This window comes from Lutimaribacter marinistellae (genome assembly GCF_042648365.1).
Lineage (GTDB): Bacteria > Pseudomonadota > Alphaproteobacteria > Rhodobacterales > Rhodobacteraceae > Lutimaribacter_A > Lutimaribacter_A marinistellae.
Genome location: NZ_JBHRXI010000017.1, coordinates 1 through 114,285, shown reverse-complemented (window position 1 = coordinate 114,285; position 114,285 = coordinate 1). Strand labels below are relative to the sequence as shown.

Below are 114,285 nucleotides of genomic sequence, written 5' to 3'. Positions count from 1 at the left end.
TCGACGTCTCGCCCGACCCTTTCCTGATGGCGGTCGCTGTCGCGGCTTCTGCCGCCTTCCTTACCCCGATCGGGCACAAGAACAACACGCTGGTTCTGGGCCCCGGCGGATACCGTTTCGGCGATTACTGGCGCATGGGCCTACCGCTTGAGATCATCGTGATCGCCGTGTCCATTCCCGCCATCCTGACCTTCTGGCCGCTCTGACGCATGAAACCCTTTCTCATCCTGCAACTGCGCCCCGAAACCGACGCCAGCGATGCCGAGTTCGCCTCGATCCTGGCGCGCTCCGGCCTCTCGGCCGAACACACACACCGGATCCGGCTGGATCGCGACCCGCTGCCCGAGGGGCTGGACGTGACCGATTATGCCGGTGTCATCGTGGGCGGCGGCCCCGGCTGCGTCAGCGACGCGCCCGAAACCAAACCCCCGCTCGAGGCGCGGATCGAAGGCGCGATCCTCTCGCTGATGCCGCAGATCACCGCCCGCGATCATCCCTACATGGGCTGCTGCTATGGGCTGGGCATCCTTACTGCACATCTCGGCGGCGAGATGAGCAAGGCGCGCTATGGCGAACCGGTCGGCCCTTCGACCTGTACCCTAACCCCCGAAGGTAGCGAGGATCCGCTGACCGCCGGGCTGGATCCGGTTTTCGACGCCTTCGTCGGCCACAAGGAGGCCGTGCAGCAACTTCCGCCCGGCTGCACCCACCTTGTTTCGTCCGGCCCCTGCCCCTTTCAGATGATCCGCTGGGGCCGCAACGTCTATGCCACGCAATTCCACCCCGAGGCCGACGCCGCCGATTTCGAGGCGCGTATCCGCATCTATCGCAATCACGGCTATTTCCCGCCCGAGGATGCCGAGGCGCTGATCGCGCTCTGCCATTCCGCCGAGGTGACCCAACCGGGCGAAATCCTGCGCCGCTTCGTCCAGCGATACGGCTAAAACACACCCTGCCCCTGCGGCAACCTTGCCTGACACGCCCCGCCGCCCCTAGGCTGGCGCAAACGGCAATCTGTGGGAGGAGCGGTCGTTGGATTTCCTGATCGGGGTGGTGCTGCCGCTGGCGCTGGCCATCATCATGTTCTCGCTGGGCGTGGGGCTGGATTTCGGCGATTTCCGCCGCGTCCTCTCCCGCCGCCTGCCATTCGCCATCGGCGCGCTGGCACAGGTCGCGCTGCTGCCGGTCACGACCTTCCTTCTGGTCATCGCATTGGCCCTGCCGCCCGAAATCGCGGTCGGCTTCATGCTTTTGTCCTTCTGCCCGGGCGGAGTGACCTCGAACATCCTGTCGAAATTCGCACGCGGCGACGTGGCCCTTTCGGTGACACTGACGGCGGTGGTCAGCCTGCTGTCGATCCTGACCGTTCCGATCCTCGCCGCCTGGGCCGTCGCGCATTTTCTGGGCGAGGCCGCGCCCGAGGTCTCGGTCTCGGGCCTCGCCATCGCGATGTTTCTCATCACCACGCTTCCGGTCTTGGCGGGCGTCGCGCTGCGCCGCCTGCGCCCCAGCCTGGCCAACCGGATCGACGCGCCACTGTCGCGCATCGCAGCCGGGCTTTTCGCCCTGATCGTGCTGGCGGCGCTTGCTGGAAACTGGCAGCTGTTCGTCGATAATCTCGGCGTCATGGGCGGCGGTCTCGTCGCGCTCAACCTCGCGCTGCTGCTCATCGGGCTGGGCCTTGCACGGGCTGCGCGCCTGACATGGAACGAGACCAAGACCATCTCTATCGAGACGGGGATACAGAACTCCACCCTGGGCATCACGCTCGCCGCGCTGATCACCGGAACGACCAGCGGGTTCAGCGAACTGGCCTTGCCCTCGGCGGTTTATGGCATCACCATGTACCTCGTCTCCCTCCCCTTCATCCTGTGGTTCCGCAGCCGCTAGAGAGGCCGACACATGACCACCAACACAGCAGACGCCATCATCGTGGGCGCTGGCCTTGCCGGCCTCGCCGCCGCAGCCGAACTGGGCGACCGGGGCAAGCGGGTGATCATCGTCGATCAGGAACCCGAGCATTTCCTCGGCGGTCAGGCGCATTGGTCGCTGGGCGGGCTGTTCATGGTCGACACCCCCGAACAACGCCGCATGGGCATCCGCGACAGCGCCGATCTGGCCCTGCGCGACTGGATGGGCAGCGCCCAGTTCGACCGCGACGAGGACGACTGGCCCCGCAAATGGGCCGAGGCCTATGTCGAGTTCGCCGCCGGCGAGATGCGCCCGTGGCTTTACGAGATGGGCCTGCGCTGGTTCCCGGTCGTAGGCTGGGCCGAGCGCGGCGGCTCATATGCCGATGGTCACGGCAATTCCGTCCCGCGCTTTCACATCACCTGGGGCACCGGGCCGGGCGTGCTGGAACATTTCATCCGCCGCGTCCGCGAGCATCAGGCGCAAGGTCGGATCGAGCTGCGCTTTCGCCATCAGGTCAGCCATATCATCATGCAGAACGGCAGCGCCAAGGGCGTTTCGGGCGAGGTCCTGGCCGACGATGAGGCCGAACAGGGCGCCAAGACGAACCGCGACGAGATCGGCGAATTCGAGGCCTACGCCCCGTCGGTCATCGTGACCTCGGGCGGGATCGGCGGCAATTTCGAGATGGTGCGCCGCAACTGGCCGCGCGACCGGTTGGGCGAACCACCCGCCGAGATGGTCGCGGGTGTCCCCTTCCACGTCGATGGCCGCATGATCCCGATCAGCGAAAAGGCCGGCGGCCATGTGATCAACGGCGACCGGATGTGGCATTACACCGAAGGCGTGAAGAACTGGAACCCGATCTGGCCCGCCCATGGCATCCGCATCCTGCCGGGGCCCTCCTCGATGTGGTTCGACGCCACCGGCAACCGGCTTGCCCCGCCCTGCCTGCCGGGCTTCGACACGCTGTCCACCCTGCGCGAGATACTCGCGACAGGTTACGACTACAGCTGGTTCATCCTGACCCAGAAGATCATCAAGAAGGAATTCGCGCTCTCGGGTTCGGAACAGAACCCAGATTTCACCTCCAAGAAATGGGGCGAGGTGATCCGCCAGCGCATCCTGTCCGGCGAAAAGGCAACCGCCCCGGTCGAAGCCTTCAAGGAACGTGGCGAGGATTTCGTGGTCGCCAAAACGCTTGGCGATCTTGTCCGCGGCATGAACCAGCTGGGCGGCGGCCTGCTGGACGAGGGTCAAATCCGCGCGCAGATCGAAGCGCGCGATGCCCAGGTCGACAACCCCTTCGCCAAGGACGCGCAGATCATGGCGATCAACGCCGCCCGCAACTATCGCGGCGACAGGCTGATCCGCACCGCCAAACCGCACCGGTTCCTCGATCCCGCGAATGGCCCGTTGATCGCGGTCAAGCTGCATATCCTCACCCGCAAGACGCTGGGCGGGTTGCAGACCAATCTCGACAGCCAGATGATCGGCGCCGACGGGCAGGTGGTGCCCGGCCTCTTCGCGGCGGGCGAGGTCGCAGGCTTCGGCGGCGGTGGCTATCACGGCTACAACGCGCTCGAAGGTACCTTCCTTGGCGGCTGCATCTTCTCGGGCCGCAACGCTGGCCGCTCACGGGCAATCGCCTAGCGCCTACCAGCTGCCCGACGCGCCCCCGCCCGAGGACGACCCGCCACCGAAAGAGCCGCCCGAACCACCGGACCCGCCCGAGGATTTGCGCGGGATCGTCCGGATCTCGCTATCTTCGTAATCGCATTGCTGGCAGTGGTAATCGACCCGCTTGCGCCCGCTGCTCGAAGTCGTAGCCGCCTCCAGCGTCGTGCTTTCGCTCGCCAGCGTCCGGTAATCGCAACGCGGGCAGGTCCCATGCGCCGAGAACAGGCTGGGATAGCGGATGATCTCCTTGTGGTCGCAATCCGCGCAGGCCCAGACATCGTAATCGACCGATTGCAGGTATTCCTCCAGCCGCTGACCACCATCCAGATGCTCGTCATCGGCGGCCTCGCCCATGCGGGCCATCAGGACGCGACAGTGCGGACAGGGTCTCGGCCGTACCCGCAGATAATGCCGCAGCCCCAGCGCCGCGCCGCCCAGCGGGATCAGCAGCAGCGACCAGATCCAATCGCCCGCCTTGCGCAGCTGCCGCAGGATCCACGCCCAGCCGCGCGCGGCGGTGCCGATCTCATCTTCCCCCGGATACCTGCCCGTCAATTCGTGGATCGTCTCCTCGACCCCGGTTTCGATGCCCCGCTCGTACTTCTCGTTGCGGAAATGGGGCAGGAAACCGTCATCGATCACGCGTTGCATCCGCGCATCCCAACTCTGGTCATAACCGGCGCCGATCTCGATCCGCATGTGCCGGTCATCCACGACGACAAGGACAAGCACGCCATCATTTCGTACCGCGTGCCCGATGCCCCACGCGTTGAACAACCCCGTGGCAAAGGGTTCGATCGGGCCATCATGGCCATAGGCCGCCATGTTGGAGAGGGTCAGCACCGTCATCTCGATGCCGGTCCGGTCATAAAGATCCTTCAGATCCTGCCGGACGCGATCTTCGGCCGCCTCTCTCAGCAGGTCGGCATAATCGTTGACGTGGATCTCTTCGTAACCCGGATAGCTGACGCCACCTGCGCCATCCACCGGCCCGTCCTGCGGTGCAACGGCCCGTTCTGGCGGGCCTTCGGGCGCGACGGTCTCCACCACGGTATCGGGCCTTGTTGCCCAGCCCACGGCAAACCCGATCAGCCACCCCGTCACCACGACGGCAAAGACCACGGCCAGCGCGATCTCGAGATCCCGTTTCGTCATTCGCCCGTCCCCATCATTCGAGGGCAGGCTAACCGGCACGGGCGGCTTGCGCCATCCCGTCTCAGTTCATCGGCCGGAACCGCATCAGCGCCTCGCCCGCGCCATCGGTCAGCACCAGCGCACCGGTCGTCACCTCGTAGCCTTCGACAAGGGCCAGCCGATCCATGAAGGCACGCTCCTGCGCCTCGACCTCTTCGGCGCAGGCCATCATCGTCGCGGCAATCGCGTCGGGAAAGGCCAGCGTGCCATCGCCGATCTCGGCCATGCCGCGCATCCGGTTGCAGCCGCCGGTACCGGCGAACTCGCCCCCCTCGCCAAAGGTGATCTCGGGCAAGCGGTCTTCCAGCAACTCGGCATCCCCCATCTCTTCCATGATCCACGCGGTACCCGGCAGCGTGATCGGCGCCGGGCTCGACACCTTGACCAGCATCAGGTCGGCGCTGTTGCCAGCCCCCTGCGTCAGCACCGGATAGGCCCGGTCGGTGGTGAACATCAGCCGTCCTTCGCGGCTGATCGTTGCGCGCAGGACGTATCGCATCCGCTCGTCGATCAGCGCATCGTCATAAGGCAACTCGAACCCCGCCGGCACGCCCTTGAGCGCATAGCGGCGCGACGACAGCACATCGGCCTTGGCATCCGCGCGGGAAACATCCAGCAACTGAACCTCCAGAACCGACCCCGGCAGCACGGCGATCCGTTCACGATAGCTCGCGGTTCCTTCGACTGTGCCGGCCATGGCCCCTCCTGCTGCGGCCATCATCATGGCGCCTGCCAGGATCATTCGCTTCATTAGTCCTGCTCCTTTCGTATGTCCTGAAACCAAGATCGGCCCCCGCCGGTCATGGATCAAGACCATTCCGCTCAGAGCGGCCAGATCAGCGGAATAAGCGCCGATGCCAGCATGCCCACCGTCAGATTCAGCGGGATGCCCACGCGCATGAAGTCGGTGAACTTGTAGCCCCCCGGACCATAGACCAGCATGTTGGTCTGGTACCCGATCGGCGTCGCAAAGCTGGCCGAGGCCGCGACCATCACCGCCACCACCAATGGGCGCGGGTCGATCCCCATTGCCTGCGCCAGACCGATGGCGATGGGTGTCACCACCACGGCGACCGCGTTATTCGACACAAGCTCGGTCAGGATCGAGGTCAACAGGTAGACCGCCCAAACCACGAGGAAGGGCGGCAGCATCGCCAGCCCCGGTGCAACCGCGTTCACGATCAACTCCACCGCGCCCGACGCTTCCAGCGCCTTGCCCACCGCCAGCATGGAAAAGATCAGGGTCAGAAGACGCCCGTCGACAAAGCCGAACGCCTCGTCGGCATCGATGCAGCGGGTGATCAGAACCACCGCAACCGCGATGATCGACAGCGCAAGGATCGGCGCCACTCCCAGCGCCGCCAGCACCACGATGCCCAGAAGCGCGGCAATGGCAACCGGTGCATGTCCCCGGCGGAACCCCCGCGCCGACGGCTGCGAGACATCGACCACGTCCATATCGGCGGCCAGCCGCTGGATATCCTCCGGCGCCCCCTCCAGCAGCAGCGTATCGCCCACCTGCACTACCAGCTCGTCCAACTGCCGGCCGATATTCTGGTTCCGCCGGTGCGCGGCCAGCACGTAAACGCCGTAACGCCGCCGCAGGCGCAGCACGCCCAGGCTCTTGCCCACCATCCGGCAGCCCGGCGTAATCAGCACCTCGACCGTCCTGGTCTCGACCGCCGAGACCTGATCGACCCGCTTGAGTTCCTTGTTGCGCTGCAGGCTCAGCAGTTCGGTCATCTGCGTGCGCAGGACCACCCGGTCACCGACCTCCAGCTTGACCCCCTTCAGATTCCGCCGAAGCGAGGCATCGCCGCGCACCACGTCGATCAACCGCACGCCCGGCCGCTTGAACAGTTGAACGCCTTCGACCTCACGACCGACCAGGTTGCTTTCCGGCGGGATGACGGCTTCGGTAAAGAACTTCATGCGCGACCGGTCGGTCAGCATCTCGGCCATGCTGTCGCGCTTGGGCAGCAGGTAGGGACCGATGAAGCGCAGATAGATCATGCCCCAGGCCACCACCGCGATGCCCAGCGGCGTCACCTCGAAAATGGTGAACGGCGCCAGCCCCTGCGCCCGCGCCACACCATCGACCAGCAGGTTGGTCGAGGTTCCGATCAGCGTCAGCGTGCCCCCCATGATCGCAGCATAGCTGAGCGGGATCAGCAGCTTGGAAGACGGAATTTCCATGGTGCGCGCGATCTGGATGAAGACGGGGATCATCACGACGACGACGGGCGTGTTCGACACCACCGCCGAGGCCAGAACCACGAAGCCCATCAGCAGGCCCAGCGCGATCCGCGGGTTGGATTGCGCCTTGCGCTGCGCCAGCGAGGTAAAGGCGTCCAACGCCCCGGTCCGCACCAGCGCCCCCATGATCAGGAACATCGCGGCGATGGTCCAGGGCGCCGGGTTCGACAGAACCTCCAGCCCTTCACGGTAGGGCAGAACCCCGGTGACCAGCATCAGCGCCACACCGGCAAGCGCCACCACCTCGGTCGGATAGATCTCGCGCAGGAACATCACGAACATGACGGCGACGATGAACAGCGTCAGCATCGCGCTGCCGGTATCCGTCAGGGAAAACAATTGCATGAAGATTCGCGCGACCTCGAATGGGGCAGGAAACGGCCTATCGGACAGTGTCCTTTATCGTTTCGCCCTCTGCAAGCCCGTCCTGCGACCGGGGTTGCACAAGGAACACGCCCAAAAGGACAAGACACAGCGCCGCCCAGATGTACGGAGAGTAGCGCTCGCCCAGCAGCACCAGTGACCAGAACACGCCCGAGACGGTCACAACATAGCTGACCTGCGCGGCAAAGACCGGCCCCGCCTTCGCCACCAGCCAGACATACCCGCAATAGACGGCGGCATGAATCACCGATGAGGCGACAAAGGCCCATTCCGGCGCCTGCCACACGCGGACCGGCGAGATGAATTGCCCCGCGCCCAGCGTAACCGGCAGTGCGATCGCCGCCCCCAGCACCGAGGCGCCGAACAGCACCTGTATCGCATCAAGCCCCCCGGTGCCCCAGCGCGCGACGTAATTGCCCTCGAACGCGTAGCAGGCCGGCCCGACCAGCGCGAGCGGGATCCAGGCCAGCATCGCACGTTCCGGCAGGCTCGCCTCGGGCAGCACCAGGATCAGAACGCCCGCCAGCCCGGCCATCAACCCGACCAGCCGCCGCGTGCTGAACCGCTCCAGCCCCAGTACCAGCGCGATCGGAAAGGCCATCATCGGCACCAGCGAGATCAGGATCGACATCACCCCTGCCGGCAGATGCGCGATGGCCTTGTACCCTGCCGAATTGGGAATCAGCGTCCCCACCAGCGCGATCACCGCGCAGGCCGCGAAAGCGGGCCACGTCATGGGAAAGCCACGACCCGTCGCAAGTGACACCGCCGCCATCGCCGCAGCACCGATCACCAGTTGCCAAAAGATCAGCCCAAGCGGCTGATAGCCCGTGCTCACCGCGATCTTCGTCAGCGGCTGCGTCACCCCCCAGCCCATGCCCAGCACCACGAGAATGCCGGAATAAAAGGCCAGTTCCCGCCGGGTCACGGCCCCGCCTGTTCCAGCCGTCCGCCGACGCGGATCATCCGGACGCGCTTGGCCACGCCGCTGCGGTCGTCGGTTTCGACATATACACCCGACAGCGTGGCCTCACCCATCGCGGGGGTAAACCGGTCCTTGGTCATCCCGGTGATGAACCGGCGCATCGGCTCGGCCTTGTCCATCCCGATGACCGAATCGTAATCGCCGCACATGCCCGCATCGCTCTGGAACGCGGTCTGCCCGGGCAGGATCTGCGTGTCGGCCGTCGGCACATGGGTATGCGTCCCAACGACAAGGCTCGCCCGCCCGTCACAGAAATGCCCCATCGCCATCTTTTCCGATGTCGCCTCGCAATGCATGTCCACGATCACCGCCTGCGCCTGCCCGCCGCGCGGAAAGGTCTTGAGAACCGGCTCGATGGCCGAGAACGGATCGTCGTAGGGGCGCTTCATGAATACCTGGCCCAACACCTGCGCAACCAGAACCTTGCGCCCGCCCGGCGCGGTGAACAGGCGGTGCCCCCGCCCCGGCGCGCCCTTGGCATAGTTGATCGGCCGCACGATGCGCGACTCGGTCTCGATGAACTGCATCATGTCCTTCTGGTCGAAAGCGTGATCGCCCAGCGTCAGGCAATCCGCCCCCGCATCCAGCAGCAGCTTGGCGTGATCGGCCTTCAGGCCCATCCCGTTCGACGCGTTCTCGCCATTGACCACGACGAAATCCAGCCGCCACTCGGCCCGCAGCCGTGGCAGGTGTTCGACCACCGCCGCGCGCCCGGCACGGCCCATCACGTCACCCAGAAACAAAATCTTCATGCCCATGGTCCTAGGCGCGGCCGCGTCCCCCGGCAAGCCCAAAAGGCTTGACCGCGCGCCCCGCGACGCATAGCTGCGACAGGCGCGGAGGGCTGGATGGCCGCGTGGGGGTCTCCCCCGCGAGGAAAGTCCGGACTCCACAAGGCAACGGTGCCGGGTAACGCCCGGGCGGGGAAACCCGACGGAAAGCGCCACAGAAAACAGACCGCCCTGTCACGGCAGGGCAAGGGTGAAACGGTGGGGTAAGAGCCCACCGCGCGGCTGGCAACAGCGGCGGCACGGCAAGCCCCACCGGGAGCAATGCCGAATAGGATCCCCGCGCGGGCCGGTCGGGCAACCGATACCGCCGCTAGGTGCGCCTTGGCCGAGAGGGATCGGGTTGGCAGCTTGAGCCGTGCAGCAATGCACGGCCCAGAGGAATGGTCATCCAAGGGGGTTCGCCCCCGGGACAGAATCCGGCTTACAGGCTCTCCGCGCGCAGATTTCCCGCAGGTCCCACTTGACTCGGGTGCGCGGAAAGGTAAAAGCGCACGCTCATACGATTTCAACCGAAAGGCCCCTGCCTTTTCGGACGCAGGAGATAACCATGGCGAAGCCGACGACAATCAAGATCCGTCTGAACTCGACCGCGGGCACGGGCCACTTCTACGTGACCAAGAAAAACGCGCGGACGATGACCGAAAAGATGACCATCCGGAAATACGACCCGGTCGCGCGCAAGCACGTCGAGTACAAGGAAGGCAAGATCAAGTAATCTTGCCCGGTCCCCGGACCCAGGAAAACGAACGCCCACGCATATCGATGCGCGGGCGTTTTTTGTTGCCCTCGGCCGCGGGCCTCAGCGCTGCAGGTGCTTCAGCATCCGGACCATGTCGCGCCCGGGGGCAAAGCCGTCCTTGACCCGCTCGACCGCGTCGAACCCGAACCTGTGGAAAAATCCGCTGCTTTCGGGGCTCGTCTCGATCGACACCTTATGAAACGCAGGCTCCGCCTTGATCCGCGACAAACGGTGCAGCAGCAGGCTGCGACCCAGCTGCTGGGTTTGGGCGGACCGGTCGACCATACCCCAGCACAACACCGCGACATTGGCATCATGGCGCGACGCCGCATATCCTCCGCAGCCCAAAACGGCGCCTCCCTGCCCCCTCATCACGACATAGGGTCCGGGCAGATGATCGAGAAAACCCGCGAACTCCTCCCGTTCCTCGGCGCCGAAGAATACCGGCACATTGCTGTCGAAAACGCCAAGGCAGGCTGGTTTGTCAGCCGTGTCATAGGGCGCAAGGAAATGGGTGGGGGTCATTCGCCAGCATCCCGTACGTTACGTATTCATCACCGGCGCGGTGCTATACCCTCCTGCACAGCATGGAAAGACATCTTGCTCCATCGCTTCTTGCCACAAGGCCTGCCCTGCGCTTAGGCTGACGCATGCTGCCACAGAAGACCCTGACCGATATGCGAAAACTGCTTCTCTCCGCCCTCGCCCTTGCGATCTTGCCCGCCTGCGAGACGATCTTTCACACCGAAGGCGTCGGCTTTACCGGGATCGACGGCGAACCGCGCACCATCGCCGATGCGCCCTCTGCCGTGTCCGTGACCCGCGGGGTCAACATTCCAGCCGCGCTGGCCACCCGCCCGACGATCCGGGTGCAGGTTGACGCGTCCGACATGTCCGACCTTGCCGCCGCGGCGATCTCGGCGGGCGGGCGCACGCCCCTCACCGCTGTCGAGGTCGGCGGCATGAACCGGACGCTGATGCTGTCGAACGTTCAGGCCAACAACGTGTTGTTCGCCGTCCTGCGCAGCCCCGAGGGTGAGACGACCGAGGTCGGCGACGGCTCCGAGGCCGCGTTTGCCGCGGCGGTCCCACGCCTGACCGGCTGCCTTGCCGTGGGCCAGACCTATCGCGCCGGCAGCGCACGCAATGGCGGCCTTGCCGTGCCACTGAACTGCCGCTGATAGAACAACCTACCGCACCAACGAAAAAGGCGGGCCCGACCGGACCCGCCTTTTCTTGTTTCTCTGACCTGCGCGTTACTCGCGGCTGCCGAACAACTGCAGCAAGAACATGAACATGTTGATGAAGTTGAGGTAGAGGCTCAGCGCGCCCATGATGGCGGCCTTGCTCAGCCATTCCTGGTCGCCATGCGTGGCGAACTGGACATACTCGCTCTTGATGCGCTGCGTGTCATAGGCGGTCAGGCCGGCAAAGATCAGAACGCCGATCACCGAGATCGCGAAGGCCATTGCCGACGAGGCGATGAAGATGTTCACGATCGATGCGACGATCAGGCCGATCAGACCCATCACCAGGAAGGTGCCCATGCCGGACAGATCCTTCTTGGTCGTGTAGCCGTAAAGCGACAGACCGGCAAAGGCGATGGCCGTGATCAGGAACACCTGCGCGATCGATTCACCGGTAAACACCAGGAAGATCGAGCTGATCGAGATACCCATGACCAGTGCAAAGGCATAGAAAAGCGTCTGCGCGGCGGCTGCCGACATGCGGTTCAAGGCGGCGCTGAAGCCAAAGACGAAGATCAGCGGCGCGAACATCACGACCCATTTCAGCGGCGATGCATAGACGGCATAACCGAACTGGGTCAGGTACTGGCCTTCCCGGAACTGAGCGGCCGCGGCCGACGGGTCGGTCGTCACCGCAAGGCCCGAAATCGCCCAGGCTGCGGCAAAGGTGATGAGCATGCCCACGGACATCGTGCCGTAGACCTTGTTCATATGGGCGCGCAGGCCCTCGTCAATCTGGGCGGAGCGGGCGCCCGCCGCCGTCCGGACCGTGTCGAATTGTGCCATTCAGGGTCTCCATCCATACGCTTCTTGTGCCGACGGGGGAAACCCGGCGGCTCTCCGCTCAAATATCGGAAAGCCGCGGCCTCAATTCAAGTGTTTCCGACCGGTATCATGCATTCTGAATGCAACAATTTTGCGCATCATGCGTTTCGCGCGCGCACCCGGCCCTCAGTCCCGCCATGTGTCCGGCGCGTCCCAGAACGGGCGGGCGGCCTCGGCCTCGGCGGCTTCCCGGCTGACGCCGATATCCTCCAGCGCCGCATCGTCCAGACGCTCAAGCGCGCGCCGCTGCCGCCAAACCGACAGAAAACGGGCGATCCGGCCAATTCCAGGCCGGCGGCGTGACATCGGGATCTGTGTGCTCAACATCGACATGGCGGTTCATCCTTTCAGGTAGAGTGATGTTTTGGTGGCCTTCATCAATTTCCTTGAACTATATGGCGCGGTGTGATCCATTAGTGAAACGAATGTTCATGATGCCGTTCATCAGGATTGTTGATAATGCGAAATCTCGACATCACCACCTTGCGCTCTTTCGTCGCGGTCGCCGACCATGGCGGCGTCACCCGCGCCGCGGGCTTTCTTCACCTCACGCAGTCGGCGGTCTCGATGCAGCTCAAGCGGCTCGAGGACCTCCTGGGCCTCGACCTGCTCGACCGGTCGGGACGCACCATCGCGCTCACGCCGTCGGGCGAACAGCTCCTTGCCTATGCCCGGCGGATGGTCGCGCTCAATGACGAGGTGATCGGGCGCCTCACCGACCAGGCGTTCGAGGGCGAGGTGGTGCTCGGCGTACCGCATGACATCGTCTACCCTGCCGTTCCCCGCGTCTTGCAGCGGTTCAACGCGCTCTACCCACGCGTCAACGTGACCCTGATCACCAGCAACACCCGCCACCTGAAAGAGGAATTCGGCCGCGGCGCGTTCGACCTGATCCTGACCACCGAACCGGGCGCGGCTGAAGGCAGCGAATGCGTGCACGAAATGCCGCTACGCTGGGTCGGCGCGCGCGACGGTTCCGTCTGGCGGCAAAGGCCGTTGCGGCTGGGTTTCTGTCGGCAATGCATCTTCCGCGCGACCGCCATCTCCGCGCTCGACGCGGCCGGGATCGAATGGGAGATGGCCGTGGACTCCGAATCCGACCGCAGCGTCGAGGCGACGGTCAGCGCCGATCTCGCCGTCGGCGTTCTGCTCGAAGGCACGCAACCCGCCCATCAGGAAATCATCGACCATGACAACAGCCTGCCCGAGCTGCCGGTGCAGCACATCAACCTCTACGGCGCCGAACGCACCCGCGCACCCTATGTCGAGGATCTGGCCGGCCTGATCCGCCAGGGTTTCGCACCTGTGCACGCACGCCCCATGCGCGCCGCCGGGTAAGGCGCGCTCAGATCGTGATCACGACCTTCCCGGTCGATTTTCGCGCCCGCAACAGCTCCATCCCTTCGACCGCGCGGTCGAGGGGAAGGGAATGGCTGATATGCGGGCTGATGCGGCCCTCGGCGGCCCAGCCGAACACGGTGGCGAAACACGCGCGCAGGATGTCGGGCCGAAACTTCAGGTAGCCGCCGATATAGACGCCGATCACCGTCAGGTTCTTGACCAGCAGGTGATTGGCCGGGATCTGCGGCACCGCGCCCCCGGCGAACCCGATCGGCAACAGCCGCCCCTCGGGATTGGTGGCCCGGAACGCTTCCTTGAACACGTCGCCGCCGATCGCGTCATAGACGACATCTGCACCGCCCAGCTCCAGCACCCGCGCGCGCAGGTCCTCATCTGCGTCGATCAGGTGGTCCGCACCGGCGCGGGCAGCCACCTCCAGCTTCTCGGACCCGCGCGCCTGGGCGATCACCTTCGCGCCCATCAGCTTGCCGACCTCGACCGCCGTCAGACCGACGCCACCCGCCGCCCCGGTGACCAGCAAGGTCTCGCCCGGCTGCAACCGGGCGCGATGGTCCAGCGCCAGTTGCGTGGTGCCATAGGCGATGGGCAGCGCCGCCCCCTGCTCATAGCTCAGCCCATCGGGCAAGGGCACGGCACGATCCGCTTCGAACACCCCGTACTCGGCCAGACCACCCTGTCCGGAATAAACGGCGATTCGCGCTCCGGGAGAGAGATTCTCCACCCCTTCGCCCGTCTCGACCACCTCTCCGGCCACCTCCATACCCAAGGTAAAGGGGGGTTTCGGGGTGTCCTGATAGGTACCTTTCTGCATCAGGAGATCGGCAAAATTCAGCCCGCAGGCCCGGTTTCGGACCAGAATCTGGCCGGGTCCCGGCACCGGGCGCGGAATGTCCTGCAAGGCGGGCGCAGCCCCGCTCTCGGCGATTCTCAACGCTAACATCGTCCCGTAACTCCCTAATCCTGAATGATTGTCAAGCCAGATCGCCTTTGGCCGACAAGCCCGACCATACGGGTTTCCTCGGCCTTGGGCCAACATCGTGCAAGCCTTTTTCTGCCGGAACACCCGCGCCGGGCATGTTCTGCAACCAAGGCTTGTTGGCCCTGCCAGCGGGTTCAACCTTCTTGATTTGATCTGCAAAAACCGTGATATTTACCGTCATGGTGCGGTTCGGGGACAGAAATGGCGGTTAATTCAGTTTAAACGGGCGCGCCACCCTCAAGGCGCGCGCGGATGACGGTGACCAGTTCCGAACGGGTATCAGTGGAGCAAAGGGGAGATCATCCATGGCCCATCCCGTCGATGTACATGTGGGAAAGCGCGTTCGTCATCGCCGCTGGCTGACCGGAATGACGCAGCAACAACTGGCCGAACAGGTCGGGATCAAGTTCCAGCAGATTCAGAAATACGAAACCGGCGCGAACCGGATCAGCGCCTCGCGCCTGTGGGACATCGCCGAGGCTCTCGAGGTACCCGTCAGCTTCTTCTTCGAAGGGCTTGACGACGGCAACCGCTCCGAACCCGAAAAACCCTCGGTTCCGGCGGACCTGATGGGCGACAAAGAGGCTCTGGACCTCGTACGATCGTATTACGCGATCCCGGAAAACCAGCGCCGTCGCCTGTTCGAACTGGCCCGCGTATTGAGCGACGTCGCCTGAAAGCGTTTCTGACAGGGTGTGCATCCCGCCAAGAGGCTTGCAATTCGCACCGCCCGGTGGCACCGCACCCGCATGACCGTCGCCAATGACTCCGACCTCGCCGTCGCCAACCTGATGGCCGATGCCGCCCGCGCGGCGATCCTGCCCTATTTCCGCGGCACCCGGCTGGAAACCGCGAACAAGCTGGCCGACGGGTTCGATCCCGTCACCATCGCCGACCGAGCCGCCGAAGAGGCGATGCGCGCGATCCTCGCGGAACATCGACCCGATGACGGCATCCATGGCGAGGAATTCGGCCTCCACCCCGGAAACTCGGGCCGTACCTGGGTGCTCGACCCGATCGACGGCACCCGCGCCTTCATCTCGGGCACGCCCACCTGGGGCGTTCTGATCGCCCTGTCCGATGCGGATGGCCCGATGCTGGGCGTGATCGACCAACCCTATATCGGCGAGCGGTTCACCGGCACCCGTGCCGGCGGGACCCTGACCGGGCCGCACGGCTCCATGCCGCTTGTCACGCGCAAGACCGAAACGCTTGCGCAGGCCGTGCTCTTCACCACCTTCCCCGAAGTCGGCACCCCGACCGAGGCCGCCGCCTTTCGCGCGGTCGCCGACAAGGTGCAGCTGACCCGCTACGGGATGGATTGCTACGCCTACGGGCTGCTTGCCGCCGGTCAGATCGATCTGGTGATCGAGGCCGGGCTCAACGCCTATGACATCCAGGCACCAATCGCCGTGATCGAGGCCGCCGGCGGCATCGTCACCGACTGGCAGGGCGGTCCCGCCTATCACGGCGGGCGTGCACTGGCCGCGGCCAACCAGGCCATCCACGCCGCCGCGCTCGACCTGCTGCGCAACGCCTGACGCTTGCGCCGCGCCCGCGCGCGGCTTACCCTGCTCCTCGGCTGCGGTTCTTCTCCCCGTTTTCCGCCGCGCCCGCGACACTCCGAAACGGGACCGGACGGAGTGCCCATACATGCCCGAGACCCTCATCCGAAACGCCCATACCATCCTCACCATGGATGACGACCGCCGCGAATTGTCCGGTGCCGATCTGCTGATCCGCGACGGCGTGATCGCAGATATCGACCATGGCCTGAGCACGAGCGGAGAGATCGTCGAGGCCAGCGGCTGCGTCGTCACACCCGGCCTCGTGAACACACATCACCACCTCTACCAGACGCTCACCCGCGCGGTGCCGGGCGGGCAGGATGCGCTGCTCTTCGGCTGGCTCAAGACGCTCTACCCGATCTGGTCGCGCTTCGGCCCTGAAGAGATGCGCGTTTCCGCCCTGATCGGCCTCGCGGAACTGGCGCTGTCGGGCTGCACGCTCTCCTCGGATCACCTCTATCTCTACCCCAACGGCGCACGGCTCGACGATACGATCGACGCCGCGCAGGAGCTTGGCCTGCGCTTCCACCCCACCCGTGGCGCAATGAGCATCGGCGAAAGCGCGGGCGGCCTGCCCCCCGACGCCCTTGTCGAAAAAGAGGACAGCATCCTCGCCGACATGACGCGCGTGGTCGACCGGTTCCACGACCCGCGCGAGGGCGCGATGATCCGCGTGGGCCTCGCCCCCTGTTCGCCCTTCTCGGTCAGCCGCGAGCTGATGCGCGATACCGCCCTGATGGCCCGCGACAAGGGCGTGATGCTGCACACCCACCTTGCCGAGAATGACGAGGATATCGCCTATAGCGAGGCGCAGTTCGGCTGCCGTCCCGGCCAATATGCCGAGGATCTCGGCTGGACCGGCCCTGATGTCTGGCACGCCCATTGCGTCAAGCTCGACCGACAAGAAATTGATCTCTTTGCCAGAACCCGCACCGGCGTCGCGCACTGCCCCTGCTCGAACTGCCGGCTCGGCTCGGGCATCGCCCCGATCCGCGCTATGCGCGATGCTGGCGTGACGGTCGGCCTCGGCGTCGACGGCTCCGCCTCGAACGACAGCGGAAACCTGATCTCCGAGGCGCGGCAGGCCATGCTCCTGCAAAGGGTGGCGAACGGTGCCGACACTATGTCCGCCCGCGAGGCGCTCGAGATCGCGACGCGCGGCGGGGCCGACACGCTCGGCCGTCCCGATTGCGGCCGTCTCGCCTCGGGCAAACGCGCCGATATTGCGCTTTGGGACGTTACCGGCATCCACAGCGCCGGCAGCTGGGACCCCGCGGCACTCCTGCTCGCAGGCCCCACCACGGTGCGCCACCTCTTCGTCGAGGGGCGCCAGATCGTCCGTGACGGTCAGATCATCACGATCGACCTGCCCCGCACCATCGAGACGCAGAACCGCCTCGCCCGCGCGCTGCAGGCCTAGCGGCGCGCGCCCGCGACCGGCCTGCCGCCAATCCAGACCTCGGCCACCGCGCGGTCATCGCCCATCATGATCGTCGGAAACACCGCCTGCCACAGATCCTCGGCCCGCGTCACCGCCTGCGCGATGGCAGGGGTCGAAGCAAGGTCCAGAACGACGATATCGGCCTCCATCCCGGGCGCGAGATTGCCGATCAGGTGATCCATCCGCAAGCTGCGCGCCGATCCCACGGTGGCCAGCCACAGCAATTCCGCCGGATGCAGCGCGCGACCGCGCAGCTGACCCACCTCGTAGGCCGCCGCCATCGTGCGCAGCATGGAAAAGCTCGACCCGCCGCCGGTATCCGTCGCCAGCCCGATCCGGTGCCCCGCGGCCTTCAACCCCTCCATGTCGAACAGACCCGAGCCGATGAAGGTGTTCGAGGTCGGGCAATGCACCAGCGCCGCACCCACCTCGCGCAGCCGGTCGCGTTCGCGCGGCTCCAGGTGGATCGCATGACCATAAAGCCCGCTTTCGCCCAGCAACCCGAATGCCTCGTAGGTGTCGAGGTAATCGCGCGCCTGAGGGAACAGCCCCTTGACCCATTCGATCTCGTCCAGCTGTTCACTCAGATGCGTCTGCATCAGGCAACCCGGATTGCCGGCCCAAAGCGCGCCCAGCGCCTCCAGCTGCTCGGGCGTCGAGGTCGGCGAGAACCGCGGCGTGATCGCGTATGACAGCCTGTCCACCCCGTGCCAGCGCTCCAGCAGCGCCCTTGACTGGTCATAAGCGGCCTGCGGGGTGTCGCGCAGTCCCTCGGGCGCGTTGCGGTCCATGCAGGTCTTGCCCGCCACCACGCGCTGCCCCCGCGCCTGCGCCTCGGTGAAAAAGGCCTCCACGCTCTCGGGATGAATGGTGCAGAAGCTGCACATCGTCGTCGTCCCGTGCGCCGCCGTCAGGTCGAGGTAGCGCGCGGCGATCTCACCCGCATATTCGACATCGCCGAACCGCATCTCCTCGGGAAAGGTATAGGTGTTCAGCCAGTCGATCAGCCGCTTGCCCCAGCTCGCGATGATGGCCGTCTGCGGGTAATGCACATGCGGATCGACGAAGCCCGCAAGGATCAGCCGATCACCGTGATCGACGACCTGCGCCTGTGGATGCGCCGCACGCAGTTCGGCCAGCGGACCAACCGCCGCGACATGCCCCCCCGCGACCGCCACCGCCTCGTGAAACCGCGCCGCGCCCGGCCCCTCCTCGAACGGATCGCCGGCAAAGGACAGGACCCGACCGCTCAGAATGTGACCCGCCATATTCGATTGCTCCCCGTTTCGGCCCCTTCGCTCCGCAGCGCAGGATAGGCACCGCCGATGCTTCGGTAAATTCTGCCATTGTCATTGTTTTCCGGTAGGTGCTTCTCCTATTTTGAGCGCAAACGAAACGCACGACAATAAGGGGCCGGAGCATGACTTCGCCAGAACTCCAGGCCGACACCCTCCCCTCGCGGGACGAAGCGGCCTATGTGCTCGACCGCAAGACGGTCACCTCGATCCTCTACGCCCTCGACACCGAGAACCGCGACAAGCTCGTCGAGCTGATGGAGCCGCTGCACCCGGCCGACATCGCCGACCTTCTGGAACAGGTCAACGCCTTTGACCGGGGCCGCCTGCTGCGCCTCTACGACAAGGAATTCGACGGCGACATCCTCTCGGAACTCGACGAATCGATCCGCGAAGAGGTGATCGCCGCGCTCAGCCCCTCGACCCTGGCCGATGCGGTGCGCGACCTTGAATCCGACGACGTTGTCGACCTGCTCGAAGATCTCGAGGAACCCCAGCAGGAGGCGATCCTCGACGCGCTAGAAGAGCCGGACCGCCTCGCCATCCAGCAGGCGCTGTCATACCCAGAAAGCTCTGCCGGCCGCCTCATGCAGCGCGAGGTGGTGATGGCCCCCGACCACTGGACGGTGGGCCACGCCATCGACCATATGCGCGGCACCGACGACCTGCCCTATCAGTTCTACCACATCGTGCTGGTCGACCCGCGCATGCATCCGGTCGGACAGGTGGCGCTTGGCCGGCTCATGGCCTCGCCCCGCGGCACCCCCCTGTCCGAGATCGCGTCGGAAGAGTTCCAGATCATCCCGGTCGACCAGGATGAAGAGGACGTGGCCTACGCCTTCAACCAATACCACCTGATCTCGGCCCCGGTCGTCGACGCCGACGGGCGGCTTGTCGGGGTCATCACCATCGACGACGCGATGATCGTCATGGACGAGGAAAACGAATCCGACATGCTGCTGCTTGCGGGCGTGGACGATGAAAGCTCGCTGTCCGACACGGTGATAAACACCACGCGCCGCCGCTTTCCATGGCTGGCGGTGAACCTGCTGACGGCCATTGTCGCCTCGCTGGTGATCTCGATCTTCGACGAGACCATCGCGCAGTTCGTGGCCCTCGCCGTCCTGATGCCCATCGTCGCCTCGATGGGCGGCAATGCCGGCACGCAAAGCCTGACCGTCGCGGTGCGCGCGCTCGCGACCAAGGACCTCACCGGCTCCAACGTGTTGCGGGTGATCCGGCGCGAGTCGCTGGTGGGCCTCATCAACGGCCTCGCCTTCGCGCTGGTGATGGGCATCATAGGCGTGCTGTGGTTCGGCGACATGACGCTGGGCTACGTGATCGGCACGGCGATGGTCATCAACCTCGTGGTGGCGGGGCTTGCGGGCGCGGTGATCCCGGTCATCCTCGACAGGGTCGGCGTGGACCCGGCGCTGGCCTCGGGCACCTTCGTGACGACCGTGACCGACGTGGTGGGCTTCTTCGCCTTCCTCGGGCTTGCCGCAATGGTGCTGCTATGACCGCGCTGGCCGACATCAAGGCCGCCGCGCGCAAGGCTGCCTTCGCCCGACGCAAGGCCGCGTTCGACGCGCAGATCCCCGGTGCCGCGGGGCGTCTGTCCGAGGTTCTTGCAGGCTATCGCGGCGTGCCGAGCTCGGGCTTCCTTCCTATCCGGACCGAGATCGACCCCCGCCCCGCGATGGCCGAGGCTGCCGCGTATGGCCCCGTCGGCGTGCCGGTCATCATGGGCAAGGACCAGCCGCTGCGCTTTTCCCGGTGGGAGCCCGACGCACCGCTGCGCGACGGCCCATTCGGCGCGCAGATACCCGAGCATGACGATTTCTTCGACCCCGAGCTACTGATTGTCCCGCTCGTGGCTTTCGACCTGCAGGGCAACCGCTTGGGCTATGGCGGCGGATTCTACGACCGCACGCTCGAACAACTGCGCGCCCGCCGCGCCACTTTGGCCATCGGCTTCGCCTTCGACGCGCAAGAGGCCGCGGACCTGCCGCTGGAACCCACGGATCAACCGCTCGACATGATCGTCACCGAAAGCCGGGTGCTCAGTTTCTGACGGTCTCGCACGTGCCCGGCATCCCTTGCCGGCCATGTCGCGACCTATCCCAGAACCGTGAAATCGGCCACCTCCAGCGGCCCGCGCGCGCCCGGCCTGTAGCGCAGCCGCACCGCCTCCAGCAGGGCTGCTTCATCCACCTCCGCCGTGTAACCCGCCACCTGCGCCCGGTCGCGAAAGGACGCGGCGCAAACCACTTCCGGCGCATCGCCCCGCCCCACGGGCGCCGCCAGCCCCCGCAGCGCCAGCCGCGCCCAGTCAAAGCGCGGACCGGGGTCGCTCTTGCGCCCGGGCGCCATGTCGGAATGCCCGATCACGCCCTCGGGCGCGATGTCCCAACGCCGCATCACGCCGTGCAGCAGAGCCTCAAGGCATGTCATCTGCGGTTCGGAAAACGGGTGATCGCCGCGATTGTCCAGCTCTATCCCGATCGAGCGCGAGTTCACATCGCCCTGCCCGCGCCAGCTTCCGGCGCCGGCATGCCACGCGCGCTCGGCCTCTTGCACCAGCTGCCACAGCGTCCCGTCGGCACCGATCAGGTAATGCGCCGACACCTCCGCCTGCGGGTCGCACAGACGCTCCAGCGCCGCCTCGGCGCTTTCCATCGCGGTATAGTGGATCACCACCAGTTCAGGCCGCAGCCCGTCGCGGCGCGGCCCGAAATTGGGGGACGGTTTCTGGATCAGTTGCCCACCGCGCGGCGAAAGGTGCTCGGGTCCCAGCCACAGGCATAGCCATCGCCATCGGGGTCCAGCCCCTTGCGGTCCCGCTGCGGCCCGCCGCCTTCGAGAAATGCGATCTGCGCCTGATCGGCCGAAGGATAGCCCGCGCAGGCCCGCTGCGCCTTGGCCTCCAGGTTGAACCCCGCCCGGCTATAGACCTGAGTGCCCTTGGGATGGTTCGTGGTCAGCGCGTATTGCACGATGTTCGGCTGCGCCTCGCCCGAACGCTGCGGCACGGCGGTGGGCTGCACCACCTCGTAATTCGCGCGCGCCTGCTCCAGTCGCTGCGCGTCGCCTTCGATGCTGCGGGTCGAGGACACGGCGCCGAAATCCTGTTCCTCGGACAGGCCCGCACTGTTGAGGACCGGCGGCGCGGGGTTGGTCGGGCTCGCCTGCAACGGGGCCACGCCCGAATTGGCGTTCGACGCGGCCAGCGCGGCGGCGGTCTCGTTGGCGATATCCTGCGAGGTGTCACCCTGCTGAGGAACATAGAGCGGCGCGCCGGTGGCATCCGTTCCGGCCTCGACCGCCGTAGGCGCGGGCACCAGCCGTGTGCCCTCGGCCGTCGTCTGTGCCGATCCCAGCGGCAGCGGCTCTGTCGAGACGGCCGATGGCGGCACCAGCGGATCGCCGTTCACCGTCTCCCCCTCCAGTGCCGCGGTCCGCTGCGCCTGGTAATCGGGGGTGTTGAACCCGGCACCCGAATCCGGGACCGGCGGCTGACACGCCGCCAGAACACCCATCACGGGAACGAGAAAAATCGCACGCTTCATCTTCTGTCCTGCCAGTTGACCATGGTCGACAATATCTGGTCGGTTGGCAGAATTACCACCATTTGCCCGGCTTGGCCACAAATCCTGCGGCGGATTCCAGCGCATAGGCCGTGTTGAGCAGGTCGCCCTCCTCCCATGGACGCCCGATCAGCTGCAGCCCCAGCGGCAGCCCCTTGGCATCGAGCCCGGCGGGAACGCTGATCCCCGGCAGACCGGCCAGGTTCACCGTCACGGTGAAAACGTCGTTGAGGTACATCTGCACCGGGTCGGCCTCGGCCATCTCGCCCAGACCAAAGGCCGAGGACGGCGTGGCCGGCGTCAGGATCGCGTCGACACCGGCGGCGAATGCCTCCTCGAAGTCCCGCTTGATCAGCGTCCGCACCTTGCGCGCGCGGTTGTAATAGGCGTCGTAGAACCCCGCCGACAGCACGTAGGTGCCGACCATGACCCGGCGCTGCACCTCGTGGCCGAACCCTTCGGCGCGGGTCTTTTCATACATCTCGGTGATGCCGTCGCCCTGCGCCAGCGCCGCGCGGCGGCCATAGCGCACCCCGTCATAGCGCGCCAGGTTCGAAGACGCCTCGGCCGGCGCGATCACGTAATAGGCGGGCAAGGCGTATTTCGTGTGCGGCAGGCTGATATCGACGATCTTGGCGCCCGCGTCGCGCAGCATCTCGGCGCCCTTGGACCACAGCGCCTCGATCTCTTCGGGCATACCCTCCATGCGGTATTCCTGCGGAATGCCGATGGTCTTGCCGCGAATGTCGCCGGTCAGCATCGCCTCGAAATCGGGCACCATCAGCTCGGCGCTGGTCGAATCCTTGGGGTCATGCCCGCACATCGCCTGCAGCATGATCGCCGCGTCGCGCACATCCTTGGTCATCGGCCCGGCCTGGTCCAGCGAGGACGCAAAGGCCACGATCCCCCAGCGCGAGCAGCGGCCATAGGTCGGCTTGATCCCCGTGATCCCGGTAAAGGCCGCAGGCTGGCGGATCGAGCCGCCCGTATCCGTGCCGGTCGCGGCAAGGCACAGGTCAGCCGCCACCGCGGCGGCGGACCCGCCCGAGGAGCCGCCCGGCGTGAGCCGACGATCATCGACCTTCCACGGGTTGACCACGTCGCCATACACGCTGGTCTCGTTCGACGAACCCATCGCGAACTCGTCCATGTTCAGCTTGCCCAGCATCACCGCACCCGCGTCGGCCAGTTGCTGGCTGACGGTGGATTCGTATTCCGGCCTGAACCCTTCCAGGATCCGGCTCGCCGCCTGGCTCTCCACGCCCTTGGTGCAGAACAGATCCTTGATCCCGATGGGCAGGCCGCACATCGCGGGCGCATCGCCCTGCCCGATCCGCGCATCCGCCGCCCGCGCGCGCTCCAGCGCGATCTCGGGCGTCTTGTGAACAAAGGCGTTCAGCGCATCCGCGCCCTCGATCGCCTTGAGGCAGGCTTGGGTCAGCTCCACCGAGGTCGTCTCGCCCTTGCGCAGCATGTCGCGCGCCTGGGCCAGGGTCAGGCTGTTGAGATCGGTCATGTCTTATTCCACCACTTTCGGAACCGCGAAAAAGCCCTCGCGCGCATCGGGCGCGTTCGACAGGACCTTTTCCTGCTGGTCGCCATCGGTCACCACGTCCTCGCGCCGCTTCAGCCGCATCGGCGTCACCGACACCATCGGCTCCACGCCGTCGACATCGACTTCCTCGAGCTGCTCGATGAAACCGAGGATGGCGTTGAACTCGGACGCAAGCGCCGGCAGCGCATCGTCCTCGACCTTGATCCGGGCCAGTTTGGCCACCTTGGCGGCGGTGTTTTGGTCAATCGACATGGGAACCTCTGTCTGATGTCAGGGGGCATTTACCGCCCGCACCGCCCGGTCGCAAGGGCGCAGGTTGATCCGGGCTTGCCGCAATGGCCCCTGCGCGGCCATGCTGCCCATAACACAAGCACGAGGCCGCCATGAAACTGAAGCTGCACCACATCAACCTCGTCACCGAGGATGTCGCCCGGATGGAGGGGTTCTATCGCGACGTGCTGGGCCTTGCGCCCGAGGATGAGGGGCTGCCCGTTCTGGAAAAGGGCAAGGGATACGCGGGCGATGTCGCCTTCGTCACCGATGGCGCGATCCAGATGCACCTTGCCCGCAAGGACGTGCTTGCGGGCTTCAATGCCGGTCAGCAGGTCAACCCGGTCAGCCGCGGCCATATCGCCTATCGCACCGACGACCTCGCCGCCGTGCGCCGCAGGCTCGAGGAAAAGGGCATCCCCTATTCCGACTGGGGCAACCAGGCCGTCGCGGGCTGGCACCAGATCTTCTTCTACGACCCCGACGGCAACGTGATCGAGGTGCACGAGATCGCAAAGGGCTGACACACGCGCCGCCGCCATTCCCGCCCCCTTGACGCGAGCGGTCAGACCGAACAGCCTGCCGGGTCAGCACACGCCCCCAACTTCACAAGGATCATGGCGATGACGACACGAACCGAACGGACCGATGTGCTCGTGATCGGCGGTGGCACGGCCGGCTTCGGTGCGGCCGTCGCTGCCGGGCGGCAGGGCCTCAATGTCACGCTTCTCGAGGCCACCACCAAGATCGGCGGCGTCATGGCCTTTTGCCCCGGCATGCCCTGGGGTGGCGGCTACCCCGTCGACCGGATCATCGGCGGCCTGATCGAGGAGTTGACGAACCGCCTCGCCGCGATGGATCCGCCCGCCGCGGAAAAGCGCCGATGCACGCTCGAGAATTTCGGGCCCGAGATCGTCTATGACCACGACATCGCCACGCTGACCATGTTCGACATGCTCCAAGAGGCAGGCGTGCGCGTCCGGCTGGGCGCCATGGCGCTTGCGCCCCGCCTGTCGGACAGCAGGATCACGCAGGTCGAATGCTGCGACCGGAACGGTCCCTTCACCGTCGAGGCGGGCATGGTCATCGACTGCTCGGGCGATGGCGACATCTCCGCCAAGGCCGGGGTGCCCCATGTGCTGGGCGATGCCTCGGGCAACATGATGGCCGTGACCATCTCCTTCTTCATGGTGGGCGTGGACTGGGCGCGCGCCTTTGCCGATCCCGATCCCTATTTCCGCGACCACGCCTCCCGCGGCATTGCCGAAGGGCGCCTGCATCCCGATCTTGCCGCGCTCTACCTCATGCGCGGCTTTCATGACGGGACGGTCTTCTGCAACTCGGTCCATGTTCGGGGCGTCGACGGCACCGACTCCGTCGCCGTGGGGGCGGCCACGCAGGAAGGCCGCCGGCGCTGCCACCAACTGTCGCAGTTCCTGCGCAGCGACGTGCCCGGCTTCGAGCGCGCCCACATGTCCATGCTGTCGCCGACAGTCGGCGTGCGCGAGACGCGCAAGCTGCAGGGGCTGTACAGGCTGACCGGAGAGGACCTCGCCCGCGCGACCAAGTTCCCCGACGGGATCGTGGCCTGCGACAACCCGGTCGACGATGTCATGCGCGCCGATGGGGACATGACCCATCACGCCTCGCTCGAGGTCGGGGAATACTATACCATCCCCTTCCGTTCGCTGGTGCCCGCCGGGATCGACAACCTGATGTTCGCGGGCCGAATCCTGTCGGCCGACCCGGTCGCCTTTGCCTCGGTGCGCGGCATGCCGCAATGCATGGCGATGGGACAGGCGACAGGCACCGCCGCCGCGCTTGCGCTGCGCAACGCCACGCCCGTGCAACAGGTGTCGCACGCCGCGCTCGTCCGCGCCCTGATCGAGCAGGGCATCAACCGGATCGGCACAGGAGGGGTACAGACGGACGCCGCGTGACCGGGCGCAAGCCCCCAGGCCGCGTCGATGTACAAGCATGTACAAAACGGACATTCGGGGCCGAAACCGATGTACAAAACGGTCAACCCGTCTTGTACCCCCCCTGCAAAAGGTGCCTCCGATACACCTCGATCATCCAGCCGAGCATCACCGCGTTCAGGAAGTGCCACATGAAATGCGTGCCCATCGGCACGATCCCGCAAAGCGGTTCGTCCAACGTACGAAACAGGATCGAAACCGTCAGCACCCCGGCACCGATTGCGAAGCCCCGCGCCACCTCCGGCTCCCGCCGCCGCAGGGCGACTGCATGAAGCGCGATCAGCAGCGGCACCGGCGCGTAGCCCGCCGAACCGCCCAGCCCCGGAATCAAGCCGAAAAGTGGAACCATTACAGCAGCATAGGGAAAGAACAGGGCCGTCGCCCCAAGGGCCGGAAGGGGCCGCAAGCCCCAGATGTCGCGATGCGCGGCAAAGATGTAGACGAGGATGAACAGCAGGATAGGCGTGGTGTCGGCAATCGCTGCCCAGACCTGCGCATGGGTGTGAAACAGGTAGCTCCCGACACCGATCGCCGCGAGGATCAGCACCAGCGCACGCGCCAGCCCCGCGTCTGCGGGAACCCGCCGCCACATGATCAGAGCACTGATTATAAAAAATAAATTCGTCACGGCATTGATCGGCTCGGCCCAGTAGTCAGGCCCCAGCCTCTCGCAATATCCGTCAATCTCACGCATCCAGTCCATGGATTTTCACATAGCGGGTGCTAGGCTCGCGCCAATGAAAAACGGAGGAAAGACATGAAGATCATCTGGCTCGGCCATGGCAGTTTCCGGATCGAGACCGAAGACAAGGTGCTGTTGCTCGACCCCTGGCTGAACGGCAACCCTATGCTGGAGGAGACCCAGCACGAGGCCGCCATCGCAGGAGCGACCCATATCTTGTTGACTCATATGCATTTTGACCATGTCGTCGACGTGCTGCCTCTGGCCAAGAAACTGGGTGTCCCGGTGGCCGGCCAGTATGACGTGCTCAGCCATTGGGGCGAGACCGAGGGGATCGAGGCCCTCGGGTTCAACAAGGGCGGCACGGTCGACCTGGGCGGGCCGAAACTCTCCATGGTACCTGCCTCGCACAGTTCTACCTTCGGCTCGACGGATGGTCCGAAAGCCGGCGGAAGCGAAGTTGGCTTCATGCTGCATGCAGAGGGAAAAACCGTTTATATCTCGGGAGATACAGGGATCATGGCCGACATGGACTGGATGGGCGACTACTACAAGCCGCAGGTCGGCATCCTCTCGGCCGGCGGACACTTCACCATGGACATGAAAGGCGCGGCCTATGCGGCCAAGCGCTATTTCAATTTCGAGACGGTGATTCCCTGCCACTACAAGACCTTTCCGATCCTCGAACAATCTGCCCAGGACCTGATCGACGGCCTGCCCGGCGTGAACGTCGTCGAACCACAGGTGATGAAGGCGATCGAGATCTGACCGGGGCCCTCCCGCCCGGCGGGGAGGCATCCAGGATGCCACCCCGCCAGTTGGGCCGGGCAGCGCACCCTTACGGGCGCGCTGCGGTCGTGCCCCGGTCAGCCGGTCGCGTTCCGGCGATCGGCAAAGAAGGCCCGTAGCAGCCCCGCGGCTTCTGCCTCGGCAATTCCGTCATATATTTCAGGAACATGATGTGCCTGCGGATGCGAGAAGACCCGTGCGCCATGGGCCACGCCACCCGATTTGGGATCAGGCGCACCGTAGTAGATCCGCGCGATCCGAGCTGCGGCGAGAGCTGCGGCGCACATCGCGCAGGGTTCCAGCGTGACGTAGAGATCATGCCCCGGCAGCCGCTCGGACCCGGCCGCCGCACAGGCTGCGCGCAGAGCGACGATCTCGGCATGTGCCGTTGGATCATTCCACTCGCGCGTGCGGTTGCCGGCTGCTGCCACGACACGGCCATCGGGCGCCACGATCACGGCACCGACCGGCACCTCGCCGCGCCCACCCGCCGCGCGCGCCTCGGCCAGGGCGCGATCCATATGCGATCTGAAACTCATGTCCCTGCTTGCCCCGCCACGAACCCTTTCGCAAGCGGTGGTGATCGGCTATGGCCGCTGCATGAGCAAGCGCCCCACACCGCCCCGCCCCAAGACGACTTCGTCAGCAACGCCCCCCGGCGACCGCATCGCCAAGGTGCTGGCGCGAGCGGGTATCGCCTCGCGGCGCGACGCCGAAAGGATGATCGCGGCAGGGCGTGTCGCGGTGAACGGCAAGGTGATCGAAAGCCCCGCGCTGAACGTGACGGCAAGTGACAAGATCGTCGTCGACGGCAAACCGCTGAGCGAGCCCGAGCCCGCGCGCCTGTGGCTTTATCACAAGCCGGCAGGCCTGGTGACGACAACGCGCGACGAACAGGGGCGCAAGACGATCTTCGACGCGTTGCCCGAGGACATGCCGAGGGTCATGTCGGTTGGACGGCTCGACCTCAATTCCGAGGGGTTGCTGCTGCTGACCAATGACGGCGGAATCAAGCGCAAGCTGGAACTGCCCTCCACCGGCTGGTTGCGGCGCTATCGCGTACGCATCAACGGACGGCCCAAGGACGAGGATTTCGAGCCACTGCGCAAGGGCCTCGTGATCGAGGGAGAAAGGTTTCAGCCGATGATCGTGACTCTGGACCGTCAGCAAGGCGCGAATGCCTGGGCCACCGTGGGTCTGCGTGAAGGAAAGAACCGCGAGATCCGCCGCGCGATGGAGGATCTGGGATTTAGCGTGAACCGCCTTATCCGCATATCTTACGGGCCGTTCCAACTGGGCAACCTTGCGACCGGCGAGGTCGAAGAGGTCCGCCGCAAAGTCATGCGGGACCAGTTGGGCCTTGATGCCGAAGACGGCAAGCCCAAGCCGCCGAGGCCCACGCGTCAACGCCAGACCGGACCGCGCAAAACGCGCTGAACCTGCCCGCTGCAGCGCGACGCCCTTTGCGCATCGCGCGCCAGCGCCTATCTTGGCGTGGGAGGCCGCGAATGAGCAGATTGCTGATGTTTCTGGGAATTGTGGCGCTGGCCGTTGCCATCGCGGCTTTCCTGCTGTCAATCTGGCGCGGCGCATGGGCAATCGGGCAGCAGGCGACTCGCTCGGTCCTTGGTAGCGAGGTGGGAGAAGCAATGGCTCCGAACGGAATTCAGAAGATCGCCTATGCCGCGCTTTTGGTGCTGCTGTTCGGCGTATCGACCGGCTGGCTCGGGGGGCTTTGAGAATGGCGCGTCGCTTTGGCGGCAAATACAGCCCCGATTCCGAACAGCCCCCTGAGGCCGATATCGAGCGCGGCCAGTATGACGGTGCGCGGGTCGATCCGGTGGGCGGGCGAGCGAATGCGATGTTCATCCCGGCGATCCCTCTGGTCTTCATGTCGCTCAACGACGGTGCCGTCGGGCTGACGCTGGGCCTGATCGGCGCAGGTTTGCTGACAAGCGGAGCATTGTTGCTGCGCGAAGGACTCAGAGCCGAGGCAGCCTATAATGCACGGCGCGTTGCAAAGCGCCCCGCCTTTCCGCGCAAGGCATTTGCTGCCGTGCTGACCGGGCTTGGCGCGGCGGTCGCAGCCTATCGCAACGACGTGCTGGATGCCGGAACGGTCGCGAGCGCCAGCCTGATCGCACCGGTTCTGTTCGGGGTCGCAGCGGGTGCGCTGCACGGCGTCGCCTTTGGCCTCGACCCGATGCGCGACAAGGGGGCCGAGGGGATCGACTCGTTCCAGCAAAGCCGTGTTGCCCGCGCGGTAGACGAGGCAGAGACATATCTTGCCGACATGGAAGATGCGATCGCCCGCGCCGGTCATCGCGGAATCGAGGCACGCGTCGAACGTTTCCAGGAAACCGCGCGCGAACTTTTTCGCAAGGTCGAGGAAGACCCTCGCGACCTGTCGGGGGTCCGGAAATACCTGGGGGTCTACCTGAAAGGGGCCCGCGATGCGACGATCAAGTTCGCCGATTTCTATGCCCAGAGCCGCGATGCAAAGGCACTGGCCGACTATACCGCGCTGCTCGACGATCTGGAGCGTGACTTTGCCGCGCGCACGCGCAAGATGCTACTCGACAACCGTACCGACCTGACCGTTGAAATCGAAGTGCTGCGAGAACGGTTGCAGCGCGAAGGCGTCCGGACCGATTGACCGGAACCGCCCTTTGATAACTTGAGGAGCCCTTTCCCATGTCCGACAGCGTGAAGAAGAAGGCGACAGAAGCCGAAACCATGGTGCAGGAGGTGACGTCGGTCATGCTGCCTGAGCCGTCCGCCGAGGTTGTTCCGCTGGAAGAGGCGGATGAACCGGTTGGTGCCGAGATCCGCAGACGGATGGGCGAGATCGACATGGGCAACACGAACTCGATCGTGTCGTTTGGCTCGCGGGCACAAGCCGAATTGCAGCAGATCAGCCAGGCGATGTTGCAGGATGTGCGCAACAAGGATGTCGGACCGGCGGGAGACAGCCTGCGCGATATCGTAACCACGATACGCGGTTTCTCGGTCAGCGAGCTGGACGTGAGGCGCGAACGCAGCTGGTGGGAGCGCCTGCTGGGCCGCGCGGCACCGTTTGCTCAGTTCACCGCGAAATACGAAGAGGTTCAGGGCCAGATCGACAGGATCACGTCGGATTTGCTGGACCATGAACATACCCTGCTCAAGGACATCAAGTCGCTCGACCTCCTGTATGAAAAGACCCTGGATTTCTACGACGAGCTGGCGCTTTACATCGCGGCCGGCGAAGAGAAGCTGACCGAGCTCGACAGTCATGATATTCCCGAAAAGGAGGCCGAGATTCAGGCCGCCCCCGAGGAACAGCAGGTGATGAAGGCGCAGGAACTGCGCGACCTGCGCGCGGCTCGCGACGATCTTGAGCGCAGGGTACATGACCTGAAACTGACGCGGCAGGTCACGATGCAATCGCTGCCCTCGATCCGGCTGGTGCAGGAGAACGACAAGAGCCTGGTGACCAAGATCAACTCCACGCTCGTGAACACCGTGCCTCTGTGGGAAACCCAGCTGGCGCAGGCCGTCACCATCCAGCGCAGCGCCGAGGCCGCAGCCGCCGTCCGCGACGCTAATGACCTGACCAACGAGCTTTTGACCAAGAACGCCTCGAACCTTCGCGAAAGCAACAAATTGATCCGCCAGGAAATGGAGCGTGGCGTCTTTGACATCGAGGCGGTCAAGAAGGCGAATGCCGACCTGATCGGAACGATACAGGAAAGCCTACAGATCGCCGACGAGGGCAAGGCGCGACGCGCCGCCGCCGAGGAGGATCTCAAGAAGATGGAGACCGAGCTGCGTGACACGCTTGCCTCGGCCAAAGCGCGCCGCGACGGCTTGGGAGACACCACCGGTGGCGCGGTTCCGGGCTGATCGAATGGGCGCACGCAGTCCCTTCTCACGGTTCGCCATCGCCTTGCTCGCGCTTGCGGGACTTGCCGCCTGCGAGCAGGGCATGAGCAGTTCGCCGCAGCCGCAGGCCCGGCCGGCGGGCCTTGTGCCCGTGGCGGCGCAGCCTGTGCCCCCTTCGGCTGCGAGCATTGAGTTGGCCCGTTATTACCAAAAGGTGCAGGACGACCTTTTGACCCGCGGACTGCTGCGCACCGATGGCGGCGGGCCGGACACGCCCTATGATGCGACCGACCTGGAACGGAATTTCGAAACGATCGCGTTTTTTGACGAGTACACCCAAGCGTCCCTTACAACACGCGGGCGGCAATCCGAGGGTGCCCTCGCGCGCTGGAGCGGCCCCGTGCGCATCAACGCCGAATTCGGCCCATCGGTAACAGCCGAACAGCGCGAGAAGGACGCCCGCAGCATCGTTGACTACGGTACGCGTCTGGCCCGTGTCACCGGACACCCCATCTCGAGCGTTCGGCGCGGCGGCAATTTCCACGTGTTCGTCGCAGGCGAGGACGATACCGAGTTCGTGCAATCCCGGCTCAAGCAGTTGTTGCCGGGCATCGGACCCGCGCAGCTGGACCTGTTCGATGACCTTCCGCGAAGCTTCTATTGTTTCGTCTTCGCGACCACGGGCGGCAACTCCCCCTATTCCTACACTTCGGCCGTGGCGCTGATCCGGGCCGAACATCCCGACCTTGTCAGGCTGTCCTGCATTCACGAAGAGATGGCGCAGGGACTGGGCCTGCCCAATGACAGCCCGGCGGCGCGACCGTCCATCTTCAACGACGATGACGAGTTTGCCCTGCTGACGAGCCATGACGAGAAGTTGCTCGCCATGCTTTACGACCCGCGGTTGACCCCGGGCATGACCGCGGCCGAAGCCCGCCCCGTCGTGCGGATCCTTGCGCGCGAGCAGATGGGCCAGGCGCTGTGAGAATTTGAGGACAGGAGATAACACATGGGCATTCTGGATTTTCTCTCGGGCCAGTTCATCGACGTCATCCATTGGGTCGATGACACCCGCGATACGATGGTCTGGCGGTTCGAACGGCATGGTCACGAGATCAAGTACGGCGCCAAGCTGACAGTGCGCGAAGGACAGGCGGCCGTTTTCGTCCATGAAGGTCAACTGGCCGATGTGTTCACGCCCGGTCTCTACCTTCTCGAGACGAACAACATGCCGATCATGACCTCGCTGCAGCACTGGGACCATGGGTTCAGGTCGCCGTTCAAATCCGAGATCTACTTCGTCAACACGACGCGGTTCACCAATCTAAAATGGGGCACCAAGAATCCGATCATGTTGCGTGACCCGGAGTTCGGCCCCACGCGCATCCGGGCGTTCGGCACCTACACGGTAAAGGTGAAGGACCCGGCGCGCTTTCTTACCGAGATCGTGGGCACGGATGGCGAGTTCACGATGGACGAGATCAGCTACCAGATCCGCAACATCATCGTGCAGGAGTTCAGCCGCGTCATCGCAGGCTCGGGCATCCCCGTTCTGGACATGGCCGCCAATACCGCCGATCTGGGCAAGCTGATCGTGGCCGAGGTTGGCCCGGTGGTCGAGGGCTACGGGCTGGAGATGCCCGAGTTCTACATCGAGAACATCTCGTTGCCGCCGGCGGTCGAGGCAGCGCTCGACAAGCGAACCTCGATGGGGCTGGCCGGCGACCTCGGGAAGTTCACCCAGTATTCGGCCGCCGAGGCGATGACGGCCGCCGCAAGCGCCAAGGGCAGCGACATGGGCGCGGGTCTTGGGATGGGTATGGGCATGGCGATGGCCCAGCAGATGGCGAACCAGGCGGCGGGTCAGCGCCCCGGCCCGTGGGGAGCGCCCGCCCCCGCCGCACACCAGCCGCAGGCGCACATGGCGCCGCCCCCACCGCCGCCGGTCGAGCATGTCTGGCATATCGCGGAAAACGGCCAGACGTCGGGCCCCTTCTCCAAGGCACGGCTTGGCCGCATGGCATCCGAAGGCGCGCTGACACGGGAAACCTATGTCTGGACCGCCGGGCAGGATGGATGGAAGAAGGCGGGAGAGGTGCAGGAGCTGGCACAGCTGTTCACGATCCTGCCGCCACCGCCGCCGGGCGCGTGAGCCGAACCGGAGACGCCCCGTGTCAATGCCACCGCCCCCTCCGCCCGCGACACCTTCGGAAACACGCGGGCCGCGCGACGAACACCGGTTTCCCTGCGACCAATGCGGGGCGGATATGCGTTTCGTTCCCGGCGAAGGCAGGCTTGTCTGTGACCATTGCGGCAACACGGAATCGGTGAGCGCCGGTCCGTGGGGCGGATCGACCCTGCGCGAGCTTGATTTCGAGGCCGCACTTGCGCAACGACTGCCCGAGGCCGAGATCGAGGAAACCCGGGTTCTCTCCTGCCCCAATTGCGGCGCGCAGGTGGAATTCGACCCCGATACCCATGCTGCAGAGTGTCCGTTCTGCGCGACCCCTGTCGTGACGGATACCGGGGCTCATCGCCACATCAAACCCAAGGGCGTTCTGCCCTTTGCACTGGAGGAGCGGCAGGCGCACAGCGCGATGAACGACTGGCTGGGACGTTTATGGTTCGCGCCATCGGGATTGAAGGAGTATGCGCGCAAGGGGCGAAAGATGCAGGGCATCTATGTGCCCTACTGGACCTTCGACGCGGATACGCAGACGCGTTACCGCGGTGAGCGTGGAGTGATCTATTACGAAACGCGCACCGTGGTGATCGACGGCAAGCGGCAGGTCCAACAGGTGCCCAAGGTACGATGGACGCCGAAATCGGGACGCGTGGCGCGGTTCTTCGACGACGTTCTGGTTCTCGCCTCTCACTCCCTGCCAAAAAGCTATACCGACGCGCTGGAGCCGTGGGACCTGTCGGCGCTGGAACCGTATCAGCCAGAATACCTCGCCGGGTTCCGTGCCGAAGCTTACACCGTGGAACTGGCCGAAGGTCACAAGGAGGCGCGCGCCTTCATGGCGCGGGTGATCGAACGCGATGTGCGTTTTGACATCGGCGGCGACCGTCAGCGCATCCACGGGATAGAGACCAGGGTATCGGACGTCACATTCAAACACATCCTGTTGCCCGTATGGTTGGCCGCCTACAAGTATCGTGGCGAAACCTACCGCTTTGTCGTGAACGGTCGTACCGGCAAGGTGCAGGGAGAGCGCCCGTGGTCGGCAATCAAGATCGCGGTTGCCGTTGTTCTGGGGCTGATCCTTGCCGCCGGGCTGGGATTTCTCGTCGCCCAGAACCAGTGAGGATTGATCGTCGGCGCAACGCCCCTAAGTCGTCAGGCAGACTATACCGGAGGGAGACCATGCCGCGCCTTGTACTGCCGATGATTGCCGTAACGCTTGCGATAGCTGGCTGCGTACCGACGACTGGCGACGTGTCGCGCGCGGACTACGAGCGGCACAAGGCAAATCGTGACGCCTACATGTATCAGGGCGGGCCGTAGAACCCGCCCCACCCGGGCCGTTGCTGCGCTACCCGCGCGAAATCGAGATTTTCTGCGCCTTGCCGGGGTCCTCCTGCGGTTTCTTGGGCACCCTCACATGAAGCACGCCGTCCGTCATGCGGGCTTCGGCCTTGGCGCCGTCGGCGTCCTCTGGCAGGCGGAAAGAGCGGCGGAACGCGCCATATTGCCTTTCCGAGAAGTACCAGGTGTCGCCCTTCTTTTCTTCGTGCGTCCTTTTTTCTCCACGGATTGTGACTACCCCGTTTTCCACAATCAGCTCTATGTCGTCTTCGCCGACGCCGGGCAGTTCCATGGAGATATCATACGCATCCTTGCTGCCGGATGCCTCTGTCGCCGGGCTCAGCCAATCGGCGAGGCGCGTGCCGAAATTGCGAAACGGGTCATAAAGCGATGGCCAGAGGCCCGCCTGTTCTGATTTCTCAACCATAATCAGTCCTCCTTGGTATCTGTTCCGGATGGACTGTGTCACGTGTCCCGGGGCGCGACCTTGATCCGGCTCAAACACGGGGCGTTGCGCCGCTTGAACATCGCGGCGCCGACCGCCATGCTGCAGCGCAAAGACCGCTGGGCGAGAGGCATGGGCATGATGACATTCACCGATCTGGACGACTTGTTGGCGCAACGCCATTCCTGCCGGGCATTCCTGCCCGAGCCTGTTCCCCGCGAACAGATCGAACAGGTGCTGGCCGCTGCCCGGCGTGTCCCCAGCTGGTGCAACGCCCAACCATGGGAAGTCATTATCACCAGCGGCGCCGAAACCGACGCGTTCCGCGAAGCCCTTCAGACCGAGGTGGCAAGCGGCAACCCCAAGCCAGACCTCCCCTTTCCCAGTTCCTACTCAGGCGTCTACCAGGCGCGCCGCCGGACCTGCGGCTGGGCGCTGTACGAGGCGGTCGGGGTCGAAAAGGGGGACCGCGAAGGCTCGTCCCGACAAATGATGGAAAACTTCGCGCTGTTCGGCGCTCCACACTGCTTGATCCTGAGCAGCCCTGCGGAGTTAGGCGCATATGGCGCGATGGATAGCGGCGGGTTCGTGACCGCGTTCACGCTTGCCTCTCAGGCGCTGGGAATCGCCACCATTCCACAAGCCGCCGTCGCGTCCTACAGCCCGTTTCTGCATCGCTATTTCGACATCGCAGACGATCGCCTTGTCCTTTGCGCCATTTCCTTCGGATATGCCGATCGGGATCACCCTGCCAACGGTTTTCGCACTGATCGCGCCGACCTGGCCGAGTTCGTACAGTGGAGGGGGTGACATGCGCGCGTTGATCCAGCGGGTCTCCGAAGCGTCGGTAAAGGTCGATGGCCACGTTGTCGGGCAATGCGGGCGCGGTCTGTTGATCCTCGTCTGCGCGATGAGTGGCGACACGGAAAGCCAAGCCGACCAACTGGCCGCCAAGATCGCCAAGCTGCGCATTTTTCAAGACGAGGCAGGCAAGATGAACCTGTCTTTGCGCGATATCGGGGGAAGTGCGCTGGTTGTCAGCCAATTCACATTGGCCGCCGACACGTCACGTGGGAACCGGCCCGGCTTCTCCGCTGCGGCACCACCCGATGAAGGCAAACGCCTGTACGAGTATTTCGCCGTACGGCTGGCCGAGCAGGAGATACCCGTAGAAACCGGTCGGTTCGGAGCGGACATGAAGGTTGGGCTGGTCAATGACGGCCCTGTGACGATCTGGATGGACACTTGATGGAGCTGCGCGATACCGCCTTGTCGATCTGGCAGGCTGGCGTCGATGCAGTCGGCGGTTATGCGTCCGTTGCGCGGGCATTAGACGGGATTCCAGCGCCCGACCGTATTCTGGCAGTCGGCAAGGCCGCGGCCCCTATGGCGCGGGCTGCGCTGGACAGGTACGGACCAATTCCCTGCCTCGTTGTAACGAAGGATGGCCACGCCGACGGGCTGCCCTCGGCTGTCGAGGTGATCGAGGCCGCGCATCCGGTCCCCGACGATCGGAGCCTTGCCGCCGGACGCGCGCTTATGCAGGTTGTGGCGTCGATGCCGTCGGACAGCCGCCTTCTATTGCTCTTGTCAGGTGGCGCATCGGCCCTGGCCGAGGATCTGGTCGCAGGTGCCACGCTGGATGCGCTTGCGACTTTGAACCGGCGACTGTTGGCCGAGGGGTTGGACATTACCAAAATGAACGCTGCCCGGCGCAAACTGTCGCGCATCAAGGGCGGCGGATTGCTGGCTGCCTTCACCGGACACGCGGTTGAGGTGCTGGCGATCTCGGATGTGCCGGGGGATGATCTTGCGGTGATCGGCTCTGGCATCGGCCTGCCACCTCAGCGGCCGGATTGTCGCGCTCGCATCGTTGCCTCGAACGGCGTTGCGCGCGAGGCGGCGGCACAGCGGGCCAGGCCACTTGGTTTCGACATCCTCGTAAATGCCGAAACACTGCACGATGATATCGGGGTTCTCGCCCCTCGCATCGGACAACACCTGCGCAGCATGTCGTGCGGGACGATGATCCTTGGCGGTGAACCGACGGTCCTGCTTCCGGACCGTCCGGGACGTGGCGGTCGCAACCAGGCACTTGCCCTGGCCGTTGCTCGTGAGATTGCTGGCATCCCCGATCTGGCGGTCGTCGTGGGCGGCACGGACGGGACGGACGGCCCGACCGACGCGGCCGGAGGGATCGTTGACGGAACCACCTGGTCGCCAGATGGCGCCGAGGCGATGGCCGCTGCCGACAGTGGGACCTGGCTGGAAAAACACGACGCTTTGCTGGTCACGGGGCCGACAGGCACGAATGTGATGGACCTTCTTGTCGCAATCCGGCAGTAAAGCGTCGCAAACACAGGAAAATCTTGCGCGCCTCGCCTGCCTGCATGGTCCTTGCCGGAGCCATCGAACGCTTGGTTTTGGGGTCCATTACGTCTTGCCCGGTGGGCGGAAATACGCAAGATTGACTCGAGGATCAATAATAAGCGCCAAAACGGCGCGGGGACACCAGGGAGAACTGAATGAACAACGAACTCGAATACATGGCCGGGCGGGTAACCGCCGGTCGCATGACCCGCCGCGAATTCATGGGCCGCGCAGCCGCGCTGGGTGTCAGCGCTGTCGTTGCTGGCAGCCTCTATGCCGACGCGGCGGCGGCAGCTGGGCCGGTCAAGGGCGGCACTTTCCGCATGGGGGTCCAGGGCGGCGAAAGCACCAACACGCAGGACCCAGCGCTTTATGCCTCGGACGTGCCCATCGCCGGTGGGCGGCACTGGGGCGAGACACTGGTCGAGGTGAACGCCGACGGCTCGCTTGAACCGCTGCTCGCGGAAAGCTGGGAAGGCTCTTCTGACGCGCGCACATGGCGCTTCAAGATCCGGCAGGGCGTCGAGTTCCACAACGGCAAGACGGTGACGGCCGAAGACGTGATGCGCACGATGGAGCGTCACACGAACGAGGATTCGAAATCCGGCGCGCTCGGTATTGTCGAGGGCATCGAGGAGATGCGCGTCGATGGAGACGTGTTCGAATTGACGCTGGGTGTCGGCAACGCGGACATGCCATATCTGATCAGCGACTATCACCTTGTGATTCAGCCCGATGGCGGATTTGACGACCCCAATGCCGCGATCGGTACCGGTGCCTACACGCTGGAAACCGACGAACCCGGCGTTCGCATGACGTTCAAGCGCAACCCCAATTACTGGGGTGGTGATGGTGTGGCACATTACGAGATGAGTGAAATCATCACGCTGAACGACGCGACCGCGCGCACTGCGGCGCTGCAATCCGGGCAGGTGGACGCGATCAACCGGGTCGAGCCCAAGATCGCCCAGCTGCTGGACCGTGCACCCAACTTGGCCGTCCGCAACGTTTCGGGCCGCGGGCATTACGTGTTCATCATGCATGTCGACACCGCACCGTTCGACGAGAACGAACTGCGGCTGGCTCTGAAGTATGCCATCAACCGCGGCGAACTGGTCGACAAGATCCTGCGCGGCTATGGCGGCGTCGGAAACGATATGCCGATCAACGCGGCCTACCCGCTTTTCGACGACAGCATCCCGCAGCGCGAGCACAGCCTCGAGAAGGCTGCCGAACACTACAAGAAATCCGGGCATGACGGCTCTCCGATCATCCTGCGGACAGCCGATGGCGCCTTTCCCGGGGCGGTGGACGCGGCCTCGCTCTTCCAGCAGTCCGCGCAGGCTGCAGGCATCCCGCTCGAGATCAAGCGCGAGCCGAATGACGGGTACTGGTCGGAAGTCTGGAACAAGCAGCCCTTCTGCGCCTCTTACTGGGGTGGACGCCCCGTTCAGGACCAGATGTACACAACGGCCTACCTGTCGACCGCCGACTGGAACGATACCCGCTGGAAGCGCGAGGAATTCGACGCGATGCTTTTCGACGCGCGGGCGGAACTGGACGAAACCAAGCGCAAGGAAATCTATTCCAAGATGGGCCGGATGCTGCGTGACGAGGGCGGCCTCATCCTGCCGATGTTCAACGATTTCATCGACGCGGTCAGCACCGAAGTACAGGGCTGGGAATCCGATCCGAACGGGCCGCAGATGAACTGGTACGCGTTCAAGAAGACCTGGAAGGGCTGATCGCGCCCGACCTTCATGCGCCTTTGCGCCCACCAGATTGCGCTGCCCGAACCATTCCGGGCGGCGCCCCTAAGGCCAACGCTCCGAAAGATGCATTGGCCACACGAGATGCCGCAATGATCGGCGACACTATCAACGGGGAAGATCAGACATGTCAGAACAGCAACTCGACTACATGAAAGCCCGCGTGAGTGAGGGCAAGATGAGCCGTCGCGAGTTCATGGGACGCGCTGCGGCACTCGGCGTAAGCGCTGCGATGGCGAGCAGCCTGTTTGCCAGCGCCGCACGCGCCGAAGAACCCGTGAAAGGCGGAACGCTGCGGATCGGTTCGGTCGGCGGTGAAAGCACCAATTCGCTCGACCCGGCGCTGGCGGCTTCGCAGGTGCCGACACTGAACCTCAAAACCATCGGCGATTACCTGACCGAAGTCACACCTGACGGCGGGATCGAGAACCGTCTTGCCGAAAGCGTAGAAGCCTCGTCCGACGCAAAGACATGGGTCTTCAAGATCCGTCAGGGCGTCGAGTTCCACAACGGAAAGACGATGACCGCCGAGGACGTGCTGAAAACGATGCAGCGCCACTCCAACGAGGACGCGAAATCCGGTGCGTTGGGTATCATGCGCGGAATCTCGGACATGAAAGCCGATGGCGACAACTTCATCGTCGAGCTGGACACGCCGAATGCCGACCTGCCCTACCTGCTGGCCGATTACCACCTGATGATCCAGCCCGACGGCGGCATGGACGATCCCGCCTCTGGGATCGGGACCGGCGCATACACGGTCGAGGCGGATGAGCCGGGCGTGCGCCACGTGTTCAAGAAGAACCCCAACTACTGGGACTCCTCGCGCGGTCACGCCGACCAGATCGAGGTGATCGTTCTGAACGATGCCACGGCGCGGACAGCGGCCCTGCAATCCGGACAGGTACATGTGATCAACCGGGTCGAGCCAAAGATCGCGAACCTGCTGGCACGCGCCCCGAATGTCGAGGTAAAGAGCGTTTCCGGTCCCGGGCATTACGTGTTCATCGCCCATGTCGACACTGCACCATTCGACAATAACGACCTCATGCTCGCCCTGAAATACTCGCTCGATCGGGCCGATATCCTTGACAAGGTGCTGCGCGGCTTCGGCACGCTGGGCAATGACATGCCCATCAATGCCTCTTACCCGCTTTTCGACGAAAGCATCCCCCAGCGGGAGTTCGACATCGAGAAGGCCAAGGAGCATTACAGCAAGTCCGGCCATGACGGCTCGCCCATCGTTCTTCGGGTTTCGGACGTGTCCTTCCCCGGTGCGGTCGACGCGGCATCGCTGTTCCAGCAAACCGCCCAGGCCGCCGGCATTCCGCTCGAGATCAAGCGCGAACCCGGCGACGGGTACTGGTCCGAAGTCTGGAACAAGCAGCCCTTCTGCGCCTCTTACTGGGGTGGACGCCCCGTGCAGGACCAGATGTACACCACGGCCTACCTGTCGACCGCCGACTGGAACGACACCCGCTGGAAGCGCGAGGAATTCGACGCGATGCTGCTGGAGGCGCGTGGCGAACTCGACGAAGGCAAGCGCAAGGAGCTTTACTCCCAGATGGGTCAGATGATCCGCGACGAAGGCGGCCTGATCTGCCCGATGTTCAACGATTTCATCGAAGGTATCTCGACCAATCTGGGCGGGTGGGTCGCGGACCCGAACCTCGGCACGATGAACGGCCTTGTCGGCGTCAAATGCTGGCTCAAGGCGTGATGGGCCGTCCATATGCATCCTGTCGTTAAATTGGTTGCCCAGCGCCTTGTGCTGGGCCTCCTCCTGCTTCTTGCCGCCTCGGTTCTGATCTTCGCGGGAACGATGATCCTGCCGGGCGACGTGGCACAATCCATCCTCGGCCAGTCCGCAACGCCCGAAAGCCTCGCCAACCTGCGCGAGGAGCTCGGCCTGAACGATCCGCCCGTCCAACGCTATTTCGACTGGTTGTTCGGCGCGCTTCAGGGTGACCTGGGTACGGCGCTGACCAACGGGCGCGATATCGCCGAGAGCCTCGGCCAACGCCTGTCGAACACACTGTTCCTGGCCTTCTGGGCGGCGGTCATCTCGGTCCCGCTGGCGATTTTTCTTGGCCTCATCGCGGTACGTTACAAGGATCGCTGGCCTGACAAGCTGATTTCGGCGGTGACACTCGCCTCGATCTCGATCCCGGAGTTCCTGATCGGTTACCTGTTGATGTTCTTCATCGCGGTTCAACTGGGCTGGGCGCCCTCGGTTGCGATGATCGGCGACCACATGAGCCTTGGTCAGAAGCTGCAGGCCATCGCTCTCCCGGTTATTGTCCTGACGCTCGTCGTGCTGGCGCACATGATGCGCATGACCCGCGCTGCCATCCTGAACGTGATGCAGTCGGCGTATATCGAGACGGCCGAACTCAAGGGTCTTTCGAGCTTCCAGGTGATCTATCGCCACGCCTTCCCCAACGCCATTGCGCCGATCGTGAACGTGGTCATGCTCAACCTTGCATACCTTGTGGTTGGCGTCGTCGTGGTCGAGGTGGTTTTTGTCTACCCCGGCATGGGTCAGTACCTGGTCGATCACGTGTCCAAGCGTGACGTTCCCGTGGTGCAAGCCTGCGGGCTGATCTTTGCCGCCGTCTATATCGGGCTCAACATGATCGCCGACATCGTGTCGATCCTCGCCAATCCAAGGCTGAGGCATCCAAAATGAAGAACATTCCCATTTCCGCAATGATCGGGCTGTTCTTCACCGCCCTCTATTTCGTGATCGCGATCTTCGCGCCGCTCATCGCCCCCTACGGCATGGCCGAGGTTGTGGGCGACGTCTGGGAGCCCTCCTCGTCCGAGTTCCTGCTGGGCACCGACAATATCGGGCGCGATCTTCTCAGCCGGATGATCTATGGTGGTCGCACGACGATCTTCATCGCGACTGCCGCCACCATTCTTAGCTTTGTGACCGGGTCGGTTCTGGGTTTCCTTGCCGCTGTGCTCGGCGGCTGGATGGATCAGGTTCTGTCCCGGTTCGTCGACCTGATCATGTCCATCCCGTCGCTTATCTTTGCTCTGGTCGTGCTGTCGGTAATGCCGGTGACCATCCCGGTCCTGATTGTGGTGATGGGTCTGCTGGACTCAACACGCGTCTATCGACTGGCACGTGCCGTTGCCGTGGACATCAACGTGATGGATTACGTCGAGGCCGCAAAGCTGCGCGGCGAGGGGCGCGGCTGGATCATCTTTCGGGAGATCCTGCCCAATGCGCTTTCGCCGCTGGTCGCCGAGATGGGCCTGCGCTTCATCTTCATGGTGCTTTTCGTTTCGACGCTGTCCTTCCTCGGTCTGGGCGTCCAACCGCCCGAAGCCGATTGGGGCGGTATCGTGAAAGAAAACAAGGAGGGTATCGTGTACGGTATTCCCGCGGCCTTGATCCCGGCATTTGCCATCGCGACACTGGCCATTTCGGTCAACCTCGTTGCTGACTGGGTTCTGAACCGCACCACATCGCTGAAAGGAGGCCGTGGATGAGCGACGATACGCTTCTCAAGGTCCGCAACCTCAAGATCGGCGCAACGGTCTATCCCCCGGGAGAAAAGCCGCACGACATCGAGATCGTGCATGGCGTGAGCTTCGATCTAGAGCGCGGAAAGGTCCTGGGGTTGATCGGGGAATCCGGCGCGGGCAAGTCGACCATCGGGCTTGCTGCCATGGCATATGGCCGGGGCGGTGTGCGCATAACCGGCGGGGAGGTCTGGGTCAACGGCCGCGATATCCTGCAATCCGGGCTGCGCGATGTCCGTCGCCTGCGCGGTGGCGAGGTGACTTACGTTTCGCAATCGGCTGCTGCCTCCTTCAATCCGGCGAAAAAGATCATGGATCAGGTCGTCGAAGCCGCCGTGGAGCAAAAGAAGTTCTCTCGCAAGGAAGCCGAGGAACGCGCCCGCACCCTGTTCGCCAAGCTGGGCTTGCCCGATCCCGAGAATATCGGAGAGCGCTACCCTCACCAGGTCTCGGGCGGCCAGTTGCAACGCTGCATGACCGCTCTGGCGCTTTGTCCGGAACCGGATCTGGTCGTGTTCGACGAACCGACCACCGCGCTTGACGTGACCACCCAGATCGACGTGCTGATGGCCATCAAGGAGGCCATCCGGGACACTGGCGTAGCCGCGCTCTACATTACCCACGACCTTGCTGTCGTGGCCCAGGTCAGCGACGATATCATGGTGCTGCGGATGGGTGACATGGTCGAGTACGGTGAGACCGACCAGATCATTAACCACCCGCAGGAAGAGTACACTCAGGCGCTGGTTTCCGTACGCTCCATCGAACACGAGGAAAAGGCCCCTACACCCGAACCCGTTCTGCGGGTCGAAGGGATCAGTGCGCGCTATCGCGGTCTGAATTTCGATGTTCTGCACAACGTCAATGTCGACCTTCACCCAGGGCAAACCCTTGCCGTTGTCGGCGAATCCGGATCCGGGAAGTCCACGCTGGCCCGCGTGATCACCGGCCTGCTCCCCCCTCGCGAGGGGCAGATCCATTTCGCGGGACGAACGCTCAGTTCCGACCTCGCCGGGCGGTCGCGGGAAGACCTGCGCGAATTGCAGATGATCTACCAGATGGCAGACGTGGCAATGAACCCGCGTCAGACCGTCGGCACGATCATCGGGCGTCCTCTTGAGTTCTATTTCAACATGCGCGGCGCCGAGAAACGTCGTCGCATCCAGGAACTGCTCGACGAAATCGAACTGGGAGACGGGTTCATCGACCGTTACCCGGCCGAGCTTTCAGGCGGTCAGAAACAGCGCGTGTGCATCGCTCGCGCGTTGGCGGCAAAGCCCAGGATGATCATCTGTGACGAGGTGACTTCGGCGCTGGATCCGCTGGTTGCCGACGGGATACTCAAACTCTTGCTCGATTTGCAGAAGATCGAGGATGTAGCCTATCTTTTCATCACCCATGACCTTGCCACGGTGCGCGCGATCAGCGACTCGATCGCTGTAATGTACCAAGGCCGCGTGGTGCGGTACGGCTCGAAATCCGAGGTGTTGAGCCCTCCCTTCGACGACTATACCGACCTTTTGCTAAGCTCCGTTCCGGAGATGAAACTGGGTTGGCTTGAAGAAGTGGTCGCCCACCGCAAGATGGAAAGCGCGGGCAACTGATCGTTGCCTGCGTCAGGGCAACCCGCCACGGCAATACTGCGGCGCGCGATCGCGCGCCGCTAATCGTGAGCGCCGCAGGCGCACAATTTGGCTGGAGCAATTCGGGCTACGGGTTGTACGGCCAGATGTCCTGACCCAGGGCCTCGATCGCCACGCAGATCCGTTCGAAACTGTCGCGGGCCCGGCCGACCGTCTTGCGCGCGCGCAGATACCCATGCACGAGGCCGGGTTCGTTGATCCACTCGGCCTTTCCCCCGGCCGCCCTGATCCTGTCGCGGTATGCGCCTGCGTCGTCGCGGATCGGGTCGCAATCGGCCGAGATCACGACCGTAGGGGGCAGGCCCGAATAGTCGGTGTCCTGCAAAGGCGCAAAAGTGGGATCATTTTCGGGTTTTTCGCCGTGGAACCGGACGGTCATGTAAAAGGCGATGTCGTCGCGCGTCAGGAGCGGAGCGTTGGCATGTTCACTGTAGGACGGGGCTGACATGTCACCGCCAAGTCCCGGGTAGATGAGAACCTGCCCCAAAACCTGTGACAGGCGCCCGCGCGCATGATGGGCTACGCAGGCCGCTAGATTGCCGCCCGCACTGTCGCCCGCAAGGACGAGCGGGGCATCGTATTCGACCGCGGCCCACTCGGTCGCGGTCCAGCTGTCTTCAAACTGGACCGGGTGCCGGAACTCTGGGCAAAGGCGGTAATCGACCGATACGACGCGGTACCCGGTTTCAAAACAGATTTCGGCACATACATCGTCATGGCTTTCAAGGCCGCCAACGACGAACCCGCCTCCGTGGTAGAAGACCACTGTCCGCGACGGGGAGCCTGCCGTGTACACGCGGACTGGAACGCCATTTGCCGAGAAATCCTCGGCATTGACTCCAGCGGGATAACCGGTGTGAAACTCCCGGCACATCTCGTCATAGACGCGGCGCTGATCCTCGATGGAGAGGCCAACCGCATCCTCGGGATAGCTCTCCAACGTGCGGCGGATGAATGTCCAGGTCTCCTCGTCGATCAACCGGTCGTAATCCGCCATATCACGCGGCCCATTCCCAGGGTCGGGTATAGGCGCCAAGCACCTTGGACACGTCTTCCTCGTTGGACCCGTTCTGATCAAGCTGGGCGACGAGTCCGCGCTTCTTGTCGTCGATCACGCTGACAACACGGGCCTTGACACCCGCCTCTTCGAGCGCACCATTGTACACGCGGGTGATTGCGTGCTTGCGCAAGTCCGGCTTGAAGATTTTGCCTACAGCGGTCTTGGGAAGTTCGGGCATAATGGTCATGTGCTTGGGGATCGCGGCACGCTCGTGCACGTGCACCTTGCAGTACTCCATCAACTCCTCTTCGGTGACATTGCCACCGTCGACAAGTTCGACAAAGGCACAAGGCACCTCGCCCGAATGGGCATCAGGCTGGCCAATGGCACCGGCAAAGGCCACGGCGTCATGTCCAAGCAGCGTTTCCTCGATCTCTGCTGGATCGATGTTGTGGCCGCCGCGAATGATCAGGTCCTTGGCCCGACCGGTAATCCACAGATACCCATCGCCATCGACGCGGCCCAAGTCCCCGGTACGAAGATGTGTACCGTAATGGTAAAGATCCCGGTTCTTATCCTCTTCGGTATAGGTGTTGCCGGCATAGACCCCGGGGTTCGAGATGCAGATCTCGCCGATTTCGTCGACTGCGCATTCTACCGGCCCATCGGGCGTCGTCTTGATGATCTTCACGTCGGTATAGGGGAACGGAATGCCGATAGACCCTATCTTTTTCTCGCCATCAACAGGGTTGCACGACACAAGGCAGGTCGCCTCGGTCAGGCCATACCCCTCGACAATGTTCACGCCGGTCGCCTTTTCAAAACGCTTGAACAACTCGACCGGCAGCGGGGCCGAGCCGGAAAAGGCGGTTTTGACCGTCGAGACATCGGCATCGACAGGGCGCTGCATCTTGGCAGAGATTGCGGTCGGAACCGTGATGATGAAGGTGATCTTCCACCGTTCGATCAGTTTCCAGAAATTGTCGAACACCCCATCGCCGCGATAGCCGGCCGGCGTCGGGAAAACGACATGCGCGCCCGAGGCGACTGCGGCCATTACGATCACGTGGCAGGCAAAGACGTGGAACAGCGGCAGAGGACACATGATGTTGTCCTCTTCGGTGAAGAGAAGGGAGTGCCCGATCCAGCCATTATAGATCATGCCGGAATATTTGTGCTGGGCCACTTTCGGCATGCCCGTCGTGCCACCGGTATGGAAATAGCAGGCGACCCTGTCGCCATCGGAATCCGCGAAGTTCAGCGTCTTGGGCTGCTTGGCAAGTTCACGGTTGAAGTTGAGATAGTCAGCGTGGGCGAGATGCTGCTTGTTTTCCATCTTGGGACGGACCAGCGGAACGATCCAAGATTTCGGAGGGGTGAGGTAACGGTTCAGATCGACCTCGAGCACCGTGTTGACATTTGGTGCATGGCGAACCGCCTCGGCAACCTTCTGTGCGACATCCGTCTTGGGGAACGGCCTGAGCGTCACGACGACCTTCGCGTTCGTCTCGCGCAGGATGGACGCGATCTGCTCGGGCTCCAGAAGCGGGTTGATCGGGTTCACGATCCCCGCAACCGCACCGCCAAGCATCGTGATCAGAGTCTCATTGCAATTGGGCATGACATAGGCGACGACGTCGCCTTCTTTCACACCCAGCGAGCGGAAAAGGTTGGCTGCCTGGTTCGTCTTTTCCAGAAGCTGCGACCAGGTAAGCGTTTCCGCCTTGTCCTTGGGGCCCGAAAGAAGCTGGAAACTGACCGATTTGTGGTTTGGAAACCGCTTGGCAGTGCGTGACAAGAGCTTGTGCAGCGTGTCGGGAAGATCGCGATCCGACCACGGCATTTCGTTTTCGACGCGAAGCTTGTCGTCCATCCCCACAAAGGCCATCGGTATCCTCCCCGGTTTCTGCCCGTCTCTCCCAGACGGGCGGCATGTGTTATGCTGTCCAGAAGATGTGGTCATTTGGCTCTGGACGCAAGCCGGGGGTTTATCGCGCGAAACGCTCCGTTTGTAGAATGACGCTGCGGCGAAAGACCAAGTGCCGGGGCGTCATCCTATTCTGCGGCGACGCCATCGGTGAACTGGAGCCGCGCAAGACGGGCATAAAGCCCGCCCTGCCCGACCAGTTCGTCATGCGTGCCCTGAGCAACGATCCGGCCAGCATCCATGACCACGATACGGTCGGCTTTCTTGACCGTCGCCAGTCGGTGCGCAACGATCAGCGTCGTGCGCCCGGCACTCAACTCGTCCACTGCCTGCTGGACAGCCCGTTCGCTTTCCGCATCCAGTGCTGAGGTGGCCTCGTCCAGCAACAGGACCGGAGCATCGCGGAGGATGGCCCGTGCGATGGCGATACGTTGCTTCTGACCGCCAGAAAGCATCACGCCGCGCTCGCCAACATAGGCATCGTACCCATCTGGCAAGGCGCTGATGAAATCATGCGCGGCTGCGGCACGCGCCGCCGCTTCGACCTCTGCATCGGTCGCATCGGGCCGACCAAAACGAATGTTTTCTCGTGCGGTCGCAGCAAAAATGACGGGATCCTGAGGAACGAGCGCGACATGCTGGCGGAAATCTCCCCGGGCTACCTGCCGCAGATCTACCCCGTCCAGTGTCACGCGCCCGGCCTCGGGATCGTAAAACCGCAGGATCATCTGAATTACCGTCGTTTTGCCTGCCCCCGAAGGTCCGACGAACGCCACCGTTTCACCAGGCACGACGCTGAGGCTCAGGCCGTCGAGGGCGACCGTCTCGGGGCGCGAGGGATAACGGAACGTCACATCCTCGAACCCGATGGCGCCCTGCACCGGTCGGGACAAGGTGCGCGGCGTGGAGGGGTCAAGGACCGTGTCGTCCACGGCCAGCAGTTCGACCAGCCGCTCGGTGGCACCCGCCGCACGCTGCAATTCGGCCATGATCTCGGACAAGGCCGCGACCGAACCCGCCATGATCACCGAGTAAATCACGAACTGGATCAGCGTGCCTTCGGTCATGGTCCCGGCGCGCACCGCATTGGCTCCCATCCACAGAACGCCGACGATCCCGGCGAAGACAAGAAAGATGACGATGACCGTCAGCACGGCCCGGGTCCGGATACGACGCACGGAGACATTGTAAGACGTTTCGGTAATGTCTCCGAACCGCGAACGGCTCGCCGCTTCGTGGGTAAAGGCCTGCACCGTCTGAACCGCGCTCAAGGCTTCTCCTGCGTTCCCGGAAGACGCCGCAATCCAGTCCTGGTTTTCTCTGCTGATCTTGCGCAGCCGGCGTCCGAGGATGAGGATCGGCACCACGACCAGAGGGATGATCAGCAAAACCATTCCCGTCAGCTTGGCCGAGGTCAGAAGCATCAGCACAAGCCCGCCGACAAACATCAACGCGTTACGAAGTGCGATCGACACGGACGATCCCAGAACCGACTGGATCAGTGTCGTGTCAGTGGTGATCCGGCTCAACACTTCACCGGTCATGATGCGCTCGTAAAACTCGGGACTCATGCCGATGACGCGGTTGAACACGGCTTTGCGGATGTCGGCAACGACACGTTCACCCAGCCGGGTCACCAGCGCGTAGCGGATACCGGTGCCGGCGGCCAGCACGGCGGCGATGCCCAGCGCGGCGAGGAAGTACTGGTCCAGCAAGGTGCCGTCTTCGATCCGGAAGTGATCCACGACACGACGGACGGCCAGCGGCAGGGTCAGGGTCATTGCCGCCGTCAGCACCAATGCCAGCAACGCCCCCGCCATCATCAGCTTGTAAGGGCGCATGAATGGCCACAGCGCCTTGAGGACACCGATCTTGCGCGACCGCGCCCGGTCTTCGGTCGCGCCCGGTGCGCCGGGTTGTGCGGTGCGCGCGGTCGTGGATCGTGCCATGTCGTTCCTTCGCAAGCTCATTGGTCCCCGGCGCGGTTGCGGCGGTCGGGCTGTTTCATGACCCCCGAAGCCGAAAGGGTCAAGCGCCGTAGACCTTTGACCGCTGGATTCGGATGATTTGACGCGCGTGCGAAAGCGAGGAACAACGGCTGAGCAGCCAAGCGCAGCCCCAACCGACGCCAGAACGGTGACGGCAGACATCATCTATTGGTTATGGGTGAAAGGGCTTGAGGTTTTTTGGAGCGGGTAGACGGAATCGAACCGACATACACAGCTTGGAAGGCTGGTGCATTACCATTATGCTATACCCGCTCGGGTCTCGATTGGGTAATTCATCGCGATCCTATCGTCAACCGCAATCGGCGCATAGTTTGCACCGATCTTCCGATCCTTCAGGAGCTTGCCTTGGTGGTCATTCGTGCCCTCTGCCTGTTCGTTGCACTTGCCTTGGCACTGCCCGCCAATGCCCAGAATCGTCAGAAGGTGGAAACACAGTTTCGCGCCTGGCTGGAGCAGACGGTATGGCCGCGCGCCCGGTCCGAAGGCGTTTCGCGCGACACCTTTGAAAAGGCCTTCAAAGGCGTTCACTTGAACTGGAAACTGCCTGACCTCGTTCCTCCCGGAACGAAACCGCAAACGCCCAAGCGACAAAGTCAGGCCGAATTCGGGTCACCAGCCAAGTATTTCAGTCAGGGATCGGTCAATGGCGCGACTTCGGTCGGCCGGCAGATGGCCCGGCGGCATGCCGGTACGCTGGCGCGCGCCGAAGAACAGACGGGCGTGCCCGGGCGCATCATTCTGGGTATCTGGGGACGTGAAAGCGGCTATGGCCGAGTTGCGATACCTCACGATGCTTTTCAGGTTCTCGGCACCAAGGGCTTCATGAGCACGCGCGCGCCCTACTTCACCGATCAGCTGATTGCCGCGTTGCGCATTGCCGAAGCCGGACACAAACCCGCACGCGGCATGAAAAGCAGCTGGGCCGGGGCACTGGGGCAACCACAATTCATGCCGACGAGTTTTCTGGATTATGCCGCTGACGGAGATGGTGACGGGCGTGCTGATATCTGGGGATCCGAAGCCGACACGATCGCGTCGATCGCTCGCTACCTTGACGAACATGGCTGGGTGAGCGGGCGCGATTGGGGCTTCGAGGTGAACGTGCCCCAGAGTGTCTCCTGCACGTTGGAGGGGCCGGATCAGGGTCGCAATATTGCGGACTGGGAGACAATGGGGATTTCACGCGTCTCGGGCCGCCCCTTTCCCGAGCATGAACGCAGGGGCAAGGGCTATTTGCTGATGCCGGCGGGACGGAATGGTCCGGCCTTTATCGTCACCCCGAACTTCTATGTCCTCAAGGACTACAACATGAGCGACCTCTACGCCCTTTTCGTTGGTCATGTAGGAGACAGAATCGAATTCGGCGTCGGCGGGTTCAGTGCCACTTGGGGAAACGTGGGCGGACTCTACCGCTCGGACGTTGCGGTCATGCAAAGGGCTTTGGAACGGATGGGCCACGACGTGGGCGGGGCAGACGGCTTGCCGGGCTTCAAAACACGCCGTTCGATTGGACGCTGGCAAGAGGCCAATGGCCGTGCCGCGACCTGTTTCCCGGAGGCCGGCATGAAAACCGCCCTCCGGTAGTCTCGGGATCACGCGACCAGTGCGTAGCTTTCCTTGGTCGCGTCACCGAAAAAAACATCGTGCAAACCTTTGATCGCATCGCCTCGTTCATTTCGCTCGATGATGAACTGGGTCTCGACGTTGCGCAGGCCTTGGGAGGCACCAAGCGGCTCGATGCTGGCCTGCGACAGGGCCTGCAGACCGCGGGATTGCACGGACAAGCCACTCAGGTCGCGCCCGATTACCGACACCAGTGCGAGCTTGCGTGTGGCGATCTCGGCCTGCGGATAGATCTGCGACAGGTCGTTCTCGACCCTGCGCAAGACCTTGAGCGAGGCATCCACGTAATGCGTGATCGTGTTGGCGTTCGAAACCTTGGACACGATCCGCACGTCGTGACGGCGCAAAACCTCGAGAATGGCAGCGTCGTACCCTTTGACCCCGACCATGTCCTGCTCGAACAGTTCCAGCGCGATGATGTCAAGACCGGTCACGATCTCTACGCCCGGCGCCGCGGCCGGCTGATCGTCGATCAGGGTGCCGGGGTGATCCGGTTCGAACGCATTGGCTACGCGAAGGCGCACTCCGGCCTGGCGCAGCGTCTTGGCCGCCGAAGGATGAATAGCCTCCATCCCAAGATTGGCCATCTGGTCCGCCACGTCATAATTGGTATGACCCAGCGTACGCACTGCATCCGGGCCGACAAGTTTCGGATCTGCCGAGGACAGGTGGAATTCCTTGTGAATGATCGCCTCGTCAGCGCCGGTTTGCGCAGCCAACTGGGAAAACGTCACCTCGGAATAACCGCGGTCGTACCCGCGCATCAGACCTTCGCTGCACTGCGCATAGCCCGTGACGATCGGCATCTCGTTCTGCAGGTCGATCCCCTGCATGGCGGAGCCGATCCGCTCGTCCAGCGTCATTTCGGTCTCGTCACGCCACCCGGACAGATCCACGAGACGCGCATTCACACCGGCGCGCTGCAAAAGAAGGGTCGCGACAAAGGCAGAATGTGCCTCCCCCAGACCCGACAACAGCTCACGGATATGCAGCAAATGCTCGTTCAGGCGGAAATGGCCGTAGGAGCACAGGCGCTGAAGATCGATCAGGCAATTCCGCGCCCCTTCGATCCGCTCCTGCACAAAAGCAGACGCTTGGGCCACGTCGCCGGGATTGTCGAGTACGCCCTCATGCGCCTCGGTCATCGCCTTGGCGACACGGTTGAGCGCCTCGTGCCAGCCGAAATCATCGTCAGCGTTGGCGAACCGGGCATAGACACCCGCCTCACCCGTCTTCTTGTGCTCCAAGAGCAAGTTCGTGATGCCGCCAAAGGCCGAAACGACGAAAACGCGACCGTAATCCGGCTTGCCTTTCCTGATGAACAGGGTGTCCTTAAGTTCATTCAGGCGGGACATGGATGTCCCGCCGATCTTTTCTACCGTATGAGCCATATCAGGCCTCCAGTTCCTCCGGCGCGGCGTAAGAGCCATCCTCGCGGTGCACTTCGTTGCCCGATACGGGCGGGTTGAAGCAGCACGCCATCACGAGTTCCTCGTCAGCCTTCAGCCGGTGCCGGTCGTGCTTGTCGAGCGCATACATGACGCCGGGTTTGATCTCATGCGTCTCGCCAGTGGCAAGATCAGTGATCGAACCGCTGCCCTGCATGCAGTAAACGCTCTCGAAATGGTTCTTGTACTCGAAAACGTGCTCAGAACCTGCGTCAAGGAAGGTGATGTGGAACGAGAAACCCATCCCGTCCCCGGCAAGCAGCATACGCACGCTTGTCCAGTTGGCATCCGATACCACCCGATCGCGTTCGCTTTCTACGATCTTGTTGAAATCTCTTACGATCATTGCCGTTACTCCGCTGCGATCTTGTTGGCACCGGTCACCTCGGCGGCGGCGGCGATTAGGATGTCCAGACCCCTGCGCAGGGTCTCGTCGGGGGTCGTGAGCGGCGCGAGGATCTTTATGACCTCGTCGTCAGAGCCGGAGGTCTCGACGATCAGACCATTTTCAAAGGCCTTGGCGCAGATCTCACCAGCCAGTTCACCGGTCCCGACATCAACGCCGCGCATCATTCCGCGTCCTTTAAGGTAGGCACCGTCGACCATGCTGGCGATTGCCTCGAGCCCTTCTTCGACGATCTTCGCACGGCGGGTGATGTCACCCAGAAAGGCGTCATCGGCCCAGAACTTCTCGATGGCGACACGCGCGGTGACAAATGCATGGGTGTTGCCGCGGAACGTTCCGTTGTGTTCGGCAGGTCCCATGACATCTTCGTCCGGGCGGACAAGGACCAGCCCCATCGGCAAACCAAAGCCCGAGATCGACTTGGCCATTGTCACGATGTCGGGCATGACATCCATACCATCGAAGGAGAAGAAACCTCCCGTGCGACCGCACCCTGCCTGCACATCGTCGATGATCAACAGCGCGCCATGCTCTTTTGCAAGCTTTGCAACGCGGGTAATCCATTCGGGCCGCGCGGCGTTCAGCCCGCCCTCGCCCTGAACGGTCTCGAACATGATCGCGGCAGGTGCGTCAAGCCCTGAGGACGCGTCGTTCAGCATCGCCTCAAGCAGGTCGGCCGTATCGACGTCTTCGCCCATGTAACCATCGAAAGGCAGACGCGTGACGCCGTTGAGGGACGTGCCAGCACCACCGCGGTGATAGCCGTTGCCGGTAGCGGACAGCGCGCCCTGTGTCACGCCGTGAAAGCCATTCGTAAAGGCAACGACTTCGGTCCGGCCGGTGGACTTCCGTGCGATCTTCATCGCGGCCTCGACAGCGTTGGCCCCCGTCGGACCAGTGAACATCATCTTGTGATCCATGCCGCGCGGCTTGAGAATGTGTGTCTCGAACGCCTGGATGAACGCCTTTTTGGTATCGGTATGCAGGTCGAGACCATGCGCGATACCATCGGCGCTCAGGTGCTCGATCAATGCAAGCTTCATGTCGGTGTCGTTATGCCCGTAGTTGAGCGACGAGCAGCCTGCCAGAAAGTCGATATAAGTGCGGCCCTTGGCGTCCGTGATCTCGGAGCCGCGAGCGGAGGTGAAGACGGTATCGAAGCCTCGGCAATAGCTGCGGGCTTCGGATTCGCGTCGGGCAAAAAGTGCGGTATCGGAGAGTTTCGTAGACATACGACCTCTTTTCAGAATTGTGGAATTCGTGATGGATGGAGCCGGTCGGGTGCTCAGGCAGCCCTTGCCAGTTCCTCGGCAACCTTGATGGTCACGAGGTTCTCGGTCTTGTGCCGATTCCGGAAATGGAGCGATTGGGTGTAGTAGGGTTGCACGTCCAGCTTGCTGCCCTGGATGCGACCGAACTTCCGGAACAGCGCCCAGGACGCGTCATTATCGCCGGTGATCGTGGTCTGGAGCCGCTGAACGTCATCACAAACATCGCGCTCAAGAATGCTTTGCAACATCAAAGTACCAAGACCCATGCCGCGAGCGTCCTCGCCGACGGCGACTTGCCACACGAACAGCGTTTCCGGGTCGTTCGGCATGACGTAAGCCGAAATCCAGCCGACGACTTTTCCGTTCAACTCGGCCACTACACAAGTGTCTGCAAAGTGATCGCACTGGATCATGTTGCAATACATGGAGTTTTCGTCGAGCGGCTTGCACGCGCGCACCAATTCCCAGATCGCCGCACCATCCTCGGCACTCGGTGGCCGCAGGTTGGGCAGGGAAGTGTTCATGAGGTCGCGCGGGTGTTGCATGGATCAGGCTCCAGTTTGCTTACTTCGGACATCTAAATACGGCGGCGCAGCAGGTATTTCAACAGGCTAAATAAAACTTCACACAAGATCGTGCATATTCGCACAAGAATGCGCTATTAGCGTCGAATGCGGGGTTCTTGGAGGTTAGACAAACAAAGCAAATTGATCTTGCCCACCGCATGAATAGCTATATATTTGCGGAGTTTTTCTGCACCGAGGCATCATGGATCGAGTTGACAGCAGTTTGATCGCATTGCGCAGGATTCTGCGCGCCACCGAACTATTCGGGCGCGACCTGAAAAAAGCAGCCGGCGTTACCGCCGCTCAGTTTCGCGTCTTGCAGATCATCGCCGAGTCAGGCCAGGCAACAGCCAAGGAAATATCCACGCGCATGCGGGTTTCCCAGGCCACGGTCACGTCGCTTGTCGACAAGTTGGTCCGCGAGGGAATGGTGGTACGAGAGAAATCCGTTCGCGATCGGCGGCAGACGGATATTCATATCACTGAAAGAGGGCGTCAGACACTGATCGACGCACCCGACCCTTTGCAGCAAAAGTTCGTGCGAAAATTCTCGTCACTTGAAGACTGGGAACAATCCATGCTTGTCGCCAGCCTTGAGCGTGTTGCCGGTATGCTCGACGCTGACGACATGGATGCCTCGCCGGTTCTTGATTCCGGCGATTTCAAACAGGCGACCGATTAGCCGCGCGCGGCCATGACGATGAGTTCGACCCGGAAATCAGGAGTGGCGAGTTTCGCCTCACCGCAGGCCCGCGCCGGTGCATGACCCTCGGGTACCCAAGCATCCCACACCGCGTTCATCTCGGCGAAATCAGCCATGTCGGCAAGCCAGATCGTGCACTGCAGGATGCGCGTCCGATCACTCCCTGCTTCGGCGAGCAGCTTGTCGATCTTGTCGAGACAATCCTGCGTCTGTTGCGCGACACTCGCCGCGGGCGTTCCAACCTGACCAGCGAGGTAGATCGTGTCGCCGTGGATGACGATCTGGCTCATACGCTGACCGGTATGGTGGCGGGTGATGTCTGACATCGATGAAACTCCTTGACGGGTTGATGGGCGTTCAGAAGCCTAGGTAATTCTTGCGTGCCTCGTTATCGGCCTGCAGGGCGGCACTGTCACCCTGCCAAACCACTTCACCGCGTTGAACGATGAAATGGCGGTCGGCGATGCGCATGAGGTCATGCAGGTTCTTGTCCACCACGAGGATCGAGGTGCCCTGTTCGCGGATACTGCTCAGCGCCGCCCAGATCTTGCGGCGTACAAGCGGTGCAAGGCCCTCGGTCGCTTCGTCGAGGATCAACAGGCGGGGATTGGTCATGAGCGCCCGCCCGATTGCCAGCATCTGCTGCTCGCCCCCCGACAGTAGGTTCCCCATCGAACCGATGCGCTGCTCAAGCTCGGGAAACAGGGCGAAGACTTTTTCGACTGTCCATGGGTCTGGGCGATCGAGATGGTTGCTCGCAGTCGCGACGAGGTTCTCGCGCAGCGTGAGATTGGGAAAAATCTGACGCCCCTCCGGCACCAGACCGAGGCCCAAGTTGGCAATGCGGAAACTCGACTGCCCGCGCAGCTCCTTACCATCGAACGTGATCGAGCCGCCCTGCGCAGGGACGATGCCCATGATCGAATTGATGGTCGTCGTCTTACCCATGCCATTGCGACCGAGAAGGGTCGCGACTTGCCCAGCCTCGAGCGCAAGCGACATTCCGAACAGGGCCTGACTGGTCCCGTAGAAGGTGGTGACGTCTTTCAGTTCAAGCATGTCACGCCTCCTCGCCGAGATAGGCATGCTGAACTGCGTCGTTTTCGCGGATTTCGCTCGGCGTGCCGGTAGCGATGATGTGACCATAGACAAGAACGGATATCCTGTCGGCGAGAGCAAAAACCGCATCCATGTCATGCTCGATCAGCAGGATCGTATGCTTGCCCTTCAACGCGCGCAGCAACTCGATCATCTCGGTCGATTCCTGCGCCCCGAGTCCGGCCATGGGCTCGTCCAGCAGCATCAAATCGGCCTCCGAGGCCAAGGCGATCGCGATCTCCATTCGGCGGTGCTCACCATGCGACAGCGCGGCCGTTGGCGCATCGGCTTTCTCCAGCAATCCGACGCGATCCAAAAGCGCCCTGCCCCGCTCGCGCAGCGAGTGGGCGGACCGTGCGGGGCGCAAGAAGCGAAACGAATGACCATCGCGGGCCTGCAACGCGAGCGCGACATTGTCGAGGACACTCATCTGCATGATCAGCGACGTGATCTGGAAACTGCGCGCGATGCCAAGGTGCGGGCGTTTGTGCGCCGCCATGCCAGTAATGTCCTGACCTTTGAAGCGAACCGTGCCACTATCTGGGAACTGCATCCCGGTGAGCTGGCTGATCAGTGTCGTCTTGCCGGCACCGTTCGGCCCGATCACCGCGTGCAATTCGCCTTGTTCCACCGAAAGCGACAGGTTGTCGGTGGCCTTGATGCCACCAAAGCTCTTGTTCAAGCCGCTTATGTCAAGAAGAACGCTCATTTGCGCCCTCCACGGTTGGTGAACATGCCGACCAACCCGCCACGAGCGAACAGAACCACTCCGATCAACATGAGGCCAAACGGAAGGTGCCAGTAGATCGTCCAGGACGATAGAACCTCTTCCAGAACGATGAAGGCGACCGCGCCTAGAACCGGGCCGACGGTCGTGGCAAAGCCACCGAGGATCACCATGAACATCAGTTCACCAGACCGGGACCAATCCATCATCTCGGGGCTGATGAAGGTCGTGAAGTTGCCCAGCAAGGCCCCTGCATATCCGGCCATGGCGCCCGAGATCACGTAGGCGACCAGCCGGTAGGCATAAATGTTGTAGCCTAGCGATATCATTCGCTCTTCGTTGCCTTTGGCCCCTTGCAGCACCATGCCGAAGCGGGAATTGACGATCATCCGAACCAGCAACATCGCGACCACGAGCGAGACGTAGGACAGGAAATACAGCTGAAGCGGGTCGTCGAGGTTGATCAAGGGAAACTCGGATCGCGTGTCGATCACCAGACCGTCATCGCCGCCATATTCCTCGATCGAAACGATAAGGTAATAGATCATCTGGGCAAAGGCCATGGTGATCATGATGAAATAAACGCCGCGTGTACGCAGGCAGACGAGGCCGGTCAGAAAAGCAAAGAGTGCACTGACACCAACGGCAAGTGCGATCTGCACCCAGCCGTTCGTCGTCGCGATTGCATCCATGCCACCATATAGCCAGTGATAGGCTGGGATGCCCACCGCATAAGCTCCGAGCCCGACAAAGGCTGCGTGGCCAAATGAGACAAGACCGCCGTAGCCGAGGATCAGGTTGAGGCTCACGGCCGCGATCCCAAGGATCACCAACCGCGAGGCGAGATCGAGGTAGAACGCGTTCGCATACCAATAGAGAAGCGGCGGCACTACGGCGAGCACCACCATCACGACAACAGTCAATCCGGACCGCATCAGCGCACCTTCGGCGGAAAGAGGCCCTGCGGACGCAAGGCAAGAACGCAGGCCATAATAATATAGATCAGCATGGCCGATACGGCGGGGGCCGAGGTTTCGGCAGCGGCAGGCGACATCACGATCTTGAACAAGTCATCGAGAAAGCTGCGCCCCAGCGTGTCGATCAACCCGATCAGTAGCGCCGCGATGAAGGCCCCCTTCATCGAACCGATACCGCCCACGATAATGACGACGAACGCGGTGATGATGATGCTGTTTCCCATACCCATCGAGGCCTCGGTGATCGGAGCGATCAGCATGCCGGCCAGACCGGCCAGCGTCGCGCCCAGCGCAAAGACCAGCGAAAACAGCATCTGGATATCGATACCCAGTGCACCGACCATCGTTCGGTTGGACGCCCCGGCGCGGATCAGCATGCCCAAACGGGTATGATTGACTAGCCAGAACAGGCCGCCGGCAGCCGCCAAACCCGCGCCGATGATCACCAGCCGGAACGAGGGAACAACGATCCCGCCCGGCAGCGTGACCTGCCCTTGCAGCCATTCGGGCAAAGGAACCGCGATGCCTGCCGGCCCCCAGATCATGTGCACCAGCGTATCGATCAAAAGGATCAGGCCGAAGGTTGCCAACACATGATCGAGATGGTCACGGGTATAAAGCGGACGGGCCACGAACCGCTCAACGAGGTACCCAATGAATGCCACGACCGGAAGCGCGGCCAGAACCGCCCATAGGAAATTGCCCAGAAAGAAGGTGAAGCTTGCACAGATGAACGCGCCCACCATGTATAGCGCGGCATGAGCGAGGTTCACGAAATCGAGGATGCCAAAGACCAACGTCAGCCCGGAGGCGACGAGAAACAGCAGCAACCCCAACTGAACACCGTTCAGGGTCTGGATGACGAAGAGGGACAGGTCCAAGAAATCGGCTCCGCTCGGAAAAAAGACCCGACCGGGTCGGTAACCCGGTCGGGCAGCATTGCGTGGGGTCGGATCAGTTCAGCTTGCACTCGGCGGCAAAGCTGTCCTGGTGGTTTTCGAACACCGTCTCGACGACCTTGGTTGTCCAGGTGCCGTCAGCATCCTCTACGACCTCGCGAAGATAGAAGTTCTGGATCGGCAGGTTGTTGTTGCCATAGGAATACTCGCCGCGAACCGAGCCGTAATCGGCTTCTTTCATCGCGGCACGGATACCGTCCATATTCGACAGGTCGCCACCAACCGCCTCGACCGCGTCTGCGATCATCATGATCGCGTCATAGGACTGGGCCGCGTAGAACGACGGATACGTGCCATGTTTCGCTTTGAAATCGCTGACGAACTTCATGTTCGCCTCGTTGTCGAGCGTCGGATCCCATTCCTGCGTGGTACGCGAGCCCAACACCGCCTCGAACCCGGCTTCCTGAAGTTTGGGCAAGGAGATCGCGTCGACCGTGAAGACCGAGTAGAGCGGCAAGACATCTTTCAGTCCCGCCTGCTGGTACTGCTTGATGAACGCGCCACCTGCTGCACCGGGATAAAAGACGAAAATACCATCTGCCCCTGATGCCTTGGCCTTGGCCAGTTCCGCGGAGAAGTCCAGCTGCGCATCGGCGCCCCATTTCGTCAGGTCCTTGCCCAGGATCTCGCCCTTGAAGGTCCGTTCGACACCGGCGACCATATCCTTGCCCGCGGCATAGTTGGGCGCCATGATGTAGAGCGAGTTCACGCCCTGGCGGTTCAGTACCTCCCCCATGGCCATGGGGGTCTGGTCGTTTTGCCAGGAAGTCGAGAAAAAGTTTTCGTGGCACAGCTTGCCGGCCATCTGGCTAGGTCCGGCATTCGCCGAGATCAGGAACTTGCCTGCATCCAGAACGGATTTCCGCGACGCGAGCAGGACGTGGCTCCAGATGTAGCCGGCGACGAAATCCACGTCATCCTGCTTGACCAGCTTGTCGGTCACCTGTTTGCCGGTCTCGGGCGCGAAACCATCATCGCCATAGATCACTTCGATATCGAGATCACCGGCCTTGCCGCCAAGATGCTCGACCGCCAGATCCACGGCGTTCTTCATGTCGTTGCCGATCACGGCCGCACCGGTTGTCAGTGTGGTGACAAAGCCGATCTTCACGCTTTCCGCCCATGCCGGGACCGACACAAGGCTCGCGGCCACGGCCGCGGTAACGAATTTCTTCATATCTTCCTCCCATTCGCGGGCTATGGCCCGTCATTTTGATATCTCTTGTGTCGGCATATCAGCATGAGTTGCCAGCGCTTATCAACTGCCGGTTTGCCGGAGCGCCTGCCGATCGATCTTTCCCGTGCCGGTCTTGGGCAGTTCGGCGACGAATTCCACCAGTCGAGGGTACTTGAAGGGTTGAAGTCGGTGTTTCACGAAATCCTGCAGTTCCCTCGTCGTCTCGCGTCCTTTCTCTCCTCGCAAGGCCACCACGGCGCGCAGTGTCATGCGCCGGTCGGGCAATTGATGGGCAAGAACGGCGCATTCACGAACCTCGGGATGTTCATTCAGACAGCGCTCGACCTCCAATGGCCAGACCCACTGCCCGGACACCTTGATCAGGTCGTCCGCACGACCCTGGAAATAGAAGTATCCGTCGCGCTCGACGAACCGATCCCCGGTATGGATCCAGTCGCCGCGCATGGTTTCGGCGGTCTTGTCAGGACGGTTCCAATAGCAGGGCGCCGAAGAATGACCGCGTACTTCCATCACGCCCTCTTCACCGGGCGGCACAACGTCTCCATCCGGCGACAGAAGCCTGACCTCGTATCCCGGCACCGGTGCACCCGCCGCACCGTATCGATGATCCCCGACCCGGTTCGACAGGTAGACGTGCAACATCTCGGTCGAGCCCAGACCCTCGGTCGGGCCATGCCCGGCAAGACGCTTCCACGCCAGGTGTATCTCCTCAGAAAGGATTTCAGCAGCGGACATGGATTGCCGCAGGCTGGACAAGTCGCGCGCGCCTGCCCCTTCGGAATGGGCCAGCGCGGTGTATAGCGTCGGCAAGCCGAAAAAGACGGTTGGACGATAAGCCTCGATCAGATCGAAAACTCCGGCGGGGCTTGGTTGGCCAGGCATTAGCAGGGTCGTCGCGCCGATTGAGAAGGGAAAGGTGATCGCATTGCCGAAGCCGTAGGCGAAATAGATCTTGGGGACAGAAAAACAGACGTCATCGGGGCGCAGGCGCAGAACATGGTGGCCAAAACTCTCATGCGTGTAAGCCATGTCGTGATGCAGGTGAACGATCCCCTTGGGCTTGCCCGTCGACCCCGAGGAGTACATCCAAAACGCCATGTCGTCGGGTCCGGTGTCGGCGCATGGCAGATCCTCGGGCTGACCCGACAGAAAATCGGCGCTGTCCCGGCAGCCCAGTGCCGTGCCGTTCACCCCTACGAGCGTTTCCACAGCCTGCGCGGCAAACCGGTCGGCAAGCCCTGCCTCGCACAGCGCGACCCGCGCCCCGCTGTCACGCAGGAAGTATGCCAGCGTTTCCGTACCAGTCTGGATGTTGAGAAGAACCGGCACAAAGCCTGCCCGCACCGCACCAAAGAACGCAGCAACGAAGATGGGGCTGTCATCGAGAAAGAATGCGATCCGTTCACCGCGCTCCAGCCCGTGTGCAAGGAAAGCGTTTCCCCATCTCGCTGCCATACGGCAAAGTTGGGCGTAGGTCACTGTGCCGCCCGGTCCGATCAGGGCAGTTTTGTCGGGGTTCCTTTCCAGGTTGTCCCACAGGACCGCCGAGCAGTTCGGATGGGCGGATCGGTCGAAATCGATCTCAACCGCTCCCGGTGCATCATCGGCAACGGGATCGATTATCGCAGGCTTTCGCTCTTCATAGGCAGCCATGAAACCTGGCGCCATCTTGCGCAACCTGTCCATGTCGACCCTGCCGGACCGGGTAATGTAGTCGAAGGCGAAGTCGAGCGGCGACTGACGCATTCTGTCCCCGAACGTTTCGTACCATTGCGCCGACGTATTGGCCGCATCGACGATCTTCTTGGCAACGGGGCTGCGTTCTGACTGGTATGCTTCCAGGGCGTCGCCCCAGTCCGCATGCCTTTCGAGCGCGGACACCAACGCAATGGCGTCCTCCATCGCAAGGCGTGTCCCCGATCCGATTGAAAAATGTGCCGTATGTGCTGCGTCGCCCAGAAGGACGTGGCGGCCGTTCACCCATCGGTCGCACCAAAGCCGGGGAAACTGACGCCATTGCGACTTGTTCGTAAGCAGGGGTGCGCCCTCAAGTACTTCGGAAAACAAATCAGCGCATCGCTCGGCGCTTTGCGCTTCGTCCATCTCGGCAAACCCGAGCGCGCGATACGTTTCGGGATTGCACTCCACGATGAAGGTGCTCGCTTCGGGGCTGTAGCGATAATGATGAGCGTTGAGGGGCCCCGCCTCGGTTTCGATGAAGGTCTGCGTCAGGGTGTCAAAGGTGCGAGGCGTTCCAAACCATGCGAACCGGTTCGAGAAATGATCAACCCTTTCCCCGAAAGCCTCGGGCATCGTGCGACGCACCAGCGAGTTCAGCCCGTCAGCGCCAACGACCAAGTCGGCGCCAAGCGCCTCCAGATCGCTGACACGCTGGCCGAACACCATGTCGACACCGAGCCGATGGGCGCGGTCAGTCAGCAATTCGATCAGTTTCAACCGACCGATCGCGGAAAAGCCGATGCCATCAAGGGTGACCGCGCCTCCCGGATGGTTGAGCACCATATTCTGCCACTGCTCCATACGCGGCGTGATGAGATCATGCGTCTCGGGGTCGTCGGCCTTGAGAAAGCCCAGCGCCTGATCCGAAAAGACGACGCCGAAACCGAAAGTCGCTCCCCGGGGGTTCTGCTCGATCAAACGGAGACGCAGATGTGGCATTCGTCGCCGGAGCAGTATCGCCGTGTACAGACCAGCGGGACCGCCGCCCAGGATGTCGACGCTTTGCAAGCGGCCCATTATCCCCTCCCCGGCACTCGACACGCACACGCATCAGTGTTATCGACTTTTCCGAATGTCGCAATACATTTTGCAATACGGAAAAGCTCGTGGCCGTTCATACCTATCGTCACCAAACCAGTTTCGGCGACTGCGACCCCGCAGGCATCGTGTATTATCCCAATATCTGCAAATGGCTCGACGCGACCTTTCACGATTGGATTCGCCAACATGGCGGGCATTCAGTCTTGTGCGAAAAGATCGGGTCCGTCGGCCTCGGCCTGATGGAGGTTCGCGTCAAATTCCGCTCGCCCATACGAGATGGCGACGCGTTGGACATCGTCCTCGCCCGTTGCGACTGGTCAGCAAAAAGCCTTTCGGTGCATTACGCGGTCATGAATGGCGAACGGGTGTGCGCCGAAGGGATCGAAACCCGCGGTGTTTTTGTCGATCGCGACGGGCGGATGGCCGCAGGTGACACTAACGCGTTGCGCGCCATACTGGACAATGACCGATAGCCGGCGCGAGGGCGGCGGCCTGAGTTCGCTGGACGCAGCACTCGAGGTTCTTCGTGCGATGGCGAAGCGATCCGGCCCCGTCTCCTTGTCCGATCTTGCGCGGGAATGTTCCATGCCGGTGAGCAAGGTGCATCGATACCTTGCCTCTTTTCTGGTCGCAGGGATGGTGACCCAAGCAGGCAAGTCCGGAAAATACGACCTTGGACCGGGCGCCGTGAAACTGGGGCTAGCGGCGATTGGACGCAACGATTTCGTGAACCATGCCGCGGACGGCTTGCACGAACTCGCGGATGCAACAGGCATGAGCGCGCTTCTGTCGGTTTGGGGTGATCGCGGTGCCACAGTCGTACGCTGGGAAAGGGCCGCGACGCCGACCGTAACGTCCATGGGCCTTGGTACGGTGATGCCATTGCTGGGCTCTGCCACCGGGCGCGCATTTCTTGCTTGGGCACCACGGGCGCCTTTGACTGGCCTGCTAAATGACGAATTGGCCCAAGCTCAGGAAACGACATCTGACGAAGTGGATGCCTTGGTAAAGGATATCCGTAGGAAAGGTTTTGCAAGCGTCGAAGGGCTGTTTATCCCGGGTCTCGTTGCGATGGCGGCACCGATCCTCGACTGGCAGGATGAGGCTCAGGCCGTGGTGACACTTATCGGGACTGATCCAAGATCAATCCGTGAGAGCGCACAAGAAAGCGTGGAACTCGTCGATTACTGCAGGTCGATTTCGATCTCTTCAGGAGATTGAGAGCGGGCACAGATGACGAACAGTCGGAAAGCTGCTTGAATGCAGTAGCACTTGCTTGGTGATTTTCCTCTTGTGGGGTCGACATCATGCCCATACCTGTTGCGCCGACGGGCGAGCCCGAAATTGATGGTATTCTGTGGGGTTGGAAGTGGGACAGCCCGCACTTGACAGTCAGCTTTCCCTCGGAAATCCGTGCATATTCCGGCTACAACACGGTCGAGAACTTCTCGCCATTCACGCAGATCGAAGCGGAACAGATCTTCGACCTGGTCCTCGCACACTTGAGCACTTTCACCGGCCTGACCTTTACCCATGATCCTTCGGATGGGGGCGACCTGCGGTTCGCACAGGCTTCGGGGATAGATTACGGACCGGAACATTTCGTACCGGGTCTGCACGCACCCGGCGGAATCGGTTCAGCCGAAGCCAATCCACCCGACCCCAACCTGATCGGTGCGCATGCGGTGGGCGATAACTGGTTCACCACGGGGCAGTATCGGCCCTCCCTCCTCGGATCGTTCCATCATGCTGCCGGCCTTTTGCATGAAGTGGGTCATGCACTGGGCCTCAAGCATGGGCATGCGACACAAACCTGGTCGCACGACGCCAGCGTGACGTTACCGGCTCTTCCGGCTGAACAGGACAGCCAAGAATTCTCGGTCATGACATATCGCGGCTATGTCGGGGGTCCCTTGAACGGTGCGTCGGGCGAAGAAGAGTATCCTTGGACCTACATGTTGAACGACATGGCTGCTCTTCAACATATGTACGGCGCGAACTTTGGCGGCGGGTCCAATAACGGCGACAGTACCTATCGGTTCGATCCGAACACCGGCGAAATGTCGGTTGATGGCCTCGGGTTCGGCGCGCCCTATGGTGCGAAGATCTTGCTTACCATTTGGGATGGTGGAGGCGAGGATCGCTACGACTTTTCGAATTACGATCAGGATCAGAGCATCGACCTAAGGCCCGGTGCCTTTTCGACATTTTCCATGCCGCAGCTCGCGAACTTGGCGAACGGACCGGAAGAGGATGCCAAGCTCGCACGAGGTAACGTTGCCAACCCATATCTCTATCAAGGTGACCTGCGCTCATTGATCGAGCATGTCGATACCGGTGGGGGAAACGACACCATAGCCGGAAACCAGGCCGGAAATCACATCCGCTCAGGCGCAGGACATGATGTGCTTTGGGGCGGCGATGGCGAGGACAGGCTGATCGGGGCCTCTGGCGACGATGTCATTGACGGCGGAACAGGCACCGACACGGTGAATGGCGGCGATGGCAATGACAGCCTGATTGGCGGGCCAGCGGATACAGACCTTCGTGATATTATCTTCGGCGGCGCGGGTGATGATCGCGCGGATGGTGGCGGTGGCAATGATCTGATTTATGGTCAAGAGGGCCACGATACGCTATCAGGCGGCTATGGCTCGGATGAGTTGCAAGGCCAGTCAGGAAATGACGTGATATCCGGCGGCGCGCTTTCGGATCTGATTTTCGGAGGAGACGGTGCCGATTTCGTGAATGGTGGATTTGGCCATGATCGCATCAATGGCGGCAATGGGGGCGATCGCTTTTTCCATCTTGGGATTCTTGATCACGGTTCGGACTGGGTGCAGGATTTCAATACCGCAGAGGGCGATGCGCTCTTCTTTGGTTCCACCGCGACGTCCAAGGATTTTCAGGTCAACCTGGCCCACACGGCAACACTTGATGGCGACCGAGCAGGCGACGACGCGGCGAGAGAAGCTTTCGTCATTTATCGACCCACTGGCCAAATCATCTGGGCTTTGATCGATGGCGAGGCACAGGCATCGATCAGCCTGCAACTGGCGGGCGAAGTTTTTGACTTGCTGGCGTGATTGAGGCAGCCGGCCAGTTCCTTCCTCCGGATGTCAGGAAAACGCGCGCAGGCGGTCAACCGAAATCTCCTTGATCAAGCGCGGCTCGGCAAGCGGAACAAAGGTTGTCTGCAAGCCCGATGGTAACAGGTCACAAATCGCAAATCCCGTTCCTTCGACCACTGCAAGCGCGTCTGTACGCGTGAGGTCGACCGTCGATTGCTGCCCCATGGTCACCACGAGGGGTACGCCATGCCACATCGCCACACGGTTCATGTGCACATGTCCCGACAGTACCGCCAACACGCTGCGTCCCTCTAACAGAGAGGCGAGACGATCCGTGCTGTGTTGATCCAGGGTGGCCCAGGCAAAGTTGCGCGAAGGGTCAAGGCGCGGAGGATGGTGAATCGCGACTAGCTTAGGCAGGTCAGGATTACGCCCCAACATTTCGGCGGCCCGCTCGATCTGTTCGTCGTCCAGCGCGCCGCTCACCCTGCCGGGAACCGAACTGTCCAAGGCCACAACATGCACGCCGCCCAGTACTGCGTCATGATCGACCGGTCCATCCGGGGCGGCGTGGTGGCCGGGGAAAACGGAATGCCACCCGGCGCGGCGATCATGATTGCCCAGCGTCATGTGTACCGGGATGTCAAATCCCTCGAAACGCTCGGCAAGGAGGCGATAGCTTGCCTCGTCGCCGACGTTGGTCAGATCCCCTGATGCGACAATGAAGTCAGGTCTCGGATCCAAACGAAGGGCAACTTCGATCAGACGGTCGAGAGCGGCGACGGTATCGGTCTGGCGTGTCGCGTCATTCGTCTGCGGCGCGCTAACATGAAGGTCGGTGACGTGGAGGAAGCGTGTCATCGGGTCTCTTTCGTGGCTAGTGCCGCCGACGGTGCAACCTGCGCGGCGGCGATCAGTGTCTGGGTGTAATCCGCGCCCGGTTCGGCCAAAATGCGCTGAGCCGGACCATGTTCGATCGTCTTGCCGTTCCGCAATACGATGAGGTCGTCGCAGAGGCTGGACACAACGGCGAGGTCGTGGCTGATAAACAGCATTGCCATGCCGAACGCGTCCTGCAGGTCCATCAGCAGGTTCAGGATCTGCGCCCGCACCGACACATCGAGGGCGGAAACGGCCTCGTCCGCGACCAGCAGGCGTGGGCGCGTGATGATCGCTCGCGCGATTGCGATCCGCTGGCGCTGTCCGCCCGAGAACTCGTGCGGGTAACGCGCGCCGTCCGCCGCCGACAATCCGACCCGCGACAGGGCTTCCTCGGTTTCGGTCCGCGTATCACTCTTACCCAAGGCGCGAAGCGGTTGCGCTACGGACCAGCCGACCGGGCGACGCGGGTCAAGCGAACCGAACGGGTCCTGAAACACCATTTGCAGCGCGCCGCGCCGACCCTTTTGGTCAAGCTCCTTGCCGTTCAAACGAATGCGGCCCGCATCGGGTGTTTCGAACCCCATGACCAGCCGCGCCAGCGTGGTTTTGCCAGACCCGCTTTCACCTACGACGCCCAATGTGCGGCCCGCACCGAGTGCAAAGCTGACCTGATCCAGTGCAACCAAAGGAGGTTCCGGCCGGAGCACCTGTTTGCGGGGACGCGGATATCGACGGGTCAGACGCTCGACTTCCAGCAAGACGGTCATCGGGCCTCTCCTACCAAGTGGCAGGCCGCACTCCGCCCTACCCCGGTTTCGCGTTCGTCGGGGCGGACATCTGCGCAGCGCGGCAGCTCCACCGCACAGCGCCCCGAAAACCGGCATCCTCGGGGAAGTTGCATCAACCCCGGGACCGACCCGGGTATCACGGGCAGGCGTTCGCGCAGGTGACCCGCTGCCAGCGGCGGACGCGCGGATAGCAGACCCTTCGTGTAGGGATGACGCGGATCGGCAAGGATGTCGGCGGTCGCTCCACGTTCCACGATTTCTCCGCCGTACATAACCACCAATTCCTCAGCCGTTCGTGCGACCGCCGCGAGATCGTGGCTGATGAACATCAGGGCCATTCCGCGATTTCGGGCCAATCGCACAAGCAAATCCGTGATCCTGAGAGCGACGTGAGCGTCGAGCGCTGTGGTCGGTTCATCCGCGATAAGAAGCGACGGATCGCAGGCCAGCGCCAGCGCTATCAGCACGCGCTGACGCTGCCCACCGGACAGTTCGTGAGGGTATTGGCGAAGCTTTGCAGCCGGGTCCTGAATGCCGGTTTCCTCGAAAAGCGCCAATGCGCGTGCACGGGCTGTCGCGCGATCCATTCCCATATGACGACGAAGAGGCTCCATCACCGTGTCGCCAACCCGGCGCAGCGGGTTCAGCGCGGCCAATGGTTCCTGAAAGATCATCGCTATGCTGCGCGCACGCAGACCTCGCCATTCACGTTCGGATGCGCGCGCCATGTCGCGACCGTTGACATGCAATTCGCCGGTCAGTCGCGCGGCATCGGGCAACATACCCATCAATGCAAGCCCCAACATCGACTTGCCGCAGCCCGACTCTCCAACGACTCCCAACCGCTGCCCTGCCTCCAAACGGATCGAGATCTCGCGCAGCGCAGTTGCCGAACCGAAATTGACGGTGATGTTTCGGGCGTCAATCATGCGCGCGCCCTCGTCAGTCGGGGATCGGTGATGTCCCGCAACCCGTCGCCCAACAGGCCAAAGCCCAAGACAGCGACGATGATGCAAAGCCCCGGATAGATGGCCAGTTCGGGCGCGAGATACATCAGGGTCTGCGCCTCTGCCAGCATCCGCCCCCACGACGGCATCGGAGGTTGGGCGCCGAGGCCAAGATAGCTCAGCGCCGCTTCGGCGAGGATGGCAACGGCAAATTCGATCGTCGCCTGCACGATAATCGGGGCCGCGATGTTGGGAAGCACGTGATCAATGGTCAGGCGCAAGCGCCCCAGACCGGCAACTTGTCCCGCCAGTACAAAGTCGCGCGTCCAGACCTGGTTTGCAGCCCCCCTCGCGACGCGCGCAAAAATCGGGATGTTGATGAAAGCGATGGCGAGAATTGCGTTGGTCAGTGACGGGCCAAATGCCGCCGCCAGCATGATCGCAAACAGCAGCGCCGGAAAGGCAAACCCCAGATCGGCCAATCGCATCACAAGGGTCTCGATCCACCCTCCCCAGGCCGACGCTGCGAGGCCGAGCGCGGTGCCAATTGTTCCACCGATACCGACAGCCACGAACGCCACGGTGAGCGAGTTGACCGAGGCCGCCATCAACAAGCTGACGACATCGCGGCCAAGCTGGTCGGTTCCCAACCAATGTGCCGGCGATGGCGGCTGAAATTTCTGCGAGATCGCCAATTGCGTGACGTCATATGGCGTCCAGAACAACGACACTGCAGCGACGGCCGTCATGACCCCCACAAGCACCGCACCCAAACGCAGGTTCACATGTCGTTTGTTCATGCCAGCCGTCCCTTCAAGCGAGGATCGATCAGCGCGTAGATGACATCGACGAGAAAATTCGCCGTCACTACAATGGCCGCAAACATCACGACGAGCGCTTGAACCGTGAAGAGATCGCGGTTCGCGATGGACTGGAACACCAAACGGCCCAAACCCGGCAGGTAGAACACGTTCTCGATCACGATTGTCCCAGTCACGACGCCTGCGACCTGCATTCCCACGATCGTCACGATTGGGACGAGAGCATTGGGCAGAATGTGCCTGCCCCAGATCCGGCCACGCGGCAAACCGGTCGCGCGTGCCGTCCGAACGAAATCCAGTCGCATCACCTCGAGCGCGGAGGACCGCGTCACCCGTGCCAGCACAGCCGATTGAACAAGCGCCAACGCAACCGTCGGTAGAATCAGGGAACGAAGGGCGAGAAGCGGGTCGTCCCAACCCGGAAAACCTCCGGGCGGAAGCCAGCGCAATTTGACCGCAAAAAGAAGAACCAGAAGGATCGACAGCCAAAATGCCGGCACGGCGATACCGAGTTGGCTGAGAAACATGATGACCCAATCCCCGCTCCGCCCGTGATTGGCCGCCGCGACGACACCGAGGGACACGCCCAACAGGACCGTAAGCAGCATTGCCAGCGCGGCCAGCGACAGGGTCAACGGCAGACGTTCAGCGATCAGTTCCGACACCGGCACGCGAAAGAAGTAACTCGTCCCGAAGTCGCCGCGGACTGCACCCCAGACCCAATCGCCGTACCGCTGCCAGATCGGACGGTCGAGCCCAAGCTCGGCACGAAGAGTCGCGCGTGCATCTTCGGTCGAGTCGATTCCAAGTATCGTGACTGCAGGATCGCCCGGCAGTACGTTCATCACGAGAAAGACGATGATCGAGATCGCGAAGAGCGTCGCCAGAAAGCCGAGGCTTCGCCGAATGAGGAATATTTGCATTACGAAAGCCAGGCCGGCGCGGAACTCCGCCCCGGCCCATATGTCACATTATGCCGCGAAATCACTCGACGGTCACGCCCGCCAGGGGCTGGAACAGGACGGGCGAAGCGGCCCAGAAACCTTCGACGCCGTCACGATACACGCCAAGCTTGGGCAACTGGAACAGGAACGCGTGGACCGCGTTCTCGGCCACGTAGGACTGCGCCTGCTTCAGCATTTCCTCGCGCTTGGCCATGTCGGCTTCGGTCTTGATGCCGTCCCACAGGGCGTCGAAATCGTCTGACTGGAAAGCGTAGAAATACTCGGGTCCCCGCGCGAAATTGCCAAGGTCGTTGGGCGACGTATGCGCGATGATGGTCATGTCGTAGTTCTGCTTCTTGTAGACCTCGTCGATCCAGAAGCCCCATTCGACATTTTCCAGCTTTACGTTCACACCGGCCTCGGCCATCTGTGCCTGTACGATCTCGCCCGAGCGCGTGGCATAGGGAAACGGGGGAACCCGCAAAACAATCTCTTCACCGACGCCGGCCTGCTCGAACATTGATTTGGCCTTGTCGGTGTCATGCGGATACATGCCCGTCAGGTCGACATAGGCGGGCCCGTGCGGGGGATAAAAACTGCCAATTGGTACGGCACGACCATACATGGCCCCGTCGATAATCTCGTTGCGATCGATCGCGTGGCTTACGGCTTGCCGCGCTTCGAGCTTGTCGAAGGGAGCTTTGCCATTGTTGAGTGCGAGGATCACCTCGCCCTCGGTCGATCCCACGACGACCTTGAAACGAGGATCCGCCTCGAACTGGTCAAGCAATTCCGGTGCCGGAAAGCCCGGAAACGCGTCCAGCTCTTCGGCCATCAAAGCGGCGGTTGCCGCCGCCGGATCGGAAATGAAGCGGAACTCGACCTTGTCGATCGCGACGCTGCCGGCATCGCGGTGGTCTTCGAATTTGGCAAGGGTCAGGCGATCCCCCCGCGTCCAGCCGTCGAACCGGAACGGCCCGGTACCAACCGGTTTCGTCGCGGCGTCGGCAACGCTTTCCGTGGCCACGATCGACGCGTCGCCTTGTGCAAGGTTGAACAGCAGAAATGCGTCCTTGCGGCTGAGTTTGACTTCGACCGTTTGCGGGTCGATCACTGTGACACTCTCGATCGGTTCCCAGATTGACTTGGACGGGTTTGTCGAGTCTTCGGCCATCGCGCGATCGAAAGTGAACTTGACATCTTCCGCATCGAAAGCGGTCCCGTCGTGGAAACGGGCATCTTCAACCAAAGTGAAACTGTAGGTCAGCCCGTCCTCGGAAATCTCCCAAGCTTCAGCCAATTGTGGCTGAACCGCGCCGCTTTCATCCACGGTCGTCAAAGACTCGAACACGTTCTGGGCCAGCATCCCGTCAATAGATGCGGTTGCATCCGTGGTCGGGTCCAGAACGGTTGGCTCTTGCTGCAGTCCGATCCGCAGGACTGTTTCAGCTATTGCAGGAGCAGCGAAGGCAGTTGTCGAAAGAAATGCGGCGGCAAGGCCGAGGCGACGGATTTTCATTTTTCATCCCCATGGTCAGTATGTGCCCCGCTTAGTCTCGTTGCGTAACTTCTTCATGACAAGAGATTTGTCGAATTGAAGGAATGCATCACGGCGGGGGACTTCAAACGCCAACGCCCCAGCAAAGAGCCGGGGCGTTGGTTTGGAACAGTGCGCAAGATCAGATGAACGGAGTGTCGTCGACCTCGAGACTTGTGACGCCCCACCTCCAGGTGAGATCGCGGGCCTGCTGGAACTCGAGAACATTGTCACCGACCTCCAGTTCAGCGGCGGTGAACTCGAGCTGGTAGGATTGCAGCCCGTTATCCACACCTGCGGCCAGGAACCCTTGGCTGTTGCCATTGAGGAAGACTTCGACCTCGTTCGAGAAATCGATGTCGAACCCTTCGACGAAGACGAACAGATCCTCGTCGGTGCCGACAAACGCGAAGGAAACGGATCCATCGGCATCCGTCATGCCGTTGAAGTCATTTCCGTAATCCGCATTGTCGCGCACTCCGCGCTCCAGCCGGGCATCTGCAGGCTCGTTTTCGCTGATCATCACATCGGTGACACCCCAAGCCCAGGTCGTATTCCGAGCCTGCACGAACTCGATGACATTTTCTCCGACTTGCTGCTGAGCTGCGCTGATCTGGAACTCGTCGTAGGACAGGCCATTGTCCTGACCGACGCCGAGGAAGCCAAGGCTGTTGCCGTTCAGCAAGACCTGAACCTCGTTCGAGAAGTCGACGTCAAAGCCCTGCAGCGAAAGGGTGATATCCTTCCCCGTCCCGGCAAACGCGGCCTTGACGATGCCGTCGGCATCCGTCTTCCCATCGAACTTGTTCCCAAACGTGCCGGTTTCGATCTGATCCGGTGTCAGACGCATATCGGCATCGGCCTGAACAAGCAGGTCGGTCACGCCCCAGGTCCAGCTGATGTTCCTGGCCTGCACGAACTCCAGGACGTTTTCACCAGCCTGCTGCTGGGCAGCGGTGATCAGGAAATCATCCGGCGCAAGGGCATTGTCCGCGCCCACGTCCAGGAACCCGATGTTGTTCCCGTTCAGAACGACCCTGACTTCGTTGCCGAAGTCTATATCGAAGCCGTTGAGCGATACGCGGGCATCGATGCCAAGACCTTCGAACGTGTAAGCGACCTGTCCGTCAATCGCAGTCGCACCGTTGAAGTTGTTGCCTTGTTCGGTCGTGTCGGTCTGGGCAATCGTCAGAGGGATCCGGTTGTCGATCTTCACATCCGTCACGCCCCAGCGCCACGAGGTGTTCGTGTTCTGAACAAACTCGAGGATATTGTCCGAACCTCTGAGGGTGCCGTCGGGCAACACGATCTCGTAACTCGCAAGACCGTTGTTGACGCCCGCTTCGAGCACCTCGACCACCTGACCGTTGAGGCGGACCGACATCTCGTCATCAAAGTCGACATCGTAGCCCTTGAATGTCAGGACGTTCTGGCCCGGAAGGGCATCGAACCGCGCCTGCACCACTCCTGTCGGACTGACGGCACCGTTGTAGTTGTTTCCGTACTGTCCGGTTTCGACCACTTCCTTGGTCAAGGTGAAATCGGCGCCAGCGACATTCACGGTCACCGTACTGGCCCCCGACTGCGCCCCTGCGCCATCTTCCACGATCACCGAGAATTCCGCGGTGGCGGATGGATCACCATCCTGCGCGAAGGTCACGTTTCCGTTGGTCACGTCGTCCAAGGTGAAACTTGTCGCCAACACGCCATTCAACCGAACTTCGCCATTGGTTGAGGATTGCACATGGAAGGTCGCGGTATCGCCCACGTCCGGATCGACTGCCGTCAGATCAGCGGTGGTAAGCGTGACAGATCCGAAGGGCGTGGTCGAAAGCGTCAGGTCGCCGCCAATTGCCGGATCGTCGTTCGCGCCGACATAGTCGACGATGAAGTCCTGGGTCGCGGTATCCGTCCCGGCCACTCCGCTGTCGTCCTGAACCGTGACCCTGTAAGTCATGCTCAACGTTTCGCCTTCCGTAAGGAAATCGAGATTGGCATCAGTCAGGAAATACACGATAGAGGACGACTGCGTTCCAGACGCGCCCGGCGGGAAGCTGGTTGTCTGAAGCGTCGGAGCAGTCTCCAGCGCCGCAAGGTCGGACGCAGAATGTGTCAGACCAAGCGAACTGATGGCCGACACGGTCGACAAGGACATGGAAGCCCCGTCGCTGATGTCGGCGTCGGAGAAGTTGACCACACCAAAACCACTCTTCAGCGAAGCGCTCCCCGTTTCGCCCGGGTTCTCGTCGACCGTCGCAGGGCGCGCCGTGGTAAGGAATACGCCCGAAATCTGCGGAGTATCGTTCCGGCCCTCCACCGTGATCGAGATCTGCGTTCCGTCGGTCGAGTTTCCGTCGGAGATGTCATAGGTGAATGTCAGCGTCTCGCTTTCGCCCACCGCAAGATCGGTAAACTCGGATGGATCGAAGCTAATGCCGCCAGCATCCGAAACCGTCAGAGATGTAAGCGCACGTCCGCCGTCTGTCCGCGTCAGGTTCTGAACGGTGTGCGTGTCATTCGTATCAACATCGCTGACATTCGCGATGAGATCGGACACCGTTGCCGTGAACGTTCCGGCGTCCTCGTCCGTCGTATCGGTCAAAGGCGCCCCGGCAGAAACCGGGTCATTTGTTCCGGTTACGGTTATTTCGACAAACTCTTCGACCGAGGTCCCGCCGCGGCTGTCGGTGGCAGTGACACCGATTTGAACGGTTTGGGTCTGCCCTTGGCTCAGGTTCTGGAAATCGGAACCGGGATCGAACTGAAGCCCGGTCGGATTGATTTCAAGCCCCTGAAGAACAATCGAGGCGGAGCCACCTGCAGGTTGTGACGAGACGCTGTAGATCAGGCTCGCGCCATCGTCTTCGTCATCCGTGTCCGAACCCAAGGCCGACAAGTCCACGACAATCGGAGCGCCGTCTTCTTGCGCATTCCCCGTGCCTCCGGCCGCAACGACTGGGTCGTCGTTCTTGCCGGTGATCCGGAAAGTGACATCAAAGCTTTCGGACGCGAGTTGCGCATCCGTCGCCGAAAGCGTGACGGTCACATCCTGCGTTTCGCCCTCATTGAGCGTTTCGAGTCCCGCGCCAGGGGTGAATTGCAGAGACGGTACAGCGCCATTTCCAACGATCACCGAGTTGCCGGCCGGGTCCTGAGCCGTAACGGCATAGGTCAGCGAGTTCGTGTCATCCTCGGCATCGGCATCGATATCGGAACCCAGTGCAGCGGCCAGGCCAAATGTCGCGACATCGCCCTCTTCGACCAACGTTCCGGTTAGGTCATAGCTTGCAGCAGGCTTCGGCCCATCGTTCACACCTGTCAAATTGACAGTGACAGTCTCGGTCGTGGAGTTTCCGTCGCCGTCTTCGACTGTGTAGGTGAAACTGTCAACGCCGGCTTCGCCCGAATTCAACGCTTCGAAAGCACCGTTCGGATCGTAGGAGAATGTTCCGTCGCCAAGCATGTCGACGGTTGCCCCAGATGCGATCGTAACGGTCGATCCGATCGCATTACCATCCACCTCGGTGACTGTCAGATCGCCAGACCCGAGCGCGATATCGAAATCGTTACCAAGTACGGATCCGTTCGTGGAGCTGTCCTCGTCGGTTGCGACGCTGTCTTCTTCCGTGAAGATCGAAACCGTCTGGTCCGAGAATTGCAGGTTTTCGACGTTGGTAAAGGTATCCGTGCCATCGGCGCTTACGACGGTCGTGACGCCCCCGACCTGCGTTACCGTAGAGTTCGCGAACGTATCAGCGATGATGGCAGTGTCGTCGCCTGACCCACCATCGAAGCTGTTGTTGGCGGTTCCACCGGTGAAGCTGTCATCGCCATCGCCACCGACGGCGTTGGTGATACCAGACAATTGATCGCTGCCGATACCGGCACCGGTTGCCGTTCCACCGACAAGGTCTATCGCCACCGCGTCGGTTTCATCCGACGCATCGTACGTATCGGTACCCCCGGCGCCGGTAACGGTGTCGTTGCCGCTGCTGGCAAAGAACACGTTGTCTCCGGCGTCACCGGTCAAGCCGTCCGCCCCCTGGCCGCCCCTGATGTTCTCTATCCCGGTAAGGCCATCAATTCCGATATCGGAACCCGTTGCGAACCCTGTCCCGACTGCGAGAGGTGAAAGGGGGTTGCTGCCGAGGTTGACACCAACAGAGTTGATCGCATCGCTGAGGTCCAGCGTATCTATGCCCGCTCCGCCGTCGATGGTGTCGTTTCCTCCAGCGCCCGACAAAGTATCGTCCAGCCCGGCACCAACGATCATGTTGCCAGCGGCGCCGCCATTCCAACTGACGGTTGACGCATCACCCGTGATCGACCCTGTTCCCGTGACCGCACCATCGCCAAGAACACGAAGGCCGATCCCGGAACCGGTAAAGCTGTTTGTGCCGGCAAAGCTGCCAGAAGAGGCATCGCTCGCATCATATCCAAAGAACACGCCGAACGAGTTGTCCGCAAAGCTGTTCCCGGAGAAGTCGGCATTGGTTCCCGGCCCGAAGAATGTCGAAACGAGGACACCTGCGGAAACCGATCCATCAGATGAAGCAACACCGCGGTTTTCCGAGATCACATTGTCGGTTACGTCGATATCGGCTCCGGCGCTGATATCGAGCGCATAATCCAAATGATCGCCGTCACCCTTGCCGGTGTACGTGTTGCCGCGGAATTCGCCGGTTGTCCCCGCGCCGTAGTAGAGCACGCCCACCCGACCTATGTTCGAGAAACTCGAGTCTATGACGTCGACGTCCGACGCGGCACCAAAGGCGGCAATAGCAGTGCCTGCGTAGTTGGTGCTCGGGTTATAGCCGATGTTTTCGAAGCTCACGCTATCGAACACGCCGGAGCCTTTGTGCCGGACGCCCTGCCAGATATCGAAACCGGTTCCGTCCATCGTGAGGTCGGACATACTGAACGTGACACCGTCGTTGACGAGGAAGGTGCCTCGACTGTCGCCGCTTGTACCGGTACTCGCGTTCACCTTCAGAGTCGTGCTGGCCGATCCGAGGCCCACGATCGAGATATCCTTGTCGATCACAACTTGACCGTTAGGGGTTCCGTTCTCGATGTTCACATCCCCGGACGCGACCCGAAGCGTCGAGCCCGCCGTCGCAACAGCGACTGCGTCTTCGATGTTATCGAATGTCCCGATCAGTGCGTTGCCGGCATCAAAGACATGAACCGCATCGGCGGTATCGATCACGCCATCGGCAAATTGAAGTAGTTCGACATCCGTAAGGGTATCTGTTCCTTCATCGCCATCGCCGACGTTCGTGTCGGTGATCGCCGTGAAGCCGGTCGCGCGGCCATCGGCATCAGTTGTTGCGGTCACGGCATAATCGCCGACACTCCCCGCATAAACCGCTGTGTCTGTGTCCGCCCCGCCGTCGATCGCGTCATTACCAGCGCTACCAAAGACCGTGTCATTGCCCGCATCCGTTGAAAACGTATCGTCACCAGGAGTTCCGGCAAACCCGTCGGGTCCTGTTCCGCCAATGAACTGGTTGCCCGACATGTCTTCGGTGCCGTTTTGATTTTGCAGCGTGACACCGCGCGAGTCCCCTCCGGACGAGTTGTCGAAGGTATTGTTCGTGATGTCCGTATCGGGACGACGCACACGCAACCCGGTATAAAACGCTCCGCCCGTTCCCGTGAAGGCGTTGCCGTCTATCACGGACCCGGCAGCATCGATGGTTGCAAGGTAGTTGCCTTGCGAGTTGCCATCGATATTCAGGCCACCCGTTGTCCCCGAGACGGTGTTGTTGGTGAATGCGAGGTTCGTGACATTCGCGGACAGCGCGTCACCTCCACCATTGCCCAATACAACCAACTGGCGCGGCACGTTGTTGCCAACGTTAAACTGGCCCGCACTTCCGAGGCCCTCAGGTACTCCACCGGTGTAAGTGACGCCGGTGAAGGCATTGCCGTCGATGGTCGAGTTCGACAGGGTTCCCCCGTACTCGTTCATCAGGCCGGCATCGCCACGTGCCTCGATCGTGTTGCCGAGAATATTGATGTTGTCGTGGCCAGTGCCCTGTATGTAGACGGCGGCGTTCTCGATCGCGCCGTTGCCGTTGTTTCCAAGGATCGTAAAGCCTTGGCCGCTTCCGCCGATGGTGACATCGCTGACACCCGGGTCGATCTCGATCGCGCCGAGCGCCCCGTTCTGACCATCGATTATCGTGCTTGCAGCGCCGCTTGCCGAAACAAGGGTGAGCGCCTTGTCGATAACGACGTCCTCGGCATAGGTGCCTGCACCTACCGTGATCGTGTCACCGGGGCTGGCCGCATTGACAGCGTCCTGTATGGAGGTGAACACGGATTCCGAGCTGGATATCGTCACTGGGCCCGGAACAAACGTATTTGTTCCCAGAAGGGCCGAATTGTCGGCCGCGTCGTAGTCAAAGAAACCCTTGTTGAATGTGTTTCCGTCAATTGTCGAGGTACCACCCCAGCTGGCACCAACTGCGCCAAGCCCCATGTCCTCTAGCGTGTTGTCAAAGACGTTGTTTGTAACCGCGAGGTTCAGGTTCCCAACAGGATAAGCATCGGCTGAAACACCCACCAGGTTGTTGATGAAGTGATTTCCATCAACGGTCACGTCATCGGAACCATTCACATAAGTGCCGGTATGGAACCCGCTGAACGCGTTGTTTGTCACGCTCATCCCGTCGCCGTTGCCCACCGAGTTGACGACGCCGCGAGAAGTGTCTCCATCGACTGCACCCGACCGATAGAACACGGAGTTCGATATGTCTGCATTTGATGCCTGGACATGGATCGTCGCAAGTTCGAAGGCGCCTCCGCCCGAACCTTCGGCAAAACGCATACCGTCAATCGACGTATCATCGCCAAGAACGATCAGGCGGCCCTGCATCGAGGATTCTCCGACGCCACCCATCAGGTCGCGCGAGACGTCGCTGCCTGCGGTACCGTCGAACACGCCGTTGATGGTCAGACCCGTCAAACCGACGGGGATGGTGACATCCTCGACGTAGGTTCCTGCACCGACGTTTATGGTACCGCCGTTAGACGCAGCATCAACGGCGTCCTGAATGGACATACCGTTGTAGACGTTGATTTCGCCTGACGTCAGATCAAGCACGATGGAGCCGTTGGTCAGCTGGCCCGCGGTTTGCGCAGCTGCCTCGTTGTCGAAAAGCGTGATCGTCGTGTCGGTGATCACAGCGAAGGTCGCCGTGCCTTCGTTGTTCAACGCCAGAATCTGCTGTTCGTCATAGCTTGCGGCTCCATCGATGAAGGATGTGGTGCCGCTATCGAGATTGAAGTCATTGAGTTGAACCTGAACCCCGGTGCCAAAAACCTCGAGCGCGGCATAGCCGGGCGATCCAGAGAAGGTATTCGTGCTGACGAACCCTCCATTGCTCTCGATCCCCATCAACAGGTTATCGCCTGTCACCTGATTGAAGACGATGTTGTTGCCTTGGCTGATGGCACCAAGGCTTGCATTGCCATTGATGTAGAGCGTCTGGGTCGGGCCGCTGGATGTCATCACGTTCTGGGCAATCAGCGAGCTCATGAGCCCGAAAACGTTCGCCCCATCCGAAGCACCGCCCGAAAGGAAGGCGTTGCCCGTTCCACCATCGATATTGTTGCCCTGAACGGTAATGTCCGTGTTTATTCCGACGGCATAAATCGCTGCCAGATCCCCAGCGCCGGCATCGATGTCGAAGCCTTGGCCCACATTCCCGATCCGTACCGAACTGACTTCGGTTTCGATCCGTATCGCGGCGCCTTGGTTCACCCCCGCGCCGACGATCTGCGCGCCCCCGTCGTTGACGGAAAGCAGGTCGATGCCGCTTGTCGAAATCGTTACGGGTCCGTAGGTGCCGTTATCGACAAGCACGGTGTCGCCGGAGGCCGCAGTGTCGACAGCTTCCTGGATCGACATGCCGCTGAACACGTAGAACGTGTCGGCCTGCGGATCGTATATCACTTCGCCAGCCTGAACAGCAGCTTGCGCGGACGCGACGTCGGCATATTCGCCGACTATGGTGTTGGTACCCGCGGTCTTGATCTGAATGGTGTTGGAGTTTGCCGTCTGCAGCGAGACGCTGTCCACGGCCACGCCTCCGGCGATGTCAATATTGGTGAACCAACCGTAGCGGTTTCCACCCACGGCGGTTGCGATGTCGTCGGACGGATCGGAACGAACCTCGGTGAACATCCAGTTGCCGGCAGCATCATAGACATTCATTGCAACTTCGAGATCGCCGTCGGCGTTCTCGTATGCATTGTGCTCGAGAGTGTACCAACCGGCGGTATCGATCGAAACGTGGTTCTTGGTTTCAAGGTTGTTCTGCGGATCAAAGTTGCTGTTGTTGTCCGCGCCGATCAATACCGTTCCAGTGTCAGCATCCTTGGTGACGTGGAAGATGAAGTCGCGCTCGTGGTTTCCATCTTGCCCGTTCGCCGCTACTGACCAGTCAAAGCCTTCGCCGTCGGCCCAGGTTGGATCAAGATAGACCTTGATCTGTGTCGTCCAGCCGCCTCCGAAGTCGGTACGGTAACCATCGAAACGGGTGAATGGGCCAGACTCGTTCCCAGGAGTTCCGGATTGTTGGGCAAGCGCATAGTACCCGCCATCCGCGGCGCTGATCCCACCAAAGCCGCTAAACAACATTGTCAGCGAACCATACCCGGTTGGCGTCAAGAAACCGCTTGTGTCGGCTTCAAAGCCCTGCGCGAATTTCTCTGTGTAGCCGGACGTATCCGGGCTGTTGCTATCCAGTTCAAAAGCGATGCCGCCCATCAAGACGGATTCGATACGGACCAGCTGATCGGTCCCCTCGTCACCATCCGTCGTGTCCGAATCTGTGACGGTGTAGCTGCCATCGGGGTTCTGAGCGATTCCGAACCCATCGCGCGAGCCGCCATAAGCGGCCTGATCGGTTCCTGCCCCGCCATCCAGGTCATCATCACCTTCGCCGCCAACCAGAGTGTCGTCTCCGGCGAGGCCCGACACCGTATCGTTCCCACCATAATCGGTGTCGCCTTCGGCGAGGGCGTTCAGCACATCGTCGGCGTCGGTGCCGACAAAGGTGTCAGCGGCATCTGTTCCCCGAACGAAGGAGTCGAAGGGGGCACCTGTCGAACTGTTGTTGATGGTCACCCCGGACATGTCCAGACCGCTGGTTCCCGCACCGCCAGAAAAGTTTCCGGGATAGCCGGGATTGGCAGGCGCATCCGTTCCCGAAGAACCGATCGGGTCGACGAAGACAAGATACCCCCAGTTTGCGGAACCGGTGAGCGTTACATTGCCAAGGCTCAACCCGGAAAGGTCATTGAAGCCCTGCACGGCCAAATGCGGCTTGTGGTACGCTCCATCGACGGTGACATTGTTGATGGACACTGTGCCGATGGGCGCCGATACGTCGTAGGTCGACGGATCGAACCCGGCAATCTGAATGGCATTGTCGCCCTTGCTGGCTGTCGCATCGCCTTCGACACGGGTGCTATCGATGTCGACGTTTTCAATGGTGGCATCGCCATGATAGTTGAAGAGAACAATGTCCCCGGTACCGTTCGATCCCCCCTGTCCGTTGTCGAGGAAATCCGAGTTGGTGATCGAGATATGGCCCAGGCCGGGTGCACCGCTCCCAGAACCCACGCCATGCACGGTGTTGCCCGAGTAGTCGTTATTGTCGAGCATTAGGTTGTCGAGCATCGCTGTCGACGACACACGAACACCGACTGAGTTGTTCTCGAACGAAAAGCCTGAAATCTCTACTGTGGCGCTGCCACCATCATTGATGTCGCCGGTCAGCTGTATCCCGTTGCCGGCTGAATCGATTACGGGCTTGTCCCCGGCCGCGTTGGCAACGCCGATGAGGTTCAGTTCCTTGCTGAGGCTCAGGCTTTCGTTATAGGTTCCCGCACCAACGATCACGCTGTCGCCAGCGGCGGCGGCATCGATTGCCGCTTGAATCGTGCCGTATAGCGTCGTCGTGTTCGACGCTGACGAGTAAAGATAAACCTCACCGTCGAGCGGACTGAAAGCAGGGTTGCCATTGGTTGCGCGGGCGGTGTCCAACTCGCTGAGTTCCAGCCCATATCCGATATCCCATGCAATGCTTTCGCCAAAGGCTTGGTTGTCGGAGGTTCCGGCAAAGTAGGGCCGATCACCAAAGGCTTGGCCTGCAGCGCTGCGCGGATCGGCAACAAGATCGCCGATGCCGTCTCCCGTAATATCAACATTGTTGTTGGGGTCGGCTTCGGGGTTCGTGAACCGCGAAACGATCGGAGAATTCCCAAGGTTGCCCAGCAGATTATCATGGTAACTCTGCCCAGGGGCAGGTGCACCGCCGCGGTCCTTCGCGATTTCGAGAATAGGCGCCCCGCCATCCTGGAGATAAGCAACATACTCTTCGCCCAACTCGACAAACAGCATGTTCACCGTCAACGCCAGTTGCCCAACCGTCGTGGAGGCGTCGTTCAACACAAAATCATAGTCGGAGGTCAGCAGGCTCCGCGCGTTCGCGAAATCTCCTGCCACAGTCGTAACGCCGGTCGCATCGTCGTAATCACCGCCGACTGCGGCAAGCGCAGGGAAAGTCACATAAGCCGCGTCAAGTTCCGCCCAGATGTCCAGTATCTGCTGTTTGGTCAAAGCCATTGGTCTACCTTCCCTGTTGTTTACAACCGCGCGAACTTCCGCTGCACGGCTCAAGGCCTCTCCCGCGTGAACCACTCGAGAGACCGAAATCTAATTTTTCCTGGAAGTTCAGCCGGCAATAATGCGAGCGGTGCAAATCCAACGAATTAAGAACGTGCAAAACGGATATCAGGAAAGCACGCACCGGTTGATCAGTTTGGCAATCTGACCGACACGAATATCCATATCACCAAGAATGAAAACTTCCTTGGCCCAAGTGCAAATATTCCGCTATTTGACGCGCCCTGCGCCAATACACGACAAAACGTTTACCGATGCCCCGAACGCCCCCCGGAATAATCACTTCCCACTATCAGAAGCGTAATCGGGGTTAAAATTTCAATCAAGATGAGAGAGAGTTTATCTTAAAATTTGTTAACATAATCGGCTCAAGTATTTGTTTTATTATATTTTTTCGGAACCCAACAGACAGAAAAACGTGACCCCACCAAGCAGGGTGGTAAACATCTTCGCATTATTCGGGAAAATACAAAAGGTTAATCAACCTTTAATTGCAGCGGCAGCCAAAGCTCAAAATGAACCACTGGGCCAAGAATGTATCGATTCGATCCAAGGGCCTTCAATAACGACCCCAAACACCCAAAATCACAGATTCAAGGATATGAGAATAGCGAGCGAAAGCAACAACCCACTCCAGAGGCCCAGCGAATCATTGAGAGAAAAGCATAAAGGCAATTCCAAATGATACGCGGCAAGAAAGAACAATTCCCGCCCGTAGAGCGCTCTGGTGGTTGAGAAACGGCAGAGATACAAATGGTGCCCCCACACGGCAAACCGGGAAGAGGAGAAACCATTTCCGCGCCCACGGTTAAACACCCAGTTCCGTTGCAGAAATCGTCTCCGAGACCGTGTTCGGGGCGATCCATGCAACCGCCCCTTTGTGGGGCAGACTGTGGAGCAGACCATGAGCAACAAAACCTCGACCCTTTCAGACGGCTTGGAACTGCGCGGGAGGATGTACTACGCGCGGTTTCGCGTTCCCACCCGGTTCTACAGCGTTGAAACGCGGCGCGAAGTCAACAAATCGCTAAAGACACGCGATCGCCGGCAGGCCAGGTTCAAGCTCGAGCAAATGCGCACCCAGCATGAAATGCAGTGGGAGTCTCTGCTGGCCGAGAAAGAGGGCCGGGGCACCATCGACAGCTTCATTCAAATGACGAGTTTCCTGGAAACCCTCTCGCTGCCTTTTCGCCCTTTGCAGAATATCGTGGGCGGGCCGCTCGAAGATGTGCTGGCCCGAATCGAAAAGATCGACAATTTTGGCACGACCTCGGAAGCGGTTCCTGCAGTTCTTGGCGTCAGACAATTTCCCGAAGTGAAAGTTTCGGAAATGGCTGATCTGATGAAGCGTCACCACGCGAACAAGATCTCGCGCAAAAATGCGTATCAGACCCGGGCGTGGATATCAAAATATCAGCGGGCGGCTGCATCCTTCATTGAAGTTGTCGAGGATAAACCGATAAACCAGATTTCAGAAGCCAACGCGATGGCCTTCAAGAAGCACTGGCTGGAACGTCTGGAAAAGACCAAGCTAACGGCAAACTATGTAAACAAGCAGATCCGGCATTTCCGCCAGATGATCGACACCTACCACGAGATGTTTGCAGTCCCAACGAGCGAGCGTCGCAACCCGTTCGAGGGCATGAACCTCAAGAACGCCGGATCATTTTCTAATGACGAAGGCACCAAGCTTCCGCTCCCCTCCAACTGGGTGCAGCGTGTCGTGTCCGGCTACGTCTTTGCTGGCTTGGACAAAGACCCTCAAGCCCAGGATATTGCCATCGTTGTGGCGCAGACTGGTGCCCGGCAGAGCGAAATCTGCGATCTGCCGCCGCACAACATCGTTCTCGACCATCCGATCCCGCATGTCATTATAGGCTTCGTGAACCGCGATGACTTCAAATGCGAGATCAAGAACAAGGCATCCGAGCGGGTCATCCCTCTTGTTGGACCTGCTCTCGACGCCATGCGTCGAAACCCCAAGGGTTTTCCAAAGTATCGTGGCAAAGGCACGATCAGCAATGAAATCGGCCGATATCTTCGGGACAACAACCTATTCCCAGTGCCCACGGATGCAGAAAAGGCTGAAATCGCGCGCCGTGCCGAAGCCCTTGGCCGCGATGTCAATGATGCGTTGCAGCGCCCCTTCACCTTTGGCTCTACTCGTCACACTTTCGAAGACCGCATGCAGGCGTTGGGCTTCACCAACGAAGAGCGGGCTTACATGATGGGCCATTCGCTGACGCAGGTGCGTGGTCGCCCGGTCTACGGCAGTGGTCCGGACGTCGCGCTGCGCGCCTTGTACATGGAGCTGGCTTCTTACCCGACGGACACCTGGTCTCCGCGTGCCAGCGCCGAACTGTGGGCCAGAGTCGACGCGCATCTCTTGAAGATGGGATTTGAGCTCCGCCGTCCGCGTGCGCAGGCTGCATGATGCTATGGCCAGAACAGATGCTGATTTCAACGACCGTCGAAGATTTTGGGGGTGTCCGCAAACCGTGTTGTTCCGCTATGCGGACTCTTCGGTCATTCGCATGCAACACCAGTGTCTATTTTGACCCTGGGAAAATGGCTCAGGCCAGATTGTTCTTGTGCACTCTGCCGCCCTTCATGATCACATCGAAGTTGTCCGGAGAGGCCATGACCGTAAGGTCGGCAATCGGGTCTCCGTTGACGAGCAGGACATCGGCGTAGGCTCCGGGCTGGATGACACCGACCGGTCCGGCCTGGTATGGATTACGCGGGCCAGTTAGGCCCCAAAGCTGTCCATTCAGGCCCGTCGCCTGTCGCAGGATTTCGGCGTTGCTGAACCATGGTGTCCTGAGTTGCAACTCCTCCAACTGCGTTGCTTTCGTTTCCCTCGAACCAACAAAATCCGTTCCGAGTGCAATCTTTGCTCCAGACTCGCGCGCCAGTCGCAGCATCGCGTCCAGACCATCAAACGCCATCTTTTGGCGTTCTGCCTGCGCGGGCGTGAACCCTTCCGGGATTTCTGCCGCAAAAAAGCCAACCTGTGTTGAAAGCCAGACCCCTTTTTCAACGGCCAACTCCATCGACTCGGGCGTCATGAGGTTGCAGTGTTCGATGCACTCGTAGCCGGCCTCAATCGCGGCCCGAACCGATGTATCCATGTATGCGTGTGATGTGGCGTAGGTGTTCCAACGTTTGGCCTCCTCCACGGCCGCTTCGAGCTCCGCCGGCGAGTACTCGTTGATATCCAATGGATCGTAGAGCCCGGTCACGGCACCACCTGAAAAGATCTTTATGAAGTGTGCGCCCTGCCGAAACTGCTCGCGCGCAGCCGCCAGTACTTCAGGAACCCCGTCTGCAAAAAGCGTGATCCCAAGTCGCTCAGCTTCCGTGAACGGCGGCCCGCCGAAAGCACGCGGACGCACAGACCGCGGCCGAAGGTCGCCATGACCGGCGGTCATTGAGATCGCAGCGTTTGACGCCTGAATGCGCGGACCGGGGTGGAGCCCCTCGTCTATGGCGCGGGCCAAACCGAGAATGCCGCCACCAGTATCGCGGACACTTGTAAAGCCACGCATCAGGGTGGCTGCACTTTCGCTCAATGCCAATGCAGCAACGTAATCTGGACGTGCCGTCAGGAAGCCAGTTGGGTCCTGGTTCCACTGCAGGTGCACATGCATGTCGACGAGCCCCGGCATCAGGGTCCGCCCATCCCCATCGATGCGCGGCACCTCTTGCACGGCATTGGCAGCGGGCGACACATTCGTGATCATTTCCCCTTCGACAAGGACGTTCGTGAGCTCGGTCAATTCATCGGACATCCCGTCATAAACACGCACGTTCGTGAAGAGCGTTGCATCTGGAGCTTGAGCTCGGACTCGCGCAGGGACCAGCGCCAGCGCAGCGGTCGATGCGAGACTGGACAAAAATTGGCGTTTTGAGATCATAACTTAACCCTCAAGATGCCGAAGAAGTTGTTTAAGGCTAACTCAGGCTCGCCTATGAAACCATCCGGTAAACCCGATGAAGAGGGTGACGTAAGGTATAGAGTTTTTTGGGCGTTAAACTGAAGGTCATCCTTCGTTGCAAGAACGCCGGCTTCGGGCTCCAGGCAGCCGCTCGCTGCGAAGGCTCGAACGAAGCGTTGGCAGAAGGCCGGATCGCGAAAAAACCGTTTCGAGAAGGTTTCGCTTTCGGATGAAACACACGCTTTCGATTCATGTGATCCATACTCACACAAGTGGCTCAGGCCTTGTTCCGATCCGGTTCGCCAAGGTGAGCTAAATCTGGGGTCAGACCAGAAATCGCCTTATCCTGTCCGCTACCGGAACCACGGCACCCAGTCGGGCGCCAAGCAAGAAAATTCCGCCAAACTTCCGTTGAAGGTAGAGGACATCCATGGGCAGCGGAGGCGGAAGATAGCCCGCTTGTGCAAGCGCCATGCCTTGTTCGTTCAGTTTCATCGTCAGGGTCCGGTCGGCGAAATCAAAGCTCGGGTTATGGCGGATCGCGCCGAAGACAGTTTCAATCATCCCAATGACATGGTCGTCAAAAGGCCCGTTCCCTTCGATGAGATGCATATCCCGAGCTACTCGGCGAAGCCCCATGGCATCATCCGACAGTCCAGCGCGCAAGAGCTGCCGGTAGGTGTTAACGAGAGCAGGCTCAAGATGACGCGTTGCGCCAAAATCAAGCAGGATGATCTTTCCGGTCTCGGAATTGTATTGGAAGTTCGCGAAATTTGGATCGCTTTGGATGACGTTGAACTCGAAGACCTCTCGGAGCGTCAGATCGATCAAGTGCTGAACAATGCCGTCACGCTTGCTTTGCGAAGCCGTTGCCGCCGTCTCGATGGGTTGGCCATCGAGATAGGACATGACGAGGATTTCTCTTGTGCTCCAGTCTTGGTGAAACTCCGGTACGGCAAAGGTCGAAGTGCCCTCCAGCAGCGCCGCGAAATGCTTGAGATGCTCACCTTCTTGGAGATAGTCGGTTTCCTCGTGAAGCTGGCGGCGTGCCTCTTCGGCATAGGGAGCCAGATCAAACCGGCCCGGCAAGAGGCCCGACATACGAACCAAGGTGCTCACGTTGGATACGTCGCTGTCTATACTCCGGGCGATGCCGGGGTATTGCACCTTGATCGCGACGGCGCGCCCGTCCTTCAGTCGAGCGCGGTGCACCTGACCGATGCTCGCTGCCGCAATGGGGCGTACATCAAATCTCTCGAAAACCCGCAGCCAGTTGTTGCCCCAGTTCCGGTCGAGCACCTGCTTGAGCTGCTTAGGTGGCATGAAGTGCGCTTGATCCCGCAGCCGCGCCATGATTTCCGCAACTTCGGGCGGAAGTATCTCGCCCGCATCCATAGAGATGAGTTGCCCAAGTTTCATAGCCGCGCCCCGCATACGCGCGAGTTCATTGGCCAGCCGGGTCATGTTGCTGGGGGTCAAGAGCAAGCGGCGCATGTCTGGCCTGCCACCGCGACCGAGCTCACCTAAGGCATTTGCTGCCACGGAACCCGCAATGCCTGCCGTCATAGTGCTGAGCGCCGCGAAGCGTCTGATCCGGCCAGACGGAATGGCAACGGCGCGGGACGAATTCGACGTGTTCACAGTTGAGTTCACCCTTCAAGACAACACCGTGAAATACATGGCTCAGGTATGCCCTCGGGCAAGTATTGCGCTTCAGAGATTGCTGCTTCAAAAAGCCATTGTTTCCCGAAGTTCGTTCAGATTTGGCGGTGGTGTCCGGCAATAGCCAGACGGCCGCCCTCGGCTCGGTGCTGATCTCGGACGCGGTGCGGCATCGGTACAATCTGGAGCGCTCGGCACGACAAACGGCCCTTACCTACCGTTCGCGCGACCAGCGTTGTATAGCGCTGCGGCACACCGGACCGGACGTTCGCCCAGGTAGCGCCATTCTCGACACAGCTGCGAGTGCCCCGGCGAAAGGGTGGTGAGCCGCCTTTCCTTAGATCCTTAGCTTACATTCAACATGGGTCCATTCAACACTCCGCCACATATGCCGACCGTGCAAGCAGTCGGGTTGTAGAACTCGACGGCCTGCTTATTGCGATTTCCTGTCGTCAGACGGGCGGGCGCTCGACGACGTAGCATTGGAACCACTCCAACTCGGATCCTTGGCGACAAGTTCGACGGTGTTGCCGTCGGGATCGAAGGTGAACACCCCGCGCCAACCGACCCAGTTGAAGGTCTCGACATGGTATTCCAGATCGAGTTCCTCATACCAGGCGATGACAGCATCCTGCTCCTCCCAGGGCAGGCTGAGCGCGATATGGTGGAGCGAGGATCCCGGACCCGTCGCAGGCTGCCGGTCACCGGCCCGGGTTTGGCCCGCGCCCTCTGTGTCGTGGCGGAACAGGGCCAGCACCGCCGTGTGCCCGGCAAAGCCTCCGGCGATGCGGAAGAAGGCGATGGGCGCGTTCTCGGTGTCGCGCATCGGCTCGAGTCCGATCACGTCGCGGTAGAACGCGACCATGGCGGGGTAATCGACGCAACGGATGGCGATTTCCCCGAGGGCTCGGACGGTGAAGCCTCTTTCGGTCATTGGTTGTCTCCGAGTTGTTGCGATCCGGATGATACTCGGTGTGCGTCATGTTTGGCCGGCCAATTCAGTAAGAGTAGGCGCAAACAGAATGCCGTCTCGGCCAGAAACGTCAGGCCATAGGCCGGCAGGAAAATGGGCAAGAGCTCGGGTGCGAAGAACCGCATACCACTGCCTGCCAGACAAACCGGCCCAGCGATCCCGAGCCCTGCGACGAAAGCCTTTGCTACGAGACCCGAACGCCAGACAAGCACGCCCATGATCAGGCTGTTCACACCGGAGATCACCAGACCGAGATCGCAGCCGTACTCGTGCAGGTCCAGGAACACCGAAGCCAGGACCGGGGCATCGGATAGACCGTCGCGAGTCAGCACCAACCACGCTGCCAGCAAGGCCAGGATGCTCGCGGCGATCAGGAGCGCCTGGATCAGACGGAACACCATTGCAGACAGAGCAAGGCCCGGGGCCATCTTTCGAAAAATCAAATGAAGCAGGATCGCAAGCCTCGCGTCGCTTAGCGCCATCACGACACCTGCAGCAACGGCGAGGCGGAACTGACCGGGTGCCGAAAGGATAGCGGCGGCGGTGGCGTTCGCATCTGGGAAGTCGATCAGCATCCTTCGGAGGCGTATATCGGCCCCGAGATCGGTGACAATGATGGCCAAGTATAGCAACTCGGCAACCCGCGACTTCCTTGAGAGGTCGTCGCTGTGTGCGAGGGGGGTCACGACGGGTTTTCCTTTCCGAAAGAACGATCGTGTAACCTGTGCCAGGAGTTTGACTGGGCCACCGAGGCGCCAGGGACGGACCGCCGGTTCGCCCGCTGTCCGGCCCAGACCGATCCCAGGACAACGGCCGCGCCGAGGCCCTGCATGAGCGTCAGGGATTGGCCCAGAACCACCCAACCAAGCAATACGGCGGTAACGGGGCTCATCATGCCCAGCATCGAGACGGCTCCGGGCTCGATCCGGGAGACGCCGCGAAACCACAGCGCGTAGGTCGCTGCCGCGCCGATGAGGCCGAGCCATGCAAGCCCCGCGAGGTTCGTCCCCGTCAGGGGGGGCAGCGGGGGTTCCATGATCAGGGCGAAAGGCAGCAAGATCAGGCCACCCGCGGTCAGCTGCCAGGCGGTGAAGCTGAGTGGGGACACGGGTGGCTGCCATTTCCGGCTCAGGACGGTACCCGCCGCCATAGACGCAGCGCCCCCGAGCCCGGCGGCGACGCCGACGGGATCGAGAGCGGCACCAGGACCGATCAACAGCAGGGCGACGCCCGAAACGCCCGTCGCGGCCGCGGCGACCGCGCCCGCCCGGATTGGCGTGCCGAGCCATCCGCGCGCCATGACGATGACCATCATTGCCTGAAGCGACCCGAGCGTGGCCGCCACGCCACCCGGCAGCCGGTAAGCGGCCACGAAGAGCAGCGCCCAGAACAGCGCAAAGTTGAAACTGCCAAGCAGGAAGACCCGGCCGAGCCAAATGCGCGGCGGGAGGCAGCGCGTGAGTGCCAGCAACAGCAGCCCTGCCGGCAGGGCGCGCAGAGCCGCCATGCTAATGGGATAGCCCGCGGGCAGCACCTCTGTCGCCACGAGATACGTGCTGCCCCAGACCGCCGGGGCGAGCGCGGTGAGTAGGATGTCGGTGGAGCGTGGCATTGGATTTGTGTCCTGTCGGGGTTTACCAGAGCGCAGCTGTGGGTTTGGGAAGACGATCGGGCCAGGGATCGGAGCCGATGTCGCGCATCAGGTGCGGTGGCAGATCGCGTGGAATGCCTCGGGGGATGCGGCGGCGGATCCGGCCGCGCCTATGGATAAACGAGAGGGTCATAGTTTTTCCTTTCAGGCGACGAGGCGGGAAGCGGCGTACAGCTGCGCGGTCAGATCTTCGTGGGGTCCGTTGACAAAGCGTGTGCCGGTCTCGCGGACGATGGGGGTGGGCACGACCCGGACCTGCAGGGTGCGCGCCTTTTGCCGGTCGGTCTCGACGGCGCGACGGGTTCCCGGATCGTCGAAGACTGTCGCCTTTAAGCCCAGCTCCCGCGCGGCGCTCAGCACGACCTCGGGGTGGGCAACGCTGCGCGCCTCGGCCAGATGGACGTGCTGAAGGCGGTCGAACATCTCCCAGTGGGCGGGCTGCCCGCCGATCCGTTCCGCAGCCTTGCAGCCAAGAGCCGCGGTCATCCCGTGGCGGTAGTCGAAGGGCGCGGCCCGCATGGCGTCTGTATCGAAAAGCTCGGGGCGATCGCTGACCTGACGGCAGACGGCCCAGTGCCCGAGGATCGTTTCGCGGGCGTCTTCGGGCGTGCCCCTGCGCGAGGCCATCTCGGCCGGACTGGCCTGCAGGACGAAGGTGAGGTGCCGGATACCGAGGTTGAAGTCCTCGGTCAGACTACGCATCCGCGACGAGATATTGAAGCACCAACAGCAGACGACGTCATGGAAGAAGTCGACGGTGAGCGAAGCCATCACGCGGCCTCCTCTACCAACTTGGCCCCCGCCAGCCGGGAAGCGATCCGCGCGACATGGGCACCTTGAAAGCGAGCGCCCGCCAGGTCCGTCTCGGTGGGGGCGCGTGAACCGTCGGTTCCGGCGATCGTGCCCGCGCCATAGGGGGCGCCACCGATGATGCCCTCTGCGGTCGTCTGTTCGGAAAAGCTGTAGGGCATGCCCGCGATGAGCATCCCGAAATGCTGGAGCGGGATCTGGGTCGAGAGCAGCGTCGCCTCGTGCCCGCCGTGCTGCGAGCCAGTGGAGGCGAAGACCGCGGCGACCTTGCCGACCAGCGCGTTGCGTGCCCAGAGGCCGCCCGCCTGGTCGAGGAAGGACTTCATCTGCCCGGCCATCATGCCGAACAGCGTTGGCGTGCCGAAGATGATGGCATCGTAGGCTTCCAGATCGGCCGGGGACGCGACGGGTGTGTCGTCCGGGGAAAAGCCGGCCTTCTGCCGGATATCCTCGGCGACTGTTTCGGGAACGCGGCGCAGGTCGACTTGGGCACCGGGGACGGATTGCGCGCCTTCGGCCTCGGCCTGCGCAAGCGCGCGGACATGGCCATAGCTGGAATAGTAAAGAACAAGAACGCGGGTCATGGGATCCTCTCAAGGTTCGGGATTTCCTTACCCAGAAGATCGTGGATCGGCGAGGACGGAGTAACCGCCCGGCTGTCACTTTATTCTTTACGTCAGTTGAAGAATGTCAGGGCCGAAGCGTGGCGCGCAGGTGTTCGAGAAACGCCGTCACCTTCGCATCCATGCCGAGTCGGGAGGCGGTGACGGCGAAGATCTCCGGTGCGGGCAGTTCCCATTCCGACAGGACCCTGACGAGGTCGCCACGCGTCTCGGCCGGTTTCGAGACGAAATCCGGCAGGGTTCCTATACCCTGGCCCGCGATAAGAAGGTCGCGCAGAACCAAGCTGTTTCCGACGCGAACGGACGGATCGAGGCTGATGGTCGCCGCTCCCGAGGGGCCGGTCAGGGTCCAAGAGGTCAGGTGATCGGCCAACAGGAAGCCGACGATCTTATGCCCGGCGATATCCTCGGGCGACTGTGGAATGCCGGCGGCCTCAAGGTAGGCGGGCGACGCAAAGATCCGTTGCCGCATGCTGCCGATCTTGCGCGCCACGAGCGCGGAGTCCGGCATCGCGGCACGGATACGGATCGAGACGTCGAACCCTCCGTCGACCATGTCCACCACCCGGTCGTCCAGGGATAACGTGAGCCGCAAGTCAGGATGGGCGTCGAGGAACGTCGGGAGAATGGGCGCGATCACGGTCTGCCCGAAGGAACTCGAGGCGTTAACCTTGAGGTGCCCGCGCACCGCGCCGGCGCGCTCGCGGATCCGCGTTTCGACCTGGGCCACCGCGTCGAGAATCCCGATCGCTTCGTCCAGATAAAGCTGCCCGGCATCGGTCAGAGACATCGAGCGCGTCGTGCGCGTGAGAAGCGTCGCGCCAAGACTTTCCTCGAGCAGCTTGATCTCGCGGCTCAGAAGCGCAGACGACACGCCGAGGTCTTCTGCAGCACGCGCGAAACTGCCGCGTTCGACGATGCGGCGGAAGGCGTGCATGACCGACAGCTTGTCCATGGTCTTCGGTTCTTTAGTTCAACTATACCCGCGACGTATCCGGGCTGCATATTCAGACTTACACGATCGACCTGTCCTTTCGAAGAGGAACAGTCCCGTTCCCGTAATTCGTAAATCGCGACACGATCGATGCGCCCGGCCCAAAGCATGCTTAATTGGGCTGACCCTGAACTGAAGTCGAACTCCCGATAGGATCACAGGGTGTCTATGAACAAGGGAGAAAGACGATGGAGAATTTTTGCGGACTGGATGTTTCGTTGCGGCCGTGCGCACTGTGAATTGTGGATGCGCAGGGTGGTGTTGCTTTTGAACGTGAACTGGCCTGTGATGTCGATGAGATCGTCAAGTGCCAGGAGAGCTTCGCTCACCTGATAGCGCGGATCGGGTTTGAAGCTGGCACCATGATTCAGCATTTGTTCTAAGGGCTTACGAACCAAGGCTTTCATGTCGTCTGCATGGAAGCGCGCCAGGTCAGCGCCGCCTCGTCGGCGATGCGGAACAAGACACTCGATCTGGCGAACGAGGTTCGGGGCCTTTTGAAGATCTTTGGACTGCGCCTTCCCAAGACAGTCCAGCATGGCAGTTTCGACGGCTTGGTGCGCCCTCTCGTCGAAGCCGGCAAGGTCTTGGCGCACGCAATGTTACCGCCCTTGGATGCCCGTCGTGAGAAATACCGCCTTTTTTCGATTTGGATCGGCGGGTCCAACGTCCGGCCAGGAATGATGAAGTCTACTTACGGATGATGACGGTGCCAGGTGTTGGTCCAATTGCAGCGCTGACCTTCAATGCCGCCATAGATGATCCTGCCCGCTTAAAGAAGTCCCGAACCGTTGCCGCGCACTTCGGTCTCACACTTTGAAGGTATCAGTCCGGCGAACATGCCAACCCGGGGCGCATATCCAGAGCTGGCGATCGAGATGTCCGCGCAACCCTCTACGCGGCCGCCAATGAACTGCTAATGCGCACGATGGCAGGATCGCAGATCAAATCCTGGAGGATGCGACTGATGCGTACCAAGGGCCGACGCCGCGCGGCCGTCGCAGACGCGCGCAAACTGGCCGTTCCGCTCCACTGCATGTGGACAGATGGCACAGAATTCCGTCAGGTGAAGGTGGATGGCACATCATGATCTGAATCGCCCAAAACCAAAACCGCACGGGGTCGTCCTCACCGGACGAGGTTCGTGGATGAAGCCGAATATGGCTGCTGCGTAACGAAAAGCGCGTCCCAAAGCGAGGCTCTCCACTTCCAATCCGACACATGCGTGCAGCGGTTTCCCACGCGGCATCAACCAGACCGCGAAGAGAAGCGTGACCCGGATGAGAGAAAATGCCCCGATTGAAAAAGGAAACCGTGCTTGACCCAAGCAACCAATTAGAGAAGCTGCCGCTCGAGGGACGGCTCAACGCCGCAGCGCAGCTACCCCGAACCGGACATACAAGTCGTCGTGCAGCATAGTCGGGCAGGAATAGGTCGGTGATGTGGGGCTTCTCTGAAGCTCGAACGATAGTCCGAAGCCGCGGATTGCCGCTGCGAGGGCGCACGACAAGTTGAAGACTTGCCATAATTCCCCAGTTTCAGAGGGTGCTTGGTCGTAGGATTTCGGCGGCCATTCTCAGTTTCTGGTCGGGTGGCATGCCGCCATTGCCCATTTTGTGGCGCCAGCTTTGTTCCCGCTGGATACCTCAGGCCGCTTCGCATTTAATCTCCAAGCTGCGGTGAGCCCACGCTTCGAGAGCGGTCAGTTCCGGGCGCAAATCCTGCGCAAGGCCGCCAGCGAAATAATTGAAGGCGGACAAGTTCAGCGCGTTGACACCGACAAGAACCGGGATGCCCCGTGTCAGTGCCTCTGCAATGACCGGGCGAAAGCCACGCCCATCGGCTTCTTGTTTGCCGAACTTGTTGATGATCAGGCAGTCTGCACCGACATCCAGCGCCTTCTGCACGTATCCGACCGCGCTCTCCAGGGCGGTCGGATCCAGTCGGCATCCGCGGGACCCGGTTCCAAGGCTTTGCGAAATGCGAAAGACCTGCCCATCGGGAAGAACCTGCACGTCCATGTCACAGGGACCGCCAGAAGGGGACTCACTGTTGATCTGGACGGTGCCTGCGGTCCGAACTCCGGCCTTGGTCAGCGCTTTGGCGAGGCGGAACAGCAAAAGATCGGTGTCACCGCGCCCGGGGGCCATCGTGTAGGCAAGTTGCATAGTTTCTTTCCTCAAGTCTCGAAAAACGGCATGAATTCCACAAGCGCCCCTTCGGGCAGGTCATCTGCGTCAGCGGGCAGCAGGATCAGACCGTCCGCCGCAGGAAGATTTCCGACTCTCGCAGAGTTGGTGGTGCCGTCGAACCCCACCAACTCACGGCCAAGGGCATCGAAACCGATGCGGTTTGCGGGTCGAAATTCGCAGCGTCCCGGCTTGCGCTTTATCGGAAAGGCGGTGACGACGTGCCGGCGTTGGTTGCGCAGGCGCGTCTGGCCGGTCAGGTGCTGTACGACTGTCTCTCCGAAAAGTTGCCATGTGACGAAGGCCGCCAACGGATTTCCCGGCAGTCCCAACCAAGTTACGGACCCAACCGATCCCAAGGATACAGGTTTGCCAGGCTTGATTGCGACGCCGCTCAAGGCAAGCTCTCCCCCCAGATCGGCAAGCGCCTGCTTGACGTGGTCCTCTTCGCCGACGGATACGCCGCCTGTTGTGACCACCAGATCCGCGCGGGAACATAGGTCGGCCAGTTGGCGGCGCAGGCGCAATCTGTCGTCGGCGGCCGGTTCGGCTGCGACCAGTTCCATAGCGGGTGATGCGATAGCCGCGCCCAGCATCGGTGTATTAACGTCCCAGATCTGCGCAGTGGCGCGGCCGGTCCCGGCCTGCCGCACCTCGTCTCCCGTCACCAACAGCGCCACGCGCAACCGCCTGCGGACGGTGACCTCGGCAGCGCCCGCCGCCGCTGCAGCTGCGATTTCACGCGGTCCCAAGATCGTGCCAGCGGTCAGCACAACCTCTCCGGCCTGCATGTCACTGCCGATGCGGCGAATGTTCTGTCCGTCTGATGGACGGCGGTCGATTCGGACCAGAGCCCCGGCATTGCGCACCTGTTCCTGCATGACAACAGCGGTCGCGCCTGCGGGTACCGGCGCACCGGTAAAGATACGGGCCGCCGTGCCGGGTTGCAGCGCGGCCTGACCGCCGGATCCCGCAGGAATCCGGTCCGAAACCTGCAGGATCCACGGTCCGTCCCCAACAAAGGCTCGTGCATCGACGGCATATCCATCCATCGCGGAATTGTCGAAAGCGGGGGCCGGGGTGTCATTGACCACCGGTAGCGCGAGGACACGGCCATGCGCCTGCGACAGGGAAAGCCGTTCCACCTCGGCGATCGGATGGCACAGCGCCCCGATCCGGTGAAGGGCCTCGTCAATGCTGATCAACTTTCCCGGATGCTCGGGCGCGTCGCAGCTGCAGCCGGGCTTCAAGACGTCGTGCAAAAAGGTCATTCCGCCACCTCGCGTTGAAAATGTCCGGGACCGACCGTGCAGTCGAGATCACGCAGGCACCCGTCTTTCAGGCCGTAGATCAAGCCGTGGATGCGGATGTCCGCCTGTCGCGCCCAGGCGCGTTGCATGATCGGGGTTTCAGCCACGCGGCGCACCCCTTCGATAACGTTGATCTCGGCAAGCTTGTCGCGGCGGGCCTCCATGCACTGTTCCTGCGCCAAGTCGACGGCATAGGCCCGCGAGAGGCGACGGATAGGCTCCAGCCAATGGTCAGCCAGCCCGTGTGGCATATCCTCGGTCGCGGCCTTTACCCCTCCACAGCCATAATGACCGCAGAGGATGATTTCCCGCACCTTCAAGGCGTCGACGGCGAATTCCAGCGCCGATAACAGGTTCATGTCGGACGAATGCACCACGTTTGCCACGTTGCGATGCACAAAGACCTCTCCCGGGTCCAAACCGGCAACGACGTTGGCGGGCACCCGGCTGTCGGAACAGCCGATCCAGAAGAATTCCGGCGCCTGCTGGGATGCAAGCCGCGTGAAGTAGCTCGGGTCAGCGCGATGCCGTTCAGCGGACCAGTCCGCGTTGCGTTGAAGCAGTGAGTTCAGCATATCAGCGCTCCAACAGGTCGAGACACAGCGGTGCAGCTTCGACACGACCGCCTCGGATTTTGGACAGGTCGATTTTCATGATGCCGCCTCCCTTCGGTTCAGGCCGGTTTCAGATCCGCGCCCAGAATGTCAGCCGCCGCCACAAGTTGATCTACCAAGGCGTGTGCAGACCGCCTCCACGCAGCCTTTTCCATGGCTTGGCGGATCTTCGGTCGAACCGCCTCGAAGGGCAGGATCGCCCCATCGGCGACGGCATCCATGCGGATCACGTGCCAGCCATGCCGGGTCAGAACCGGTGTTTCGGTGATCTGCCCCTCGGGCAGATCACGCAGGGCAGCTTGGAATTCCGGCACGGTGTCGCCTGGACCAAGCTGCCCCAAAGCCCCACCATTGGCCTTGGACCCGCAATCGCTGTGATCCTTGGCGAGCTGTGCAAAGCCGCGCGGATTGTTCAGGATGCGTGCGGTCAGCTCCTTTGCACGGTCATGGGCCGCGTCGGTTTCTGCCTCGTTGCGGGGGTCACAGGCGCAGAGGATGTGCGAGACCTCCCAAAGCGGCGGCGCGCGAAATCGTGAGGGATCACGCGCCCATTCCGCGCGCACCTCCTCCTCATCGGGCGGCGTCACCGACACGGCGGTTTCAAGAAGGCCGCGTATCAGGGCTTCTTCATCGGTTTCGAACTGCCCCGATCCGATTTCTACCGGGTCTGGAGACAGGCCGCGTCGCGCCGCCTCTTGCAACAAGAGGGTGCGGATGGCGACGGCATTGGCCGCCTTGCGCCAAGCGATCCCGGGTTTGCCCTTGGGCGCATCGTGGTTCTGGGTCTCGGCGGCGACAACCGTATGGGGCACGGTTTCGCCATTGACGATCAGATCGGGAAACAGAGCTGCGTTCATGGCCGTCACTCCGCCGGTTTCGCTATGGCATCCGAAGCCGGTGCTGTGGCTGCGGCTTTGGGTGCCGTCACACTATTGCCGTTCCGCTCTGGCAGGGGCTGCGTGCGGCGCGAGCGCACGATCTGGTAGCCCGGCCGCCCCAGCAGATAGCGGAAGGGCGCAGCAAAGCCGGACACAAGGTGCACAAGGCGGGTGAAGGGGAAGACGAGGATGATCGTCATGCCCAGCAAAAGGTGCAGCTTGAACACCAGCGCCACGTCCTGAATGTGGCTGGCCGCCGAACCGTCGAAGGTAAAAATCCCCTGCGCCCAGGACATGAACTTGACCATCTCATGCCCGTCCAGGTGGCCGAGAGAGACAAAGACAGTGCCCAGCCCCAGCACCAGCTGCGCCAGAAGCATGGCAAGGATGGCGATGTCGGCAAAGCTGGACGTCCGGCGGATGCGTGGATCGGTCCAGCGGCGATGGAACAGCATCCCGCCGCCCACCAGCGCCATGATACCCGCGATGCCACCGGCGACAACGGCCAGCAACTGCTTGGCACCGTGGCTGATGCCCAGCGCGTCGAAGATGGCGATCGGGGTCAGCAGGCCTACCACATGGCCCAGCGTGATGACGATCAGACCGACGTGGAACAGGATCGACCCGATCACCAGCTGCTTGCGCCGCAACAGCTGCGAGGATGAGGATTTCCAGGTGAAGGGGTCGCGCTCATACCGGGCGATGGACCCCATGATCCCTACGCCAAGGGCAATGTAGGGGAAGATACCGAAAAAGAAGTTGTGCATCATAGCCTCCGTCACTCTGCGGCCACGCCGGAGGCGCGGCGGAGCGGTTCATCCATGCGCGCCAGCATGTCACGCGTTACCGGACACCCGGCGTTAGGATCGGGACCAAAGCGGACCTCGCTTTCCTCCCAGACCTCGTCCAGCGCCTCCAGATCGTTGGGATCGACCTCGGGCTGGTCCAGCAGTTCGGCCACCGTCTCGCGGTCGGCCTGGGCGCCGGACAACTGCAAGAGGCTGGCGAACACGGCGGCATAGGGGCTTTCGCGCCGGACAAGCCGGGCGTTCAGGGCCTCGAAGATATGCGCCGCGTCCGCCAGAGTGTCCTGTGCTTCCGCGAAGGGACGCGTGGCCAGGAATTCCAGTAGCACAGGCAGGTGGTCCGGCAATTCCGATGTGACCGGATCGAACCCACCCGCACGATAGGTTGCCACAAGCGAGACCATTGCGCCGCCCCGGTCGCGGCTTTCGCCGTGGACATGTTCGAACAGATTCAGCGACAGCGTACGCGAGCGGTCAAAGAGCATGACGTATTGCTCTTCGATGTCATAGATGTCGCGCCCGCCCAGCTCCTCCATGAGCGGGCGCAACGCCCGACGCGCGGCGGACGTCAGCCGGGTGTCGGAGGCAAGGACACCCCCGATTTCCGGCATCGCGGCCTGCAGCTCTCGCGTCGGGTAGCTGAGGATCAGCGAAAGGGCTTTCAATGTGCGGTCCATGTCACTGTACCTCCGTCGGCATCTTGAGGGGTTTCTTCGACCCACCGAACAGCGAGCCCTTGGAGATCCCGGTGGAACAGCCATTGCCATCGGTGAACCCGCAGCCGCCGCGCAGGTCATAGGCCTCTTCGACCTGTTCGCGGTGCGTTGTCGGGATCACGAAGCGGTCTTCGTAGTCGGCCAGTGCCATGATCTTGTACATGTCCTCGATCACCCGGCCCGACAGACCGACGCGCGCGGCAATCGCCTCGTCCCGGACCCCGTCGATGGTCTTGGCCCGCATGTAGGCGCGCATGGCCAGCATCCGTTCCAGCGCCTGCGCCACCGGGGCTTCGTCACCGGCGGTCAGCATGTTGGCGAGGTAACGCAGCGGTATCCGCAGGTTCTTCACGTCCGGCATCGCGCCGTCCATGCCGATGGCGCCCGCCTCGGCCGCGTTCTGGATCGGCGAGAGCGGCGGGATGTACCAGACCATCGGCAGCGTCCGGTATTCCGGGTGCAGCGGAAAGGCGACCTTCCACTCCATCGCCATCTTCCAGATCGGGCTTTCCTGCGCCGCCTTGATCCAGTCCTCGGGGATGCCGTCGGCGCGGGCGGTTTCGATGATCACCGGGTCGTTGGGATCAAGGAAGACTCCCAGTTGCGCGTCGTAGAGGTCCGTCTTGTCCGACGCGTTGGCGGCCTCTTCGATCTTGTCGGCATCATAGAGCATTACGCCGAGGTAGCGGATGCGCCCGACGCATGTTTCCGAACAAACGGTGGGGTTGCCGCTTTCGATCCGGGGATAGCACAGGGTGCATTTCTCGGATTTGCCGGTGGACCAGTTGTAATAGATCTTCTTGTAGGGGCAGCCGGAAACACACATCCGCCAGCCCCGACATTTCTCCTGGTCGATCAGGACGATGCCGTCCTCTTCACGCTTGTAGATCGCGCCCGAGGGGCAGGACGCCGCGCAGGCAGGGTTCAGGCAGTGTTCGCACAGCCGGGGGAGATACATCATGAAGGTGTTCTCATATTCCCCGTAGATGCGTTTCTGGATGCCTTCGAAGTTGTAATCCTCGGACCGCTTGGAAAACTCGCCGCCAAGGATCTCTTCCCAGTTCGGACCTTTCTCGATCTTCTCGATCCGCTCGCCGGAGATCTTGGACCGGGGGCGCGCCGTTGGGAACGCCTGCATCTCGGGCGCGGATTTCAGGTGGTCATAGTCAAAATCGAACGGCTCGTAGTAGTCATCGATCTCTGGCAGGTCGGGGTTGGCGAACATGTTCGCCAGGATCCGCCATTTGCTGCCCTGTTTGGGTTGGAGCTTGCCGGATTTCGTCCTTTCCCAGCCGCCGTTCCAACGCTCCTGGTTCTCCCAATCCGTGGGATAGCCGGTGCCGGGCTTGGTCTCAACGTTGTTGAACCACGCGTATTCGACGCCGTCGCGGCTGGTCCAGACGTTCTTGCAGGTTACAGAGCAGGTGTGGCACCCGATACATTTGTCGAGGTTCAGCACCATGCCGATTTGCGCACGAATTCTCATTCTGCTGCCTCCGTTTTGGGGGTGGCTTCGTGGTCGAGCCAGTCGACCTTCTTCATCTTTCTGACGACAACGAATTCGTCCCGGTTCGCCCCAACGGTTCCGTAGTAGTTGAAGCCGTAGGACTGTTGGGCATAGCCGCCGATCATGTGCGTGGGTTTCGGCACCGCGCGGGTCACCGAGTTGTGGATGCCGCCGCGATGGCCGGTCTTTTCAGATCCGGGCGTGTTCACGATCTTTTCCTGGGCGTGATACATGAAGGTCGTTCCGTCCTTCATTCGCTGGCTGACCACCGCTCGCGCCGTCAGAGCACCGTTCACGTTGTAGAGCTCGACCCAGTCGTTATCGACGATGCCGGCCTTTTTCGCGTCGTTCTCGGATATCCAGATCACCGGCCCGCCACGGTTAAGCGTCAGCATCAAGAGGTTGTCGGAATAGGTCGAGTGGATGCCCCATTTCTGGTGCGGGGTAATGAAGTTCAGCACAAGGCTGTCGCCCTCGTCCTGCACCTCCTTGGTGATGGTTTTCAGGTCAACCGGCGGCCGGTACGTCATGAACCCTTCGCCAAAGGCACGCATCCACAGGTGATCCTGATACAGCTGCTGACGACCGGTCAGAGTGCGCCAGGGGATCAACTCGTGCACGTTGGTATAGCCCGCGTTGTAGCAGACCTTTTCCGACTCCAGTCCCGACCATGTGGGTGAAGAGATGATCTTGCGCGGTTGCGCGGCGATGTCGCGGAACCGGATCTTCTCGTCTTCCTTGGGCAGGGCAAGGTGGGTGTGATCGCGGCCTGTGGCCTTGGACAGCGCATCCCATGCCTTGACCGCGACCTCGCCGTTGGTTTCGGGGGCCAGCATCAGAACCACCTCGGTCGCGTCGATATCCGATACGATCTTGGCGCACCCCTTGGCCGGGCCGTCCTCCCAGACACCGTTCAGGTCGCGCAGGTGCTGGACTTCATGCTCAGTCTTCCACGAGATGCCCTTGCCACCGTTGCCCAGCTTGTCCATCAGCGGCCCAAGCGCGGTGAAGCGATCACCGATGGCGGTGTAGTCCCGCTCGACCGCGATGTAGTTCGGCGCGGTCTTGCCGGGGATCAGGTCACATTCGCCCTTCTTCCAGTCGCGCACCTGGTCCTGCGCCAGTTCTCCGGGCGTGTCGTGCAGGATCGGCAAAGCAACGATGTCGGTTTCTTTCCCGAGGATTTCCGGCGCGACTTCCTGCACCTTGTAGGCAATAGCCTTGAAGATTTCCCAATCGGACTTGGACTCATACGCCGGGTCCACCGCTGCCTGCAGCGGGTGGATGAACGGGTGCATGTCGCTGGTGTTGAGGTCGTTCTTTTCGTACCAGCTGGCCGTGGGCAGGACGATGTCGGAATAGACCGCTGTCGTGCTCATGCGGAAGTCGATGGTCACCAGCAGGTCAAGCTTGCCGCGCGGCGCATCCTTGTGCCACTTGGCCTCTTTCGGCAGTTGCCGGCCTTCCTCGCCCATTACCCCGTTGTCGGTGCCAAGCAGGTGCTTGAGGAAGTATTCGTGCCCCTTTCCCGAGGACCCCAGAAGGTTCGACCGCCAGACGAACAGGTTGCGCGGCCAGTTTTCCGGGGCATCCGGATCCTCGCAGGACATTTCCAGCGCGCCGGACTTCAGCTGTTCGGCGACATAGGCGGGTATCTCCTTGCCTGCCGCCTTGGCCTGTTTCGACACCTCCAGCGGGTTGGTTTTCAACTGCGGCGCCGAGGGCAGCCATCCCATGCGTTCGGCGCGGATGTTGTAGTCGATCAGAGACACGTCCCAGTCGCCCTCGGGCGCGGTGGGCGACAGGATCTCTCCGGCCGTAAGCGTTTCATAGCGCCACTGGTCGGTGTGGGCATACCAAGCCGAGGTCGAGTTCATGTGCCGCGGCGGGCGACCCCAGTCCAGCGCGAAGGCCAGCGGTTGCCAGCCGGTCTGCGGCCGCAGCTTTTCCTGCCCAACGTAATGAGCCCAGCCGCCTCCGGACTGACCCACGCAGCCACACATCACCAACATGTTGATGACGCCACGATAGTTCATGTCCATGTGGTACCAATGGTTCATCGCGGCCCCGATAATGATCATCGACTTGCCATTGGTCTTTTCGGCGGTCTGCGCAAATTCACGGGCGACATGGATGATCTTGTCGGCCTTCACACCGGTGATCTTCGCCGCCCAGGCAGGGCTCCCGGGCACGTCTTGGGTGTAGTCGCTTGTGACCCAGTCGCCGCCCAAACCACGATCCAGCCCATAGTTGGCGCAGAACAGGTCAAAGACGGTGGCGACGGCCACCTCGCCATCGGCGGTCTGGATACGCTTCACCGGCACGTTCTTGGTCAACACGTTGGGGCGGCTATCCCCGGTGGTGAAGGCTTTGGTGGCGTCCGCGCCGAAATAAGGGAAATCGACCCCGATGACGTCATCGTGGTCGCCGTCGAGGATCTGCGACAGGCGCAGACGGGTTTCGGCACCGGCAGCGCGTTCCTCGAGGTTCCAGCGCGCCGTAGTCATCTCGGCATCGCCGGACATCCCGGTCTTGCCCTCCCCAGCAACCTTGCGCAGCGGCCCGGCGCTTCCGCCCCAGCGATAGCCGATCGACCCGTTGGGCGCGACCAGCGTCCCGGTGACCTCGTCATAGGCTACGGTTTTCCATTCCGGGTTGTTCTCTTCGCCCAGCTTGCCGTCCAGATCGTCGGCGCGCAGGAAGCGGCCCGGGATCATCTTGCCGTCTTTTTCCTCGATCTTCACAAGCATGGGGAAGTCGGAATACTTGCGGCAGTAGTCCTCGAAATACTCGGCCTGCCGATCAAGGTGGAATTCGCGCAGGATGACGTGACCAAAGGCCATGGCCAAAGCGGCATCGGTGCCCTGCTTGGCATTCAGCCATACATCGCCGAACTTGGCAGCCTCGGAATAGTCCGGGCAGATAACGGCGGACTTGGTGCCGCGATAGCGCGCCTCGGTGTAGAAATGCGCGTCCGGTGTTCTGGTCTGCGGCACGTTCGAGCCCCAGAGCAGCAGGTAGCCAGCGTTGTACCAATCGGCCGATTCCGGAACGTCGGTCTGTTCGCCCCATGTCATGGGGGAGGCGGGCGGCAAGTCGCAGTACCAGTCGTAGAAGGACATGCAGACGCCCCCCATTAACGACAGGTAACGCGACCCGGCGGCATATGAGATCATCGACATGGCCGGGATGGGCGAAAAGCCGAATATCCGGTCGGGGCCATAGGTCTTGGCGGTATAGGCGTTCGCGGCGGCGGTGATTTCCGTCGCCTCGTCCCATGTGGCACGGACGAACCCGCCCTTGCCGCGCGTTTCTGTGTAGGAGGCGCGCAGGACAGGATCGTCCTGAAGCTTGGTCCAGGCCTCGATAGGCGTCATCGTCTCGCGCATCTTGCGCCAGATCTTCATCAGTCGTCCGCGCACCAGCGGGTTTTTCACCCGGTTCGCGCTATACAGATACCAGCTGTATGAGGCACCACGCGCGCAGCCGCGCGGTTCGTGGTTGGGCAGGTCGGGCCGGGTGCGTGGATAATCGGTCTGCTGGGTTTCCCAAGTGACGATCCCGGACTTGACGTAGATCTTCCACGAACAGGATCCGGTGCAATTCACCCCGTGGGTCGAGCGTACGATCTTGTCGTGCCGCCAGCGGTTCCGATAGGTGTCCTCCCAGTCGCGGTTTTCACGGGTGACTTCACCGTGACCGTTGGAGAACTGTTCCAGGCTCTTGGACTGGAGAAAGTTCAATCTGTCGAGAAGGTGGCTCATCTCGCTTCCTTTCCTGATGTCGGGGGTCGGGCGGCGACATGAGTCGCCCGACGGCATGTTTCGATCATTCGGCGGGTTGCGCGGTTGCTTCGGCTGGCACGCGGCCATGTTCGACGTCGTGGAGCAGCCCACCGCGCCGCGTGTAGACGGCCCAGGTGATGGCAAGGCACACCGCGTAGAAGACCAGGAAGCCCCAGAGCGCCCCGACCGGAGAGCCGGTCATCGCAAGCGACGTGCCGTAGGCCTTGGGGATGAAGAAGGCACCGTAGGCGGCAATGGCCGAGGTGAAGGCGATGATTGCGGCACTTTCGCGTTCCGCCTGCTTCCGGCGCGCGGCGGCGTCCAGTTCCGGCATCAGGCGCGGGATCTCCTTGCCCATGATCGCGGGGATCATCTGGAAGGTGGACGCGTTGCCCACACCGGTGAGGAAAAAGAGCGCCATGAAGGCCGCGAAGAAGCCCACGAAGCTGCCCGCATCCAGCGAGGAGATCACACCAAAGACTGCAACGATCATCCCGGCAAAGACCCAGAAGGTCACGCGACCACCGCCCCACTTGTCCGAGACCCAGCCGGTCGCGGCACGGCTCAGCGCACCCACAAGCGGACCAAGGAAGACGAATTGCAGCGCGTTCACGTCCGGGAAGGCGATCCGGGTCAGCAGTGGGAAGCCCGCGGAATAGCCGATGAAGCTGCCGAAGGTGCCGGTGTAGAGGATGCACATCAGCCAGTTCTGCTTGCGGCTGAAGATGACCGCCTGCTCACGGAAGCTGGCCTTGGCATCGGCGATGTCGTTCATGCCCAGCCAGGCCGCCGCCGTGGCGATCAGGATGAACGGCACCCAGACAAAGCCCGCGTTCTGCAGCCACAGCTCACCGCCCGCTGTCAGTTGGACCGGCTCACCGCCCATGGCGCCGAAGACGCCCATGGTGATGACGATCGGCACGAGGAACTGCATGACCGACACGCCGAGGTTGCCCAGACCTGCGTTCAGCGCCAGCGCGTTGCCCTTTTCCGCCTTCGGGAAGAAGTAGGAGATGTTTGCCATCGAGGAGGCAAAGTTGCCGCCGCCAAAACCGCAGAGCAGCGCAAGAGTGAGGAAGATCAGGTAAGGCGTATCAGGATTCTGTACGGCATATCCGATGCCCATGGCGGGCAGCAAAAGCGAGGCGGTCGACAGAGTCGTCCACAGGCGTCCGCCAAAGATCGGCACCATGAAGCTATAGAAGATTCGTAGTGTCGCGCCCGACAAGCCCGGCAGGGCCGCAAGCCAGAAGAGCTGCGAGGTGCTGAAGTCGAACCCGATGGCTGGCAGCTTGGCCACGACCATCGACCAGACCATCCAGACCGAGAAGGCCAGCAGCAGCGCGGGGATAGAGATCCACAGGTTGCGGCGTGCGACAGCGCGGCCCTTTTCTTCCCAAAACCTCTGGTCTTCGGGGCGCCAGTCTTCCAGCACGCGCGGCATGGCGGTATGTTCGGGGTGGTGGATTTCCTGCATCTCGGGCAGAGCAGGCAGTTTGTCGAGGATCTCGCCATGTGCCTTGCGTTCCATCGCGCGGATCGACAGGTGCATCCATGTCAGCGCCACGGCCACCAGGCCGAACAGGATCGCGAAGCACGAGGTATAGATCCCGGTCAGGTCAAGCGCGGCACCGAAGATGATCGGCAGGATGAACCCGCCAAGGCCACCGATCATGCCCACCAGACCGCCTACCGCGCCAACGTGTTGCGGGTAGTAGACGGGGATGTGCTTGAACACGGCCGCCTTGCCGAGGCTCATGAAGAACCCCAGCGTGAACAGCACGGCGATAAAGGGCCAGAAGCTCATCGAGGTCGAGAAGCTGATCGGACCGCTCTTGCCATGAATGACGTAATCGGTGGGCGGGTAGGATAGCATGAACAGCAGCACCAGCGCGAAACCAAAGGTCCAGTACATGACCTGGCGTGCCCCAAACTTGTCGCTGAGGTGACCGCCATAGGCGCGGAACAGAGAGGCCGACAGGCTGAAGGAAGCGGCGGCCATGCCGGCGGTCTTCACATCGACGCTGTATACGTCGATCAGGTAATGCGGCATCCAAAGCGCCAAGGCAACGAAGGCACCGAACACGAAGAAATAGTAGAGCGAGAAGCGCCAGACCTGCAGGTTCTTCAGCGGTGCGAACTGTTGCGAAAGGCTGGGCGCCTTGATCCCCTTTTGCCGACGCGCGACAAGTTCGGGGTCATCCTTGGCAAAAAGGAAAAAGACGATCGCGATAATCGCGAGACCGGCCGCCCAGACATAGGCCACGCCGTGCCAGCCGTAGGCCACCATGACGAAAGGCGCGATGAACTTGGTCACCGCCGCGCCGACGTTGCCAGCCCCGAAGATGCCCAGCGCAGTGCCCTGGTGCCCGGCGTCGTACCAGCGGCTGACATAGGCCACACCGATGATGAAGGATCCGCCCGCAAGGCCGATGCCCAGCGCCGCAATCAGGTACATCACATAGCTGTCGGCCAGCGTCAGCGCCAAGGTGGCCAGCGCCGTCAGCAGCATCTGCGCGGTAAAGACCAGCCGACCGCCGTATTTCTCAGTCCAGACCCCCAAGAACAGCCGGGTGATCGAACCGGTCAGGATGGGCGTTGCCACCAACAGGCCGAACTGGGACTCGCTGAGACCCAACTCGCTCTTGATGGCAACGCCGATGATGGAAAAGATCGTCCAGACCGCGAAGCAGGCGGTGAAGGCGATCGTGCTCAGCCCAAGTGCGCGGTTCTGTTCCGCGGGTGAGGCCGTGGCTACGGTCTGCATGGCAGGCCCTCCTAAGAGAATGGCGTCGGTATCCCGTACGGGATTGCCAATACCCTTGTGGGCAGAGCACAAATCGAACTTGATCCAGATCAGAAACCGAGAAAAGTTAAGAGAAATAAATGCGTTACGGGAATTTGTCAGAAGCCGTCTGATGCGCTATCAAGTAGACATGGACAATTGGTCACGCGACTTGATGACAAATGTCAGATGTCCGCGCGAAAAACATCAATCACCACAGAAGCTGAGCCGATACTGATGCACGAGTCGAGTTTTCCGGATGTAAAGGCGCTGCATTTGTTCAAGGACATGGCGGATGAGCAGTTTCAATCGCTCATGCGTGGGGCCTACGTTCAGAATTTTCCGCCCCAGATCGAGCTGATCTCGGAAGGCGAACCAAGCGATTTCCTCCACGTGGTGCTTTCCGGTACGGTGGATCTGTTTTGCAGCTGGAACGGACGCGAAACCAGCATGGCGACGGTCCGGCCGATCTCGACTTTCATTCTGGCCGCGACGATCCGAGACGCTCCCTACCTCATGTCCGCGCGTACGCTGGAAAAGAGCCGTATCGCCCTGATCCCCAGCCAGGACGTGCGCGCTGTTTTCGAAGCGGATGGCAATTTCGCGCGGGCGATCGTGTCCGAGCTGGCACTGTGTTATCGCTCAGTCATCAAGGCACAAAAGGACCTGAAGCTGCGCAGTTCCTTGGAGCGGCTGGCCAATTACCTTTTGCGGCAACAGGACCGCTCCGGGCAGGTAGAGCATTTCGAACTGGAATTCGAGAAGCGCCGCCTTGCCTCTGTCCTTGGGATGACGCCGGAAAATTTAAGCAGGGCGTTCAAGGGGCTCCAGCCCTATGGCGTGACAGTAAATGGCAGCCGGATCAGCATCGCGGATCGCGACGACCTGAGCCGCTTTGCCAAACCTACCCCCCTGATCGACGACGCAGCAAGCTGACGCGTCGGATGCATGTCCTTATGGCAGAGGGCTGACCCCCAACAGGTAGGGATGCGTCCAGATGAGACCAACATAAAGCGCGACACCCAGCAGTAGACGCTTAAGCGGAACCGGGCCCCTCAGCGTGGAGGCCCAGGAGGTGCATGCCACCGCGTTGATCGTATTCTGCCAGTCCGGCTCCATTTCTTGTTTCTTGCGCCGGTCTACAAGCCTCCCGCCCAACACGGCAAACAGCGCTAAGGTCCCAAACAGCAAGAGGTGGGCCACGTCGCCGTTTGGCACAACATGCGCGGCCGCCCAAAGCGCCAGCGCGAACAACAGCGGATGCCGCGTCAACCGCACGACGCCAGGGTGGCCCGGGTCGAAGTCCGTGTTCCGTGCCCCTCCGAACGACAGTGGATTTGGCCGGGCAACCGACAGTGCCAAGATCAGGCACACGGGCAGCATCAGCGCTAAAACGATATGGTTTTACCAGGGTGCCCAGGCCCAGAGCGGCAAATGGGGCGCTTGGCTCGCCGCGCCGATGATCCATACCAGCGCCGCCAGTGACAACAGCGAGTACGCCACCGTGAAGCCTCTGTGCCGCAGCCGCATCTGCAGCCAAGGGCGAACAGGCGGACGCATGGGTATGGAATGCGTCAGGAAGAAGGCCAGATAAGCAGTGGCGAATTCGAACCAGCCCATGCTCATCGCATCAGGCGGCTTTTGCGGAACGTTGGCACAGCAGAAGCGGACCGTATACCGTGGAAAATCCGGCAAAGGATGCGATCCACGCCGGACCCGACAGGCTATGCAAAGCGGCGGCATGTTGGGGCCACAGCCCCGCAGCCACTCGCAGAAGTACCGCGGCGATCATAGCCCCGTAAATGCCCACTGTTCCCGGTCCCGCCGTCAATTCCTGTCCCGTATGGCCCAGCGTGGCGCGTGTCATCACCGCCAGCGTCGTCAGGCCAAGCGCACCTCCCATCCAAAGATGCTGGACCGCGCCGCTTACCGATGTCCCCAGCAGCACTTCTGCCCCTATTGCCAGTGCGCCCAGCGGGACAAAGGCATAGCCTGCGTGCAACACCCAGACCAAGGGCTCTGACAGTGTCTGCGCCCCGGCCCAGCGAAACAAGCGCCCCACGTGAAGTGCCCCTGCGATCAACAACGTGGCCCCAGTTACGAAAGCCGTAGGCAGCGCGACCCAGAGAAGCAAAGCGCTCATCAGTCCCAACAGCGCCAACCGATCGAACACCTGCATCGGCGGGACCGGAAGGCGCGTTGCGCCCCGCTTCACCAGCCAGTTGCGCGTAAAGGACGGCACGATGCGCCCGCCAATCACCGCAATCATCATGATCCCTGCGGCAAGACCCAAACGCAAACCATAGCCCTGCGCCGCGTAGGACCCCTTGGCCACTTCCCAATGGAACACGCCGTTGCCAAGGATCATGACGCAGAGCATGCCCAGCACGATCAGGTTGCGCCAGTTCTTTCCAGCCACGATCTCTCGGGCGATGATAGCCGCGAGCACGACCGAAAAGGACAGATCGATCACGGCGGCCAATTCGGGCAGAAGTCCGGCGGACACGGCCATCGCTGCCCGCCCGGCCAACCACAATGCCACAAGCCCGGCCAGCGGCCAGCCGACAATGGGCAAGCGTCCCGTCCAGTTCGGCACCGCCGTCAGCAGAAACCCGGCGACGACCGCGCCAAGATAGCCGAACAGGAATTCATGCGCATGCCATGAAACGGGATCCAGAGCGGTGGGCAGCGTGCCCTGCCCTGTCAGCACCCCGATCCAGAGCACCATGGCCAGCGCCGCCCAGACAGCAGCGCCAAAGAAAAATGGACGGAACCCGTAGGTCAGCAAGGCTGGACCGGTCCAGTCGCGTATGCGTTGAGCTGTAGTGAGTTTCATCGGTGTCCCCCGATCTCGTGCGAAGTGCCTGCCTCCGCTGAACCAGTATTTGATTTACTGATTAGTATGCATCAATACGTATCTCAAATACTAATTCATAGGAGTGACAATGCGGCTCACCTCTTTCACCGACTACGGACTGCGGGTCCTGATGCGCCTCGCCGGCGCACCCGACAGGGCCTTCAGCACCGCCGAACTGGCCACCGAATTCGGCGTTTCCCGTAACCATCTGGCCAAAGTCGTTTCGACCCTGGCCTCAAACGGATTACTGAAAACCAGCCGTGGCGGAGGAGGAGGCGCCATACTGGCGCGTCCAGCTGACGATATCCGGCTTGGCGAGGTTGTCTCGCTGCTCGAAGCGGATCAAGCCCTTGTCGAATGCTTTGCGCCGCAGGGAAATGCCTGCACGCTAACGCCGACATGTCGGCTCAAGAACCGGCTGGCCAAGGCGGAAAGCGCCTTCATCGCCAGCCTGAACATGGCGACGTTGGCAGACTGCATCTACGCACCGCCAACACGGAAAGAACCTGCGTGCCGCAGCTCATCCAAATAATTGAACTAACCCGCTTTTTCTTCACAGAAACGCCTTTTTCGCCTCGTTAGTCTCATAGTAGGAGGAACAAACCAAATTCAAACCCAAGACTCTTCAGAAGAACGGATCACGGGAGCCAATCAGACACGGTCATCCAGAATAGCTGCCATATTGTTTGGGGGTGTCCGCAAACCGTGTTGGCCCACTATGCTGGACATAGTTGGCTTTCCTTTCGTCCCGTCGAAAGGCCGCTCCTAATTATCAAAGAAGAAGTCCATATCAATCGGCAGCACTTGCGTTATGTGTTGCCATACCCTACTCAATTCCTGTCCGAAATGGAGACTTCATGTCCTGGTAAGGAGGGGAGGCAGAACGCCTCCCAGTGTACATCGAACAATTGAAGCGCTTCCGTAGGCTTGATGCTTACGGAATGTCCTGATGTGCACATTCGTTTCCTACCAGCAGCGCCCAAGAAAAGCTTGGGCAAGAGACATGAAAGTGGACACCCCATGAGTCGGGACTACACGGATTTCCTTCCGCAGCGCGCTCGCAGCTTCGGAACACGCACCAATCTTAACCCTCTTCAGGCACTGGGATGGCAACCCTTTTTCGCTCAGCAGATCAGCGTAGACGAGCTAACCGCGACACCTCCCGCTCGCGTCGTTGAAGTGCATCGCAATGGACTGCACGTTCTCGGTTACAGTGTTGATGCTATGCTTCCTCCCAGGCCGGATGCGACTGTCGGTGATTGGTTGATGCTGAATCCCTCGCACCTGCAACCCAGTCGGGTTCTTGAGCGCACAAGCCTAATCAAGCGGCGCGCACCTGGCACAGACCGGCAGGAACAACTGATTGCCGCGAACATTGATACAGCCTTCATTGTCACGTCCTGCAATCAGGACTTCAAGGTGGCCCGGCTCGAACGCTATGCCGCTCTGGCATTGGAGGCCGGCATCACACCCGTCATCGTCGTGACAAAGACAGACCTTTCGACGGACCCGCAAAGCTATACCGATGCGGCCCGCGCTGTGTCGGAGATGATCGAGGTGGTCGCACTGGACGCCCGCGGAAGCGCGCCTCGGACTCAACTGTCCTCGTGGTGCAGGCCGGGCAAGACGGTGGCGTTTCTGGGCTCCTCCGGCGTTGGAAAGTCGACGCTGACGAATGCCTTGCTCGAAAGCCAATCCATCGAGACCCAGGCCATTCGTGAGGACGATGCAAAAGGACGGCATACAACAACGAGGCGCGAGCTTCATGCGATACCCAATGGTTGTTTGATCCTCGACACCCCCGGCATGCGAGAATTGCAGCTCACCGATGCGGCGGACGGGATCAATGACTTGTTTGCCGACATTCAGGAGCTTGCCGCAGGTTGTCGCTTTAACGACTGTCAGCACGAGACCGAGCCGGGATGCGCTGTACTGAAGGCCGTCGAACAAGGTGCCCTCAATGCTCTTCGGCTGGGGAGATGGCGCAAACTCTTGGCCGAAGATGCCTTCAATTCGGCCAGCCTTGCGGAACGCAGGTCGCGGGATAAGGCGTTTGGGAAGATGGTTCGCGGCGTCAAGAAACTCAAAGATGTCAGGAGGTAAGTCGATGACGCAGTCAAAAGCCGGGCAGATCGTGTGGCACGATCTTTTTACTTCGGACAGAGAGCGTTCAATGGATTTCTACCAGCACATCGCCGACTGGACCTACCAAGTCGAGCGGGCGACAGACTTTGCTTGGGGCGGCGGTGAGAAGGATTTCGTCCTCGCGCTATTGGGCGACGAAGCAGGTGCCGGTTTCGCCGTGACACCTCCGCGCCACAAAAATAGTTGGATCGCTTACGTTGAAGTCCCCGACGTCGATGCCGCGTTAAAGCACGCCGATGCGCTCGGAGGTGAAATTGTTCGAACGCCATTCGAGGTTCCTGGCGTCGGTCGCAATGCGCTCGTCCGCGATCCGCTCGGCGTGCTTTTCGGACTGTCCCTCTCACGGCACAGCTTCCCTGTGCCGCACCGACAGTTCGGGCCTGAAGTGTACGTGGGTAGCGGCGATCAATTTCCGAAAGCGTTTTATGCTGAGCTTTTCGAATGGCAGATGTCTCCGAAACGCGAGCTGGAACGTGTATCTTTCTCCGGGCCATCGGGCGATGTTGTTGCAGTTCAATATGCCTCAACTTGGCCAAGACGCTCAAACCCGGCTTGGGTGCCGAGCATCAAGGTTACTTCCGTCTCCGATGCGAGCAATTTTGCGGAGATCAACGGCGCGCGTTTGATATCTCAAGGTGCAGACAAAGCTGCTCGAGCCCAAGGGCTCGTCCTTCGTGATCCAGACGGCGCCTTGTTTGCGCTCGAAGTCGGGTAGATAAACACCTTCCATTTGCGCCGAGGTTTCTTTTCAGAGATGCAAAGCGGGCATTTGTTCGCTTTGCATCATCCGGCACTGCGGGCTCCTTCCAGACCTTCTCTGCGGGCGCAACTTTCGGTTGCTCTGCCCCCTTGAAAACTGGATCGTTCGGAGCTGGAGTTTTCCGCTAAATTTCCTTGGCTGGGAGAGGAGCGGAATCGCATGAAAGCATCGAAGTTCACGGAGGCGCAGAAGGCCTTCATCCTGAAGCAGGGCGAGCAAGGCAC

General features: G+C 61.7%; 99 protein-coding genes, 1 tRNA gene, 1 other RNA gene and 2 pseudogenes (1 of these 103 only partly in view). 43 read left to right on the top strand and 60 right to left on the bottom strand.

The genetic code is table 11. The annotated features are described in order from the left end of the window. From ACFORG_RS17025 to ACFORG_RS17010, 4 genes are all read left to right on the top strand, one after another. Positions 1-206 carry the 3' portion of an SLC13 family permease gene (locus ACFORG_RS17025; protein WP_386736732.1) on the top strand. It extends 1,567 nt beyond the left edge of the window, so 206 of the gene's 1,773 nt are visible here — the last part of the coding sequence; the start codon falls outside the window, past its left edge; the stop codon is at positions 204-206. Between the two features lie 3 nt (positions 207-209). Beyond that, a complete protein-coding gene (locus tag ACFORG_RS17020) occupies positions 210-944 on the top strand; it encodes a glutamine amidotransferase (protein WP_386736731.1) in 735 nt (244 codons plus the stop codon). An 88-nt stretch (positions 945-1,032) separates the two neighbouring features. Next, positions 1,033-1,890, top strand: a complete 858-nt coding sequence (locus ACFORG_RS17015) for a bile acid:sodium symporter family protein (protein WP_386736730.1) — start codon at positions 1,033-1,035, stop codon at positions 1,888-1,890. 12 nt (positions 1,891-1,902) lie between these two features. Next, positions 1,903-3,564 (top strand): FAD-binding dehydrogenase, encoded by a 1,662-nt coding sequence (locus ACFORG_RS17010; protein WP_386736729.1) that lies wholly within the window; start codon positions 1,903-1,905, stop codon positions 3,562-3,564. 3 nt (positions 3,565-3,567) lie between these two features. Here ACFORG_RS17010 and ACFORG_RS17005 read toward each other — a convergent pair whose 3' ends face one another. The 5 genes from ACFORG_RS17005 to ACFORG_RS16985 form a co-directional block, all read right to left on the bottom strand. Then, the gene (locus ACFORG_RS17005; RefSeq protein WP_386736728.1) at positions 3,568-4,746 is read right to left on the bottom strand and encodes a TPM domain-containing protein; all 1,179 of its coding nucleotides are present in this window, start codon (positions 4,744-4,746) and stop codon (positions 3,568-3,570) included. Positions 4,747-4,807: 61 nt separating this feature from the next. Next, the gene (locus ACFORG_RS17000) at positions 4,808-5,536 is read right to left on the bottom strand and encodes a YbaY family lipoprotein (RefSeq protein ID WP_386736727.1); all 729 of its coding nucleotides are present in this window, start codon (positions 5,534-5,536) and stop codon (positions 4,808-4,810) included. A 71-nt stretch (positions 5,537-5,607) separates the two neighbouring features. Then, the gene (locus ACFORG_RS16995; protein WP_386736726.1) at positions 5,608-7,386 is read right to left on the bottom strand and encodes an SLC13 family permease; all 1,779 of its coding nucleotides are present in this window, start codon (positions 7,384-7,386) and stop codon (positions 5,608-5,610) included. Positions 7,387-7,423: 37 nt separating this feature from the next. Continuing rightward, positions 7,424-8,353: a DMT family transporter gene (locus tag ACFORG_RS16990; protein WP_386736725.1), complete on the bottom strand. Its 930-nt coding sequence runs from the start codon at positions 8,351-8,353 to the stop codon at positions 7,424-7,426. Further along, positions 8,350-9,162, bottom strand: a complete 813-nt coding sequence (locus tag ACFORG_RS16985; RefSeq protein WP_386736724.1) for a TIGR00282 family metallophosphoesterase — start codon at positions 9,160-9,162, stop codon at positions 8,350-8,352. Before ACFORG_RS16985 ends, ACFORG_RS16990 begins: the two co-directional genes overlap by 4 nt. A gap of 84 nt (positions 9,163-9,246) precedes the next feature. Here ACFORG_RS16985 and rnpB point away from each other — a divergent pair. After that, an RNA gene (gene rnpB, locus ACFORG_RS16980) (RNase P RNA component class A) lies at positions 9,247-9,641 on the top strand. Positions 9,642-9,748: 107 nt separating this feature from the next. Continuing rightward, positions 9,749-9,916, top strand: coding sequence for a 50S ribosomal protein L33 (gene rpmG / locus ACFORG_RS16975; RefSeq protein ID WP_010441901.1), 168 nt, complete (start codon positions 9,749-9,751; stop codon positions 9,914-9,916). Between the two features lie 84 nt (positions 9,917-10,000). On the opposite strand, the gene ACFORG_RS16970 is transcribed toward rpmG, so the two are convergent. After that, on the bottom strand, positions 10,001-10,465 hold the full coding sequence (locus ACFORG_RS16970) for a GNAT family N-acetyltransferase (RefSeq protein WP_386736723.1): 465 nt from the start codon (positions 10,463-10,465) through the stop codon (positions 10,001-10,003). A 125-nt stretch (positions 10,466-10,590) separates the two neighbouring features. Between ACFORG_RS16970 and ACFORG_RS16965 the strand changes: the two genes are divergently transcribed. Further along, positions 10,591-11,121 (top strand): hypothetical protein, encoded by a 531-nt coding sequence (locus ACFORG_RS16965; protein ID WP_386736722.1) that lies wholly within the window; start codon positions 10,591-10,593, stop codon positions 11,119-11,121. A gap of 75 nt (positions 11,122-11,196) precedes the next feature. Here ACFORG_RS16965 and ACFORG_RS16960 read toward each other — a convergent pair whose 3' ends face one another. Further along, entirely contained in the window at positions 11,197-11,973 is a 777-nt protein-coding gene (locus tag ACFORG_RS16960) for a Bax inhibitor-1/YccA family protein (protein ID WP_386736721.1), read from the bottom strand. A 165-nt stretch (positions 11,974-12,138) separates the two neighbouring features. After that, positions 12,139-12,345, bottom strand: a complete 207-nt coding sequence (locus ACFORG_RS16955; protein WP_386736720.1) for a DUF1127 domain-containing protein — start codon at positions 12,343-12,345, stop codon at positions 12,139-12,141. 126 nt (positions 12,346-12,471) lie between these two features. On the opposite strand from ACFORG_RS16955, the gene ACFORG_RS16950 reads away from it, so the two are divergent. Then, entirely contained in the window at positions 12,472-13,350 is an 879-nt protein-coding gene (locus tag ACFORG_RS16950; RefSeq protein ID WP_386736719.1) for a LysR family transcriptional regulator, read from the top strand. A gap of 7 nt (positions 13,351-13,357) precedes the next feature. Here the strand turns inward: ACFORG_RS16950 and ACFORG_RS16945 are convergent, their stop codons facing one another. Next, entirely contained in the window at positions 13,358-14,314 is a 957-nt protein-coding gene (locus ACFORG_RS16945; RefSeq protein ID WP_386736718.1) for an NADPH:quinone oxidoreductase family protein, read from the bottom strand. A 344-nt stretch (positions 14,315-14,658) separates the two neighbouring features. Here ACFORG_RS16945 and ACFORG_RS16940 point away from each other — a divergent pair, with 344 nt between their 5' ends. From ACFORG_RS16940 to ACFORG_RS16930, 3 genes are all read left to right on the top strand, one after another. Further along, positions 14,659-15,030 (top strand): helix-turn-helix domain-containing protein, encoded by a 372-nt coding sequence (locus tag ACFORG_RS16940; protein ID WP_386736717.1) that lies wholly within the window; start codon positions 14,659-14,661, stop codon positions 15,028-15,030. 72 nt (positions 15,031-15,102) lie between these two features. Further along, a complete protein-coding gene (hisN, locus tag ACFORG_RS16935) occupies positions 15,103-15,894 on the top strand; it encodes a histidinol-phosphatase (protein ID WP_386736716.1) in 792 nt (263 codons plus the stop codon). Positions 15,895-16,006: 112 nt separating this feature from the next. Beyond that, positions 16,007-17,341, top strand: coding sequence for an 8-oxoguanine deaminase (locus ACFORG_RS16930; protein WP_386736715.1), 1,335 nt, complete (start codon positions 16,007-16,009; stop codon positions 17,339-17,341). On the opposite strand, the gene guaD is transcribed toward ACFORG_RS16930, so the two are convergent. Further along, positions 17,338-18,630 (bottom strand): guanine deaminase, encoded by a 1,293-nt coding sequence (gene guaD / locus ACFORG_RS16925; RefSeq protein ID WP_386736714.1) that lies wholly within the window; start codon positions 18,628-18,630, stop codon positions 17,338-17,340. The two genes, ACFORG_RS16930 and guaD, sit on opposite strands and share 4 nt — an antisense overlap. A 152-nt stretch (positions 18,631-18,782) precedes the next feature. Here guaD and mgtE point away from each other — a divergent pair, with 152 nt between their 5' ends. After that, positions 18,783-20,177, top strand: coding sequence for a magnesium transporter (mgtE, locus tag ACFORG_RS16920; RefSeq protein WP_386736713.1), 1,395 nt, complete (start codon positions 18,783-18,785; stop codon positions 20,175-20,177). After that, positions 20,174-20,731: a 5-formyltetrahydrofolate cyclo-ligase gene (locus ACFORG_RS16915; RefSeq protein WP_386736712.1), complete on the top strand. Its 558-nt coding sequence runs from the start codon at positions 20,174-20,176 to the stop codon at positions 20,729-20,731. Before mgtE ends, ACFORG_RS16915 begins: the two co-directional genes overlap by 4 nt. A 44-nt stretch (positions 20,732-20,775) precedes the next feature. Here ACFORG_RS16915 and ACFORG_RS16910 read toward each other — a convergent pair whose 3' ends face one another. From ACFORG_RS16910 to gatC, 4 genes are read right to left on the bottom strand one after another with little or no spacing between them, the layout of a single operon-like run. Beyond that, positions 20,776-21,354 carry an N-acetylmuramoyl-L-alanine amidase gene (locus tag ACFORG_RS16910; protein ID WP_386736711.1) on the bottom strand — a complete coding sequence of 193 codons (579 nt, stop codon included), beginning with the start codon at positions 21,352-21,354 and terminating at the stop codon, positions 20,776-20,778. Between the two features lie 59 nt (positions 21,355-21,413). Continuing rightward, on the bottom strand, positions 21,414-22,226 hold the full coding sequence (locus tag ACFORG_RS16905; protein WP_386736710.1) for a hypothetical protein: 813 nt from the start codon (positions 22,224-22,226) through the stop codon (positions 21,414-21,416). A 52-nt stretch (positions 22,227-22,278) separates the two neighbouring features. Further along, complete coding sequence (gene gatA / locus ACFORG_RS16900) at positions 22,279-23,760, bottom strand: Asp-tRNA(Asn)/Glu-tRNA(Gln) amidotransferase subunit GatA (RefSeq protein WP_386736709.1); 1,482 nt, start codon at positions 23,758-23,760, stop codon at positions 22,279-22,281. A gap of 3 nt (positions 23,761-23,763) precedes the next feature. After that, positions 23,764-24,051, bottom strand: coding sequence for an Asp-tRNA(Asn)/Glu-tRNA(Gln) amidotransferase subunit GatC (gene gatC / locus ACFORG_RS16895; protein WP_386736708.1), 288 nt, complete (start codon positions 24,049-24,051; stop codon positions 23,764-23,766). A 131-nt stretch (positions 24,052-24,182) separates the two neighbouring features. Between gatC and ACFORG_RS16890 the strand changes: the two genes are divergently transcribed. Both ACFORG_RS16890 and ACFORG_RS16885 read left to right on the top strand, forming a co-directional pair. Continuing rightward, positions 24,183-24,593, top strand: a complete 411-nt coding sequence (locus tag ACFORG_RS16890; protein WP_386736707.1) for a VOC family protein — start codon at positions 24,183-24,185, stop codon at positions 24,591-24,593. A gap of 99 nt (positions 24,594-24,692) precedes the next feature. Continuing rightward, positions 24,693-26,009, top strand: coding sequence for an FAD-dependent oxidoreductase (locus ACFORG_RS16885; RefSeq protein WP_386736706.1), 1,317 nt, complete (start codon positions 24,693-24,695; stop codon positions 26,007-26,009). Between the two features lie 82 nt (positions 26,010-26,091). Here ACFORG_RS16885 and ACFORG_RS16880 read toward each other — a convergent pair whose 3' ends face one another. After that, positions 26,092-26,751, bottom strand: coding sequence for a ceramidase domain-containing protein (locus ACFORG_RS16880; RefSeq protein ID WP_386736705.1), 660 nt, complete (start codon positions 26,749-26,751; stop codon positions 26,092-26,094). A gap of 54 nt (positions 26,752-26,805) precedes the next feature. On the opposite strand from ACFORG_RS16880, the gene ACFORG_RS16875 reads away from it, so the two are divergent. After that, positions 26,806-27,498, top strand: coding sequence for a metal-dependent hydrolase (locus ACFORG_RS16875; protein WP_386736704.1), 693 nt, complete (start codon positions 26,806-26,808; stop codon positions 27,496-27,498). Between the two features lie 98 nt (positions 27,499-27,596). On the opposite strand, the gene ACFORG_RS16870 is transcribed toward ACFORG_RS16875, so the two are convergent. Beyond that, a complete protein-coding gene (locus ACFORG_RS16870; protein WP_386736703.1) occupies positions 27,597-28,058 on the bottom strand; it encodes a nucleoside deaminase in 462 nt (153 codons plus the stop codon). Between ACFORG_RS16870 and ACFORG_RS16865 the strand changes: the two genes are divergently transcribed. From ACFORG_RS16865 to ACFORG_RS16830, 8 genes are all read left to right on the top strand, one after another. Further along, positions 28,057-28,956 carry a pseudouridine synthase gene (locus ACFORG_RS16865; protein ID WP_386736702.1) on the top strand — a complete coding sequence of 300 codons (900 nt, stop codon included), beginning with the start codon at positions 28,057-28,059 and terminating at the stop codon, positions 28,954-28,956. The genes ACFORG_RS16870 and ACFORG_RS16865 overlap by 2 nt on opposite strands. 71 nt (positions 28,957-29,027) lie before the next feature. After that, positions 29,028-29,258, top strand: coding sequence for a hypothetical protein (locus ACFORG_RS16860; protein WP_386736701.1), 231 nt, complete (start codon positions 29,028-29,030; stop codon positions 29,256-29,258). Positions 29,259-29,260: 2 nt separating this feature from the next. Next, the gene (locus ACFORG_RS16855) at positions 29,261-30,175 is read left to right on the top strand and encodes a 5-bromo-4-chloroindolyl phosphate hydrolysis family protein (RefSeq protein WP_386736700.1); all 915 of its coding nucleotides are present in this window, start codon (positions 29,261-29,263) and stop codon (positions 30,173-30,175) included. 38 nt (positions 30,176-30,213) lie between these two features. Continuing rightward, complete coding sequence (locus ACFORG_RS16850; protein ID WP_386736699.1) at positions 30,214-31,404, top strand: toxic anion resistance protein; 1,191 nt, start codon at positions 30,214-30,216, stop codon at positions 31,402-31,404. 4 nt (positions 31,405-31,408) lie between these two features. Further along, entirely contained in the window at positions 31,409-32,368 is a 960-nt protein-coding gene (locus ACFORG_RS16845; RefSeq protein WP_386736698.1) for a DUF2927 domain-containing protein, read from the top strand. Between the two features lie 24 nt (positions 32,369-32,392). After that, positions 32,393-33,535: an SPFH domain-containing protein gene (locus tag ACFORG_RS16840; protein ID WP_386736697.1), complete on the top strand. Its 1,143-nt coding sequence runs from the start codon at positions 32,393-32,395 to the stop codon at positions 33,533-33,535. Between the two features lie 25 nt (positions 33,536-33,560). Then, entirely contained in the window at positions 33,561-34,691 is a 1,131-nt protein-coding gene (locus tag ACFORG_RS16835; RefSeq protein ID WP_386737040.1) for a TFIIB-type zinc finger domain-containing protein, read from the top strand. Positions 34,692-34,750: 59 nt separating this feature from the next. Continuing rightward, entirely contained in the window at positions 34,751-34,891 is a 141-nt protein-coding gene (locus ACFORG_RS16830; protein WP_386736696.1) for a hypothetical protein, read from the top strand. 28 nt (positions 34,892-34,919) lie between these two features. On the opposite strand, the gene ACFORG_RS16825 is transcribed toward ACFORG_RS16830, so the two are convergent. Beyond that, positions 34,920-35,339: an Hsp20/alpha crystallin family protein gene (locus tag ACFORG_RS16825; RefSeq protein WP_386736695.1), complete on the bottom strand. Its 420-nt coding sequence runs from the start codon at positions 35,337-35,339 to the stop codon at positions 34,920-34,922. Between the two features lie 156 nt (positions 35,340-35,495). Here ACFORG_RS16825 and ACFORG_RS16820 point away from each other — a divergent pair, with 156 nt between their 5' ends. The 8 genes from ACFORG_RS16820 (at position 35,496) to ACFORG_RS16785 (ending at position 44,634) form a co-directional block, all read left to right on the top strand. Then, positions 35,496-36,167 (top strand): nitroreductase, encoded by a 672-nt coding sequence (locus tag ACFORG_RS16820; protein ID WP_386737039.1) that lies wholly within the window; start codon positions 35,496-35,498, stop codon positions 36,165-36,167. A 1-nt stretch (position 36,168) separates the two neighbouring features. After that, positions 36,169-36,606: a D-aminoacyl-tRNA deacylase gene (dtd, locus tag ACFORG_RS16815; RefSeq protein ID WP_386736694.1), complete on the top strand. Its 438-nt coding sequence runs from the start codon at positions 36,169-36,171 to the stop codon at positions 36,604-36,606. Further along, a complete protein-coding gene (locus ACFORG_RS16810; RefSeq protein ID WP_386736693.1) occupies positions 36,606-37,703 on the top strand; it encodes a DUF4147 domain-containing protein in 1,098 nt (365 codons plus the stop codon). Before dtd ends, ACFORG_RS16810 begins: the two co-directional genes overlap by 1 nt. A gap of 179 nt (positions 37,704-37,882) precedes the next feature. Continuing rightward, on the top strand, positions 37,883-39,472 hold the full coding sequence (locus tag ACFORG_RS16805; RefSeq protein WP_386736692.1) for an ABC transporter substrate-binding protein: 1,590 nt from the start codon (positions 37,883-37,885) through the stop codon (positions 39,470-39,472). A 151-nt stretch (positions 39,473-39,623) separates the two neighbouring features. Next, positions 39,624-41,216 (top strand): ABC transporter substrate-binding protein, encoded by a 1,593-nt coding sequence (locus ACFORG_RS16800; RefSeq protein WP_386736691.1) that lies wholly within the window; start codon positions 39,624-39,626, stop codon positions 41,214-41,216. A 12-nt stretch (positions 41,217-41,228) separates the two neighbouring features. Then, positions 41,229-42,185 (top strand): ABC transporter permease, encoded by a 957-nt coding sequence (locus tag ACFORG_RS16795; RefSeq protein WP_386736690.1) that lies wholly within the window; start codon positions 41,229-41,231, stop codon positions 42,183-42,185. Beyond that, positions 42,182-42,997: an ABC transporter permease gene (locus tag ACFORG_RS16790; RefSeq protein WP_386736689.1), complete on the top strand. Its 816-nt coding sequence runs from the start codon at positions 42,182-42,184 to the stop codon at positions 42,995-42,997. Before ACFORG_RS16795 ends, ACFORG_RS16790 begins: the two co-directional genes overlap by 4 nt. Then, complete coding sequence (locus ACFORG_RS16785; RefSeq protein WP_386736688.1) at positions 42,994-44,634, top strand: ABC transporter ATP-binding protein; 1,641 nt, start codon at positions 42,994-42,996, stop codon at positions 44,632-44,634. The genes ACFORG_RS16790 and ACFORG_RS16785 overlap by 4 nt, the downstream gene beginning before the upstream one ends. 106 nt (positions 44,635-44,740) lie before the next feature. On the opposite strand, the gene ACFORG_RS16780 is transcribed toward ACFORG_RS16785, so the two are convergent. The 4 genes from ACFORG_RS16780 to ACFORG_RS16765 all read right to left on the bottom strand — a co-directional run bounded on the left by ACFORG_RS16780 (position 44,741) and on the right by ACFORG_RS16765 (position 49,861). Next, positions 44,741-45,670: an alpha/beta hydrolase gene (locus ACFORG_RS16780; RefSeq protein ID WP_386736687.1), complete on the bottom strand. Its 930-nt coding sequence runs from the start codon at positions 45,668-45,670 to the stop codon at positions 44,741-44,743. Position 45,671: 1 nt separating this feature from the next. After that, positions 45,672-47,561, bottom strand: a complete 1,890-nt coding sequence (locus tag ACFORG_RS16775; RefSeq protein ID WP_386736686.1) for an acyl-CoA synthetase — start codon at positions 47,559-47,561, stop codon at positions 45,672-45,674. Between the two features lie 167 nt (positions 47,562-47,728). Beyond that, on the bottom strand, positions 47,729-49,549 hold the full coding sequence (locus ACFORG_RS16770) for an ABC transporter transmembrane domain-containing protein (protein WP_386736685.1): 1,821 nt from the start codon (positions 49,547-49,549) through the stop codon (positions 47,729-47,731). A gap of 238 nt (positions 49,550-49,787) precedes the next feature. After that, positions 49,788-49,861: transfer RNA gene (locus ACFORG_RS16765), tRNA-Gly, on the bottom strand. A 102-nt stretch (positions 49,862-49,963) separates the two neighbouring features. Here ACFORG_RS16765 and ACFORG_RS16760 point away from each other — a divergent pair. After that, on the top strand, positions 49,964-51,193 hold the full coding sequence (locus tag ACFORG_RS16760) for a lytic murein transglycosylase (protein ID WP_386737037.1): 1,230 nt from the start codon (positions 49,964-49,966) through the stop codon (positions 51,191-51,193). 8 nt (positions 51,194-51,201) lie between these two features. Here the strand turns inward: ACFORG_RS16760 and ACFORG_RS16755 are convergent, their stop codons facing one another. The 4 genes from ACFORG_RS16755 to ectA are packed head-to-tail and all read right to left on the bottom strand — an operon-like array spanning position 51,202 to position 54,902. Next, entirely contained in the window at positions 51,202-52,623 is a 1,422-nt protein-coding gene (locus tag ACFORG_RS16755; RefSeq protein ID WP_386736684.1) for an aspartate kinase, read from the bottom strand. A 1-nt stretch (position 52,624) separates the two neighbouring features. Next, positions 52,625-53,026: an ectoine synthase gene (locus ACFORG_RS16750; RefSeq protein ID WP_386736683.1), complete on the bottom strand. Its 402-nt coding sequence runs from the start codon at positions 53,024-53,026 to the stop codon at positions 52,625-52,627. 5 nt (positions 53,027-53,031) lie between these two features. Next, complete coding sequence (ectB, locus tag ACFORG_RS16745; protein WP_386736682.1) at positions 53,032-54,318, bottom strand: diaminobutyrate--2-oxoglutarate transaminase; 1,287 nt, start codon at positions 54,316-54,318, stop codon at positions 53,032-53,034. A 53-nt stretch (positions 54,319-54,371) separates the two neighbouring features. Continuing rightward, on the bottom strand, positions 54,372-54,902 hold the full coding sequence (gene ectA / locus ACFORG_RS16740; protein ID WP_386736681.1) for a diaminobutyrate acetyltransferase: 531 nt from the start codon (positions 54,900-54,902) through the stop codon (positions 54,372-54,374). Between the two features lie 223 nt (positions 54,903-55,125). On the opposite strand from ectA, the gene ACFORG_RS16735 reads away from it, so the two are divergent. After that, positions 55,126-55,605: a MarR family winged helix-turn-helix transcriptional regulator gene (locus tag ACFORG_RS16735; RefSeq protein WP_386736680.1), complete on the top strand. Its 480-nt coding sequence runs from the start codon at positions 55,126-55,128 to the stop codon at positions 55,603-55,605. On the opposite strand, the gene ACFORG_RS16730 is transcribed toward ACFORG_RS16735, so the two are convergent. From ACFORG_RS16730 to ACFORG_RS16700, 7 genes are all read right to left on the bottom strand, one after another. Then, complete coding sequence (locus tag ACFORG_RS16730; RefSeq protein ID WP_386736679.1) at positions 55,602-55,952, bottom strand: RidA family protein; 351 nt, start codon at positions 55,950-55,952, stop codon at positions 55,602-55,604. The genes ACFORG_RS16735 and ACFORG_RS16730 overlap by 4 nt on opposite strands. A 31-nt stretch (positions 55,953-55,983) precedes the next feature. Next, the gene (locus ACFORG_RS16725) at positions 55,984-56,685 is read right to left on the bottom strand and encodes an ABC transporter ATP-binding protein (protein ID WP_386736678.1); all 702 of its coding nucleotides are present in this window, start codon (positions 56,683-56,685) and stop codon (positions 55,984-55,986) included. A 1-nt stretch (position 56,686) separates the two neighbouring features. Continuing rightward, complete coding sequence (locus ACFORG_RS16720; RefSeq protein ID WP_386736677.1) at positions 56,687-57,433, bottom strand: ABC transporter ATP-binding protein; 747 nt, start codon at positions 57,431-57,433, stop codon at positions 56,687-56,689. Then, positions 57,430-58,386 carry a branched-chain amino acid ABC transporter permease gene (locus ACFORG_RS16715; protein ID WP_386736676.1) on the bottom strand — a complete coding sequence of 319 codons (957 nt, stop codon included), beginning with the start codon at positions 58,384-58,386 and terminating at the stop codon, positions 57,430-57,432. The genes ACFORG_RS16720 and ACFORG_RS16715 overlap by 4 nt, the downstream gene beginning before the upstream one ends. Further along, positions 58,386-59,309 carry a branched-chain amino acid ABC transporter permease gene (locus ACFORG_RS16710; RefSeq protein ID WP_386736675.1) on the bottom strand — a complete coding sequence of 308 codons (924 nt, stop codon included), beginning with the start codon at positions 59,307-59,309 and terminating at the stop codon, positions 58,386-58,388. The genes ACFORG_RS16715 and ACFORG_RS16710 overlap by 1 nt, the downstream gene beginning before the upstream one ends. A 73-nt stretch (positions 59,310-59,382) precedes the next feature. Then, the gene (locus ACFORG_RS16705; protein WP_386736674.1) at positions 59,383-60,564 is read right to left on the bottom strand and encodes an ABC transporter substrate-binding protein; all 1,182 of its coding nucleotides are present in this window, start codon (positions 60,562-60,564) and stop codon (positions 59,383-59,385) included. Between the two features lie 81 nt (positions 60,565-60,645). After that, positions 60,646-63,342, bottom strand: coding sequence for a benzoate-CoA ligase family protein (locus ACFORG_RS16700; RefSeq protein ID WP_386736673.1), 2,697 nt, complete (start codon positions 63,340-63,342; stop codon positions 60,646-60,648). Between the two features lie 89 nt (positions 63,343-63,431). On the opposite strand from ACFORG_RS16700, the gene ACFORG_RS16695 reads away from it, so the two are divergent. The 3 genes from ACFORG_RS16695 to ACFORG_RS16685 all read left to right on the top strand — a co-directional run bounded on the left by ACFORG_RS16695 (position 63,432) and on the right by ACFORG_RS16685 (position 66,452). Then, complete coding sequence (locus tag ACFORG_RS16695; RefSeq protein ID WP_386736672.1) at positions 63,432-63,839, top strand: acyl-CoA thioesterase; 408 nt, start codon at positions 63,432-63,434, stop codon at positions 63,837-63,839. Then, the gene (locus tag ACFORG_RS16690) at positions 63,796-64,587 is read left to right on the top strand and encodes an IclR family transcriptional regulator (RefSeq protein ID WP_386736671.1); all 792 of its coding nucleotides are present in this window, start codon (positions 63,796-63,798) and stop codon (positions 64,585-64,587) included. The genes ACFORG_RS16695 and ACFORG_RS16690 overlap by 44 nt, the downstream gene beginning before the upstream one ends. Positions 64,588-64,673: 86 nt before the next feature. Further along, on the top strand, positions 64,674-66,452 hold the full coding sequence (locus ACFORG_RS16685; protein WP_386736670.1) for a M10 family metallopeptidase: 1,779 nt from the start codon (positions 64,674-64,676) through the stop codon (positions 66,450-66,452). A 33-nt stretch (positions 66,453-66,485) separates the two neighbouring features. Here ACFORG_RS16685 and ACFORG_RS16680 read toward each other — a convergent pair whose 3' ends face one another. The 7 genes from ACFORG_RS16680 to ACFORG_RS16650 all read right to left on the bottom strand — a co-directional run bounded on the left by ACFORG_RS16680 (position 66,486) and on the right by ACFORG_RS16650 (position 82,998). After that, entirely contained in the window at positions 66,486-67,298 is an 813-nt protein-coding gene (locus ACFORG_RS16680; RefSeq protein WP_386736669.1) for a metallophosphoesterase family protein, read from the bottom strand. Then, the gene (locus ACFORG_RS16675; RefSeq protein ID WP_386736668.1) at positions 67,295-68,086 is read right to left on the bottom strand and encodes an ATP-binding cassette domain-containing protein; all 792 of its coding nucleotides are present in this window, start codon (positions 68,084-68,086) and stop codon (positions 67,295-67,297) included. The genes ACFORG_RS16680 and ACFORG_RS16675 overlap by 4 nt, the downstream gene beginning before the upstream one ends. Further along, entirely contained in the window at positions 68,083-69,036 is a 954-nt protein-coding gene (locus tag ACFORG_RS16670; protein WP_386736667.1) for an ABC transporter ATP-binding protein, read from the bottom strand. Before ACFORG_RS16670 ends, ACFORG_RS16675 begins: the two co-directional genes overlap by 4 nt. Continuing rightward, positions 69,033-69,854, bottom strand: coding sequence for an ABC transporter permease (locus tag ACFORG_RS16665; protein ID WP_386736666.1), 822 nt, complete (start codon positions 69,852-69,854; stop codon positions 69,033-69,035). Before ACFORG_RS16665 ends, ACFORG_RS16670 begins: the two co-directional genes overlap by 4 nt. Next, on the bottom strand, positions 69,851-70,798 hold the full coding sequence (locus ACFORG_RS16660) for an ABC transporter permease (protein ID WP_386736665.1): 948 nt from the start codon (positions 70,796-70,798) through the stop codon (positions 69,851-69,853). The genes ACFORG_RS16665 and ACFORG_RS16660 overlap by 4 nt, the downstream gene beginning before the upstream one ends. A 61-nt stretch (positions 70,799-70,859) precedes the next feature. Further along, entirely contained in the window at positions 70,860-72,338 is a 1,479-nt protein-coding gene (locus tag ACFORG_RS16655; RefSeq protein WP_386736664.1) for an ABC transporter substrate-binding protein, read from the bottom strand. A gap of 160 nt (positions 72,339-72,498) precedes the next feature. Then, on the bottom strand, positions 72,499-82,998 hold the full coding sequence (locus ACFORG_RS16650) for a beta strand repeat-containing protein (protein ID WP_386736663.1): 10,500 nt from the start codon (positions 82,996-82,998) through the stop codon (positions 72,499-72,501). A gap of 964 nt (positions 82,999-83,962) precedes the next feature. Here ACFORG_RS16650 and ACFORG_RS16645 point away from each other — a divergent pair. After that, complete coding sequence (locus ACFORG_RS16645) at positions 83,963-85,492, top strand: DUF6538 domain-containing protein (RefSeq protein ID WP_386736662.1); 1,530 nt, start codon at positions 83,963-83,965, stop codon at positions 85,490-85,492. A 139-nt stretch (positions 85,493-85,631) separates the two neighbouring features. Here the strand turns inward: ACFORG_RS16645 and ACFORG_RS16640 are convergent, their stop codons facing one another. From ACFORG_RS16640 to ACFORG_RS16595, 10 genes are all read right to left on the bottom strand, one after another. Further along, complete coding sequence (locus ACFORG_RS16640) at positions 85,632-86,975, bottom strand: metal-dependent hydrolase family protein (protein ID WP_386736661.1); 1,344 nt, start codon at positions 86,973-86,975, stop codon at positions 85,632-85,634. A 345-nt stretch (positions 86,976-87,320) separates the two neighbouring features. Beyond that, a complete protein-coding gene (locus ACFORG_RS16635) occupies positions 87,321-88,490 on the bottom strand; it encodes an ABC1 kinase family protein (protein WP_386736660.1) in 1,170 nt (389 codons plus the stop codon). A gap of 601 nt (positions 88,491-89,091) precedes the next feature. Next, on the bottom strand, positions 89,092-89,592 hold the full coding sequence (locus ACFORG_RS16630) for a VOC family protein (RefSeq protein ID WP_386736659.1): 501 nt from the start codon (positions 89,590-89,592) through the stop codon (positions 89,092-89,094). Then, positions 89,589-90,317, bottom strand: coding sequence for a DUF4386 domain-containing protein (locus ACFORG_RS16625; protein ID WP_386736658.1), 729 nt, complete (start codon positions 90,315-90,317; stop codon positions 89,589-89,591). The genes ACFORG_RS16630 and ACFORG_RS16625 overlap by 4 nt, the downstream gene beginning before the upstream one ends. Then, positions 90,314-91,243 (bottom strand): EamA family transporter, encoded by a 930-nt coding sequence (locus ACFORG_RS16620; protein ID WP_386736657.1) that lies wholly within the window; start codon positions 91,241-91,243, stop codon positions 90,314-90,316. Before ACFORG_RS16620 ends, ACFORG_RS16625 begins: the two co-directional genes overlap by 4 nt. Before the next feature lie 22 nt (positions 91,244-91,265). Then, a complete protein-coding gene (locus ACFORG_RS16615; protein WP_386736656.1) occupies positions 91,266-91,415 on the bottom strand; it encodes a hypothetical protein in 150 nt (49 codons plus the stop codon). Between the two features lie 11 nt (positions 91,416-91,426). Continuing rightward, positions 91,427-92,053: a DsbA family oxidoreductase gene (locus ACFORG_RS16610; protein ID WP_386736655.1), complete on the bottom strand. Its 627-nt coding sequence runs from the start codon at positions 92,051-92,053 to the stop codon at positions 91,427-91,429. Then, a complete protein-coding gene (gene wrbA / locus ACFORG_RS16605) occupies positions 92,053-92,676 on the bottom strand; it encodes an NAD(P)H:quinone oxidoreductase (RefSeq protein ID WP_386736654.1) in 624 nt (207 codons plus the stop codon). Before wrbA ends, ACFORG_RS16610 begins: the two co-directional genes overlap by 1 nt. Before the next feature lie 106 nt (positions 92,677-92,782). Continuing rightward, the gene (locus tag ACFORG_RS16600; RefSeq protein ID WP_386736653.1) at positions 92,783-93,670 is read right to left on the bottom strand and encodes a LysR family transcriptional regulator; all 888 of its coding nucleotides are present in this window, start codon (positions 93,668-93,670) and stop codon (positions 92,783-92,785) included. A gap of 194 nt (positions 93,671-93,864) precedes the next feature. Continuing rightward, positions 93,865-94,305, bottom strand: coding sequence for a hypothetical protein (locus tag ACFORG_RS16595; protein WP_386736652.1), 441 nt, complete (start codon positions 94,303-94,305; stop codon positions 93,865-93,867). 104 nt (positions 94,306-94,409) lie between these two features. On the opposite strand from ACFORG_RS16595, the pseudogene ACFORG_RS16590 reads away from it, so the two are divergent. Then, positions 94,410-94,799, top strand: a pseudogene (locus ACFORG_RS16590) (transposase). A gap of 556 nt (positions 94,800-95,355) precedes the next feature. Here ACFORG_RS16590 and ACFORG_RS16585 read toward each other — a convergent pair. From ACFORG_RS16585 to ACFORG_RS16545, 9 genes are all read right to left on the bottom strand, one after another. Beyond that, complete coding sequence (locus tag ACFORG_RS16585) at positions 95,356-95,877, bottom strand: DUF2478 domain-containing protein (protein WP_386736651.1); 522 nt, start codon at positions 95,875-95,877, stop codon at positions 95,356-95,358. An 11-nt stretch (positions 95,878-95,888) separates the two neighbouring features. Further along, on the bottom strand, positions 95,889-97,169 hold the full coding sequence (locus ACFORG_RS16580; protein ID WP_386736650.1) for a molybdopterin molybdotransferase MoeA: 1,281 nt from the start codon (positions 97,167-97,169) through the stop codon (positions 95,889-95,891). Next, entirely contained in the window at positions 97,166-97,783 is a 618-nt protein-coding gene (locus ACFORG_RS16575; protein WP_386736649.1) for a carbonic anhydrase, read from the bottom strand. Before ACFORG_RS16575 ends, ACFORG_RS16580 begins: the two co-directional genes overlap by 4 nt. A 98-nt stretch (positions 97,784-97,881) precedes the next feature. Beyond that, a complete protein-coding gene (locus tag ACFORG_RS16570) occupies positions 97,882-98,679 on the bottom strand; it encodes a peptidylprolyl isomerase (RefSeq protein WP_386736648.1) in 798 nt (265 codons plus the stop codon). 5 nt (positions 98,680-98,684) lie between these two features. Next, entirely contained in the window at positions 98,685-99,467 is a 783-nt protein-coding gene (gene narI / locus ACFORG_RS16565; protein WP_386736647.1) for a respiratory nitrate reductase subunit gamma, read from the bottom strand. 11 nt (positions 99,468-99,478) lie between these two features. Beyond that, a complete protein-coding gene (gene narJ / locus ACFORG_RS16560) occupies positions 99,479-100,183 on the bottom strand; it encodes a nitrate reductase molybdenum cofactor assembly chaperone (protein WP_386736646.1) in 705 nt (234 codons plus the stop codon). A gap of 1 nt (position 100,184) precedes the next feature. Further along, on the bottom strand, positions 100,185-101,708 hold the full coding sequence (gene narH, locus ACFORG_RS16555; RefSeq protein WP_386736645.1) for a nitrate reductase subunit beta: 1,524 nt from the start codon (positions 101,706-101,708) through the stop codon (positions 100,185-100,187). Further along, complete coding sequence (locus ACFORG_RS16550) at positions 101,705-105,493, bottom strand: nitrate reductase subunit alpha (RefSeq protein WP_386736644.1); 3,789 nt, start codon at positions 105,491-105,493, stop codon at positions 101,705-101,707. The genes narH and ACFORG_RS16550 overlap by 4 nt, the downstream gene beginning before the upstream one ends. A gap of 64 nt (positions 105,494-105,557) precedes the next feature. After that, positions 105,558-108,281 carry a nitrate/nitrite transporter gene (locus tag ACFORG_RS16545; protein ID WP_386736643.1) on the bottom strand — a complete coding sequence of 908 codons (2,724 nt, stop codon included), beginning with the start codon at positions 108,279-108,281 and terminating at the stop codon, positions 105,558-105,560. 255 nt (positions 108,282-108,536) lie between these two features. Here ACFORG_RS16545 and ACFORG_RS16540 point away from each other — a divergent pair, with 255 nt between their 5' ends. Then, positions 108,537-109,235, top strand: coding sequence for a helix-turn-helix domain-containing protein (locus ACFORG_RS16540; RefSeq protein ID WP_386736642.1), 699 nt, complete (start codon positions 108,537-108,539; stop codon positions 109,233-109,235). 18 nt (positions 109,236-109,253) lie between these two features. Here the strand turns inward: ACFORG_RS16540 and ACFORG_RS16535 are convergent. Together ACFORG_RS16535 and ACFORG_RS16530 are read right to left on the bottom strand one after the other, a co-directional pair. Then, positions 109,254-109,859: pseudogene (locus tag ACFORG_RS16535) on the bottom strand (NnrU family protein). 70 nt (positions 109,860-109,929) lie between these two features. Next, on the bottom strand, positions 109,930-111,135 hold the full coding sequence (locus tag ACFORG_RS16530) for an NnrS family protein (RefSeq protein ID WP_386736641.1): 1,206 nt from the start codon (positions 111,133-111,135) through the stop codon (positions 109,930-109,932). A 109-nt stretch (positions 111,136-111,244) separates the two neighbouring features. Between ACFORG_RS16530 and ACFORG_RS16525 the strand changes: the two genes are divergently transcribed. From ACFORG_RS16525 to ACFORG_RS16515, 3 genes are all read left to right on the top strand, one after another. Continuing rightward, positions 111,245-111,688, top strand: coding sequence for an RrF2 family transcriptional regulator (locus ACFORG_RS16525; protein ID WP_386736640.1), 444 nt, complete (start codon positions 111,245-111,247; stop codon positions 111,686-111,688). A 488-nt stretch (positions 111,689-112,176) separates the two neighbouring features. Next, positions 112,177-113,259 (top strand): ribosome small subunit-dependent GTPase A, encoded by a 1,083-nt coding sequence (gene rsgA, locus ACFORG_RS16520; RefSeq protein ID WP_386736639.1) that lies wholly within the window; start codon positions 112,177-112,179, stop codon positions 113,257-113,259. Positions 113,260-113,263: 4 nt separating this feature from the next. After that, entirely contained in the window at positions 113,264-114,016 is a 753-nt protein-coding gene (locus tag ACFORG_RS16515; RefSeq protein WP_386736638.1) for a VOC family protein, read from the top strand. Positions 114,017-114,285 lie beyond the last annotated feature (269 nt).

What these genes read in the sequence shown, in the direction of transcription:
- ACFORG_RS17020 (WP_386736731.1), top strand. Translation starts at nt 210, where the DNA reads ATGAAACCCTTTCTCATCCTGCAACTGCGCCCCGAAACCGACGCCAGC.
- ACFORG_RS17010 (WP_386736729.1), top strand. Translation starts at nt 1,903, where the DNA reads ATGACCACCAACACAGCAGACGCCATCATCGTGGGCGCTGGCCTTGCC.
- ACFORG_RS17005 (WP_386736728.1), bottom strand. Translation starts at nt 4,746, where the DNA reads ATGACGAAACGGGATCTCGAGATCGCGCTGGCCGTGGTCTTTGCCGTC.
- ACFORG_RS17000 (WP_386736727.1), bottom strand. Translation starts at nt 5,536, where the DNA reads ATGAAGCGAATGATCCTGGCAGGCGCCATGATGATGGCCGCAGCAGGA.
- ACFORG_RS16995 (WP_386736726.1), bottom strand. Translation starts at nt 7,386, where the DNA reads ATGCAATTGTTTTCCCTGACGGATACCGGCAGCGCGATGCTGACGCTG.
- ACFORG_RS16985 (WP_386736724.1), bottom strand. Translation starts at nt 9,162, where the DNA reads ATGAAGATTTTGTTTCTGGGTGACGTGATGGGCCGTGCCGGGCGCGCG.
- rpmG (WP_010441901.1), top strand. Translation starts at nt 9,749, where the DNA reads ATGGCGAAGCCGACGACAATCAAGATCCGTCTGAACTCGACCGCGGGC.
- ACFORG_RS16970 (WP_386736723.1), bottom strand. Translation starts at nt 10,465, where the DNA reads ATGACCCCCACCCATTTCCTTGCGCCCTATGACACGGCTGACAAACCA.
- ACFORG_RS16965 (WP_386736722.1), top strand. Translation starts at nt 10,591, where the DNA reads ATGCTGCCACAGAAGACCCTGACCGATATGCGAAAACTGCTTCTCTCC.
- ACFORG_RS16960 (WP_386736721.1), bottom strand. Translation starts at nt 11,973, where the DNA reads ATGGCACAATTCGACACGGTCCGGACGGCGGCGGGCGCCCGCTCCGCC.
- ACFORG_RS16955 (WP_386736720.1), bottom strand. Translation starts at nt 12,345, where the DNA reads ATGTCGATGTTGAGCACACAGATCCCGATGTCACGCCGCCGGCCTGGA.
- ACFORG_RS16950 (WP_386736719.1), top strand. Translation starts at nt 12,472, where the DNA reads ATGCGAAATCTCGACATCACCACCTTGCGCTCTTTCGTCGCGGTCGCC.
- ACFORG_RS16945 (WP_386736718.1), bottom strand. Translation starts at nt 14,314, where the DNA reads ATGTTAGCGTTGAGAATCGCCGAGAGCGGGGCTGCGCCCGCCTTGCAG.
- ACFORG_RS16940 (WP_386736717.1), top strand. Translation starts at nt 14,659, where the DNA reads ATGGCCCATCCCGTCGATGTACATGTGGGAAAGCGCGTTCGTCATCGC.
- hisN (WP_386736716.1), top strand. Translation starts at nt 15,103, where the DNA reads ATGACCGTCGCCAATGACTCCGACCTCGCCGTCGCCAACCTGATGGCC.
- ACFORG_RS16930 (WP_386736715.1), top strand. Translation starts at nt 16,007, where the DNA reads ATGCCCGAGACCCTCATCCGAAACGCCCATACCATCCTCACCATGGAT.
- guaD (WP_386736714.1), bottom strand. Translation starts at nt 18,630, where the DNA reads ATGGCGGGTCACATTCTGAGCGGTCGGGTCCTGTCCTTTGCCGGCGAT.
- mgtE (WP_386736713.1), top strand. Translation starts at nt 18,783, where the DNA reads ATGACTTCGCCAGAACTCCAGGCCGACACCCTCCCCTCGCGGGACGAA.
- ACFORG_RS16915 (WP_386736712.1), top strand. Translation starts at nt 20,174, where the DNA reads ATGACCGCGCTGGCCGACATCAAGGCCGCCGCGCGCAAGGCTGCCTTC.
- ACFORG_RS16905 (WP_386736710.1), bottom strand. Translation starts at nt 22,226, where the DNA reads ATGAAGCGTGCGATTTTTCTCGTTCCCGTGATGGGTGTTCTGGCGGCG.
- gatA (WP_386736709.1), bottom strand. Translation starts at nt 23,760, where the DNA reads ATGACCGATCTCAACAGCCTGACCCTGGCCCAGGCGCGCGACATGCTG.
- gatC (WP_386736708.1), bottom strand. Translation starts at nt 24,051, where the DNA reads ATGTCGATTGACCAAAACACCGCCGCCAAGGTGGCCAAACTGGCCCGG.
- ACFORG_RS16890 (WP_386736707.1), top strand. Translation starts at nt 24,183, where the DNA reads ATGAAACTGAAGCTGCACCACATCAACCTCGTCACCGAGGATGTCGCC.
- ACFORG_RS16885 (WP_386736706.1), top strand. Translation starts at nt 24,693, where the DNA reads ATGACGACACGAACCGAACGGACCGATGTGCTCGTGATCGGCGGTGGC.
- ACFORG_RS16880 (WP_386736705.1), bottom strand. Translation starts at nt 26,751, where the DNA reads ATGGACTGGATGCGTGAGATTGACGGATATTGCGAGAGGCTGGGGCCT.
- ACFORG_RS16875 (WP_386736704.1), top strand. Translation starts at nt 26,806, where the DNA reads ATGAAGATCATCTGGCTCGGCCATGGCAGTTTCCGGATCGAGACCGAA.
- ACFORG_RS16865 (WP_386736702.1), top strand. Translation starts at nt 28,057, where the DNA reads ATGTCCCTGCTTGCCCCGCCACGAACCCTTTCGCAAGCGGTGGTGATC.
- ACFORG_RS16870 (WP_386736703.1), bottom strand. Translation starts at nt 28,058, where the DNA reads ATGAGTTTCAGATCGCATATGGATCGCGCCCTGGCCGAGGCGCGCGCG.
- ACFORG_RS16860 (WP_386736701.1), top strand. Translation starts at nt 29,028, where the DNA reads ATGAGCAGATTGCTGATGTTTCTGGGAATTGTGGCGCTGGCCGTTGCC.
- ACFORG_RS16855 (WP_386736700.1), top strand. Translation starts at nt 29,261, where the DNA reads ATGGCGCGTCGCTTTGGCGGCAAATACAGCCCCGATTCCGAACAGCCC.
- ACFORG_RS16850 (WP_386736699.1), top strand. Translation starts at nt 30,214, where the DNA reads ATGTCCGACAGCGTGAAGAAGAAGGCGACAGAAGCCGAAACCATGGTG.
- ACFORG_RS16845 (WP_386736698.1), top strand. Translation starts at nt 31,409, where the DNA reads ATGGGCGCACGCAGTCCCTTCTCACGGTTCGCCATCGCCTTGCTCGCG.
- ACFORG_RS16840 (WP_386736697.1), top strand. Translation starts at nt 32,393, where the DNA reads ATGGGCATTCTGGATTTTCTCTCGGGCCAGTTCATCGACGTCATCCAT.
- ACFORG_RS16835 (WP_386737040.1), top strand. Translation starts at nt 33,561, where the DNA reads ATGCCACCGCCCCCTCCGCCCGCGACACCTTCGGAAACACGCGGGCCG.
- ACFORG_RS16830 (WP_386736696.1), top strand. Translation starts at nt 34,751, where the DNA reads ATGCCGCGCCTTGTACTGCCGATGATTGCCGTAACGCTTGCGATAGCT.
- ACFORG_RS16825 (WP_386736695.1), bottom strand. Translation starts at nt 35,339, where the DNA reads ATGGTTGAGAAATCAGAACAGGCGGGCCTCTGGCCATCGCTTTATGAC.
- ACFORG_RS16820 (WP_386737039.1), top strand. Translation starts at nt 35,496, where the DNA reads ATGATGACATTCACCGATCTGGACGACTTGTTGGCGCAACGCCATTCC.
- dtd (WP_386736694.1), top strand. Translation starts at nt 36,169, where the DNA reads ATGCGCGCGTTGATCCAGCGGGTCTCCGAAGCGTCGGTAAAGGTCGAT.
- ACFORG_RS16810 (WP_386736693.1), top strand. Translation starts at nt 36,606, where the DNA reads ATGGAGCTGCGCGATACCGCCTTGTCGATCTGGCAGGCTGGCGTCGAT.
- ACFORG_RS16805 (WP_386736692.1), top strand. Translation starts at nt 37,883, where the DNA reads ATGAACAACGAACTCGAATACATGGCCGGGCGGGTAACCGCCGGTCGC.
- ACFORG_RS16800 (WP_386736691.1), top strand. Translation starts at nt 39,624, where the DNA reads ATGTCAGAACAGCAACTCGACTACATGAAAGCCCGCGTGAGTGAGGGC.
- ACFORG_RS16795 (WP_386736690.1), top strand. Translation starts at nt 41,229, where the DNA reads ATGCATCCTGTCGTTAAATTGGTTGCCCAGCGCCTTGTGCTGGGCCTC.
- ACFORG_RS16790 (WP_386736689.1), top strand. Translation starts at nt 42,182, where the DNA reads ATGAAGAACATTCCCATTTCCGCAATGATCGGGCTGTTCTTCACCGCC.
- ACFORG_RS16785 (WP_386736688.1), top strand. Translation starts at nt 42,994, where the DNA reads ATGAGCGACGATACGCTTCTCAAGGTCCGCAACCTCAAGATCGGCGCA.
- ACFORG_RS16780 (WP_386736687.1), bottom strand. Translation starts at nt 45,670, where the DNA reads ATGGCGGATTACGACCGGTTGATCGACGAGGAGACCTGGACATTCATC.
- ACFORG_RS16775 (WP_386736686.1), bottom strand. Translation starts at nt 47,561, where the DNA reads ATGGCCTTTGTGGGGATGGACGACAAGCTTCGCGTCGAAAACGAAATG.
- ACFORG_RS16770 (WP_386736685.1), bottom strand. Translation starts at nt 49,549, where the DNA reads ATGGCACGATCCACGACCGCGCGCACCGCACAACCCGGCGCACCGGGC.
- ACFORG_RS16755 (WP_386736684.1), bottom strand. Translation starts at nt 52,623, where the DNA reads ATGGCTCATACGGTAGAAAAGATCGGCGGGACATCCATGTCCCGCCTG.
- ACFORG_RS16750 (WP_386736683.1), bottom strand. Translation starts at nt 53,026, where the DNA reads ATGATCGTAAGAGATTTCAACAAGATCGTAGAAAGCGAACGCGATCGG.
- ectB (WP_386736682.1), bottom strand. Translation starts at nt 54,318, where the DNA reads ATGTCTACGAAACTCTCCGATACCGCACTTTTTGCCCGACGCGAATCC.
- ectA (WP_386736681.1), bottom strand. Translation starts at nt 54,902, where the DNA reads ATGCAACACCCGCGCGACCTCATGAACACTTCCCTGCCCAACCTGCGG.
- ACFORG_RS16735 (WP_386736680.1), top strand. Translation starts at nt 55,126, where the DNA reads ATGGATCGAGTTGACAGCAGTTTGATCGCATTGCGCAGGATTCTGCGC.
- ACFORG_RS16730 (WP_386736679.1), bottom strand. Translation starts at nt 55,952, where the DNA reads ATGTCAGACATCACCCGCCACCATACCGGTCAGCGTATGAGCCAGATC.
- ACFORG_RS16725 (WP_386736678.1), bottom strand. Translation starts at nt 56,685, where the DNA reads ATGCTTGAACTGAAAGACGTCACCACCTTCTACGGGACCAGTCAGGCC.
- ACFORG_RS16720 (WP_386736677.1), bottom strand. Translation starts at nt 57,433, where the DNA reads ATGAGCGTTCTTCTTGACATAAGCGGCTTGAACAAGAGCTTTGGTGGC.
- ACFORG_RS16715 (WP_386736676.1), bottom strand. Translation starts at nt 58,386, where the DNA reads ATGCGGTCCGGATTGACTGTTGTCGTGATGGTGGTGCTCGCCGTAGTG.
- ACFORG_RS16705 (WP_386736674.1), bottom strand. Translation starts at nt 60,564, where the DNA reads ATGAAGAAATTCGTTACCGCGGCCGTGGCCGCGAGCCTTGTGTCGGTC.
- ACFORG_RS16700 (WP_386736673.1), bottom strand. Translation starts at nt 63,342, where the DNA reads ATGGGCCGCTTGCAAAGCGTCGACATCCTGGGCGGCGGTCCCGCTGGT.
- ACFORG_RS16685 (WP_386736670.1), top strand. Translation starts at nt 64,674, where the DNA reads ATGCCCATACCTGTTGCGCCGACGGGCGAGCCCGAAATTGATGGTATT.
- ACFORG_RS16680 (WP_386736669.1), bottom strand. Translation starts at nt 67,298, where the DNA reads ATGACACGCTTCCTCCACGTCACCGACCTTCATGTTAGCGCGCCGCAG.
- ACFORG_RS16675 (WP_386736668.1), bottom strand. Translation starts at nt 68,086, where the DNA reads ATGACCGTCTTGCTGGAAGTCGAGCGTCTGACCCGTCGATATCCGCGT.
- ACFORG_RS16670 (WP_386736667.1), bottom strand. Translation starts at nt 69,036, where the DNA reads ATGATTGACGCCCGAAACATCACCGTCAATTTCGGTTCGGCAACTGCG.
- ACFORG_RS16665 (WP_386736666.1), bottom strand. Translation starts at nt 69,854, where the DNA reads ATGAACAAACGACATGTGAACCTGCGTTTGGGTGCGGTGCTTGTGGGG.
- ACFORG_RS16660 (WP_386736665.1), bottom strand. Translation starts at nt 70,798, where the DNA reads ATGCAAATATTCCTCATTCGGCGAAGCCTCGGCTTTCTGGCGACGCTC.
- ACFORG_RS16655 (WP_386736664.1), bottom strand. Translation starts at nt 72,338, where the DNA reads ATGAAAATCCGTCGCCTCGGCCTTGCCGCCGCATTTCTTTCGACAACT.
- ACFORG_RS16650 (WP_386736663.1), bottom strand. Translation starts at nt 82,998, where the DNA reads ATGGCTTTGACCAAACAGCAGATACTGGACATCTGGGCGGAACTTGAC.
- ACFORG_RS16645 (WP_386736662.1), top strand. Translation starts at nt 83,963, where the DNA reads ATGAGCAACAAAACCTCGACCCTTTCAGACGGCTTGGAACTGCGCGGG.
- ACFORG_RS16640 (WP_386736661.1), bottom strand. Translation starts at nt 86,975, where the DNA reads ATGATCTCAAAACGCCAATTTTTGTCCAGTCTCGCATCGACCGCTGCG.
- ACFORG_RS16635 (WP_386736660.1), bottom strand. Translation starts at nt 88,490, where the DNA reads ATGCGCCGCTTGCTCTTGACCCCCAGCAACATGACCCGGCTGGCCAAT.
- ACFORG_RS16630 (WP_386736659.1), bottom strand. Translation starts at nt 89,592, where the DNA reads ATGACCGAAAGAGGCTTCACCGTCCGAGCCCTCGGGGAAATCGCCATC.
- ACFORG_RS16620 (WP_386736657.1), bottom strand. Translation starts at nt 91,243, where the DNA reads ATGCCACGCTCCACCGACATCCTACTCACCGCGCTCGCCCCGGCGGTC.
- ACFORG_RS16615 (WP_386736656.1), bottom strand. Translation starts at nt 91,415, where the DNA reads ATGACCCTCTCGTTTATCCATAGGCGCGGCCGGATCCGCCGCCGCATC.
- ACFORG_RS16610 (WP_386736655.1), bottom strand. Translation starts at nt 92,053, where the DNA reads ATGGCTTCGCTCACCGTCGACTTCTTCCATGACGTCGTCTGCTGTTGG.
- wrbA (WP_386736654.1), bottom strand. Translation starts at nt 92,676, where the DNA reads ATGACCCGCGTTCTTGTTCTTTACTATTCCAGCTATGGCCATGTCCGC.
- ACFORG_RS16600 (WP_386736653.1), bottom strand. Translation starts at nt 93,670, where the DNA reads ATGGACAAGCTGTCGGTCATGCACGCCTTCCGCCGCATCGTCGAACGC.
- ACFORG_RS16585 (WP_386736651.1), bottom strand. Translation starts at nt 95,877, where the DNA reads ATGCAACTTGCCTACACGATGGCCCCCGGGCGCGGTGACACCGATCTT.
- ACFORG_RS16580 (WP_386736650.1), bottom strand. Translation starts at nt 97,169, where the DNA reads ATGACCTTTTTGCACGACGTCTTGAAGCCCGGCTGCAGCTGCGACGCG.
- ACFORG_RS16575 (WP_386736649.1), bottom strand. Translation starts at nt 97,783, where the DNA reads ATGCTGAACTCACTGCTTCAACGCAACGCGGACTGGTCCGCTGAACGG.
- ACFORG_RS16570 (WP_386736648.1), bottom strand. Translation starts at nt 98,679, where the DNA reads ATGAACGCAGCTCTGTTTCCCGATCTGATCGTCAATGGCGAAACCGTG.
- narI (WP_386736647.1), bottom strand. Translation starts at nt 99,467, where the DNA reads ATGCACAACTTCTTTTTCGGTATCTTCCCCTACATTGCCCTTGGCGTA.
- narJ (WP_386736646.1), bottom strand. Translation starts at nt 100,183, where the DNA reads ATGGACCGCACATTGAAAGCCCTTTCGCTGATCCTCAGCTACCCGACG.
- narH (WP_386736645.1), bottom strand. Translation starts at nt 101,708, where the DNA reads ATGAGAATTCGTGCGCAAATCGGCATGGTGCTGAACCTCGACAAATGT.
- ACFORG_RS16550 (WP_386736644.1), bottom strand. Translation starts at nt 105,493, where the DNA reads ATGAGCCACCTTCTCGACAGATTGAACTTTCTCCAGTCCAAGAGCCTG.
- ACFORG_RS16545 (WP_386736643.1), bottom strand. Translation starts at nt 108,281, where the DNA reads ATGCAGACCGTAGCCACGGCCTCACCCGCGGAACAGAACCGCGCACTT.
- ACFORG_RS16540 (WP_386736642.1), top strand. Translation starts at nt 108,537, where the DNA reads ATGCACGAGTCGAGTTTTCCGGATGTAAAGGCGCTGCATTTGTTCAAG.
- ACFORG_RS16530 (WP_386736641.1), bottom strand. Translation starts at nt 111,135, where the DNA reads ATGAAACTCACTACAGCTCAACGCATACGCGACTGGACCGGTCCAGCC.
- ACFORG_RS16525 (WP_386736640.1), top strand. Translation starts at nt 111,245, where the DNA reads ATGCGGCTCACCTCTTTCACCGACTACGGACTGCGGGTCCTGATGCGC.
- rsgA (WP_386736639.1), top strand. Translation starts at nt 112,177, where the DNA reads ATGAGTCGGGACTACACGGATTTCCTTCCGCAGCGCGCTCGCAGCTTC.
- ACFORG_RS16515 (WP_386736638.1), top strand. Translation starts at nt 113,264, where the DNA reads ATGACGCAGTCAAAAGCCGGGCAGATCGTGTGGCACGATCTTTTTACT.